The 84,025-nt window shown below is 40.8% G+C and carries 82 protein-coding genes and 5 tRNA genes; 52 read left to right on the top strand and 35 right to left on the bottom strand.

Translation table 11 applies throughout. The features are described from left to right. Both PSF27_RS17550 and PSF27_RS17555 read left to right on the top strand, forming a co-directional pair. On the top strand, positions 1–900 hold a 900-nt coding region (locus PSF27_RS17550; protein WP_272681942.1), incomplete at its 5' end, for a polymorphic toxin type 24 domain-containing protein. Next, positions 897–1,373 carry a hypothetical protein gene (locus tag PSF27_RS17555; RefSeq protein ID WP_154624158.1) on the top strand — a complete coding sequence of 159 codons (477 nt, stop codon included), beginning with the start codon at positions 897–899 and terminating at the stop codon, positions 1,371–1,373. The genes PSF27_RS17550 and PSF27_RS17555, both read left to right, overlap by 4 nt. Before the next feature lie 48 nt (positions 1,374–1,421). Here PSF27_RS17555 and PSF27_RS21110 read toward each other — a convergent pair whose 3' ends face one another. After that, positions 1,422–1,616, bottom strand: a complete 195-nt coding sequence (locus PSF27_RS21110) for a SymE family type I addiction module toxin (RefSeq protein ID WP_336431893.1) — start codon at positions 1,614–1,616, stop codon at positions 1,422–1,424. Positions 1,617–1,640: 24 nt separating this feature from the next. Between PSF27_RS21110 and PSF27_RS17565 the strand changes: the two genes are divergently transcribed. From PSF27_RS17565 to PSF27_RS17575, 3 genes are all read left to right on the top strand, one after another. After that, positions 1,641–1,949: a hypothetical protein gene (locus PSF27_RS17565; protein WP_272681944.1), complete on the top strand. Its 309-nt coding sequence runs from the start codon at positions 1,641–1,643 to the stop codon at positions 1,947–1,949. Positions 1,950–2,058: 109 nt separating this feature from the next. Beyond that, complete coding sequence (locus PSF27_RS17570) at positions 2,059–2,439, top strand: hypothetical protein (RefSeq protein ID WP_206084704.1); 381 nt, start codon at positions 2,059–2,061, stop codon at positions 2,437–2,439. A gap of 184 nt (positions 2,440–2,623) precedes the next feature. After that, positions 2,624–3,031: a DUF3597 domain-containing protein gene (locus PSF27_RS17575; RefSeq protein WP_206084705.1), complete on the top strand. Its 408-nt coding sequence runs from the start codon at positions 2,624–2,626 to the stop codon at positions 3,029–3,031. Positions 3,032–3,080: 49 nt separating this feature from the next. Here the strand turns inward: PSF27_RS17575 and PSF27_RS17580 are convergent, their stop codons facing one another. Next, on the bottom strand, positions 3,081–3,956 hold the full coding sequence (locus PSF27_RS17580; RefSeq protein WP_272574450.1) for a leucine-rich repeat domain-containing protein: 876 nt from the start codon (positions 3,954–3,956) through the stop codon (positions 3,081–3,083). 172 nt (positions 3,957–4,128) lie between these two features. Between PSF27_RS17580 and PSF27_RS17585 the strand changes: the two genes are divergently transcribed. From PSF27_RS17585 to PSF27_RS17595, 3 genes are all read left to right on the top strand, one after another. Next, positions 4,129–4,476, top strand: a complete 348-nt coding sequence (locus tag PSF27_RS17585; protein ID WP_272681945.1) for a thioredoxin family protein — start codon at positions 4,129–4,131, stop codon at positions 4,474–4,476. Between the two features lie 54 nt (positions 4,477–4,530). Beyond that, positions 4,531–5,325 carry a sulfite exporter TauE/SafE family protein gene (locus tag PSF27_RS17590; RefSeq protein ID WP_272681946.1) on the top strand — a complete coding sequence of 265 codons (795 nt, stop codon included), beginning with the start codon at positions 4,531–4,533 and terminating at the stop codon, positions 5,323–5,325. Between the two features lie 248 nt (positions 5,326–5,573). Beyond that, on the top strand, positions 5,574–6,581 hold the full coding sequence (locus tag PSF27_RS17595; RefSeq protein WP_206084709.1) for a LacI family DNA-binding transcriptional regulator: 1,008 nt from the start codon (positions 5,574–5,576) through the stop codon (positions 6,579–6,581). A 162-nt stretch (positions 6,582–6,743) separates the two neighbouring features. Here the strand turns inward: PSF27_RS17595 and PSF27_RS17600 are convergent, their stop codons facing one another. From PSF27_RS17600 to PSF27_RS17625, 6 genes are all read right to left on the bottom strand, one after another. Next, on the bottom strand, positions 6,744–7,721 hold the full coding sequence (locus PSF27_RS17600; protein ID WP_375084037.1) for an ABC transporter permease: 978 nt from the start codon (positions 7,719–7,721) through the stop codon (positions 6,744–6,746). Positions 7,722–7,725: 4 nt separating this feature from the next. Then, a complete protein-coding gene (locus PSF27_RS17605) occupies positions 7,726–9,210 on the bottom strand; it encodes a sugar ABC transporter ATP-binding protein (RefSeq protein WP_272539813.1) in 1,485 nt (494 codons plus the stop codon). A gap of 156 nt (positions 9,211–9,366) precedes the next feature. Next, positions 9,367–10,227 (bottom strand): ABC transporter substrate-binding protein, encoded by an 861-nt coding sequence (locus tag PSF27_RS17610; RefSeq protein ID WP_370661211.1) that lies wholly within the window; start codon positions 10,225–10,227, stop codon positions 9,367–9,369. A gap of 149 nt (positions 10,228–10,376) precedes the next feature. Next, positions 10,377–11,450, bottom strand: a complete 1,074-nt coding sequence (locus PSF27_RS17615; protein WP_272681948.1) for a zinc-binding dehydrogenase — start codon at positions 11,448–11,450, stop codon at positions 10,377–10,379. Positions 11,451–12,181: 731 nt separating this feature from the next. Continuing rightward, on the bottom strand, positions 12,182–13,483 hold the full coding sequence (locus PSF27_RS17620) for an anaerobic C4-dicarboxylate transporter (RefSeq protein WP_206084713.1): 1,302 nt from the start codon (positions 13,481–13,483) through the stop codon (positions 12,182–12,184). A gap of 78 nt (positions 13,484–13,561) precedes the next feature. Continuing rightward, positions 13,562–14,293 (bottom strand): aspartate/glutamate racemase family protein, encoded by a 732-nt coding sequence (locus PSF27_RS17625; protein WP_272681949.1) that lies wholly within the window; start codon positions 14,291–14,293, stop codon positions 13,562–13,564. A 578-nt stretch (positions 14,294–14,871) separates the two neighbouring features. On the opposite strand from PSF27_RS17625, the gene hypT reads away from it, so the two are divergent. Beyond that, the gene (gene hypT / locus PSF27_RS17630) at positions 14,872–15,780 is read left to right on the top strand and encodes a hypochlorite stress DNA-binding transcriptional regulator HypT (protein WP_206084715.1); all 909 of its coding nucleotides are present in this window, start codon (positions 14,872–14,874) and stop codon (positions 15,778–15,780) included. 71 nt (positions 15,781–15,851) lie between these two features. Here the strand turns inward: hypT and PSF27_RS17635 are convergent, their stop codons facing one another. From PSF27_RS17635 to PSF27_RS17645, 3 genes are read right to left on the bottom strand one after another with little or no spacing between them, the layout of a single operon-like run. Then, positions 15,852–16,565, bottom strand: coding sequence for an MgtC/SapB family protein (locus tag PSF27_RS17635; protein WP_206084716.1), 714 nt, complete (start codon positions 16,563–16,565; stop codon positions 15,852–15,854). Between the two features lie 23 nt (positions 16,566–16,588). After that, a complete protein-coding gene (locus PSF27_RS17640) occupies positions 16,589–17,836 on the bottom strand; it encodes an MFS transporter (protein WP_206084717.1) in 1,248 nt (415 codons plus the stop codon). Positions 17,837–17,848: 12 nt separating this feature from the next. Further along, a complete protein-coding gene (locus PSF27_RS17645; protein ID WP_272574354.1) occupies positions 17,849–18,670 on the bottom strand; it encodes an MBL fold metallo-hydrolase in 822 nt (273 codons plus the stop codon). Positions 18,671–19,014: 344 nt separating this feature from the next. Between PSF27_RS17645 and PSF27_RS17650 the strand changes: the two genes are divergently transcribed. After that, a complete protein-coding gene (locus tag PSF27_RS17650) occupies positions 19,015–21,225 on the top strand; it encodes an extracellular solute-binding protein (RefSeq protein ID WP_272574355.1) in 2,211 nt (736 codons plus the stop codon). Positions 21,226–21,327: 102 nt separating this feature from the next. On the opposite strand, the gene PSF27_RS17655 is transcribed toward PSF27_RS17650, so the two are convergent. The 4 genes from PSF27_RS17655 to mutY form a co-directional block, all read right to left on the bottom strand. Further along, positions 21,328–21,403 (bottom strand) — tRNA-Phe (locus tag PSF27_RS17655). A gap of 176 nt (positions 21,404–21,579) precedes the next feature. Then, entirely contained in the window at positions 21,580–22,653 is a 1,074-nt protein-coding gene (mltC, locus tag PSF27_RS17660; protein ID WP_206084720.1) for a membrane-bound lytic murein transglycosylase MltC, read from the bottom strand. 54 nt (positions 22,654–22,707) lie between these two features. Continuing rightward, on the bottom strand, positions 22,708–22,977 hold the full coding sequence (locus PSF27_RS17665) for an oxidative damage protection protein (RefSeq protein ID WP_206084721.1): 270 nt from the start codon (positions 22,975–22,977) through the stop codon (positions 22,708–22,710). 10 nt (positions 22,978–22,987) lie between these two features. After that, positions 22,988–24,040 (bottom strand): A/G-specific adenine glycosylase, encoded by a 1,053-nt coding sequence (mutY, locus tag PSF27_RS17670; protein WP_206084722.1) that lies wholly within the window; start codon positions 24,038–24,040, stop codon positions 22,988–22,990. Between the two features lie 294 nt (positions 24,041–24,334). On the opposite strand from mutY, the gene trmB reads away from it, so the two are divergent. From trmB to PSF27_RS17695, 5 genes are all read left to right on the top strand, one after another. Continuing rightward, positions 24,335–25,054, top strand: a complete 720-nt coding sequence (trmB, locus tag PSF27_RS17675; protein ID WP_206084723.1) for a tRNA (guanosine(46)-N7)-methyltransferase TrmB — start codon at positions 24,335–24,337, stop codon at positions 25,052–25,054. Further along, a complete protein-coding gene (locus PSF27_RS17680) occupies positions 25,054–25,383 on the top strand; it encodes a YggL family protein (RefSeq protein WP_206084724.1) in 330 nt (109 codons plus the stop codon). The genes trmB and PSF27_RS17680 overlap by 1 nt, the downstream gene beginning before the upstream one ends. 104 nt (positions 25,384–25,487) lie before the next feature. After that, positions 25,488–26,414, top strand: a complete 927-nt coding sequence (gene glsB, locus PSF27_RS17685; protein WP_272539818.1) for a glutaminase B — start codon at positions 25,488–25,490, stop codon at positions 26,412–26,414. Between the two features lie 27 nt (positions 26,415–26,441). Next, positions 26,442–27,173 (top strand): DUF2884 family protein, encoded by a 732-nt coding sequence (locus tag PSF27_RS17690; protein ID WP_272539819.1) that lies wholly within the window; start codon positions 26,442–26,444, stop codon positions 27,171–27,173. Between the two features lie 205 nt (positions 27,174–27,378). Next, on the top strand, positions 27,379–28,329 hold the full coding sequence (locus PSF27_RS17695) for a siderophore ABC transporter substrate-binding protein (protein WP_206084727.1): 951 nt from the start codon (positions 27,379–27,381) through the stop codon (positions 28,327–28,329). Between the two features lie 141 nt (positions 28,330–28,470). Here PSF27_RS17695 and hemW read toward each other — a convergent pair whose 3' ends face one another. The 9 genes from hemW to rsmE all read right to left on the bottom strand — a co-directional run bounded on the left by hemW (position 28,471) and on the right by rsmE (position 35,237). After that, a complete protein-coding gene (hemW, locus tag PSF27_RS17700) occupies positions 28,471–29,610 on the bottom strand; it encodes a radical SAM family heme chaperone HemW (protein WP_272681950.1) in 1,140 nt (379 codons plus the stop codon). After that, a complete protein-coding gene (gene rdgB / locus PSF27_RS17705; protein ID WP_206084729.1) occupies positions 29,603–30,196 on the bottom strand; it encodes an RdgB/HAM1 family non-canonical purine NTP pyrophosphatase in 594 nt (197 codons plus the stop codon). Before rdgB ends, hemW begins: the two co-directional genes overlap by 8 nt. 16 nt (positions 30,197–30,212) lie before the next feature. Next, positions 30,213–30,797, bottom strand: a complete 585-nt coding sequence (locus PSF27_RS17710) for a YggT family protein (RefSeq protein WP_206084730.1) — start codon at positions 30,795–30,797, stop codon at positions 30,213–30,215. Positions 30,798–30,815: 18 nt separating this feature from the next. Beyond that, entirely contained in the window at positions 30,816–31,637 is an 822-nt protein-coding gene (gene proC / locus PSF27_RS17715) for a pyrroline-5-carboxylate reductase (protein WP_272539821.1), read from the bottom strand. 13 nt (positions 31,638–31,650) lie between these two features. Further along, positions 31,651–32,343 carry a YggS family pyridoxal phosphate-dependent enzyme gene (locus PSF27_RS17720; protein WP_272539822.1) on the bottom strand — a complete coding sequence of 231 codons (693 nt, stop codon included), beginning with the start codon at positions 32,341–32,343 and terminating at the stop codon, positions 31,651–31,653. A gap of 147 nt (positions 32,344–32,490) precedes the next feature. Further along, positions 32,491–32,910, bottom strand: coding sequence for a Holliday junction resolvase RuvX (ruvX, locus tag PSF27_RS17725; protein ID WP_206084733.1), 420 nt, complete (start codon positions 32,908–32,910; stop codon positions 32,491–32,493). Beyond that, positions 32,910–33,473 (bottom strand): YqgE/AlgH family protein, encoded by a 564-nt coding sequence (locus PSF27_RS17730; RefSeq protein ID WP_272681951.1) that lies wholly within the window; start codon positions 33,471–33,473, stop codon positions 32,910–32,912. The genes ruvX and PSF27_RS17730 overlap by 1 nt, the downstream gene beginning before the upstream one ends. 75 nt (positions 33,474–33,548) lie before the next feature. Next, positions 33,549–34,496: a glutathione synthase gene (gshB, locus tag PSF27_RS17735; RefSeq protein ID WP_206084735.1), complete on the bottom strand. Its 948-nt coding sequence runs from the start codon at positions 34,494–34,496 to the stop codon at positions 33,549–33,551. A 9-nt stretch (positions 34,497–34,505) separates the two neighbouring features. Next, positions 34,506–35,237, bottom strand: coding sequence for a 16S rRNA (uracil(1498)-N(3))-methyltransferase (rsmE, locus tag PSF27_RS17740; protein WP_206084736.1), 732 nt, complete (start codon positions 35,235–35,237; stop codon positions 34,506–34,508). Positions 35,238–35,665: 428 nt separating this feature from the next. Between rsmE and PSF27_RS17745 the strand changes: the two genes are divergently transcribed. After that, on the top strand, positions 35,666–36,325 hold the full coding sequence (locus tag PSF27_RS17745; protein ID WP_241016856.1) for a prepilin peptidase: 660 nt from the start codon (positions 35,666–35,668) through the stop codon (positions 36,323–36,325). A gap of 40 nt (positions 36,326–36,365) precedes the next feature. Here the strand turns inward: PSF27_RS17745 and PSF27_RS17750 are convergent, their stop codons facing one another. Together PSF27_RS17750 and PSF27_RS17755 are read right to left on the bottom strand one after the other, a co-directional pair. Beyond that, positions 36,366–37,010 (bottom strand): DsbA family protein, encoded by a 645-nt coding sequence (locus PSF27_RS17750; protein WP_206084737.1) that lies wholly within the window; start codon positions 37,008–37,010, stop codon positions 36,366–36,368. A 138-nt stretch (positions 37,011–37,148) separates the two neighbouring features. Beyond that, positions 37,149–38,021, bottom strand: coding sequence for an MBL fold metallo-hydrolase (locus PSF27_RS17755; protein ID WP_272681952.1), 873 nt, complete (start codon positions 38,019–38,021; stop codon positions 37,149–37,151). Between the two features lie 132 nt (positions 38,022–38,153). Here PSF27_RS17755 and PSF27_RS17760 point away from each other — a divergent pair, with 132 nt between their 5' ends. Further along, a complete protein-coding gene (locus tag PSF27_RS17760) occupies positions 38,154–39,074 on the top strand; it encodes a LysR family transcriptional regulator (protein ID WP_206084739.1) in 921 nt (306 codons plus the stop codon). Here PSF27_RS17760 and PSF27_RS17765 read toward each other — a convergent pair. Then, positions 39,048–39,983 (bottom strand): LysR family transcriptional regulator, encoded by a 936-nt coding sequence (locus PSF27_RS17765; protein ID WP_272681953.1) that lies wholly within the window; start codon positions 39,981–39,983, stop codon positions 39,048–39,050. The two genes, PSF27_RS17760 and PSF27_RS17765, sit on opposite strands and share 27 nt — an antisense overlap. Positions 39,984–40,108: 125 nt before the next feature. On the opposite strand from PSF27_RS17765, the gene lysA reads away from it, so the two are divergent. Continuing rightward, positions 40,109–41,374, top strand: a complete 1,266-nt coding sequence (gene lysA / locus PSF27_RS17770) for a diaminopimelate decarboxylase (protein ID WP_272681954.1) — start codon at positions 40,109–40,111, stop codon at positions 41,372–41,374. An 814-nt stretch (positions 41,375–42,188) separates the two neighbouring features. On the opposite strand, the gene fadE is transcribed toward lysA, so the two are convergent. Then, positions 42,189–44,654 (bottom strand): acyl-CoA dehydrogenase FadE, encoded by a 2,466-nt coding sequence (gene fadE / locus PSF27_RS17775; protein WP_206084746.1) that lies wholly within the window; start codon positions 44,652–44,654, stop codon positions 42,189–42,191. Positions 44,655–45,045: 391 nt separating this feature from the next. Between fadE and lpcA the strand changes: the two genes are divergently transcribed. Beyond that, positions 45,046–45,624 carry a D-sedoheptulose 7-phosphate isomerase gene (gene lpcA, locus PSF27_RS17780; protein ID WP_272681955.1) on the top strand — a complete coding sequence of 193 codons (579 nt, stop codon included), beginning with the start codon at positions 45,046–45,048 and terminating at the stop codon, positions 45,622–45,624. A gap of 27 nt (positions 45,625–45,651) precedes the next feature. Next, positions 45,652–46,419 carry a class II glutamine amidotransferase gene (locus tag PSF27_RS17785; protein WP_206084748.1) on the top strand — a complete coding sequence of 256 codons (768 nt, stop codon included), beginning with the start codon at positions 45,652–45,654 and terminating at the stop codon, positions 46,417–46,419. Here PSF27_RS17785 and PSF27_RS17790 read toward each other — a convergent pair. After that, positions 46,390–47,127, bottom strand: a complete 738-nt coding sequence (locus tag PSF27_RS17790; protein ID WP_206084749.1) for a L,D-transpeptidase family protein — start codon at positions 47,125–47,127, stop codon at positions 46,390–46,392. The genes PSF27_RS17785 and PSF27_RS17790 overlap by 30 nt on opposite strands. Before the next feature lie 415 nt (positions 47,128–47,542). Between PSF27_RS17790 and PSF27_RS17795 the strand changes: the two genes are divergently transcribed. The 8 genes from PSF27_RS17795 to nqrM all read left to right on the top strand — a co-directional run bounded on the left by PSF27_RS17795 (position 47,543) and on the right by nqrM (position 54,901). Continuing rightward, positions 47,543–48,886: a Na(+)-translocating NADH-quinone reductase subunit A gene (locus PSF27_RS17795; RefSeq protein ID WP_206084750.1), complete on the top strand. Its 1,344-nt coding sequence runs from the start codon at positions 47,543–47,545 to the stop codon at positions 48,884–48,886. Between the two features lie 4 nt (positions 48,887–48,890). Continuing rightward, positions 48,891–50,129, top strand: coding sequence for an NADH:ubiquinone reductase (Na(+)-transporting) subunit B (locus tag PSF27_RS17800; RefSeq protein WP_206084751.1), 1,239 nt, complete (start codon positions 48,891–48,893; stop codon positions 50,127–50,129). Then, positions 50,122–50,916, top strand: coding sequence for a Na(+)-translocating NADH-quinone reductase subunit C (locus PSF27_RS17805; protein WP_272681956.1), 795 nt, complete (start codon positions 50,122–50,124; stop codon positions 50,914–50,916). The genes PSF27_RS17800 and PSF27_RS17805 overlap by 8 nt, the downstream gene beginning before the upstream one ends. After that, a complete protein-coding gene (locus PSF27_RS17810) occupies positions 50,909–51,538 on the top strand; it encodes an NADH:ubiquinone reductase (Na(+)-transporting) subunit D (protein ID WP_047756757.1) in 630 nt (209 codons plus the stop codon). Before PSF27_RS17805 ends, PSF27_RS17810 begins: the two co-directional genes overlap by 8 nt. A 4-nt stretch (positions 51,539–51,542) precedes the next feature. Next, entirely contained in the window at positions 51,543–52,139 is a 597-nt protein-coding gene (gene nqrE / locus PSF27_RS17815; protein ID WP_206084753.1) for an NADH:ubiquinone reductase (Na(+)-transporting) subunit E, read from the top strand. Positions 52,140–52,154: 15 nt separating this feature from the next. Next, complete coding sequence (nqrF, locus tag PSF27_RS17820) at positions 52,155–53,381, top strand: NADH:ubiquinone reductase (Na(+)-transporting) subunit F (RefSeq protein WP_272681957.1); 1,227 nt, start codon at positions 52,155–52,157, stop codon at positions 53,379–53,381. Between the two features lie 242 nt (positions 53,382–53,623). After that, a complete protein-coding gene (locus tag PSF27_RS17825; RefSeq protein WP_272681958.1) occupies positions 53,624–54,655 on the top strand; it encodes an FAD:protein FMN transferase in 1,032 nt (343 codons plus the stop codon). Positions 54,656–54,673: 18 nt separating this feature from the next. Next, entirely contained in the window at positions 54,674–54,901 is a 228-nt protein-coding gene (nqrM, locus tag PSF27_RS17830; RefSeq protein ID WP_206084756.1) for a (Na+)-NQR maturation NqrM, read from the top strand. 139 nt (positions 54,902–55,040) lie between these two features. Here nqrM and PSF27_RS17835 read toward each other — a convergent pair whose 3' ends face one another. The 3 genes from PSF27_RS17835 to PSF27_RS17845 all read right to left on the bottom strand — a co-directional run bounded on the left by PSF27_RS17835 (position 55,041) and on the right by PSF27_RS17845 (position 57,013). After that, a complete protein-coding gene (locus PSF27_RS17835) occupies positions 55,041–55,406 on the bottom strand; it encodes a hypothetical protein (protein WP_272539828.1) in 366 nt (121 codons plus the stop codon). Between the two features lie 170 nt (positions 55,407–55,576). Next, positions 55,577–55,933: a hypothetical protein gene (locus tag PSF27_RS17840; protein WP_272681959.1), complete on the bottom strand. Its 357-nt coding sequence runs from the start codon at positions 55,931–55,933 to the stop codon at positions 55,577–55,579. Positions 55,934–56,116: 183 nt separating this feature from the next. Next, positions 56,117–57,013, bottom strand: a complete 897-nt coding sequence (locus tag PSF27_RS17845; RefSeq protein ID WP_206084759.1) for a glycerophosphodiester phosphodiesterase family protein — start codon at positions 57,011–57,013, stop codon at positions 56,117–56,119. Between the two features lie 287 nt (positions 57,014–57,300). Here PSF27_RS17845 and dinB point away from each other — a divergent pair, with 287 nt between their 5' ends. Further along, positions 57,301–58,356 carry a DNA polymerase IV gene (dinB, locus tag PSF27_RS17850; protein ID WP_206084760.1) on the top strand — a complete coding sequence of 352 codons (1,056 nt, stop codon included), beginning with the start codon at positions 57,301–57,303 and terminating at the stop codon, positions 58,354–58,356. Positions 58,357–58,402: 46 nt separating this feature from the next. Here the strand turns inward: dinB and pepD are convergent, their stop codons facing one another. Further along, positions 58,403–59,863, bottom strand: a complete 1,461-nt coding sequence (gene pepD / locus PSF27_RS17855; protein WP_272681960.1) for a beta-Ala-His dipeptidase — start codon at positions 59,861–59,863, stop codon at positions 58,403–58,405. Positions 59,864–60,426: 563 nt separating this feature from the next. On the opposite strand from pepD, the gene gpt reads away from it, so the two are divergent. The 18 genes from gpt to luxS all read left to right on the top strand — a co-directional run bounded on the left by gpt (position 60,427) and on the right by luxS (position 77,874). Next, positions 60,427–60,891, top strand: coding sequence for a xanthine phosphoribosyltransferase (gene gpt, locus PSF27_RS17860; protein ID WP_206084762.1), 465 nt, complete (start codon positions 60,427–60,429; stop codon positions 60,889–60,891). Between the two features lie 184 nt (positions 60,892–61,075). Next, the gene (gene frsA / locus PSF27_RS17865; RefSeq protein ID WP_206084763.1) at positions 61,076–62,326 is read left to right on the top strand and encodes an esterase FrsA; all 1,251 of its coding nucleotides are present in this window, start codon (positions 61,076–61,078) and stop codon (positions 62,324–62,326) included. 71 nt (positions 62,327–62,397) lie between these two features. Beyond that, complete coding sequence (crl, locus tag PSF27_RS17870; protein ID WP_206084764.1) at positions 62,398–62,799, top strand: sigma factor-binding protein Crl; 402 nt, start codon at positions 62,398–62,400, stop codon at positions 62,797–62,799. Between the two features lie 116 nt (positions 62,800–62,915). Next, positions 62,916–64,019, top strand: a complete 1,104-nt coding sequence (gene proB / locus PSF27_RS17875; RefSeq protein WP_206084765.1) for a glutamate 5-kinase — start codon at positions 62,916–62,918, stop codon at positions 64,017–64,019. Positions 64,020–64,021: 2 nt separating this feature from the next. Continuing rightward, positions 64,022–65,275 carry a glutamate-5-semialdehyde dehydrogenase gene (gene proA / locus PSF27_RS17880; protein WP_272681961.1) on the top strand — a complete coding sequence of 418 codons (1,254 nt, stop codon included), beginning with the start codon at positions 64,022–64,024 and terminating at the stop codon, positions 65,273–65,275. 112 nt (positions 65,276–65,387) lie between these two features. After that, positions 65,388–65,885, top strand: coding sequence for a shikimate kinase AroL (gene aroL / locus PSF27_RS17885; RefSeq protein ID WP_206084795.1), 498 nt, complete (start codon positions 65,388–65,390; stop codon positions 65,883–65,885). Between the two features lie 148 nt (positions 65,886–66,033). Further along, positions 66,034–68,181: a bifunctional acyl-ACP--phospholipid O-acyltransferase/long-chain-fatty-acid--ACP ligase gene (gene aas, locus PSF27_RS17890; protein WP_206084767.1), complete on the top strand. Its 2,148-nt coding sequence runs from the start codon at positions 66,034–66,036 to the stop codon at positions 68,179–68,181. A gap of 1 nt (position 68,182) precedes the next feature. Then, positions 68,183–69,385 (top strand): lysophospholipid transporter LplT, encoded by a 1,203-nt coding sequence (gene lplT / locus PSF27_RS17895; protein WP_206084768.1) that lies wholly within the window; start codon positions 68,183–68,185, stop codon positions 69,383–69,385. 15 nt (positions 69,386–69,400) lie between these two features. Next, positions 69,401–69,904 (top strand): nicotinamide-nucleotide amidase, encoded by a 504-nt coding sequence (gene pncC, locus PSF27_RS17900; protein WP_206084769.1) that lies wholly within the window; start codon positions 69,401–69,403, stop codon positions 69,902–69,904. 104 nt (positions 69,905–70,008) lie between these two features. Continuing rightward, on the top strand, positions 70,009–71,076 hold the full coding sequence (gene recA / locus PSF27_RS17905) for a recombinase RecA (protein WP_206084770.1): 1,068 nt from the start codon (positions 70,009–70,011) through the stop codon (positions 71,074–71,076). A gap of 326 nt (positions 71,077–71,402) precedes the next feature. Then, positions 71,403–74,030 carry an alanine--tRNA ligase gene (gene alaS, locus PSF27_RS17910; RefSeq protein ID WP_272681962.1) on the top strand — a complete coding sequence of 876 codons (2,628 nt, stop codon included), beginning with the start codon at positions 71,403–71,405 and terminating at the stop codon, positions 74,028–74,030. Between the two features lie 231 nt (positions 74,031–74,261). Beyond that, positions 74,262–74,447 carry a carbon storage regulator CsrA gene (gene csrA, locus PSF27_RS17915; RefSeq protein WP_004264815.1) on the top strand — a complete coding sequence of 62 codons (186 nt, stop codon included), beginning with the start codon at positions 74,262–74,264 and terminating at the stop codon, positions 74,445–74,447. A 435-nt stretch (positions 74,448–74,882) separates the two neighbouring features. Further along, a tRNA-Ser gene (locus PSF27_RS17920) sits at positions 74,883–74,975 on the top strand. An 11-nt stretch (positions 74,976–74,986) separates the two neighbouring features. Beyond that, a tRNA-Arg gene (locus PSF27_RS17925) sits at positions 74,987–75,063 on the top strand. A gap of 145 nt (positions 75,064–75,208) precedes the next feature. Continuing rightward, positions 75,209–75,285 (top strand) — tRNA-Arg (locus tag PSF27_RS17930). 90 nt (positions 75,286–75,375) lie between these two features. Then, positions 75,376–75,452: transfer RNA gene (locus tag PSF27_RS17935), tRNA-Arg, on the top strand. A gap of 186 nt (positions 75,453–75,638) precedes the next feature. Next, entirely contained in the window at positions 75,639–77,204 is a 1,566-nt protein-coding gene (gene gshA / locus PSF27_RS17940) for a glutamate--cysteine ligase (protein WP_272681963.1), read from the top strand. Between the two features lie 154 nt (positions 77,205–77,358). Then, entirely contained in the window at positions 77,359–77,874 is a 516-nt protein-coding gene (gene luxS / locus PSF27_RS17945; protein ID WP_206084773.1) for an S-ribosylhomocysteine lyase, read from the top strand. Positions 77,875–77,940: 66 nt separating this feature from the next. Here the strand turns inward: luxS and PSF27_RS17950 are convergent, their stop codons facing one another. Together PSF27_RS17950 and PSF27_RS17955 are read right to left on the bottom strand one after the other, a co-directional pair. After that, positions 77,941–79,227, bottom strand: a complete 1,287-nt coding sequence (locus PSF27_RS17950; protein WP_272681964.1) for a CNNM domain-containing protein — start codon at positions 79,225–79,227, stop codon at positions 77,941–77,943. Between the two features lie 40 nt (positions 79,228–79,267). Continuing rightward, positions 79,268–80,059, bottom strand: a complete 792-nt coding sequence (locus tag PSF27_RS17955; protein WP_206084775.1) for a cytochrome C assembly family protein — start codon at positions 80,057–80,059, stop codon at positions 79,268–79,270. 377 nt (positions 80,060–80,436) lie between these two features. On the opposite strand from PSF27_RS17955, the gene ffh reads away from it, so the two are divergent. The 5 genes from ffh to rplS all read left to right on the top strand — a co-directional run bounded on the left by ffh (position 80,437) and on the right by rplS (position 83,945). Next, on the top strand, positions 80,437–81,798 hold the full coding sequence (ffh, locus tag PSF27_RS17960) for a signal recognition particle protein (protein ID WP_206084776.1): 1,362 nt from the start codon (positions 80,437–80,439) through the stop codon (positions 81,796–81,798). Positions 81,799–81,934: 136 nt separating this feature from the next. Continuing rightward, entirely contained in the window at positions 81,935–82,183 is a 249-nt protein-coding gene (gene rpsP / locus PSF27_RS17965; RefSeq protein WP_004924887.1) for a 30S ribosomal protein S16, read from the top strand. 18 nt (positions 82,184–82,201) lie between these two features. Next, the gene (rimM, locus tag PSF27_RS17970; RefSeq protein ID WP_047757188.1) at positions 82,202–82,747 is read left to right on the top strand and encodes a ribosome maturation factor RimM; all 546 of its coding nucleotides are present in this window, start codon (positions 82,202–82,204) and stop codon (positions 82,745–82,747) included. A 38-nt stretch (positions 82,748–82,785) separates the two neighbouring features. Beyond that, positions 82,786–83,550 carry a tRNA (guanosine(37)-N1)-methyltransferase TrmD gene (gene trmD / locus PSF27_RS17975; RefSeq protein ID WP_047757187.1) on the top strand — a complete coding sequence of 255 codons (765 nt, stop codon included), beginning with the start codon at positions 82,786–82,788 and terminating at the stop codon, positions 83,548–83,550. Between the two features lie 41 nt (positions 83,551–83,591). Beyond that, complete coding sequence (gene rplS, locus PSF27_RS17980) at positions 83,592–83,945, top strand: 50S ribosomal protein L19 (RefSeq protein ID WP_047757186.1); 354 nt, start codon at positions 83,592–83,594, stop codon at positions 83,943–83,945. Positions 83,946–84,025: the final 80 nt, after the last annotated feature.

Below are 84,025 nucleotides of genomic sequence, written 5' to 3' on the forward strand. Positions count from 1 at the left end.
TTAGTCGGCGGGGATACGTCGAGTGCGGCAAATGCCGCAGAGGCAGGGAAGACCACGGTTGAGAATAACTATCTGAGCTCTAAAAATGTCGCTGACATGAAGAAAGAGCTTGAAGAAGCGGATAGAACTGGCGCTGACAAAAAAGGGATTTATGCTAAATATGGCAAAATCAGTGAGGACAATAGAGATAAAACCGTTACTGAGGTTAAAGACGGAGATTCATTTGATGCTATTGGCGCATGGTCTGATCTAAATGGCGGTATTGATGTTGCTGATGGCCTGAAATGGGCCGCCCTTGTTGATGATTTGAGTAGTGAGGACCGTGCTCAACTTGTTAATTTTGTGAAAGCGGAAAATGCACAAAGTGCCCAAGCGATTTATGATTCATTATCTGTAACAGCTAAAGGAGCCTTGCTCGCCAAAGAAGCAGGTGAAAATATTGGAATTGGTGGCGCTGTGCCGGGGGCTGGAATATCTGTTGCTGGGATTAAGGGCGGGGGCAGTAAAGGTGGTAAACAGAAAGACTCAGAAAGTAGTTCTCAGTCTCCACAAAATACAGGTAATAATCATCAACGACCACCTCGAAATACGACTAACCTTGCGGGTGGCCCATTAGAGAATGCTCAACAAGTAAGTGGAAGGTTCCAAATTGAGAATGGACCTAAAAACGGTACTGTATATCGAGCTGATAACCAAGGAAATATTACAAGCTATGCGACTTATGATTCTAACGGTATGATTTTGAAACGGGTTGATGTCACTGGTGCTGCACACGGAGGTGTTTCGACTCCTCATGTTATAGAGTATGGGCGTAATGTATTACCTAATGGGCAAGTAAGGGTTCAGTCTCCATCAACTAAAGCGTTACCCCGACCAGTTCGTGAGGATGAAATTCCATGAAAAAAATTATATTAATTGAAGAGCCATATGATTTAACTCGTTATGAACTATGGAAAAATAACTGGGGCTCTCCAAACGATATGACGATTAATGACTATATTAGTGATTGTTGTCATCCAGAAGATGTACTTTGTAGTGTGAAATTATTGATACCTGAGTTCGTTGATATTGATGGTTGCATATTATTAAGTGATAGGTATGAAGAAAGTAACTTTAATGAGTGGAAAAAACAATTTGGAACGAATCGTTCTGCAATAGAAAAAATGTTAAATCATGTACACTTATATGACCTATTCACAGGCAATTTAGATAATACATCTGACTCAATTTTCTTGCAGTTATGCCAAGTTATGAAGTGTTCTTGGGAAATGTCCCTTAAAAAAGCATTTCCAACAAAAGAATTTTTAGTAGATTTTCATAATTTAGAATCTGATTATGGGCCATCTCTAACTTTTTATCAAAAAGATAGGTAGTGAGCTCTAATTTCTAAAACCTATTACCTTTGATGTGTATCGATAGTGTCACTCCCCCTCAGCCAGCCGGATAATCAACTGTCCGGCTTGGCGTGTGAGGGTATAGTGACTCCCAACCCCAAACCCCAACTCTTTCAGCCACTTACCACTTAAAGTGAGTTGTGGGCTGGGGTTAGGTTTACCGCGGTTAGGGGCGTAACCCACTGTATATTGCCTGGTTTTGACCCCTTCTTCTTTAATCACCCATCCAAATATTGCAAGCCTATCGTGTTATTTCCCTTTCTTTTTTTGTTCAAAAACACAGAACAAATCACCGACAAATACGACTCGAAGCAAAAAGGTGGCAGCCTGTCGGGCAGTATTGGCACAGGGTTGAATACCACGGCATCGGTGAATGTGAATAAAACCGAGATGCACAGTGATTATCAATCGGTGGATAAACAAACGGACATCAATGCAGGCAAAGGCGGTTTTGATATTACGGTGGGTATATATGAAGTCGCGCCGTTTGTAGGTAAACTCATTTTTATTTTGAATTATTGCAAGAAAAGACATTGTCTGAGATTGACGATATGATTGGCGTTACAGGTTTTTACAGCTAGTTGATATCACAGTGATACTGGCTAATTTTAAAAAGATATGTGATAAATAAACGCTGAATTAATAGTTTTTGGAGTAAAAGTTCATGGACCTTAGTTGGCTGGAAAAAACAAAAAACTATTTAATAAGTCATGAGGGTGGAGATCTCTATTATTTGGTTGAATCATTGATTAAAAGGGAAAAAATAACATATAGACAATTTCTTTATGATGCATCTCATGGCATTAGTAATGGTGAAGGTGAAGGATTCGATTTTGCATTGGATGGTGATTATGATGATCCAAATGACTTTAATTCTGTTGAGTTTTACGTTGGTGGGCTGGAAAGTACCGAAATGACAGTGTCTATTTTTATAGAGTTAATGCAATATATATCAGACAATTATGTCATTGATAATCCTACGGATAAAATATCAGTTGAGAAATCAATGCTAAGAATTAAGCAACGTTATTATAAATTTTTATAAAAAATAATTAATTTATTTTAACCTTCTAGTGAGCGATTTAGTCTGTAGCTAATACTGTCATCCAACTTTGATTACCTAAAAATATCCACATTAGCGTATAAGTAGAAAAATAGATTTATCAGCGTAGGGTGCTATAGTTTATGTGAAGAATATTATCCTTTAGCACAATATGAGAGAGGGACTTATGAGCTTTTTCCAAGAGATTTTAACTAAGGTCTTTAAACCCGCGGATGCCAAAATAGAAAATAGTGCAGACCCTGTTGCTGCAATGACGGAAGCGATTAGAGCCAATATTAATATCAGTAATGATGCTATTTCAGATAATAAAATTGATGCCATAGCTGTGTTAGAAGGCTTGGCAAAAAGTTACCCGCAAAAACTTAATTGGAAAGTGTCTATTGTTGATTTGTTAACATTATTAGGTTTGGATAATAGCTTAACGGCGCGGAAAAAGCTTGCTGCAGAGCTAGGTTATCAAGGTGATACAAGTGATACTGCAACCATGAATGTATGGTTAATTAAAGAAGTGATTAAGCAGTTAGAGCAAGCGGGTGGTAATGTGAATGAGCTCGTGAATCAACTCAAAAAATAAGTCTCAGTGGTGCCGTAGCGTTTTGACTACGGCACGCTTAAAGTCACCATTAAATAAAAATAGTACAGCCTTTATTTCTTAGCGCTTTAATCACTTTTGGTTCCTCTGTAAAGCTATTCCACCGCAAATCGAGTTTAATGAGGTCAGTTAAATTTATTAAACTGTCGGGTAATGTTTGAAGTTTATTGGCACGTAAATCCAAGTATTGGAGAGATAGCATTTCACCTATTGATTCAGGTAGTTGAGTTAACTGATTAAACCTTAAATTTAAAGTATGCAATTTCTTAAGTGCAGATATTGCAGGGGAGATAGTGTGAATTTTATTTTGATTTAGATCCAAAATACGAAGAGAAGATAGGCCCGAAATATTATCCGTAAGCTCTGAAATACAGTTATTCATCAAGTGTATTTCATGCACATTGGATAATTGAGAAAGTGAGCTGGAAAAACGCTCTATTTGGTTATTATACAGACGCAGTTCCTTAAGATTTTTTAACTGAGAAAACCAAGAGGGTATCTGCGTTAACAAGTTATCCGTTGCATTGAAATAAACCAGATTTTTTAACTGAGATAATGAATTTGGTAAAGTGTGAATGCCATTATCGCTCAAATAGAGGAATTGTAATTGATGCAGGTTACCCACTTCATCGGAAATTTCAACAATATGGTTATGCCCTAAATCTAACATTTTGAGCCGCGTTAACTTTGCTATTTCTGCGGGGATCGATTGAATTTGATTACAAGAAAGATTAAGCACTTTTAGGTTTTCACAGTGAGTTACTCGGTAGGGAAATGCACTGAGATTATTGTTATAGGCGCTTACCAAGCTGTAATCAAAAGGCGCTAAAATAAGCGTATCAATCTCTTCTCGACAGCTTGAATCCAGATTGAGTTCAAACTCAGAGTTGGAATGTTGGTGTAGCATCGCCTTCCTCACTTTAACAGAACGTATTATGTGCAGTTTATCTGTAAAAAATAGAATAATGAACAACATAATAAGATTGAATTGAATGGCCTTTTAAGTCATTAATCATGCTGCTACCTATGATACAGTTTAAGCAATTAATAGGATTCCAATACTAGCCAAGGCGGTTTAGATGCCTAATATTTTATTGTTAGATAGCGAAAGTTTCTCACGCACATTGTATAACCCGCAAGAGCAAGACTCACCCGTTGTTGTTGTCTATTTTTCAGCGTCATGGTGTATCCCTTGCAAAAAGATGAAGCCTGTTTTTGAACAATTGGCGAATCATTTTGAAAAAAGTGCGGTTAAATTCGGTATGGTTGACATCGCTCAGTCCCCCATATTAGCGCCTAAATATGGAATTAAATCTGTCCCAACAGTCGCTATTTTTAAAGAGTCTCGATTGATAAAAGTGATTGCGGGAGAGGTTTCTTTCACTCAAGCCGTAGAAACGTTAAACCAAATATTTTGTGTTAATTAGGCGTTCGGTTTAAAGTGGCTTTTTCCTCTTTATAACAATAATAAGCTCATCGTTATGCTGCTATTGATTTTTGAAGGTTTACTGATTGGATGCTTGCTTGGGTTAACAGGGGCGGGCGGTGGTATTTTAGCGGTTCCTGCGTTGATGGCAAGCCAAAATTGGACGGTGGCGCTTGCTGCACCTGTTGGACTTCTAGCAATAACATTAGCTGCTTTTATTGGTGTTATTCAAGGGCTTATTAACAAAACAATACGATATAAAGCCGCTATATGGATAGCGATAGTCAGCATTCCTTTTGCTAAATATGGTATTTTTCTTGCTCAAATAATTACGCCTGTTTGGCTGACTTTAATCTTTAGCTTAGTGATGCTTTATGTTGCATATCGTACTTTTTTTGCTCAAATGGCTGAATTAAATGATGCGCCGTGCCAAATTAGCCAAGAGACGGGGAAGTTTATTTGGAATATAAAAACAGCGTCGATATTAGGTGGTATAGGAATTATTGCAGGGCTTTTAACAGGGGTATTAGGTGTTGGTGGTGGCTTTGTGATTGTTCCTGCGTTACGAAAGGTATCCAATTTAAATATAAAAAGTATTATTGCAACATCATTGATGGTGATTTTTTGTATCGGTAGTGTGAGTATTTTAATCAATATTTTAAATGGATTTCAATACCCTAAGAAAATTAGCTTAATATTTATTACATCCTGTGTCATTGGTTTACTAATAGGGAGAGTCATCATAAATTATATTTCAATAAAATTAGTTAAAAATATATTTGCAAGCCTAATTATTATTGTTTCTTTTAGCTTAATCTATTCAGTCTTAGATGAGTTAAATGTTTTATGAAATTGTGCTTTAAAGGTAAATGTTAACAAATTAGATTATTCAACTAGCAATTTAACTGTTTTTATATTCTATAGTGTATAACATGATTTTCATATTGACGGATTATTGTATTGTTAGTGAATAAAACGATTTATCTTCACCTTCAATGCGGTATAATGAACAATCGCATTTCATCTTCTCTGATAATAGCTTAAAAGGATTTTTGATTATATCAATCAGGGGGGCACTAAAGGTTGACTAATATAATTATGACAAAACAAGATAGCTCAACAACAATAATTGATATAGCTAAACGTGCAAATGTTACTGATATTACCGTTTCACGTGCATTTAATCATCCCGAAATGGTAAAGAAAGAAACAAGGGATAAAATATTAGCGATTGCTCAAGAACTCAACTATGTTCCCAATCTTTTTGCACGAAATCTGAAAAATAAAAATAGCCGCATAATTGGTGTGGTTACTGACAGTACATTTAACCCTTTCTATGTTGTTCTCATTCAAACCGTTTCTCGTTTAGCAAAAGAGAAAGGGTATCAAGTGATGATTTTTGATTCAGATAGTGATGAAAAAGCGGAGAAAACGGCAATCGAAACACTCGTTAGCTATAAGGCGAGTGGCATTTTACTATCACCAGTGCGTGATGATAAAGACTACCAGCCTAGTTATCTTTCATTAATCGACCAACATAATGTTCCGTTAGTATTTGTCGACCGTGCGATTTATGGCTATGAGAAAAAATATTCTGGGTTATTTTTGAAGAACTTTGAAATTGGTGCATTGACAGGAAAATTCCTTAATGAACAAAATAGCGAAAATACGTTAATTATTTCTGGCCCTAAAAATTCAGAAATCAGCTTGTCTCGTTTGTCTGGAATATATGCAAGCTTTCCAAATAGAAAAAACCTTAATGTCTTATATAGTAGTTATATGTTTAATAAAAAAGATGAAGCGTATTTAAGACAAAAAGTTCAAGATCTATACACTCCAGGCATGTATATTGTTGGGCTAAATGGAATTATTACCGCGGGAATGTATAAAATCATTGCGGAATTAGGGCTATCTTGCCGTTATTTTTCAGTCGATTTACCACCTTATGCAGATACCTATCATTTATCTATTTCTGGTGTTCATCATGATTCCGTTTACCTTGGGGAATTAACCACAGAATTATTATTCTCAGAAATAGAGCGTGATACAAATAAAGGCCATGAAACGAAACAAATTTTTGTTGATGGTAAGCTTGTTATTTATTAATAATATATAATTGCCTCGTTAAGGGGCTCTTTTATCCGATTATCTTTCCTTCATAATACCTTTACTATTTTATATTTCACTTTAATTTGTGATTAAAAAAATCGGTTAATTGACAGTCATAATCTACAGGCAATTAACCGATAAGGTTGACTTATGAAAAATCTAGCGTTTCATTGAGCTAATAAATGTTGCACCCCAGATAATTAAGCCTTTCACAATGTATTGAACGTAAGGGGAAATACCTAGTAAATTCAACCCATTATTTAATACGCCGAGGATCATGGCTCCAATTAATGTACCGATGATCATGCCACGTCCACCCGCAATGGAAGCGCCACCCAAAACCACTGCGGCAATCGCATCTAGTTCAAAGCCGACTCCTGCATTAGGTTGCCCACTCATGACGCGTGATGTAAAAATTAAACCCGCAAATGCAGCAGTAAAACCACTTATTACATACACCAACATTTTGTAGCGTTCAACGCGGATACCACTTAAGCGAGCGGCTTCTTCATTACCACCAATAGCGTAAATATAACGACCAAATGAGACGTGGTTTAAGACGACGTAAAAAATAAGATAAAGGCCAAGCATTAATAAAATTGGCACTTGAATGCCCATTAACTCTTCACGGCCCCAGAAGGCAAATTCTTTGGGTAATCCTGATATTGGATAGCCACCGGTATAAATTAACGCTAAACCTTTCGCAATAATCATCGCGCCTAATGTGACGATAATGGGAGGCATTTTACCGTAAGCGGCTAAAATTCCATTAATAAAACCAAATGCAATCCCTGATAATAAACCCAGAGCAATGGCTGCATATGGATCCATACCATAATATTTCATTAGGCCAGCCATCAAGGTGCCCGATAAAGCCATAACGGCACCAACAGATAAATCAATTCCGCCAGTTAAAATGGCAAACGTCATACCAATAGCAATAATGGCATTAATTGAAACTTGTCGTGCAATGGTGGAAAGGTTATTTACCGTTAAAAAATGCTCATTAAAAATGGACATGCAGGTAAATAAAAGAATTAAACCAACAAGTGGTAAGAATGCAGGTATTTTTGTTAATTTAGAAAAACTAAATTTAGTTTTAGTTAGTGGAATTGCACTTTGATTAGACATAGTCATTATCCTATATAATATTGCCAGCTGCATGTACCATAATCTGAGTTGAGTTAATATCTTCTCCACTTAACTCAGCAGCAATTTCACCATCACGAAAGACCAAAACTCTATCACTTACACCAATAACTTCGGGTAATTCAGAGGAGATCATAATAATGGAGATCCCTTTTTCAGTGAGTGAGCGCATTAGCTGATAAATTTCTGATTTTGCCCCAACATCAATACCTCGAGTGGGTTCATCGAAAATAAGAATTTTGGCTTGTTTATTTAGCCAGCGAGCAATAACAACTTTTTGCTGATTACCACCACTTAATGTGGAAACCGCAGTGTGAGGTTCTGGTGTTTTAACTTTTACTTGAGAAATTAAATCAATAGATAAAGTGAGTTCTTTTTTATTTTGGATTAAAAACAATTTTTGCGCATGGTTATTTAACCAAATATTTTCATTGACTGAGAAAGGTAAAACTAAACCTTGGGTTTTACGGCTTTCAGGTAATAAGCCGATACCTAATTGCAGTGCCGCCGCCGCAGATTTAATTTTGACCTCTTTGCCTTCTAAAGTGACTTTTTTCTTATACGCTTTATCCGCGCCAATCATGGCGAGAATAGTTTCAGTTCTCCCTGAACCAACAAGGCCTGCTAGCCCTAAAATTTCACCTTTTTTCAATTGAAGATGGTTAACAGGGCTATTTGAGAAACGTTGAATTTCAGCGTCAAGAATAATTTCCTGTTGGGAGAATTCGCGCTTATGTGGATAAATATTTTCTACTTCTCGGCCAACCATCATTTCAATAATGACATCTAAGTCTGTTTCATCGACTTTGCGTGATCCAATATATTGCCCGTCACGTAACACGCTGATGGTATCGCATATTTCATAAATCTCTTCTAAGTGATGAGAAATAAAAAACATGCCAACACCTTTAGCTTTTAGATCGCGCATAACATCGAATAAATGATTTGCTTCATTAGGTGTTAATGTTGCAGTCGGCTCATCTAATACCAAAATTTTAGCGTCTAAAGAAAGTGCTTTGGCAATTTCAACAAATTGCTGCTCCGCAATACTTAAATGGATAATGGGTTCATCAATATCAATATTAACACCAAGCTCTGTGAGTAAAGCTTGAGATTTTTGGCGCATAAGTTTTCTATCTAATAAACCAAATTTATTTTTTAATTCACGATTTAAAAAAATATTTTCAAACGCATTTAAATAAGGAATTAGAGAGAATTCTTGGAAAATAATACCTACACCAGCTTTGATAGCATCTCTGTAGTTATGAAAAATATGTTCTTTGCCTTCTATCAGAATTTTTCCACTATCAGGTTTATGAATCCCACATAAAACTTTCATTAGCGTAGATTTACCTGCGCCATTTTCACCTAATAACGCGTGAACCTCACCCTTTTCAAGGGAGAGATTAATATTATCCAACGCCTTAACTCCAGGGAAAGTTTTGCTGACATCTTGTAATGCTAATAATTGCATCATATTGCTTCCCTATATTTCTTAACCGCTTAAAAATGGGTAACAAAGTCATCTGGAATAAAGTGATTCCAATATGCATTTAATTATTAATTGTTATGAGAAGGTATTGCACCCAATACATAGGTACAGGTGCAATACAATTAATGAGTCAATATTCGATTACCAGTGGAAATCTTTTGCATTTGTTTTGTCGATTAATTTAACATCAATCGGAACTTCTTTCGGTACGTTAGCACCCCAATATTTTGCCAAACCCATTGCTAAGCCGATACGAACTTGGTCACGTGGGAACTGTGCAGAAGTTGCGATAAACGGTGAGTTACCTTTCGCAATTTCAGCAACGGCTTCAGGCGAACCATCAACACTGACAAGTTTTACGTCACGGCCTGAAGATTCGATAGCCGCTAATGCACCAAGTGAGCCCACATCGTTAACGCTGAAAATACCATTCAAAGTTGGGTTAGCTTGCAGCATGTTTTCTGTGACATTCATCGCAGTATCACGCTCTTGCTTACCATTCAGCTTAGTAACAATTTTAATATTTGGATATTCTTTCATTGCCGCTTCAAAGCCACGAACACGTTCGAGGATTGGCACAACTGGAATACCATCTAAAATGGCGACTTCACCTTTTCCACCCAGTGCTTCACCTAAGCGTTTACCCGCCATTAAGCCAGCATCGTAGTTTTTAGAACCGACGAAGGAGTCAATTGGGCCATTCGCTTGTGCGTCGATAGCGATAACCACAACCCCCGCTTTTTTCGCTGCCAGTACTGCCGTTTCTGCACCAACACTATCCGCTGGGTTGATTAGCAGGATATCGATTTTTTTCTGTAACATATCTTCGATATCACTGGTTTGTTTCGAGACATCATGTGCCGCATCGGAAATATACAGCTGAGCACCCATATCGCCAGTTGCGCTCTCCAGAGCTTCTTTCATCGTGACGAAATATTCGTTGTTTAATTCTTGAAACGACATGCCAACTGAAACAGGTTTTGCCGTAGCGTTGAACGCCATAGCTAAAGTCAGGACACTAGCTGCTACAGCTAACTTTTTGAATTTACTCAACATAAGATGTTCTCCTAAAGAGCGTTTAATTATATGTAGGGTCTTACTCGTCTAGTATTTATTTAAATTATTAATTATTACAAACAGTTAGTGCATGTCTATGGCTTGATGACGACTTTAATTGAGTCGGCAGATTTCGCCATGACAAAGGCTTCTTCCCAATCATCGATGGAGTAGAAGTGGGTAACGATATCATCAGCATTGACTAAGCCACGGCTAAAGAGATCGATAGCAACCTCATAGCTATATGGGCCTAAGTGCGCACCGCGGATATCAAGTTCTTTACGGTCACCAATAATTGACCAGTCAACTGTGGTTTCTTTACCAAATACGCTAAATTCAACGAAACGACCAAGTTTACGGATCATTTCTAATCCTTGGGTTACGCCAATAGGGGCACCTGTCGCTTCGATATAAACGTCGCAGCCGTAACCTTCCGTCATCTCTTTGACTAACTTGATGGCATCTTCTTTCAGTGGGTTGATCACCACGTCAGCACCAAATTTTTTCGCTAATTCAAGGCGTTCGTCGATAGCATCGATCACGACTAATTTTTTTGGTGTTTTGAGTTTTGCAACTTGGATCATACACAGACCAAGCGGGCCAGCACCTGCAATGACGACAACGTCATTTAAATCAATATCACCACGGCGAACGGTGTGGATGGCACAGGCCATTGGTTCAATTAATGCGGCGTCTTTATCGGAAAGTTCATCTGGGATCTTGTGAATGATAGCGCGCTCAGAAAAACGCATATACTCAGCCATCCCACCATCGGCAACTTCTTTTTGGAAACCGTAGATATCATGGGTTTCACACATCCAGTATTTACCTGATTTACAGAAACGACATTCCCAGCAAGGGACGATTTGTTCTGCGAGGATACGGTCACCCACTTTTAATTTGTATTTTTCAGCGGACCCTTCGCCCAATTCTGCGACTCTGCCATAGAATTCGTGACCAGGTACGACAGGGGCTTTGATCCATGGGTCATCCCCCCAGAACATTTGTGCGCCATCATTGGCTTTGCAGTCACCCGCACAGATCCCACAGCCATCGACTTTAATGACAACTTCTCGAAAGCCAGCTGTAGGTCTTCTAATATTTTCAAAACGATAGTCATGGGGACCATGACAAACAACGGCTTTCATTTTTTCAGGTAGGTTACTCATGTTCTAAAACCTCTTTCTAGTTGTTAGCCCTAATGTTGACGTCAACATTAAGCGTTTTTTTATCTCTAAATGGCTTTAATTTTTACGCTTAACGATAAATTTGGATACGAATGTAAGAAAAATGGTTCTTTAATGTTATAGATAAAATAATTTATTTTTAATATGACGACGTCGTCATTTTTGAAGGTGCAGAGAAGAAAAACTAAGATTTGTGATTTAACTCTTAATTTTAATTGCTTTTAGAGCACCGTCAAAGGGGTGAAAAACGTCAATCATAGGTATCTAACACGATGAAAAATAAGTAATAAAATAAAATTCATTCCTCGTGTTAGGGTTATTAAGAAATGAATATGAAGCCGAGTATAATTATTTTAACTGTTTTCAGAAGTGGATAATTCATGCAAAAACATTTCAGCTCACATTTTTATATGAAAGTTAATTTCATTTTCATTGAATAAGGTGATTAAAAATCGAAAATCAGTATAAATTTTATTTATTAAAAATTATTTTATGGTTAGACATGAAAGTAATAAGTGCTGCAAATTAAATTTTTATCAAGATTGAGTATGAATAAATAAGATTTGAAAGAAAAAAGGCTCTATTCTGTAGAGTATTTAATAAATTCAACTAAGAATAAAGCCAAAAAAATACCAATTAATAACTTCATTTTGTAAGGAAATAGGTGTTTTTATTTATAGTAATGAGTGAGGGATTAGGCCTAACTCATCAAGTTAAACAATCATCGGTGCGATAATAAATCCAAAGGCAACCCCAGCAATAATTCCACCTAACCCTGGTAGCATGAAGGGATGGTTTAGAATATATTTTCCGACACGGGTTGAACCTGTGGAGTCAAATTCGATTGCTGCTAATGACGTTGGGTAAGTGGGTAAAACAAACACGCCAGTGACAGCAACGAACGACGCTAAAATAGCCCATGTTGGTACATCCAAAGCAATGGCCAGTGGAATGATTAGTGGTGTTGTTGCCCCTTGGGAGTAGAGCAATGCACAGGTAAAAAACAGTACGACAGCTAACAATATAGGGTAGGCAGATAATACATCCCCTGCGATAGCTTTGATTTGATCCATGTGGGCATCAACAAAAGTGGTGCCTAATGTCACAATTCCCAATATGACAGCAAGAGAGCTCATTCCTGAACGGAACGTTGGTGCTAAAACGATAGAGTTTGGTGATGTTTTACAGAAAATAACCATCAAGCAGGCTGCACTGAGCATGCAGATGATGATGATATCACGGGTACCCATCGGTTTGCCGATATCAAAACCTGGGCGTAATTGAGGGAAAGCTGCCAATATCACAATCGCAACGGTTGCAATAAGAAAAACGACAACTGAAAATTTCTCACGGGTAGTACTTTCGCCTTTTTTCTCTTCGTATTTATGGACTAACCCTTTTTGTAAGCGGTCTAAATAAACTTCATCATCTTCCAATTCACAACCTTGGCGTGACGCAATAAATGCAGCAACCATTGCAGCCACAAAGGATGCAGGTAAACACACTGACATAACAACAATAAAGGTAACGCCATTACCTTCCATAATGGTTAACATTGCCGCCATTGCGGCACTTATCGGAGAACCTGAAATGGCTATTTGTGAAGCAACAACGGAGCCTGCCAGTGTACGAGAAGGGCGGATACCCGAGTCTTTGGCTATTTCAGCAATGACGGGAAGCATTGAAAATACGATAAATCCCGTACCAGCCATAATGGTCATCACCCACGTGGTGATTGGCGCAATAATGTTTAGGTACTTCGGATTTTTACGCATAAATGTACTGGCGAGGCGCACTAAATAGTCCATTCCTCCAGCTGCTTGTAATGCTGATGCAGCGACAACAACGGTCATAATAATTAAAATAACATCAACAGGGGGAGAACCTATTGGCAAACCAAATCCAATGGTTAATACTGCCAACCCCAATCCTCCGCATAAGCCAATACCAATTCCGCCCATGCGTATACCGAAGAAAATAGCACCTAGTACAACAATGATCTCTAGCCAAACCATAATCGTCTCCAATAGACAATATATTGTCATTAGTAATAAAATTTCTAAAATTGATTGTTTTTAATAATGATTAAATATTTACTTTAAATTTTCGGTTATTATTAAATGCGATTTTCCAACTCTATTTTCATACCAATGAATACTAGCCCTAACTAAAGAACCTGTTGAATCTATATACTTATTAGGGTGTTTTTTAACTTCATTGGCTAAAATAACAGGGACTTCAGTACAACCTAAAATAATGACTTCAGCTCCACGTGAAAATAATAATTCAGCTTGCAACTTCATAATTTCTTCTGCTGCATCTTTATTTCCAGATTTTAATAAATAAATGCTTTTCATGACTAATTTCTGGCTTTCTTCATCGGGAGTGATGCAGTTTAATTTTTTTTGTTCAATACTTTTTTGATAAAGCCCCATATACATAGTTGCGTTAGTTGCTAATAAGCCAATATTTTTTTTCTTAGTTAGTAGAACCTCTTGCATGGTGGTTTCAACAATACTCAGCATATCCACATGGCAAGTATTTTTTAGTTCATCGAACCAAAAATGTGCAGTATTACAAGGGATAACAATGCATTCTGCCCCTGCATCTTCAAGTTTTTTTAAGTAATTAGTCATTAAAGGGAGTGGTGAAACTCCGTGATTTAGCAATGCTTCTGTACGATCTGGAATATCAGGAATAGATGAAATAATTAATGGGATATGTTCTTGGTCTTTATTAGCAATAGTATATGTTACAAATTTATTAAATAAATCGACGGTTGCTGCTGGACCCATTCCACCTAATACACCAATTAAACCTTTCATTATTACGCTCCTGCGATTTTTATCTTTTTTGATTTAAGATAAATTAAACGCGATATTGCTTAACTTATTTAACATGAGATACATTATTTAATTAATTATTAACGATTAGTTCTAATTAATCTGTGTCTAATTTTTAGCAATGTTTTTTAGGTAAGAGAAATGCAAGTAAGTATGGGATGATGCAAGATATGCATTAAGATTTTAATGTTAACTCGAAGGAGCTCAATGAAATGAAAGGCAAAGCCTGAATATAATTGGCTTTGACGATAATGCTCTAGTTAATAGAAAATAAATTTTGATTTTTATTAATGTTTAAAACGATAACCTTATGCATAATACAAATAATAGACATACAATCCATGAATGATAATTTAACTGACAGTTAACTAAATATACCAATAAGAATATCATTATTATTTTATACGCGTCATCCTTCAAGCTGCATGGGTGTTGACTGCATTCAGATAGCCGAATCACATACTTTTGTATGCTCATCGGTCTATCTTCACTTGTCGCCTACATGCAACAATGATTTAGCGTATATATTTTAACAGCGAGTCTGCTTAAGGCTTAATAACATGAAAAATATAGAAACAAAGTGGTTGTACGATTTTTTAACCTTGGAATCTTGTCGACATTTCTCCCATGCTGCTGAGCAGAGAAACATTTCTCAACCCGCTTTTAGTCGGCGTATTAAAGCGTTAGAGGAGGCGATCGGTGTCGAATTGTTTGATAGAACCACGTCCCCCTTGCAGTTGTCTGAAGAAGGCAAAGTTTTTCATTCTCAAGCCCGTAGCTTGTTGCAGCAATTAGAGTGTAATTTAAATGAACTCTCTGGGCATAATATTTTAAGTTTACCTAATATTAAAATTGCGGCGGCACATTCTTTATCATTAACACTGCTACCCAAACTAGTTCACGCATTGTCTGGTTTCGGGGAAGAATTTGTCTATCATGTTGAAGCCATTGACGTGGTACAGGTGGTTAATGCACTAAGAGAAGGGAAAAGTGATTTTATCATCTCATTTTATGATGAGGATTTAATGCAATCGCCATTTTCCTGCTTGAATGTTTTTGAGTCTGAGCTTTACCCTATCTGTGCCGCAGATGAATTTGGTAAACCGTTATTCGATATTTACCAACCCCAAGTTCCCTTGTTGAATTATACGAGTGCTTCTTATATGGGGCGGTTAGTTAATCGCAGGTTAAGCGAGTTCGGTGCAATTAGTTCAAAAACGTTGTTTATGTCTTCCATGAGTGAATTATTGAAAAATATGGCATTGGATGGTCATGGCATCGCATGGCTGCCGATTTACTCTGTGGTCAATGAGCTGAAAGAAAAGAAATTGGTTTGTCTTGATACCCCAGAATTGACGATTCCAATTCAAGCTTACATTTACCGTATGGACACTCGCTTAAATAAAACCGCAGAGGATTTTTGGCGTATTTTGAAGAAAAATATTCCAGAGGATTTAAAGCATTTGTAAAACTTAATAGAAATCCTATAACGAGAAAACCCGCTTTAGTCGCGGGTTTTGTACCATATAGTCATTGAATATTAGTGATCTAAAGAAACAGAATGAACATAAGATAGCTGTTTTAACGAGCAATAAAATTCAGGCAATGTGGTTTTTTGGCGAACCACCAGTTTTAAATTGACTTCTACTCGCTCTTTTTTTATGTCACGTATTGTTAGGTTTTCAATAATGTCTTTATGTTGTTTTAAATACTCAATGAGTAAGGGGACGCCATCTTCATGGGTAAACAACATTCGAACTTTAATCTTGCCTAATTTTTGATTTTTCATCTGAAACAATGCCACTTGTGGGCTCAGTTGAATTGCCAAGAAAAAAAGAATGGTGACAATTAATGCGTGCCAATAAAAGCCAGAACCACACGCAATTCCAACGCCAGCTGAAGCCCAAACAATCGCTGCGGTTGTCAGTCCTGAAATCGCATCATCACGACGATGTAAAATAACGCCCGCGCCTAAAAAGCCCACTCCGCTGATTATTTGCGCCGCTAATCTCATTGGGTCACTGCGAATATTATCTGAAATATTGGCGTAATATTCGGCAGACTGAATAGAAACGATGGTTAATAAACAGCTAGCAACAGCAATAATGACACAGGTTTTAAAGCCGACAGGTTTTCCCTTTGATTCACGTTCTAAGCCAATAAAGCCGCCTAAAATAAAGGCGGCGAGTAATTTAGCAATACTTGATAGTGACAAAGGGCCAATGGTGTCGACAAACTGCATAAGAGCATCCATGGCTTACCTCTGTATATTTCGAATTACGGTGCTACAGCGCCCTCTGGTGCTTTTTTATCGTCGTTATTTTTCTTTTTAGAAACATCATCTTTAAAGAAGAAGATAAAGAACACACTGACAACGGCAGCGACGATAGCAGGGTAATGCCAGAAGGTTTCCCATTGTGGTAAGGACTCGCTACCTTTTTCCGTGACTGTTGAGTTAAATATTTGCCCGCAAATCGTGGAGGCAAATAATAAACCGAAGCCGTTTGAAACAATAAAGCGTAATCCTTGAGCTTGTGCGCGGATTTCTGGTTTTGCTTTACGGTCGACATAAATATCGCCAGCGGTAAAGAAGAAGTCCCAACATAATCCCTGAAGCATCAACCCAAAGACAATAAAATATAAACTGGTATCGACCGCAGCATAGGCAAATAATGTTGAGCGAATAATCCAGCTAATTGCACCTAATAATAAAGTGATTTTAAAACCGAACTTCATCAAGAAGAACGATAGGAAGAACATAAACAGCACTTCACAGGCAATACCAATTTGCATAATAGAAGCGGCATTATCAAACCCAAGCGTTTTAATAAACACAGGGATATAGGCGGAATAAGCTGTTTTTGGAATCATTAATACAAAGATGCTAAACATTAAAATAGCGAAATAGCGGTCTTTAAATAATGACAATGCGTCTAAGCATAAAATATCGCGTGTGGAGAAGGGTTTGCCTTTAGCTTTTGGTGGCGTATTTGGCAGTGTAAAACAGTAAAAGCCTAATACGACTGCAACTGCAGATGCGATATACCATGTCATGGTACTGCCCGAGAAGCCCATTTCCCCTAAAATAAATCCGATAGCCATAAAACCAAACGTACCGAATACACGAATGATAGGGAAATATTTCACACCATTAATATGGGAGAAGCTGATGCTATTAGAAAGTGCGGTTGTTGGGTAAAACAGCAGGCCAATAATAAAGATCAAAAATAGGGTCATGCCACTGTTTTGTGCCTCAATAAATTGAGGAACACATAAAATGACGGCGGCATTAATTAAGTGAAGGATCCCCATCACTTTTTGTGATGCAAAGAAACGGTCAGCAACCATACCAATAAATAACGGTGAAATAATGGTCGCGACACCTAATAACGCATAAGCATTACCAATAATATGTGCCATACCATAGGTGCTTAATACCAGTCCCATCGTCATATTCCACGCACCTTGCATGAAATATTGCACAAACATCATGATCAGCAAGCGGGAAGTGATTTTCATATCCATTTTATTTCCCTCTTAATGTGTTTCTAACGTTAGTCCGTCATACGCGACACGGATATTATAAGGAGCACAAACCGCCACTAATTCTTCATGCAGTAATTTACCACTGTGTGAAATATGAGAAACGGCAATTTGAGTATTAGAATGCAAACAACCTTGTTGTTGCAGCCTTTCTTGTGCTGCAAAGACGGTTTCTAGGCTCATATGGTTATCGGTACGGTTATTGCCATTTAGTCCATAAGTGCATTCGAATACAACAATATCTAGCGGTTTGTTTTCAAGCCATTGCCAAGTCAGTTCTGGGAACCAGCCTGAGTCGTGGCCATAGAAAATCGCTTTGCCATCTTTTTCAATATGATAGACATAACAGAGCTCCCATTTCGCATGGTTTGCTAGTAATGGGGTAATTTTATATCCATTTCTTTCAACGGTGACAAAAGGGATTAAACAATGAAAAGCGAAACGCTCTTTGCTGTACCCCGGTAGCACTTCAAGGCAGCCATTGATTGCACGATCGTTGCCAAATATATGAAGTGGATGGTGAATTTCAAAGCCATAACCTTCCATTCTACTGAACAGATCGCCCACATTAAAATGGTCAGGGTGAGTGTGAGTGAATAGCAGGCTTTCAAAATGGGTTGCATCCATTCCATCACGCATGAGTTGATAACTAAATGTGGGAGACACGTCGATCAACATGAGATCATCCACAATAGCCGAGGAGTGAGTTCTGATATCTTTACCACCAAGTTGCCTTGCTTTTTGGCAGTGCTCACAACGGCAAAAAGGGTTTGGTATACCCTCTGAAGCCGCAGTGCCTAAAAAATGAATTTTCATGATAATTTCCTTTATCTTATTGTTTTATTTTGGGTTATTAAATCCCTGGTGCTGGTGTTAAATCGATAAAACTATTATTTGAACGTTCCAATGATAGTTTGGTGAGATTAGTTTGCCAATGACAGATATTCAGATCAGTGATCTCATTCAAATTAAAATAATTATCTACTTGATTAATAGTTATATTTTTTATTTTTTGCTTTGTGTGTATCGAATGTTAATACTTTCCATTATTTGATTGTTTTATCTGCATATTTATTTTGGAACGTTCAAATTAATTATCGGTGGTCGTGATAAATAATTCAGGTATGCTATTGCGAGAAGCAATTAAGGTGAAAAGACAAATGGCAACAATTAAAGACATTGCAAAATTGGCGGGTGTTTCTCATGGAACGGTTTCTAACGTTTTGAATAAACGTGGAAATGTGAGTGTAGAGAAAATTGAAGCTGTCTATAAAGCAGCAAAGCAAATGGGGTACCAGCTCAATACACAAGCGCAATTGTTGAGAACCAATAAAAGCCACAAAATCGCGATACTATTACCGCAGTTAGTGTCCGATAAATACGCAATCTTTTTTAATTCATTTAGGCAATCAATCTCTTTGTACCCCGAGATAACCTATGATCTATTTTTGACGGATGATCTTGAAACAACAGAGTTAGATGCATTACAAAAAATTGCAGCGGGTGGATATAAACAGGTGGTTGCTGTGAGTTGTTTGCAAGACGCGAACACTTATTTTGATACATTAAAATTACCTGCTTCTCAGATTGTGTTTATTTATCGCCAACCAGCCAATGCCCATCATTTTTTCACGTTAGATTTTTCTCAAGCAGCAGAGGCGATTTGCCAACAAATTGCGACCAGCCGCAGTCAACTGGTGGGGATTTTCAGCGATGAACATGGTGAGTTAGAACATTCAACGTTTGTGAGTGAGTTACAAAAAAGCCTCAAGCAGTGTGCACCAAATAAAAAATATATTGTGATCCGAGCATCGAATGATGAATCCTATAAAGCTGCATTTGATTTTTTCACCTTAGACCAAACACCAGACTTGTTTGTTGCTGAAGATATTGAAAAGGCAAGTTTTTTAACTCAAGCCAGTTTTTTTGGTAGCAACAGTGATTGCCCTGCTATTTTTGCCTTAAGTGGCAATATTCCCCCAATATTAAAAGGGCTACACTGTTTTCCGATGAATTATGCGCAGCTAGGGTTAGAGGTTGTTGATGAGCTAATGAAAGAGGATGAACTGGAAAGCGAGAATCTGGGGGCAAACACTGTTTATGTGCGTAACCAAAGTGGCAACCTTTATACTGCAACACCAGCACTTAGTACTGTTAATAAAGATGAGCCGAGTTTGAATCTCCTTATTTTGCCAAGCCCTTCGACAAATGCACTCAAAAAGCTCTTACCCCACTTTTATCGCCAAACGGGCATTAAGGTTAATTTAGCCATACATCCTTATGACGAAGTCTACCAAATATTGGGACAGCTCCATTTACATCCTTATTATGATTTATTGCGGATTGATATGGCCTGTTTTCCTTGGTTTGCAGAGCGAATATTACAGCCACTAGATAATGTCGGGAACGGCTTAACGGATTTATTAAGCAGCTTTTCCAAACCAACCCAACAAAAATTTAGTTTAGTCGGGGACACTGCTTATGCTATGCCATTTGATGCTAGTGCCCAGTTGTTGTTTTATCGAAAAGACTTGTTTGAAGACCCGATCCTAAGGCGTAGGTATTACGAGAAAACAGGCAATGAATTGGCTGTGCCGACGAGTTTTCACGAATACGACCAAGTCACACAGTTTTTTACAGAGCAGCATGAAAAAGGGCAATTTTCTCGCCCAATTGGTGCATCAACAACATTGGGAAGTGCTGGCTTAATAGCAAGTGAATATTTGCTGCGCTACTATGCAGAAGGTGGGCGGTTAATTGAGGGTGATGGTATCCCTCGATTAGAAATGCCTTTGGCGGGCAAAGTGTTAAGCGATTATCTACACCAAGTTTCTGTCACTGAAAATATCCATGAAAAGTGGTGGAGCGAATCCGTTAGGCAATTCGAGCAAGGTGAACTTGCTATGTTAATTGCTTATATGAATCTGTTTAATGATGTGGCTCATAGCGATATTTTTCCAAAAATTGGTTATGCCTCTGTGCCAGGTGGGCTTCCACAACTCGGGGGAGGCGCGCTCGGAGTATCTCGTTATAGCCAAAAATCACATTATGCAGAGCAATTTTATCGTTGGCTCTATTCACCTATCGTGATGGATCATCTTATTTTATTGGGTGGGAATAGTAACCATCAAGATTTCAGCCATAACCAAGAAATCTGCCATCGCTACCCTTGGATGCCACTGGCTTATCAAGAGATTAACCGCGGGATCCGCGAATCCTCCATTCCAAACGGTAAGTTATTTAATTTGCGCCAAGCTGAAGTGATCATTGGTCAAGGGATTACTAATGTGGTGAATAAGATCATGACAATAGAAGAAACCATTGAATATATTAATCAGCGTTTATTAGTGGATACCCAAGGGGAACGATAGAGTGGGGGATTGGTGAGCGCAATGTGGTAAAAGTTGCATTGTTAATTTTGATAAGCGTTATAAACGCAAAAAACCAGCCTTTAGGCTGGTTTCTTTAAATAGTGGTGCCCGGACTCGGAATCGAACCAAGGACACGGGGATTTTCAATCCCCTGCTCTACCGACTGAGCTATCCGGGCAACGGAACGTATTAAACCTGATTCCATCAGTTGAGTCAAGGCGCATTATAAAAACTTTCGACCGTATGCGCTTTTTTTCAACACCTTAGCTACTTTTTAAACGAAATGCCCTAAAAATATCTGGGTAATGAAGAACACCCGCTGTTTAACGGGTGATTTTCATCTGTTCGCCAATGTTAGCGCAAATATTTTTTCTGTGCCTTGTTCACTTTAATGAGGTAATTACGTGACTCAGCAGCTGGGTGCTTAGTGGACAATGTTTCATACACTTCACCTGGTTCTAAATTGTTAATACGCTGAGCTGCCTGCTTTTTATCACTATGGAACACTCGCAGGACACTGCCTGCGCCGCCATTGTATGCGGTAATAACAGCATAACGGCGAGAGGTTTGATTGCGAATATCGCCTAAATAGCTGTTTTGCAAGATAGCCAAATAGGCAGTCCCCGTATCAATGTTCTTTTCTGGGTCGAACAAATAGCTGCGACTTGGCACCCCTGATTTTCCTTGTGAGCGGAAAACGTCTTTACCTGCCGTGTTTGGCATTATCTGCATCAAACCAAGTGCATCTGAGCGGCTTACGGCATAAGGGTTAAAGCTCGATTCAATTTGCATAATTGCAAGGATTAATGACTCATCAACGCCATATTTTGCTGATGACTTTTTAATATACGGCAAATATTTGTGGGCGCGTTTGTCTAGGTGGTTAGGCACTAATTGCATCGTGACTGACCAAACGATATTCATGCCAGATTGGCGGCGCTGTATTTTGTTTTCTATCAGATAATCTGCAAATTTTGTTGCTCGCCACTCCCAACGAATCGCTTCCCCTGTGTTATCGAGTACTTGGCCAAATAAAAATGGTTCTTTACTGTAGGGGATATCGTTAATATCAGAATAGAGGTCGATGGAGTTAGGGTCATCGCCCATCAATAAGGTGGTGACAATCGCTTTTTTGAGGTGTTGCGATGGCTCTACAGCGGAAATGGTTTCAACTGTAATCGTCCCTGCATCGAAATTAATATGACTACGTGTACGGTATTCATCTGTATATTTAACGTAATCTTTTGGCCCCGCAATGAGGACTTCCTTAATTCCCCAAATATTTTCGATATTATGGGCAAATTGGCCCATTAAAATATCAAATCCATTGGTGTCTTTGACATAATCAGGGTTGAAGTCCGTTTTTTGGTTGCTGGAACACGAAACAAGTAGCGGGATCAATAAACTCAGCGCAAATAGTTTTTTCATACGATTCACAGTATTGGTGCAAAAGTCTACCTACAGAGTAGGTAGACAGACAGATTATTTTTCAGGTGTATAGCCGTCAATGTGAATATCATGGCCTTCAAATAAGAACTTGACCATTTCTTGTTCTAACATCTTACGATCGTCTGGATTCATTGTATTGAGTTTCTTTTCATTAATTAGCATAGTTTGCTTCGTCATCCACTGGCTCCATGCTTCTTTAGAAATCTCATTAAAAATACGTTTCCCTAACTCACCTGGGTAAAGTTGAAAATCTTGCCCATCTGCGTCACGTTGTAAGAATGTACAAAAAATCGTTCTACTCATTAAAATTTCCTCAAATATCAGGTAGTAAGGCGAGCTGTTTTAATAAACTTTCAACTGGGGCGGCAAGGCCGATAGTTGCGCCTAGGTGTAAGTTATACCAGAGTCCTTTGCCTTCATCCATGGCAGAATTAAATGCCTGAATCTTAACTTTTACAGGGATAATATCTAAATGGAAATGGCTAAACGTGTGGCGAAAGGCAATTAACTGCTCAGGAGCGTCATAAGAAAGGCCTGATTCCGCTAACCATGCTGTTAATTGTTCTGAAGACTCAAACTGTGGAAAGGCAAATAACCCACCCCAAATACCAGAAGGGGGACGCTGCTCTAACCAGACATTGTCTTCATGTTGCATAATTAAAAACCAGGCGGTTTTTTCAGGGATTTTTTGTTTCGGTTTTTTCCCTGGGTAGTTTTGCCATGAATGGTTGGCATAGGCAACACAGCCAAAGTTAAGTGGGCAAAGCTCGCATTTTGGTTTACTGCGGGTGCAAACCATCGCGCCTAAATCCATCATTGCTTGGTTAAAATATTCTACGCCATCATTGGGCGTGACATCGGTGCTAATTTCCCACAGGCGGTTTTCTACCTCTTTTTTCCCAGGCCAGCCATCAACGGCATAAGCACGAGCCAGCACGCGTTTTACGTTGCCATCTAAAATAGGGTAATGTTGCTGTTGGGACAGAGATAAAATTGCGCCAGCCGTAGAGCGACCAACCCCGGGCAAAGCCAACACTTCATCAAAAGTGGTTGGGAATTTCCCACCATACTGATCAGCAACGACTTTTGCTGCCTTGTGTAAATTGCGGGCACGGGCATAATAGCCAAGGCCTGTCCATAAATGTAAAACCTCATCCAATGGTGCGTTGGCAAGGGCGGTAATATCTTCAAAACGAGAAATAAATTTCTCAAAATACGGGATAACGGTACTGACTTGGGTTTGTTGCAGCATCACCTCAGACAGCCATACGTGGTAAGAGGACTTTTCCTGCTGCCACGGTAATGTTTTGCGTCCATATTTGTGATACCAGTCGAGCACTGCATGAGAAAATTGTTGAGCTTCCATTGAACACTTTATTTTTTTATCGATTTTTTAATAATGCTAAGGATTGCAACATAGACGCGGTAGGCTGTAAACCGCTTATTGTGTGGTTTAGTGTAAAGTTAGCCAATTATCAACTGCATCCTTGTTGAAGTTTTGCTAAACTCCTACTCTTACCCTGCGATTACTGTTAGGTCATTAATCTAATGGTTTGAATTAGCAAGGGTAATTTAAACATAATTGCTATTTACTAGCCTTATAGAACTTGATCGTTGGCACATTAACTTAATTGGGCAACTATTTTTTAGAACCTTTATTATGATCAATAATGTTATCTCCCCCGAATATAATGAAGAAGGGCGGGTTATGCGCCGTGTCCGTAGTTTTGTCCGCCGTCAAGGGCGTCTGACAAAACGTCAGGAAGACGCATTAGAAAAAGAATGGGCTGAAATGGGGATTGATTTTATCAATGAACCCTTTGATTTCGCCAAAGTATTTAGTAACTCAAACCCAGTGACGCTAGAAATTGGGTTTGGTATGGGCGCCTCATTGGTGACTATGGCATCGCAAAATCCACAGCAAAACTTTTTAGGCATTGAAGTTCATGCGCCAGGTGTGGGCGCATGCTTAGCATCGGCAAAAGAAGAAAATGTCAGTAATGTCCGTGTGATGTGCCATGATGCGATTGAAGTCTTGGATTGCATGGTGCCCAATGGAAGCCTTGCGATGGTTCAGTTATTTTTCCCTGACCCATGGCATAAAGCAAAACACAATAAACGCCGCATTGTTCAAGTGCCATTTGCTGAAAAAATTCGCAGTAAATTAGCGGTTGGTGGTGTTTTCCATATGGCGACCGACTGGGAGCCGTATGCAGAACATATGCTTGATGTCATGAAGAGTGTCGAAGGGTATAAAAATTTATCACCAACAGGTGATTATGTTCCTCGTCCAGAATCAAGACCAGAAACAAAATTTGAAAAGCGCGGCCAGCGGTTAGGGCACGGTGTATGGGATTTAATGTTTGAGAGGACCAAATAATGGCTAAACAACCACGTAGTCGTCGTTTACGTAAAAAAATGCGTTTGGATGAATTCCAAGAGTTAGGTTTTACGGTTAAATGGAGTTTTAAAGAAGGTACACCGATCGAAGAAGTTGACACTACCGTTGACCAACTGATTGCTGAAGCTATTGAACCAAACGGTTTAGCATTCGAAGCAAGCGGCTACTTGAGCTGGGAAGGGATTGTTTGCCTACAGCAAATTGGTAAATGTACCGAAGAACACCGTCAAATCGTTGAAAATTGGTTAAAAGCAAAAGGGATGAACGACGTTGTTGTTTCTGAACTGTTTGATGTTTGGTGGGAATAATCACTTTTTGGTTGATTAAATCACACTAAATAAATAGGCTGAGTTTCTCAGTGTTTGAAGAGGCATCCAAGTTTTGGGTGCCTTTATTTTCTGGAGTAAAAGTTTTGAGTGCTATGTTTTCTAACCAGCTACTTAACGACATTCTAGACCAAGTTCGGCCGCTAATAGGCCAAGGTTGTGTTGCCAACTATATTCCTGCGCTAGGTTGTGTGCCTTCTCATCATCTTGGTATCGCCGTTTCCACCATTGACGGTGAGGTTTTCACCGCAGGGGATGCCTATCAACGTTTTTCCATTCAGTCTATTTCAAAAGTGTTGAGCCTGACATTGGCGATGACGCGCTACGAAGAAAATGAAATTTGGAGCCGTGTTGGCAAAGAGCCATCAGGGCTACCATTTAACTCATTAATTCAAATTGAAATGGAAAAAGGTATCCCACGAAACCCGTTTATTAATGCAGGTGCGATTGTGATTGCAGATATGTTGCAGTCGCGTTTAAGTGCGCCAAAACAACGTATGCTAGAGTTTGTTCGAAAATTATCGTGTGAGCCTGATATTACCTACGATACAACCGTTGCTCGCTCTGAAATGGAACATGCAAGCCGTAATGCAGCAATCGGCTATTTAATGAAATCATTTGGTAATTTTGAAAATGATGTTTTGACGGTGCTCGAAACTTATTTTCATTATTGCTCTCTAAGTATGAACTGTGTTGAATTAGCGAGATGTTTCTCCTATTTAACATCGCAAGGAATGTCATCTTGCTCCATAGACCCCATTATTACCCCATTACAATCAAGGCAAATCAATGCATTGATGATGACATGTGGAATGTATGATGGCTCTGGTGAATTTGCATTTCGTATTGGAATGCCAGGGAAATCAGGTGTTGGCGGCGGTATTGTTTGTGTTGTCCCTAACCAATTTACTGTGGCGGTATGGTCACCTGAACTCGATGCAGCAGGGAATTCTCTGGTGGGTTGCGCTGCTTTAGAGCTATTATCGAAACGAATTGGGCGTTCTGTTTTCTAATTAATTCAACGCCTTCTAGGAGATGTTATGTTACGCCGTACATTAATTGCATTTTCACTGTTAGCGAGTGCAGCGAGCCAAGCTGCGGATTATAACTGCTCAGTGACACCGAACGATGATATTTTCATGACGCCAGAAAGCGTGCGAGTGGTTGGTCGCAGTGGCGATTTAGTGATTACACCTAATGGTGAGATCACGTTAAACGGCAAAAATATTGCGGCGACTGAGGCTCAAAAACAGCAAGCGATCCGTTATCAATCGGCAATTCGTAATGATTTACCTTGGATAAAACAAGAGTCTGAGAAAAAACTGGCAACGTCACGTGAAACGGTAGATAAAGTCGTTGTTAAGGTCATTGGCAGCGACAGTAATGTACGTAAACGTTTGACTAAGCTAGAAAAAGACCTGAATAGCCAAATCAACCAAATTATTGAAACCCGTCCGAATGGCTATGCTTTTCATCATGAAGCGATGAAAAATGCGGAAACAAAAGGCAAGCAGTTGGTGAATGAAAGCTTGGGCGGTATTTTACAAGATAGCATCAACGAAATGGGGCGCAAGCAACTGTTATCAGGTGGTGATGCTAACCAAGCGCTACAAGGCATGCTGGGCAATCTAGGTGGTTTGCAGCAAGAGCTTGAAACAGAATGGAAAAAACAAGAGAAAAGCTTCCAATTGTTTGGTGTTCAAGTGTGTTCAAAAGTCACTGGCATTGAGCAACAACGGGTTTCTTTATTGAATTCCTTAAAAGCCAAATAATCCATTTATCTATATTTCTTAAAAACAGCCCTGTATTAACTGCATGGCTGTTTTTTTATTTATGATGGTTATTATGTGGATTTATAAATGTGATTTTAGTTCCATTAATGGGAATGAAAATGAAATTGATTCTTATTTGATTGACATGTAGGCCTCTCTCTTTACAATGCGAGTTTGGCTTAATGACTTAATTGGGATCGTTTAAATGAAAAAGTTCATTCCTGCTTTACTTGTTTCTGTATTGTCACTCTCTGCTCCTTTAGCGCTTGGTGCTGAATCTGCTGCTTTCGCTCCAAATGCTGTCACTGCACAAGGCGTCGAAAAAGTGACAATTAAGCATTTATCGGGTGAAACAGAAGTTATTAAAAAACCTAAAAAAGTGGTTTTATTTGACTTCGGTGTATACGACTCAATGCAAAAACTGGGTTTAGGCGATAACGTGGTGGCTTTACCGACGGCAAATGCGCCTGCTTATGTGAAAGGCAGTATTCCAGCATCAATGGAAAATGCAGGTGGCATGAAACAACCTGATTTGGCTAAAATTGAGCAATTAAAACCTGATTTAATCGTCATCACAGGGCGTCAGGGGAAATCATACGAAGCCTTATCCAAAATTGCACCGACCATTAATTTAGGTTCTGACAGCAAACATTATATTGAATCAGTAAAAGCAAACTTAGCCGTACTTGGTGATTTATACGGTAATCAAAAAGCCGTTGATGAACAGCTTGTTCAGTTAGACAAAACCATTGCAGATGCTCAGAAAAAAGCGGCTGATTCTAAGAAAAAAGTCTTAGTACTGATGCACAATGACGGCAAATTAATCCCAAATAACCAAGCCGTGGTTTATGACGTGGTAAAAGCACAGCGTGCAGAATTGCAGATTGATGAAAATGCGGATAAATCAAAACGCCGTGTTGTCGATACCAAAACCATTGCGCAAGCAAATCCTGATGTCATCTTAATTGTTGACCGCAGTGAAGCTATCGGTGCTGGGAAATTAGAAAAAACGGTCTTTGAAGACAGCAATATCCAAGAAACCAAAGCATACAAAGACGGTAAGATCACTTACCTGCAATCTGATCTGTGGTATTTATCAGGTGGTGGCTTTGTCAGCTTAACAGAACAAGTTAATGCTGTTGTTAACGCGCTTTAATGAATATCTGCCGTTGTCCTAACGATAGCGGCAATATGAAATACCCTTATTGTTATTTTTGTCGATCTCATTTTTATCTCTAATAAAAAGCCCGCAGAATGTTATCTCTCGCGGGCTTTCATTAGTTCACTGATTTGGGTATTATTCCTCGCCTAAAAATAGCTCCAACAGCGAGTTTAAGAATAACTTTCCATGTTCTGTAATTTGCCATTCATCATCAGTTTCTGTGATGTATCCTTTGGCTAAGGCTTCATTAAGAGCAGGCCTTACAGTTGATTCGGGCAAACCTGTGTATTGGGTAAACTCTTGACGGGGCATGGCCTCAAGTAACCGAAAGCGGTTCATGAAATATTCAAATGGTTTATCTTCGGCTTCTACATCATAAGACTGCTGAAGATACCGACCTTCCATATAACCTCGAGGATGTTTGGTTTTTACCGTACGTAAAATCCGCCCATCCTCAAAGGTAATTTTGCCATGAGCACCACAGCCAATACCGAGATAATCACCAAAGCGCCAGTAATTGAGGTTGTGTTCACACTGATAACCCGATTTTGCGTAGGCAGAGGTTTCATACTGTACATAACCCGCTGCACTGAGTAGCTTGTGACCCTCGGTATAAATGTCCCACAGGGTATCGTCATCAGGCAGGGTTGGTGGCCTTGAACCAAATTGTGTATTGGGCTCGATAGTTAGCTGATACCAAGACAAATGTGGCGGCGCAAGTTCAATCGCTTGTTTTAAATCTGACAAGCCTTCATCGCGCGTTTGTGCGGGTAAGCCATGCATTAAATCGAGATTGAAGCTGCGTAAGTTGAGGTGAGTGGCCAATTTTGCTGCACGTTTCGCCTCATCAGAGCCATGAATACGGCCTAAAGTGATCAGCTTATCGTTACCAAAGCTTTGTACGCCGATTGAAATACGGTTGATCCCCGCAGCCTGGTAGCCTGCAAACCGGTCTGCTTCTACGGTTCCGGGGTTGGCTTCCATCGTGACTTCTGCGTTTGGGTCTAATTGAACTCGCGCGCGAACACCATCCATCAATGCTTGCATGGCTTCAGCCGTCAGCAAACTCGGTGTTCCCCCCCCAATAAAAATCGTTTTAACAGGGCGATCAGCAATTAATTTGGCATCAATATCTAAGTCCGCTAATAAGTGCTCAACATACTCTTTTTGTGGGATCTCTCCTTTTAGAGTATGCGAATTGAAATCACAATAAGGGCACTTTTGCACACACCAAGGAATATGGATATACAAGCTCAGTGGTGGCAACTTATGCATTCTTCAGAGCATCCAGCATCATTGCTAAGGCTTTACCACGATGGGAAACAGCTTGTTTTTCTGCTTTGCTTAACTCTGCAGAGGTACAGCCAAGCTCTGGTACGTAAAAGATAGGATCGTACCCAAAACCGCCTTGGCCTTTGCGTTCGCGGGTAATAATACCGTGCCAACGGCCATGGAATACTAATGGCGTAGGGTCTTCGGCGTGGCGCAAATACACCAGCACACAGTTAAATTGCGCCTGACGTTGGTCATCAGGCACATTTTTCATTGCATCTAATAGCTTAACGAGGTTTTGCTCGTCAGTTGCTTCCTCACCAGCGTAGCGGGCAGAGTAGATCCCTGGCGCGCCACCAAGGGCATCAACCGAAATTCCTGAGTCGTCAGCAATAGCGGGTAAACCCGTTTGTGCCGACGCGTGTCGAGCTTTCAGGATGGCATTTTCAATAAAGGTTAAACCTGTTTCTTCTGCAGATTCAACACCCAATGAAGTTTGTGCAACGATATCCATACCGAAATCGCGAAGTAAGTCGGCTAATTCATTTACTTTGCCCGGATTCCCGGTCGCTAAAACAACTTTTTGCATCGTTTAAAACTCGTTTTTACATAATACCAATGGAATACATCATTGCGGTCAATGATGGGTCAATCATCAGGGAAATATCCACACGCAAATAATTCAGGGCGATTAAGATAAACATCACAATCATTGCTGAGAAATCTAACCCACCCATTGCTGGGATAATACGGCGAATTGGCGCCATTAGCGGTTCAGTTAATTGGTATAATAAATAATCAACAGGATTACGGCCTTGGCTTACCCAGCTGAGGATGGCGCGGATCAAGATCATCCAGAAGATCAATTTACCTGCATACGTTAGTAATAAAATGATTCCCATTGGGAGAATCGTTACGCCTAAGATAGGCAGTAAGTTAGTTGCCCACATGCCAAAAATAATTGCGGCAATGGCTAAAACAAAAGCAACAACAACAGACGCCGTATCAATTGAACCAATCGCAGGGATCACACGGCGTAGCGGCGCGACAATCGGTTGTGTGGCTTTGACCACAAATTTGGAAAATGGGTTATAGAAATCCGCACGAACGCACTGCATCCAAACGCGGAGCAATAACACAAAAATATACAGCTGGATCAGAGTGGTAACGACAAATACTAAAGTCTGCATGGCAAGTTCCGCGATTAATTAAAAAAGTTTTTCCATTTCTTCTGCTCTGTTGATGGCGCTTTGCATCGCGTTAGCAACAGTTTGCGGAAGGTTTTCGTTGTAAAATTGCTCTAAAGCCATCGCGGTGGTACCGCCTTTAGAGGTGACTTGTTCACGTAAGGTTGAAAAAGCCGTGTCGTGCTGGGATTTCGCCAGTTCAACGGAGCCTTCAATGGCATTCAACACTAATTCACGTGCTTGTTCTGCATCATAACCGAGTTGCTCTGCTTTTTGTTGCATCGCTTCCATAAATAAGAAGAAATAAGCGGGGGAGCTACCTGTAATTGCAATAATATTATTGATTTCTTGCTCTTTCTGGCACCAAATCGTTGAACCGACACTTTGCATTAATTCCTGCGCAAATTGTTTGTCTTGCTCAGTCACTTTGGCTTGCGCAAATAACCCGCTTACGCCTTTACCAACCAAGGATGGGGTATTTGGCATGATGCGCACTAAATTCAGTTGATGTGCAAAGTAATCGTTATAGCGCTCTGCTGGGATGCCTGCGGCAATGGTTAACACCAGTTTGTTATCAAAATCAGTGGCATTTTGCAGGGGTTCGCAGACTTCTTTCATCATTTGTGGTTTTACTGCTAATACAATGACATCGGCCTGTTTAACGGCAGCAAGGTTATCATCACTGCTAATAATGCCATATTGTGCGGCAATTTTATCGCGGCGCACGGGGGTTGGAGAACAAACGGTGATCATTGATGCGGGGTAACCATTGCTAACAAGCCCTGCGATGATAGCGTGAGCCATATTTCCAGCGCCGATGAAAGCAATTTTACGGTGTTGCATTCTGTTCTCCTTATTATTGATGATATTGGCGCGCACCAAAAATCGCGGTTCCTATGCGAACAAGGGTTGAACCGCAGTGAATAGCGGCGCGCATATCGTCAGTCATTCCCATCGATAGGGTATCGACTGTTGGGTAAGTAGTTTGTAACTGTTTAAATGCGTTGTCCATTTGACGAAACGCTTCACATTGACGGTCATAGTCTGATTCAGGGGCGGGGATCGTCATCAAACCTCGTAATACAAGGTTTGGCATAGTTGCGACTTCAGCAGCAAGCTTAGCAACCTCACCTAATGTTATGCCCGATTTGCTGTTTTCATCGCTAATATTAATTTGGATGAGTACATTTAGTGGCGTTTTATTGCTAGGGCGCTGGTCATTCAGACGCTGAGCAATTTTAGCTCTGTCAAGCGTGTGGAACCAATCAAAGTGTTCAGCGACTAAACGGCTTTTATTGGATTGTAATGGGCCGATAAAATGCCAAATAAGGTCAGTTCTATTTGCGAAATATTGGATTTTCTCAACGCCTTCTTGGACGTAATTTTCACCAAATTGGCGCTGGCCTGCTTCGATGGCTTCTAAAATAGCCTCACAAGGCTTGGTTTTACTGACAGCCAGCAGCGTAATGTCTTGGGGTGAACGATGACATTCTTCGGCAGCAGTTTGAATACGTGCGGTAACATCAGAGATATTATTTTGAATGGTCATGTATTTATTCATTATGGTTTAATTCAAAACTATTTTATTCACAGAGTGCATGAATAGTGACTGTTGACCATAGTGTAAAGCAATTCGCGTTAGAACGGCACCTTTGCATGAGATTTCCGTGAAAAATAACCTCAAAACTGTGCAAAATTAACTATGTTGCTCAAACCAGCTTTCAAGGATCACCACGGCGGAAGCCGAATCCACTTTTCCTTTGCTTAATGCGCGGTAGCCACCTTGCTCAAATAAGCCTGCTTTTGCTTCAACCGTGGAAAGTCGTTCATCGTGCAATTCGACTTTAACACCAAAACGGCCATGAATACGATTGGCAAAATTACGCGCTTGGCTGGTGACCAGTTGCTCGGTGCCATCCATATTAAGGGGTAGGCCGACAATAACCAACTGAGGAAGCCATTCTTTAAGTAACTTTTCGATTTGTTGCCAATCAGGGCGACCATCACTGGCTTTAAGTGATGTTAATGGGCGTGCTGTACCTGTGATCTCTTGTCCAATAGCAACACCAATACTTTTTGTTCCGAAATCAAAGGCTAATAGCGTTCTTCCTGACATTATGCATGCCCCGCTTGCATGGAAATCGTATGAATATTGACACCAATTAAATTGGCAGCCGCAGCCCAACGTTCGTTAATTGGCGTATCAAAAATGAGTTTAGGGGATGCTTCAACTGTCAACCAGCTATTTTCCATGATTTCTCGCTCTAGTTGACCAGGCTCCCAACTGGAATAACCTAAGGCGACTAAAGAGTTTTTTGGCGAGTGATCGCTACCAAGAGTTTCTAAAATATCTTTCGACGTAGTGACCATCACTTCATCATTAAGATGCAAGCTAGATAAAAAGCCGCTAATTGGTGTATGTAAGATAAAACCATGTTCTTCTGCAACCGGGCCACCAGCAATCACGGGGCGTTGTAGGTTACGTTTATTGACTTTATCGGATACCGTAATTTCAAGCTTTCTTAACATGGTATCAACTGAAAAGTCATCAATGGGTTTATTAATGACTAAACCCATTGCGCCTTTTTCGTTGTGCTCACACACATACACTACAGATTGCTCAAAATAAGGATCTGTGAGGGATGGCATGGCAATAAGAAAATGGTTTTGTAGATTCAAACTTAAACTCCATTCATTTTTATTGAATTCGTTGGCTAAAAAGGCAGAAATCGCCTTTTTAGCCTGTTTTATTGCTTATTTTTTCAAGCGACGTTCAATGGCATCCATCAACATACCTGTGATAGAAATATCAAAAGCCGCTTCGATTTCACGAGCGCAGGTTGGGCTTGTGACGTTAATTTCAGTCAGGCGATCACCTATAATGTCTAACCCAACGAACACTAAGCCTTTTTCTTTCAATGTTGGCGCGACGGCACGCGCAATTGCCCAATCACTTTCTGTTAAAGGACGCGCTTCGCCACGACCACCTGCGGCCAAATTACCACGGGTTTCACCTTGCGCTGGAATACGCGCTAAACAGTACGGCACTGGCTCACCATCAACCACTAACACACGCTTATCGCCCTCTTTAATGGCAGGTAAAAAGTTTTGAGCCATACAATAGCGGGAGCTATGTTCTGTCAATGTTTCGATGATCACGCCCACGTTAGGGTCATCTTGTTTTAAACGGAAAATCGATGCACCGCCCATGCCATCAAGGGGTTTGAAGATCACATCCCCATGTTTTTGATGGAATTCTCTTAATTTTTGCGGGCTGCGAGTCACTAACGTATCTGGCGTTAATTCAGGGAACCAAGCAGTGAATAATTTTTCATTACAGTCACGCAGGCTTTGCGGTTTATTCACAATTAAGGAACCTGCTTGTTCTGCGCGTTCTAAGATATAGGTTGCGTAAATGAACTCGGTATCGAATGGCGGATCTTTGCGCATCAAAATCGCATCAAGGGAACCGAGGGCGATATCTTGTTCACCATGGAATTCGTACCATTTCGCAGGATTTTCTTCGACGGTGACAATTTTAGTCTGTGCGCGAGCCTCACCTTGGTGCAAATAAAGGTCATTCATTTCCATATAATGGATTTCGTAACCACGACGCTGAGCTTCCAACATCATTGCAAAACTGGTGTCTTTCTTGATTTTGATGGATGAAATAGGATCCATCACTATACCGAGCTTGATCATTTTTTCTCCTTAACCCAGATCACCTAAGCGCACTTGCAGTGCAGTGATAGCGGTTAGCGCAGTCGTTTCTGTTCTAAGTACTCTAGGGCCTAACAGTATATCGGTAAATTGATAATTGGCTGTCATGGCGATTTCATCCGCTGAAAGCCCGCCTTCTGGGCCAATCAACAGTCTTACTTTTTTCAATTGAGTCGGCAGGGTATTGATGCTTTCTGTCGCTCTTGGGTGAAGATTTACCTTGAATGCACCGTCATCCTCCGCACACCAAGTTTCAAGGCTTTGTACGGGGCGAATTTCAGGGATACGGTTTCGGCCACATTGTTCACATGCAGCAATCGCAATTTTTTGCCATTGCTGTAATTTTTTTTCGAGTCGCTCGGGGTCTAAACGCACACCACAACGCTCTGAAATTAAAGGGGTAATGGTATTAACACCCAATTCAACAGATTTTTGGATGGTGAATTCCATTTTTTCCCCGCGTGACATGACTTGGCCTAAATGGAGATCGAGGGGGGACTCTCTATCATCAAGATTGCCACTTTCAATGTAGACCAAAACATGCTTTTTCGAAGCTTCCGTAATTTCAGCACTAAAAGTTTGGTTGCTACCATCAAACAGCTCAAGCTTCTGACCAGGAGCCATACGGAGGACTCTGCCCACATGGTTTGCGGCATCATCACCAAGAGAAATGGTTGTATTGGTTTGTATTGGCTCAGGGTGATAAATGCGTGGAATGCGCATGGTGTTTCCTTAGTACAGACTCGATTAATAAATAGGATAGCTTTGGTGAATATGGGGATTGAATCGCAAAACTCAAGCTTTGCTATCTAGTTTATAACGAAAAAAAACGTATTTATAGTACGTCTGTGCCATCGCCGTTAAATTAGACGCAATTGATAAATAAATAGAAAAAATTTGAGCTCGAATAAACTGATTGTATTGAACGGAATTAAAGTGTTTAGGTTGGTTATTTTTCTGCGTATATTTATTTTTTCTCCATAATGGAATAAGGAGTTAATATGCTCGACTTATGGTGCGCAGTTTTAGAAAAATTCGTTTTTATCTTTAATGAAATAATGAATCTTTTATTTAAATTGAAAACAGAGTGGAGCTGTTTTTATATTAAATTCAGTAACATTATGGTCAATAAGGAAGTTTATTTGATTTTAATGCTTTTAGTGTTATCTGTAATAATGACCTTTAAGCTATTGAAATCTATTCCTGAAAAATATTTTCAATTACCTTCCATTGAGGTTAATTATTTTTCATTGTTTTTTATTTATTCAGTGTTGGGTCTTATCGTTTTTTATTCGTTGAGTTATTGGCTTGTCATCTTATTTTTATTCGTATTTTTAAACTTCACTGTGTTGTTGTTTATTATTGATTATAAAACAGGGTATTTACCGAATATATTAACTTACCCATTCTTAGGGGCTGGGTTGTTGTATCAAATAAGCTCTCCAAACGGTAATGTGATTTCGGCTATCTATGCCATTATCGTGGCTTATTTGGCCATTATGTTTATCACAACACTGGTGGAAAAAATCAAAAAACAGCCGCAAATGGGAAGGGGAGATTTTAAATTGATTGCTGCGTGTGCATCATGGCTTGGTGTACTGAATTTACCGCATTTTTTAGGTCTAGCAGCAGTGCTAGGGCTTTTGCACTACAGTGCGAGTTATTGGCTATTACCTAAGTTCCATGGCGTTGGCGGAAAATCGTATTTGAAAAGTGGAGAAGGTATGAATATGGGGGGCCCGACTATTCCTTTTGGGCCAGCGATTTTGGTTAGTGCTAGTATTTGGCTGTATTTATCACTTATTCAATGATAATAAATGAATAACACAGCCAAATGATTTGCTCGTTTGGTTATTTAGCAGCATTAACCATGGTATCTAAGAATTGTTGCCATTTATCTGGCGCGCCAAGGTAGTTTTGTAGTGGGACTCGTAGCCACTGGCCTTGTTGCTGAATCAGTAATGTAGGGAAGCCAGATGCACCTGATTGCGCTAATAGTGTTTTACTGTTTTGAATGTGGGTCTTAGTTTCACTTAGCTCACTCTGTGCGTAGTCAGTCGTATATTGAGCGACATCCAGCCCAATGCTTTGTGCTAAATCTAACAGGACAGCGCTATCATTAATGTGGCGCCCTGCAATATAGTGGGCTTTTTGAATCGCTTTTAGCATTTCTAAGCCTTTACCTTGTTTTGTTGCTGCCAGTATTGCGGTTTGCGGTATTGCTGAGTCCATTACAAAGTTAGGTTCATGTAACATTGTGAGGTAGTCATCACCAAAAACTTGCTCTGTCATTGACGCTATGCGTTTATCTGATTGGATAATGTGTTGGCGGAAATTATCATCTAAATGTAGTCGAGAGCTGCCTGCGAGCATGCCACCACCATGCATTTCGATATGAATATTTGGGTGTTTCGCAGCAACTTCAATTAACGGTGCAGCAGCATAACACCAGCCACAATAAGGGTCATAAATATAGTGTAGGGTAATATTGCTCATAATAATGTCTCGCTGAATTATTTTTAAGATACTCAAGGTGATAGCATAAACTATCCCCCTAGATCATTTTGTTTTTAATGTGTATCCACAAGTTACAAAAAGTACCAAAACAAATGAAATAGGGGGCAATTTATCGGCTTACTGAGGCCACTGCATTTCGCCTTTAATCACTTTGGCGCTGAGCTCTAAGCTCGATTTTTCATCTAAGTTAGGGTATTGCGTTTCTACTTTTTTAATCAGTTCATCCGCGTTTTTGCTTGCTTTTATCGCAGTTTCAAAGTCATTTAAATATTGCTGAGTAAATGTAACGGTTCCAATATCAAACTTAGAATTGCCGGTAAAATGTCCTGGTACAACGGTTTCGGGTTTAAGTGCTTTAATACTCTCTAAAGCTTGTTGCCAGTTTTGGCGTGAGGTTTCAGTTTGCGTATCTGCAACCCACACATGGAGATTATCGTAAACTAATACGCCACCCACGACTGCTTTTAAAGAGGGTACCCACAGATAAGTTCTGTCTGGTGAGGCACCATCTAGGCCTTTAATCTCTAATTTTTCACCATCAACGGTAAAGCTATTCCCTTTAATGACTTCAGGAACAATAACATGGCTTGGTGCTTCATTTTTTAATTCACCGCCCCAATAGGCAAGTTTGCCATCTTTAGTTGCATTAATGGCGTTGACGGTTTCGGCAGTTGCAACCACTTTGGCTTCAGGGAAAGCTTTTGTCAGCGTCTCTAAACCAAAATAAAAATCAGGGTCTGAATGGCTAATATAAATGGTGGTTAATTTCTTATTCAGCTTTTGGATTTTATCGACTAATTTTTGTGCGTCGTTGTTTTGAAATTGAGCATCAATTAAAACCACTTCAGTTGGTCCGCTAATAATTTCAGATGAAACAGGGAAAACACTGTTATGGCCTGGGTTATACACATCTAATGTTAGCTTTTTAGCCTGTGCCATGTGCATAGTTGTTGCGAATAATGTCGTTGCTGCTAATAAGGTAAGTTTCATTTTTATATCCTAAAATTAAGTGATGCAGGTAAATGTTGTTTGGCTTGGCGTGTATATTAGATTGTAATAATGATGGGAAAAACAGCATAATTAGGCTTTATTTGTTGCATAAATCGGTCGAATTGGTGGGGTATGGATAGATTAAAAGCGGTAGAAGTGTTTATCACCATTGTGGAGAGTGGCAGCCTAAGCGGTGCGGCAGATAAGCTAGATATGTCTCGTGCGATGGTAACTCGCTATTTATCTGAGATGGAACAATGGGCGGGTGTTCGGTTATTAAACCGTACAACAAGGCGGCTTAGTTTAACCTCTGCAGGGGAAGGGGTTTACCAACAATCGTTACAACTAAATGCGATTTCACAAACGGTTCCTGTGCAGCAAGAGCATGATAATCAAGCATTATCAGGGCTGGTACGTATTAGTTGCTCACAATCTATCGCCCAAAGTGCGCTTTCCATGGCAATGACCGAGTTTATGCAACAGTACCCTAATATGGCTATTGATATGCAGATCTCGAATAAATCAGTGAATCTTATTGAGGAAAGAATTGATTTAGCGATCCGTATTACTAATCAGCTAGAGCCAAGTCTGATTGCGAAGCCTCTTTCGACCTGTTATTCCGTGATCTGTGCATCTCCCCGTTTTTTGGAAGGAAAAAAGCACCCTACAAAACCCGAGGATTTAGCATTACTGGATTGTCTAACTTATAACTTTTTTGGGCGTAGTTTATGGGTGTTTGAAAAAGAAGGCGAACAGCACACAGTGTTAGTGGATGGAAGGTTGAGTGCTAATGAATCTGTTTTTATCGCCGAAGCGACCTTAAATGGCGCAGGGGTTTCTATGCAGCCTTATTATTCAGTTGCAAAGTATTTGGATTCAGGCGAATTAATCCAATTATTACCTGATTACACACCAATGCCATTAGGTATTTACGCTGTGTATGCCAGTCGACAAAAAATGCCAACCTCACTACGTGCGGTGATCGATTATCTTGCTAACTGGTTTACTACCTCACCCCATTGGTTATCACTGATGCAGCAAGGCCAGCGCTAACTGTTGTTCAATCTGGTTAAATTGTTTTTTTAAATGTTTGGTAAATATATCAGTGAGTTGTGATGATGGGCGGTGAATAGGTCTAATTAAGCTCACCGTAAAGGGTATTGAAAAGCTTAAAGGACGCAGCGCTAGTTTACCCGAAGATTGCTGGTGAAAATCCAACGCTGTTAGTGGGTTAACAATGGAAATCCCAATACCTTTTAGAGCCATCGCACAAATAGAAGAAGCCGAATGTGTTTCCATCACCATTTTTCGGTCAATTTGCTGCTCCGCAAAGGTTGAGTCAATTAATTGGCGGTAGCTGTCAGTTAAAGACAAACTAATAAAGCGTTGATGCTGAAAATCACTGGGGGTTAAGACCTTTTTTTGAGTGAGAGGATGCCCTGTAGGTAACACACACACTTCATTTAAACTTCCAAGCGTTTGTTGCTCAGTACCTGGCGGCATTTGCAAATGTTCTGTTAAACCAAAATCATAGCGCTGGGCAGAGAGCCATTCTTCGAGCACAGGAGATTCCTGAGGGATTACGGTGATACTGACATCAGGATAGCTTTCCATGAAAGAGTGGCAGACTGACGGTAAAAGGGATTGGGCAAAAGCGGGTAAGCAGGTGACAGAAATTTGGGCATGTTCAAAACGGCGTATTGTTTCTGCTGAGTTTTTGATGCGCTCTAACCCATAGTAAGAGCGTTCAACTTCTTCTAAAAATCGCAGCCCTTGCGCGGTGGGTTGCAAGCGCCCTTTGACGCGATCAAAAAGCTTAAATTGTAGTAAATGCTCAAGGCGTGCCAGTTCACGGCTGATGGTAGGCTGTGAAGTATTCAACAATGCAGCGGCTTCCGTCAAATTCGGTGCGGTCATCACTGCACGAAATATCTCAATATGTCGCCACGAAATGGCCTGCATTTTTCACCTCAAAACCAAAGCTATATCAAATATGAATAGATTTTAGCAAAATGGATATTTTTTTTCCCATCTTTTCTCTGAATAATAGACTTTAATATAATAAAAACTTGCAAACGAGAAACATAATGACTTCATTCGCAACCACTTCAAGCCAGTATTTAACCCCTGAACATTTACGTGCGCTACTTGCACAATACGGTACCCCTGTTTGGGTATATGACAGTGCAGTCATCATTGAGCGTATTAAGCAATTACAAATCTTTGATACGGTGCGCTTTGCTCAAAAAGCTAGTTCAAATATTCATATTTTGCGCCTTATGAGAGAGCAGGGCGTTAAAGTCGATTCAGTTTCTTTAGGGGAAATCGAACGTGCGCTGGTGGCCGGCTTCAAGCCTGGGCGTGAGAACTCAGAAATCGTATTTACAGCAGATGTGCTCGATAGAGCCACATTGGTAAAAGTCACCGAGCTAGATATCCCTGTGAATGCAGGGTCAATTGATATGCTTGAACAAATTGGCGAACAAAAACAAGGCCACCCTGTGTGGTTGCGTATTAACCCGGGTTTTGGTCATGGTCATAGCCAAAAAACCAATACGGGCGGTGAAAACAGTAAACACGGTATTTGGCATGAAGATTTACCTTTAGCCTTAGAAAAAATTCGTCATTATAATTTGTCGTTAATCGGTATTCATATGCACATTGGCTCAGGCGTTGATTATCAACATCTTGCAGATGTATGTGATTCGATGGTGGCGCTGGTGACAACTGCTGGCGTGGATCTTCATGCTATTTCAGCGGGTGGTGGGTTATCGACACCTTACCGTGAAGGCGATGAATTAATCGATGTGCAGCATTATTATAGTTTATGGGATAACGCGCGCCAGCGCATAGCGCAGCATCTAGGACACGCGATTGAACTTGAAATCGAACCAGGTCGCTATTTAGTGGCTGAATCGGGCGTTTTGCTGGCGGAAGTGCGTGCTGTTAAAGATATGGGAAGCCGTCATTATGTCTTAGTCGACAGTGGTTTTAATGATTTAATGCGCCCAGCGATGTATGGCAGTTATCATCATATTTCTGTTTTACCTGCAGACGGAAGTGCTGCGGATGAGTCACAACTAAAAGACACCATTATTGCCGGCCCTTTATGTGAATCTGGGGATGTGTTTACTCAGCTTGAAGGTGGGCTTGTGGTGACTCGCGCATTACCTGAGGTCAACGTGGGGGATTATTTGGTTTTCCACGACACAGGAGCCTACGGCGCATCTATGTCTTCAAACTATAATAGCCGACCATTATTACCAGAGGTGATGTTTGTTGAGGGGAAACCGCAATTAATTCGCCGTCGTCAGACAATAGAAGAATTATTAGCGTTAGAGCTATCACTTTAAAAATTGCCAATGTGATGAAAAAGCCAGCGATTAAGTCGCTGGCTTTTTTTCTTTTAAAGAAAGTAAAAACTACTCTTTTGGGTGATTTACAATATTTTTTTGCATGTAAAGATAAGGGTTGCCACCACTGATTAATTGATATTTTTGGAAAAATTTAAATATGAGGCTAATACTCTTTTTTCTTTTTTTATATTATTTGGTTGCCATTTAAAATCGCCTAAAGTCGATGTTTTAAAACCTTCGTATAGGATGTTGAACTTTGGCTACGATAGTAAATATTTGTCATATGATTCAGATTATAATGTTCTAATTCCTTCTCCTAAAAATGAAAAAATTTTTATTTATTAAAAGGTAAGGCAAAGTCCAGTGACTCAGATAGTAATTTATTAATGTTTAAATTGTTCTATAAAGATTCAAATTGTAATTACTTTTTTTTGAAACTATAAATCCTAATTTTATTTGTGCAAAGGCTGTTGATTATTTGATTGATTCAGTCAATAGCATATTGGGAAAGGTTGAAGGAAACACAGGGTTATTATCGAGAATTAGCATTAGCGTCAGCAGCTGAAATATATTTTTATGAGTTTAATGAGCTTAATAAAGCAAAAGAGTATCTAACAATTTGTGCAAATGAAGGTGGGGAAATCTGTCAATTTAAACTGAGTGATTGGGATAATAAAATTAAATTACGACCTTATATATTAGAGGCTAAACAACGAGAACCCCCGAGTACGTAGAAAATTGATGTATAATTTGCACTAACAAAAAACTCAAGGAGTAGGATGCTCCTTGAGTTTTATTACTTATCTATAAACTAAGCGGCTTTCTTTTTCTTGCTAGCGTCTTCGTTTGACGGTTCATCAGGAGACTTTTTTGACGGAAGCACTCCTAAGTCATCAAATTCAAACTCATCGACATTAATTGTGCGTAATCGGCTCGCTTCTGCTTTACGTAGGATATCGGCTTCTTCCTGCGTGATGACATTTTCAGGCAGCATTTGATCAGCCAGTTTGTCTAAACGGGTAAAGCTGAGTTTACGCTCTTTCAGGCGGCAGATGCGTTCAAAAATGGGTTCTGCAGCAATAATATCCAGTAATGCTTGGTTAACTAAGCCATGCGGGTTGTTTTCCGTAGGCGTTAAATACTGCCCGCGGCCTAATCTGTCACGAGTTTCTGATGGCTCCATCAACAGCTGTGCCAATTTATGATCAAGTCTGTCTGATGGCATGGACATCGCACGTCCTGTAGGGAACAAAGTTATTCGCATAATCGCTGCCACCATTTTGTTCGGGAAGTTTTTCAGTAGATCATCAATTGCCTTTTCAGACTGATATAAACAATCTTCAACAGCCCATTTTACCAGTGGTAAATCCGCTTTTTGGCGACCTTCATCTTCATAGCGTTTCAAAGTTGCAGATGCAAGATACAGGTTGCTGAGGATATCCCCTAAGCGAGCTGAAATACGTTCGCGACGTTTTAAGCTGCCACCTAACACGCCCATTGCGACATCGGATAATAACGCTAAGTTAGCACTATGACGATTTAACATCTGATAATAGCGGCGTGTTTCATCTTTGGTTGGTGCGTGACTACCTCGACCGTTAGTTAAACCTAACCAGAAGCTGCGGAATTGGTTACTAATGACATGACCAATGTGACCAAATACGGCTTTATCAAATTTGTGCAGATTGTTATCTTGCGCAGCCGCCATTTCGTCTAAGACGAAAGGATGGCAACGAATTGCACCTTGACCGAAGATAATCATACTGCGAGTCAGAATATTAGCACCTTCAACCGTAATTGCGATAGGCGCACCTTGGTAAGCCCGTGCAACAAAGTTGGAGTCCCCTAAGCAGATACCTTTACCGCCTGTGATATCCATCGCATCAATAATGGCGCGCTGACCGCGGTGGGTACAGTGGTACTTAACGATAGCCGAAAGTACTGCGGGTTTTTCGCCTAACATAATACCTGAGGTGATTAATGTGGCTGCTGCATCCATCAAGTAAGTATTACCTGCGATGCGTGCTAAGGGTTCTTCGATACCTTCCATTTTACCAATCGGTAATTTGAATTGGCGGCGAATATAAGAATAGGCACCTGTTGCAATAGCGATACTTTTCAAGCTACCTGTTGAGTTTGATGGTAGTGTAATACCACGCCCTACAGACAGGCATTCCACTAACATTCTCCAGCCTTGACCAGCCATTTTTGGCCCACCGATGATGTAATCGATAGGGACAAAAATATCTTTTCCGCGAGTCGGGCCATTCATAAATGGAATATTGAGTGGGAAGTGACGGTGACCAATTTCAACGCCTGGCGTGTTGGTTGGAATTAACGCACAGGTGATCCCGAGGTTTTTCTCACCGCCCAATAGTTTGTCTGGATCTGACAATTTAAACGCAAGGCCAAGTACAGTAGCGATAGGTGCTAAGGTAATATAGCGTTTATTCCATGATAAACGCATACCTAACACTTGTTCACCCTGCCATTCTCCCATACAGACAACACCAGAATCGGGAATCGCACCTGCATCGGAGCCTGCTTCAGGGCTGGTTAAGGCAAAACACGGAATTTCTTCGCCTGTTGCTAAGCCTGGTAGGTAGCGTTGTTTTTGCTCATCAGTGCCATAATGTTGTAATAATTCACCTGGGCCTAATGAGTTTGGTACACCCACCGTGATGGCTAAAATACCTGATACACCTGCGAGTTTTTGTAATACTTGTGATTGCGCGTAAGCTGAAAACTCAAGACCACCATATTCTTTTTTGATGATCATGGCGAAAAAGCGGTGATCGCGAAGGTATTGCCAAACTTCAGGCGTTAAGTCAGCAAGCTCATGGCTAACTTCAAAATCATTTACCATGCCACACACAGTTTCTACTGGGCCATCAATAAACGCTTGTTCTTCCGCTGTTAACTGTGGTTTTGGATAATTATGCAGTTTGTTCCAATCTGGTGCACCACGGAAAAGGTCGCCTTCCCACCATGTTGTTCCTGCGTCAATAGCCTCTTTTTCAGTTCTCGACATTGGCGGCATGACTTTTTGAAACATTTTCATGGCTCGTGATGAGAAAAGAGACTGGCGTACAGGAGAAAAAACAAATGGGAATAAGACCAGAGCTACTGGCAGCAACATCCAGTAACTCCAAATATTTAACATGCCCATGACGACAGTATAGGCTAATAGCAGTACTGTACTGAGTACAAGGGAGGTTCTGTGATAACTAAGTACGCCAATTAAGGCGAGAAATAACACAATGCTAAGAAGGATCATAGTGGATCTCCTGTCGACTTGTAAGAGGTCTGACCTGTTTGATAACTAAATCTATACCTAGCAATAAAGAATTAGCAATATATTTACATCTTAATTACAACTTAGTTCACAAAAAAATCAAATAATGGAGGGGATAGTTGAAATTAAAATTATTACCATTAAATAAAATAAGGTTATTAAGCATAACAAAACGTTATTTTTGTCGACGAGCTCAAGACAGCACAATCAAAAGTAGAAACAAAAAGCCCCCTGTGCAACAATCTGAGTATTAAAGCTTAATGACTGATATCCATCTGAATTTGTGTCCTAGTGAGATCGATTTACTGTAAATCATTTTGGATGTAAGTTGGCTATATTCTCAATAACGTATTCTTAATTAAGGGGAAACCTCATGTACCAAGATTTGATCCGCAGTGAATTAACTGAAGCGGCCGAGACGTTATCAAATTTCCTAAGTGACGAAGCGAATATCGAAGCCATTCAACAAGCGGCGGTGTTATTAGCGGATTCTTTTAAAGCCGGCGGCAAAGTCTTATCTTGTGGCAATGGTGGATCTCACTGCGATGCGATGCATTTTGCTGAAGAATTGACAGGCCGTTATCGTGAAAACCGTCCAGGTTACCCTGCTATTGCGATCTCAGATGTGAGCCATTTATCCTGTGTGAGTAATGACTTCGGTTATGATTTTGTTTTCTCTCGTTTTATTGAAGCAGTTGGCATGAAAGGTGATGTGTTACTGGGAATTTCAACATCAGGTAACTCAGGAAATATTATCAAAGCGATTGCCGCTGCACGTGAAAAAGGTATGAAAGTCATCACATTAACAGGAAAAGATGGTGGCAAAATGGCAGGCACGGCAGATATTGAAATTCGTGTACCTCATTTTGGTTATGCGGATCGTATTCAAGAAATTCATATCAAAGTTATCCATATCCTTATTCAATTAATTGAAAAAGAGATGGTGAAGTAACGATTTAGCCGTTGTAGGAGCTTTTAAATGTGCGAGTTACTTGGCATGAGTGCCAATGTTCCAACCGATATTACCTTTAGTTTGAGTGGGTTAATTTCTCGTGGTGGTCAAACTGGGCCACACAAAGATGGCTGGGGAATCACGTTTTACGAAGGTCTCGGGTGTCGCACATTTAAAGATCCACAACCGAGTTTTACATCCCCCGTTGCGCGTTTTGTGCAGGAATACCCCATCAAGTCTGAAAGTATTGTGGCGCATATTCGCCAAGCAAACCGAGGTGACGTGTCGTTAGTAAACACTCACCCCTTTACTCGTGAGCTATGGGGACGTAATTGGACTTATGCTCATAATGGACAACTTAAGGGATACCGTTCCCTTAACACAGGGCGTTATTGGCCTATTGGGGAAACAGACAGTGAATGGGCATTTTGTTGGATTTTGCAACAGCTGAGTGAAAAATATCCACGAAAACCGTCAAACTGGAAAAGTGTCTTTCGTTTTATTGCAACTTTAGCTGATCAATTGCGGAGTAAAGGTGTCTTCAATATGTTGTTGTCTGATGGGCAATATTTGATGGCGTTTAGCTCAACGAAATTACATTGGATCACGCGTAAAGCGCCGTTTGGCATGGCTAAGTTGCTCGATCAAGATATTGAAATTGATTTTGCACAGTGCACAACACCAACAGATATCGTCTCTGTGATTGCAACTCAACCTTTGACAGGCAATGAAGACTGGCAAAAGATTGAGCCAGGTAATTTTGTGTTATTCCACCTTGGTCAGCGCATACTGTGATTTCATCCCTAACAATTTTGTTGGGGTATCAGGTAGGCCCATGACTGCATATTTTCCTGAATTTACAGAGACCTGTGCGAGTCTTCCTGTTTGGTTGAAATACTCATAGGCAGGCTGTAGTTGCTGCCAAAACGTGTAATGGCTTGAATTTCGGTAGCGCAGCATATTTTCTTTCGTCATTTTAAACGGATAGATATTTACGCTAATCGTCGATTGGCCATTTAGCAAGGCAGTTTCTACCGTTTGGTAGATTTCGCCCATGTACTTATCGGTCATCGCATAACAACCCACCGACACGCAGCTGCCGTGGATCATCAGGTAACTTCCGCTATACCCTTGGGCTTTATCGAACTCATTAGGGAAACCTATATTGATAGATCGGTAATACCGACTATTAGGGTTGAGTTGCTCTGCTGTAATTTGATAGAAACCTTCGGGGCTTTTAAGATCACCCTCTATTTTCTTTGGCCCTAACCCACCAGAAAACTTACAAATGGGATAGGTTTTCGACAAGGTATATTTGCCTGATGGTGTTTTTTGGTAGAGTTCAAGTACACCTTCTTGCTTAAATATTTGTATAAATATCGATGAATCTGGATTTGCTCGTGATTCATTCTTTAGCAAAAATGAAGCGTTATTTGCCTGAGCAACCAATGTATACATGAGTACAAATGGAGATATGGCACAAAGTAGTTTACTTTTTTTCATGCTTAAGCCAAATATTGAAGGTGGGGTTGATTAAAAATAACACATATTTTACACATTTTAGACGAGCTGTTTAAAAATTAATATAGGTTGTTAATAGTTTTTAAATGAATCTTTATTGGCTAAATAATAAACAGTCATCGATAAACATGAGTTTATTGCTCGGCAATATCGAATTGTTAATGGAAAAAATTAAATAATAATGCAATTTGCTTGAACTATATCACTTCTCTAGACGGACAGCGTGAGCTGAAACTGATAAAATTACGACTGGCAGAAGACAGGAATTTAGTAACAATTTTGTGAGAATACTCGCTCAAGTCACGAAGGTGACTTGAGTAGTTTTTATGACTGAGTCGCTATCATTCATTGCTGAATCGTTAGCTTAGGGTTTAACTGATAAACTTGTGCAGATCTTATGATTAAAATTAAAAAAGGCCTCAACCTTCCCATCGCAGGTGAGCCAGCCCAAGTGATAGAAGACGGCCCGAAAATTCAACACGTAGCATTGCTAGGTGAGGAATATGTCGGAATGCGTCCTTCGATGCTGGTTAAAGAAGGTGAGCGTGTAATAAAAGGGCAGGTTCTCTTTGAAGACAAAAAGAACCCAGGGGTCGTATTTACGAGTCCTGCCTGCGGAAAAATTGTTGCTATTCATCGTGGTGAGCGTCGTGTACTTCAATCTGTAGTCATCGAAATTGAGGGGGATGAGCAAGTCACTTTTGCTGCATATACCCGTGATGAACTACCTGCATTAACTCGTGAGCAAGTCGAAGATAACCTAATTAAATCAGGTATGTGGACCTCTTTAAGAACGCGTCCATTTAGCCGTTCTCCGCAACCAGGCTCTTCACCGATTGCTATTTTTGTGACTGCAATGGATACCAGCCCATTAGCTGCTGACCCTGTTGGTATTATTCGCGAAAATGAGCAAGCATTTAATGATGGCTTATTGGTTCTTAGCCGCTTAACGGAAGGTAAAATCCATGTATGTCATGGAGAGGGAGATTTGCCAAAGGTTAACAGCCAATCACAAATTACTTATACCCAGTTTGGCGGGCCACACCCTGCGGGGTTAGCTGGTACTCACATTCACTTCTTGGAGCCCGTTAGCATCAAGAAAAAAGTGTGGAGCTTGAATTATCAAGATGTTATCGCTATTGGGAAGCTATTTGTTACGGGTCACTTATACACTGACCGTGTGGTTTCCCTTGCAGGGCCTCAAGTTGAAAAACCGCGCTTACTCCGCACCCGCCTTGGGGCTGATTTATATGAATTGACTCAAGGACAACTCAAAGCAGGTGAAAACCGTATTATTTCGGGTTCTGTACTTTGGGGGGTTACCTGTGATGAAGCTCATCACTATCTTGGTCGTTTTCATAACCAAGTTTCTGTTCTCGCAGAAGGTCGTGAAAAAGAATTATTTGGATGGATTATGCCAGGGGTAAATAAATTCACTATTACCCGCACAACGATTGGGCATTTTTTGAAAAATAAACGCTTTAACTTCACGACGACGATGAATGGTGGTGAGCGTTCAATGGTACCAATTGGTAACTACGAACGTGTGATGCCACTGGACATTATGATTACGCACTTGTTGCGCGATCTCCTTGCGGGGGATACCGATACATCACAAGAACTAGGCTGTTTAGAGCTGGATGAAGAAGATTTGGGGTTGTGTACCTACGTCTGCCCAGCGAAGTATGAATACGGTCCGGTGCTACGTGATGTGTTGTCCAAGATAGAGCTAGAAGGGTAATTCCATGGGTCTGAAACATTTATTTGAAAAATATGAGCACCATTTTGAGCCCGGTGGAAAGTTAGCGAAATACTATGCACTGTATGAAGCAGTTTCGACTGTTTTCTACACGCCAGGTACAGTCACTAAAGGTCGTTCTCATGTCCGAGATACAATCGATCTTAAACGTATGATGATCTTGGTGTGGCTCGCCGTTTTTCCAGCGATGTTCTGGGGGATGTATAATGTGGGAAATCAAGCGATCCCTGCATTACATCAACTATATAGTGGTGTTGAATTACAGCAAATTATTGCGAGTGATTGGCATTACAGCTTAGCGCAGTTCTTAGGCGCATCATTGTCGATGGACGCGGGATGGGGAAGTAAAATGCTGCTAGGTGCAGTGTATTTTCTTCCTATTTATGCAGTTGTTTTCTTGGTTGGCGGGTTCTGGGAAGTTTTATTTGCCATGATCCGCGGCCATGAAATCAACGAAGGTTTTTTCATCACATCCATCTTATTTGCATTGATTGTTCCACCTACAATTCCACTATGGCAGGCTGCACTAGGGATTACCTTTGGTGTGGTTGTTGCGAAGGAAATCTTTGGGGGAACAGGGCGTAACTTCTTAAACCCTGCATTAGCGGGTCGTGCATTCTTATTCTTTGCTTACCCTGCACAAATTTCGGGCGATTTAGTTTGGACTGCGGCGGATGGTTTTTCAGGTGCAACGCCATTGTCCCAATGGGCAACGGGCGGTGAGCACGCACTGATGAATACCGTGAGTGGCGAACCTATTACATGGATGCAAGCGTTTTTAGGTAACATGCCTGGGTCTATCGGTGAAGTATCGACACTGATGCTGTTTATCGGTGGCGCGCTGATTATGTTCTTTCGCATCGCATCATGGCGTATTGTGGCTGGCGTGATGCTAGGCATGATCGCGATGTCTTATGTGTTTAATCTTATCGGTTCAGACACCAACCCATTATTTGCGATGCCATGGTGGTGGCATATGGTGTTAGGTGGTTTTGCATTCGGTATGATTTTTATGGCGACAGACCCTGTATCCGCGTCATTTACAGATAAAGGTAAATGGGCTTACGGTATTCTGATCGGCGTAATGTGTGTTCTTATCAGGGTGGTTAACCCAGCTTACCCAGAAGGGATGATGCTGGCTATCCTGTTCGCCAATCTGTTTGCTCCTCTGTTTGACTATCTGGTCGTTCAGGCAAATATTAAGCGGAGAAAAGCTCGTGGCTAATGAAAAAACAATCAATAACGATGGCGTCGGCAGAACATTTCTTGTTGTGTTTATTCTATGCCTCGTGTGTTCAATTATTGTTGCTGGGGCCGCGGTTGGGTTAAAACCACAGCAACAGGAACAAATCCAATTAGATACTCAACGTAATATTTTGAGTGTTGCGGGGCTTTTAACGCCGAAAATGAGCGCAGAAGAAGTACAGAAAGTGTATGGTGAGCGTATCGAACCTAAGCTTTTAAACCTCAAAACAAATGAGTTATCTGATAGCACTGGGCGTTTTGTGTTAAATGATGAACTGCGTAGTGATGAAACGAGTATTGCACTTTCACCGCAGGAAGATATTGCGAAAATTCGTCGTCGTGCGAATAGTGCTGAAATCTACTTGGTAAAAGATGATTCTGGCAAAGTCTCGCAAATCATTTTACCTGTTTACGGTTCAGGCTTATGGTCAGTTATGTACGCTTTTATTGCGGTTGATGTTGATGGTGTGACATCTCGAGGTATCACTTACTACGCACATGGTGAAACACCAGGGTTGGGTGGGGAAGTGGATAACCCGCAGTGGAAAGCGCAATGGCCAGGTAAAAAACTGTTTAATGAACAAGGTATCCCAGCAATTAAAATTGTGCGTAGTGGTGCAACCGATAGCCCTTATGGTATCGATGGACTTTCGGGGGCGACGCTGACATCAAACGGTATTCAGCACATGTTTGATTTCTGGTTAGGTGACAACGGCTTTGGTCCGTTCCTGAAAAAAGTACGTGAAGGAGCGCTGAATAATGGCTGATTCAAAAGAAGTAAAACGCGTCCTACTTGGGCCGCTATTCGATAATAACCCAATCGCCTTACAGGTGTTGGGTGTGTGTTCTGCATTAGCCGTCACGACAAAACTAGAAACAGCGTTGGTGATGACCATTGCGGTGACACTGGTTACTGCATTTTCCAACTTTTTTATCTCATTGATTCGAAACTACATCCCAAGCAGTGTGCGTATTATCGTGCAAATGGCCATCATTGCTTCACTGGTTATTGTGGTGGACCAAATATTGCGTGCTTATGCCTATGAGATATCAAAACAGCTTTCAGTATTTGTTGGCTTAATCATTACTAACTGTATTGTCATGGGGCGTGCAGAGGCTTATGCCATGAAATCACCTCCGATTGAAAGCTTTATGGATGGTATTGGTAATGGCCTTGGCTACGGTGTCATCCTTGTTTTAGTTGGTTTCCTGCGTGAGCTTTTTGGTTCGGGTAAACTGTTTGGTATCACCGTATTTGAATCACTGCAAAACGGTGGTTGGTACATGCCAAATGGCCTGTTCTTACTGGCTCCAAGCGCATTCTTTATTATCGGCATGCTGATTTGGGGGTTACGTACCCTGAAACCCGCTCAAGTAGAGAAGGATTAATCAAATGGAACATTATATAAGCCTATTTGTTAAATCCATTTTTATTGAGAATATGGCGTTAGCCTTCTTCTTGGGGATGTGTACATTCCTTGCGGTATCGAAGAATGTGAAAACCGCGTTTGGTTTAGGGATTGCCGTTACGGTCGTTCTTGGAATTTCTGTTCCTGCCAATAACTTGGTGTACAACCTTGTGCTGCGTGATGGTGCGATAGCCGAAGGAGTGGATTTATCCTTCCTAAATTTTATTACCTTTATTGGGGTGATAGCGGCGCTGGTTCAGATCCTCGAGATGATTTTGGACCGTTATTTTCCATCGCTGTATAACGCATTAGGTATCTTCTTGCCATTGATTACCGTTAACTGTGCAATTTTTGGTGGCGTTTCTTTCATGGCTCAGCGTGATTATAACTTTAGTGAATCCATTGTTTATGGGTTTGGTTCAGGAATCGGCTGGATGCTTGCTATCGTATTGATGGCTGCTATCCGTGAGAAGATGAAATACTCTGATATCCCAGCAGGTCTAAAAGGGTTAGGTATCACCTTTGTGACGACCGGTTTGATGGCATTGGGCTTTATGTCCTTCTCCGGTGTGCAGCTATAAAGGCGAGAAGAATTCATGGAAATTATTATTCTAGGTGTAGTGATGTTTACCCTGATTGTCTTGGTGCTGACAGGTTTAATCTTGTTTGCAAAATCCAAGTTGGTCAATACAGGGAACATCAAAGTTGAAGTTAATGGCGATCCTGATAAAAGCTTTGAAGCCCCTGCGGGTGACAAATTGCTTGGCATGTTATCGAGCCAAGGTATTTTTGTTTCTTCTGCATGTGGTGGTGGTGGTTCATGTGGTCAGTGCCGTGTGAAAATCAAAGAGGGCGGTGGTGATATTTTACCCACTGAACTTTCGCACATAAACAAACGTGAAGCCAAAGATGGCTGTCGTTTAGCCTGCCAAGTTAACGTGAAGCAAGACCTTAAAATTGAGCTTCCAGAAGAAATTTTTGGTGTGAAAAAATGGGAGTGCGAAGTTATCTCTAATGATAATAAAGCGACTTTCATTAAAGAATTAAAACTGAAAATTCCAGAAGGCGAAGTTGTTCCTTTCCGTGCTGGTGGTTATATTCAGATTGAATGCCCAGAACATATTGTAAAATATGAAGATTTTGATGTTCCTGAGGAGTATCGAGAAGATTGGGATAAATTTAATTTGTTCCGTTATGTCTCTGAGGTTAAAGAGCCAACGGTGCGTGCATATTCAATGGCTAACTACCCTGAAGAGCACGGTATTATTATGCTGAACGTACGTATTGCAACACCTCCACCACGTAACCCTGACGTTCCACCTGGGATCATGTCATCTTATATTTGGTCATTAAAAGCCGGTGATAAAGTGACAATTTCAGGTCCATTTGGTGAGTTTTTTGCGAAAGAAACGGACGCTGAAATGGTCTTTATTGGTGGTGGTGCAGGTATGGCACCAATGCGTTCCCATATTTTCGACCAATTACGCCGTTTGGATTCAAAACGTAAAATCAGTTTCTGGTATGGGGCTCGTTCCGTGCGTGAAATGTTCTATACAGAAGACTTCGATCAGCTTGCTGCTGAGCACGAAAATTTCACATGGAATGTTGCACTTTCAGATCCATTACCAGAAGATAACTGGAATGGCTATACAGGCTTTATTCATAATGTTCTGTATGAGAATTATTTGAAAGACCATCCTGCACCTGAAGATTGTGAGTTCTATATGTGTGGACCGCCAATGATGAATGCTGCAGTGATCAAAATGCTGAAAGATTTGGGCGTTGAAGATGAAAATATCTTACTGGATGATTTCGGTGGTTAACTAATTTTATTGGCTTTATTGTACTTACCAAGTAAAGTACGGACAGTAATCAAATAAAGAGGGAAAAATTTTCCCTCTTTATTATTTATATTAATACCGTTAGTTGCTAATTATTTTATTGGTTATTAATAGGTTGAGAGTTATTTTGACTTGAACATTCTCTGCATGGGTGACGATGTAAAGTGTGTTAATAGTCTGAGCGAATCTAACAATACGCGCTCATGATTGACGCGGAGAAAATTATGCTGAACAAAAAAATTTATACCTCAGTCTTGTTGTTTGTTGCTGCGCTGTTCTTGACCGCTTGTGGGGGCCCAGAGCAACAAAATTTGCAGGGGCAAACAATGGGGACTTATTATACTGTAAAATATGTCACTGATTCTTCAGAACAAAAATCTGAAGCGATTCAAGCTGAAGTTGATAAGCGTTTGGAGGAAGTTAACGACCAGATGTCAACCTATCGTCCAGATTCTGAATTAAGTCGCTTTAACCAATTCAAGGAAGTGAATACCCCTTTTCCTGTATCAGCGGCGACAGCAAAAGTGGTAAATAAGGCCATTGAAATTAATAAACTGACGGATGGTTCTTTGGATGTGACTGTTGGGCCATTAGTGAATTTATGGGGCTTTGGGCCAGAAGGTCGTGTGACGAAAACACCTTCAGATGAAGAACTCGCCAAACGCCGTGCATGGGTCGGGATTGAAAAACTTTCAGTACAAGATAACAACTTGATTAAAACCATTCCAGAGCTATATGTTGACTTGTCTTCTATTGCTAAGGGGTATGGTGTTGATGTTGTTGCTGAATATTTAGAGTCACAGGGTATCAATAACTATATGGTCGATATCGGTGGCGAAGTGCGCACGAAAGGTAAAAATGGCAAAGACGCGCCATGGCGTATTGCTATTGAAAAACCATCAACGGATGGTTTGAGCCAAACAGCACAAGAAATTATTGAACCAGGTGACCGTTCTATTGCTACATCAGGTGATTATCGTAATTATTTTGAACAAGATGGCATTCGTTTCTCTCATACCATTGATCCCAAAACAGGGAAGCCAATTACGCATAACCTAGTGTCTATCACTGTGATCGCAGACAATTGTATGAGTGCAGATGGCTTATCAACTGGGCTAAATGTTTTAGGTCCAGAAGCGGGCTTTGCTTTAGCTGAGAAAATGAATATGCCTGTTTTTATGATTGTTAAGACAGATAAAGGTTTCGAAGAGCGTTATACTAAGGCATTCGAACCGTTTTTAACCAAAAAACAGTAGTTGTAGGAGGATAAAGGAATGCTGAATGTTTTTATTGCTGCCTTTGTACTGTTTTTACTGGCCTTTTTAGGCATGTCGCTTGGGTACATTATTAAACGTAAGAGTATTCAAGGTAGCTGTGGCGGGTTAAGCAGTATTGGTGTTGAAAAGGTGTGTGATTGCCCTGAGCCTTGCGATGCACGTAAAAAACGTATGGCTCGTGAAGAAGCCCGCCAAAAAATACTGGATAAAAACCGTATTATTTGAATAGTAATATTTAGTGGTTGTATAACTAGTAATCAGTTGGAGGTGTCTAAACATAATTATTAGACATCTCCACATATTATTTTATCTTGTATGAGTAAGAATATAATCAATATTTACTAAGAATAAGTCATAAACAACTTCATGACATCCGTGTTAAAGCCATTGAGCAAGAACTAGATGAAGGAAAGGCAACATACAAGCGTTTGGAATCACCATTAACACCTATGATTGCTTTCCCATTATCTGAGGTAGCGAAGTTACAAGGAAGAAATGAACCATTACCCCAAGTTTCACCGCTTTCTGTTATAAAAGTGACTCGCCAAGATATTTGTTTTCCATAGGAAAAAACAAAACTATAGGCATCCTTTAAAACTTGTTTATCTTTTATATCATTAAAAACTTTATAGGTTTTCATAAAATCAGATGTATTAATGACTAATTCAAGTTCTTTGATGTTTTCATTCCAATAATTTTCAACAGTGACTAAACCTAATGGAGCTACCATATTAACCTCTTAATATAAATTTACTCTATTTTTAATATAGAGTTTTGAATGTAATTAAATTGACGTATTCTTAGCTAAGAATAAATAATAATAGAAATAAGATGATTTTTATTTTTAAATTAAGATAATTTAAAATGCGCTATTGTTATCTTATTTTTCTATTATATGGTCTAAATTAGCTGCATTTTTTTAGCACATGAAGCAGAGACAGGGTAATTAACATGCATGCTTTTTGTATTACCATCAAATCTAATCGTAACCTTCCCATTATCACTGCTGTTAATTTGGCAAGGTAAAAAGTCACCACTACTCCACAGTTCATTATTTTTCGTTGTAATTTTAGCTTTCCAAGCAATTTTACCTGTTGTTGAGTAAGAGAATGAATTAGAGCTAGATGTGGTGTCTCCTAGATTATAAAATATAAAGACACTATCATAGGGGTTATCACTATTATGATAGTGTATTTCAATTTTTCTTAATGTTTCATTCCAATAATTTTCGACAGTCATTGTTCCAAATTTTGACATATAAAACCTTTTTTTAATTTATTTTAAATGGAATTTTTGGGTGGATTAAATATATCAAGTTTTATATGGAGGTAAATTAAGAACAATTATTATTAATTGATGAAAAGAGATAAATACTTTTAGGATATAATTTAATACCTAAGCTATTAATAAAGTAACAATAGCTTAGGTGATGTTAGTGGATTATTTTTTAAATGCTTTAGGTGAATCAACCATTACAGCATCCACACCAATTTCTTTTGCGAGTTGGTAGTCATTGTCAGTATTAACGCCAAAGACAATGATATAGGCATTGCCATTTTTTCTAAAACAGTTGATGGCTTCTTTATCCCATGAAAGGGTAGCTGGTGAACGTGCTTCACCTAAAGTGTATTTCTCGACGACTTCGACTTTACGATGTAGCTCAAAACCATACCAACGCGTTTTCGTGGTGTCATTTTCCACGGAACATTGATGGTTCATCACAATATTTGCCAACATAGTACGGGTCTCATCGCGGCTTTCAAATAGCGGTATCTTTGCTGAAAGAGATTTAAGTGCTGTTAAAAACTCATCATTGGTGGAATAAAAGCGTACCTGATTGAATGTGTTGGTTTTATTTAAAAGCGCCAGAATTGCTTTTGCTTGAACGTCAGGGTTGGCATCAGGCGATTTTAAATCAATATAAAAAGTGGTATCAGGGTATTTTTGTAGAATAGTTTCTAAGGTATTGATGGTGGTCTTTTGTAATGGAAGCTGTTGATTATGTTTTTTACTGAACTGGTAGCCTGCATTAATTTTACTCAGTTGCTCAGCAGTATAAGCGGACACATTTCCCTTTTTATCTGTTAACGAATCAAGGTCGCTTGGGCGGTATAGAACCAATTGATTATCTTGGCTCAACTGTACGGTAAGCCAAATCGCATCAGCTTTATTTTCTTTTGCTAAATCGATGGCATAAATTGTGTTTTCTGGGGCGTCAGCTGTTCCTGCTCGGTGAGCAACAATTTTAGGTGATAAAGCGAAAGCGGTCTGACTTGCAAGCAAGAGTACGAGTGTTGCCATAAATTGAATATATTTTGATGTTGATATAATTGCCATAGGTGTGATCCATAAATAATTTGTCAAAGTATTGTTGTTGGGGAAATAACCCTTTTTATTACGTTTTTATATAAAAGTAAGTATTTCTACTTGTTTTTAAGACAAACTTTAAATTGAGTCGTCAGTTAATGAGCTTGGCAGATGATTGTTGCAGTAAGATGAATGAGTTAATTATCATTAAGTTAACCCTTTTTTTATTAAACAGCTTTTAGGAAAAGGGACATTAATTGCATGGCTAATAAAAACACTGTATATTTAATCAGGCGTTTGATTTTCAGGGCTAGCTCGTGCGTAAAATTATTCATATTGATATGGACTGCTTTTATGCGGCAATAGAAATGCGTGACGACCCAAGCCTACGCAATGTACCTATTGCGGTGGGAGGAAGTGCTGATCGCCGAGGGGTCATTAGTACCGCAAATTATGAAGCTCGCCGCTACGGTGTTCACAGTGCCATGTCTACAGCCGTCGCACTTAGGTTATGCCCGCACCTTAAAGTCGTCCCAGGGCATATGGCGTTATATAAAGAAACTTCCCTTCATATTCGCCAAATATTTGCACGTTATACCGACCTTATCGAGCCACTTTCTCTTGATGAAGCTTATTTGGATGTGACTGATTGTACGCAGTTACATGGTTCTGCAACGCTTATTGCAGAGGCTATTCGCCAACAAATTTTTGATGAGCTCCAACTGACAGCTTCTGCGGGGATCGCACCCGTTAAATTCTTGGCCAAAATTGCTTCAGATATGAACAAACCAAATGGGCAATTCGTGATCACACCACAAAATATGGATCAATTCATTCTTAATTTGCCCCTTAGAAAGATCCCCGGGGTGGGTAAGGTAACGTCACAAAAATTGGCTGATATGGGGCTGATAACTTGTGGTGATGTGCAAAAATATGATGTGGTCACCCTGATCAAAAGTATGGGTAAATTTGGGCAGGTACTTTGGGAACGTTGCCATGGTATTGATGAACGTTCCATCAACCCAGATAGACTTAGAAAATCGGTGGGAGTTGAACGTACGCTCGCTAAAGATATCCATGAATGGCATGATTGTCTGCTACTGTTAGATAAACTGTATGATGAGCTACAGCTCCGTTTAGCCAAGGTAAAACCCGATCTGCGTATTGCACGCCAAGGTGTTAAATTTAAGTTTGCGGATTTCCAACAAACAACACAAGAACATGTGTATCCCATTCTAAATAAGCAAGACTTAGTGCAACTCGCACAGCAAGTTTGGGATAATCGTCGGTTAAAGCGAGGCGTTAGGTTAGTGGGACTACATGTGATGCTACAAAGCCCACAATTAGAGCGGCAGTTATTACTTGAACTTTAAAAAAATGCTCACCACAAAGATGAGCATTTTATTCAGTATTAGTAGATTAACCTTTCACTGGAATCGCTTTTAACACCGCAGTTAACAGTTTCCAATACTCGCCAACACTGGCGATATGAACGCGTTCGTCTGGCGAGTGAGCACCACGAATGGTAGGCCCAATGGATACCATGTCCATGTCTGGGTAAGGTTTTTTGAATAAACCGCACTCAAGGCCAGCATGGATCACCATCACATTCGGGATCTTACCAAATAGCTTATTATATGTATCACTGACTAAATGCATCACTGCAGAGTCAGCATCTGGCTGCCAACCTGGGTAACTACCTTCTGCGCGGTATTGTGCTTTCGCTAATTTACTGATAGAAGTTAGCATGTTAACGACGTAGTTTTTGCCGCTATCAATCAGTGAACGGACGAGGAAGATAATCTCTGCTTTGTCTTCCGTCATGCGTACCACGCCTTCATTCAGTGAGGTTTCAACAACACCTTTTGCGACATCACTCATACGGATAACGCCATTTGGCGCAGCGTTTAAGAAGAAAACAAAGCGTTGTTGGCAGTCATCAGACAGTGCTTTTAAGTCGCTTTGTGTTTCATCTAACAACAGCACTAAGTTAGGTTCAACAACCGCTAACTCATTTTTCAGGATGCTTTCGTAACGAGCTCTTAATGCAGTCAGTTCAGTAACTTTATCTGCTGGAACAGAAATAATGGCGTGTGCTTCACGTGGGATGGCATTACGTACTGTACCACCTTTAAACTCTAATAGTTTTAGGCTGAGATCTTCTGCGTGGCCAGCAAGGAAACGTGCTAATAGTTTGTTTGCATTGCCTAAACCTAAATGAACGTCACCACCCGAGTGACCACCTTTTAATCCTTTTAAGGTCAAGGTAAAGGTTTGGTAACCCTGTGGTAATGCTTCACGAGTTAGGTCAAAAGTGGTTGTGAAGTCAACACCACCAGCGCACCCCATGTAGATTTCGCCTTCTTCTTCGGAATCTGTATTGATTAAGATATCTGCTTGTAACCAGCCTGCTTTCAGACCAAATGCGCCTTCCATCCCAGCTTCTTCGGTCATGGTCAGCAACACTTCCATTGGGCCGTGTTCAACGCTATCATCAGCTAAAACAGCCAGTGCAGAAGCCAAACCAATGCCGTTATCGGCACCTAATGTCGTCCCTTCAGCAGTTACCCATTCACCGTTCACATACGGGCGGATTGGGTCAACTTTAAAGTCATGCACAGTATCGTTATTTTTTTGTGGCACCATGTCTAAGTGGGCTTGCAGCACAACAGCTTTGCGGTTTTCGTAGCCAGCAGTCGCTGGTTTACGGATCAAAATATTGCCGACTTCATCACGTTCAACGTGGAAGCCTTTTTGTTTTGACCAATCAACGATATGTGCTGCTAAGGCTTCTTCGTGGTACGAAGGATGTGGAATAGAGCAGATGGTAGCGAAGATGTCCCACAGTGGTTGGGGGGATAGTTTGGATAATTCAGACACGTTTATCTCCTATGATTTTCCCGTTATATTTCAAGCTATAGCGTTGTTGGCTACACTCACAAACCTGCGTCACATACTAATGTATGCTCCTCGGATTTGTTCATTTGCCGCCTAGCTATAACTTGAACTATTTAGGGAAAATATCCGTTATATTTCAAGCTATAGCGTTGTTGGCTACACTCGCAAACCTGCGTCACATACTAATGTATGCTCCTCGGATTTGTTCATTTGCCGCCTAGCTATAACTTGAACTATTTAGGGAAAATTCCCTGAATCATCTAGACAGCAGCCGATTGACAGTCAACGCGAGTTTCAGCTTCAATTTTTAAAAGGGACATTGCTGTAATTATGACCTAACAGCCTGAAGTTTCGAATTAAAGGCCGCCTCTTTTATAAAATCAGGATAACACTTTCTTTTGAATAATGGACAGTGTAAATGATAATAATTAATGGCGAATGATGCTTTTTACTGGTTTTTAGCGCGCCGAATCACTATAATCTCGCGCAACCTTTTTTCCGCAAGACACATTTCAGATTTACTCAGCAGTCGGGACCCGAATTTTATGAGCGAAAAATATGTCGTAACGTGGGATATGTTGCAAATACATGCCCGTAAACTCGCACAACGTTTATTACCAGTAGAACAATGGACCGGTATTATCGCGGTTAGCCGTGGTGGACTTGTTCCAGGTGCACTTCTTGCACGTGAACTGGGTATTCGTCACGTTGATACCGTTTGTATCTCTAGCTATGATCATGATAACCAACGTGAATTAACGGTTATCAAGCGCGCAGAAGGCGATGGTGAAGGCTTTATCGTTATTGATGATTTAGTCGATACAGGCGGCACTGCCCAAGCGATCCGTGATATGTATCCAAAAGCTCACTTCGTGACCATTTTTGCAAAACCTGCAGGGCGTCCATTAGTTGATGACTATGTGGTTGATATTCCACAAGATACATGGATTGAACAGCCTTGGGATATGGGCGTTGTCTTTGTTAAACCTTTGTGTGAACAAGATAAATAAATCTGTTTGTCACTTAGCGTTAGGTAAAAATATTGTAATAATAAAGTCTTATGGATTTTATTGATGACGAGAACACATTAATACCTAAAGTTTTTGAGATAAACACGATATAATTTGGGGAGTGCATTATGTGCATTCCCCTTATTTTTGGGTTCCATTCAGCGACGGTATACAGGTAATTGGGATGACTCAACAAAATTTATCCGAAAAACTCTTTAAGCCTAAAGTCAGACAGATTGAAACATCGACACTGGTTTCTTATTCCGCCCAAACGCTGCCTCAAATCAAAGAGCACAGTGTGCTGAGTGGTTCACATCATACGGGATGGTATCGCATGATTAACCGCTTGATGTGGATTTGGCGCGGAATAGATGCATTAGAAATTGAAGACGTGCTTAGTCGTATTGCGATTTCTAATGCGCAACGTAGTAATGAGCGTCAACTAGATACCGTCATCGGTAATCGTTCAGGTAATTGGTGTTTTGAATGGTCTCAACAAGCGATGCATTGGCAACAAAAAGCCTTAGAGTTCGAACAAGGTATTGATGCAGGTAATGCATGGCTGCGTTCAGCAAATTTATACAGTATTGCAGCCTATCCGTTTATCAAAGGTGATGAGCTGGCGGATCAAGCGATTCTACTGGCTAACAAAGCCTATGATAGCGCCGCAAAGTTCTCCGAATATCGTTTAAAGAAAATTCCTTTTAAAGTGGATGGCGGTAAAGAAGTTTACGGTTTTTTGCATATCCCATCTCATGGGCAAGGCCCTTATCCAACGGTGATGATTTGCGGTATGCTAGATAGCTTACAGATTGATTTCTGTCGCTATTTTCGTGATTATCTTGAACCATTAGGGATAGCGATGTTAACACTGGATATGCCATCCATTGGTTATTCGGTCAAATACAAGTTAACCCAAGAAACCAGCACATTACATGAGCAAATTGTTCGCCAAATCGATGATATAGCATGGATTGACCATACGCGCTTTGGCATCGTAGGAATGCGCTTTGGTGCAAACATAGCATTAAGGTTAGCTTATATGTGTCCCGAGAAAATTAAAGCGGTCGCTGTGATAGGTCCAATTGTGCACAGTTTATTGCACGAAGAGAAATATCAACGAGATATTCCTCGGATGGTTTTGGATGTGTTCGCCAGTCGTCTGGGAATTTACCAAGTTGATGGCTCCGCGTTGCGTCATGAACTTAGTTGTTATTCTCTTAAAAATCAGGGGCTTTTGGGTAGGAGAAGCAAAGTTCCTATGTTGGCGGTCAGTTTAAAAGATGATATTTATAGCCCGAAGGCGGAAGCGGAGCTAATTAAACGCTCTTCTATCGATGCGGACGCTATTATGTTACCAAGTCATCCCGTATTCGCCAACTTTGAGAAAGCACTAAGTGAAACAACGTCTTGGTTGAAAACAAAAATACTTTAAAATAATTTAATAACTTGCTTATTTTTTCCCATTTGTTAAAAAGGGATCTTCCCAAGAAGGAGATCCTTAACATGGCTTTACCGACTGATTACACAAATGGAAAATATTTAAAGAAATTTGCAGCGATAGGTCCGTATTTAAGAGAAAAACAATGCTTAAATGGTTGTTACATATTTGATAGCTTGGTTGTGTGTGTGAATGCCAACATAGCACCTGAAAAACGTGAATTTTGGGGATGGTGGTTAAAGTTAATTGCAACTGATGCAGGTTTTGAATTTACTTACCATTTAGGGCTGTACAATGGGCATGGCAGTTGGCAGGTTAAAGCATTAAAAGACAATGCAACCACGGAAGCTGTCGAAAAGAATTTGGTCTCTTTTCACCAAAACCTCACTAAGCAATTATCTGACCTTGAATTAAGCCTCTTTCCTTCACCGCTAATGTTAGAATTAAAATTGGAATTAAGCGCATAAATTTGTTTTAAACCAACTTTTGTTGAATTTTGCGTTATGCCTGTTGGCATAACGCGCTTCTCCTGATAAAAATGATACCTACTTTTTGTTTTATTAATCCTAATGGCAGAAAAATGATGAAAAATAGCCAGACGCTGGTCGTTAAGTTAGGTACCAGTGTACTTACAGGGGGCTCGCGTCGTTTAAATCAAGCTCATATTGTTGAGTTGGTCAGACAATGCGCGCAGCAATATGAAAAAGGGCACCGTATTATTATCGTGACATCTGGGGCAATTGCCGCAGGTCGCGAGCACTTAAATTACCCCGAACTGCCAGCGACCATTGCATCTAAGCAGTTGCTCGCGGCGGTTGGTCAAAGTCGCCTTATTCAATTATGGGAAAGGTTATTCTCTATTTATGGTATCCATATCGGACAAATGTTGCTAACTCGTGCGGATTTAGAAGACAGAGAACGTTTTTTAAATGCGAGGGACACCTTACAAGCGTTGCTTGATAATGGAATCATTCCTGTTATCAATGAAAATGATGCAGTTGCAACTGCGGAAATAAAAGTGGGCGATAATGATAACTTATCGGCCCTCGCTGCAATTCTCGGTGATGCAGATAAATTGTTATTACTGACAGATATTGAGGGGCTGTATGACGCGGATCCTCGTAGTAACCCAGATGCAAAATTGATCCCTGAAGTGTATGGTATTAATGATGAACTCAGGGAAATGGCGGGTGGTAGCGTAAGTGGCTTAGGAACGGGTGGAATGGCCACTAAGTTGCAAGCTGCGGATGTTGCAGGCCGTGCGGGTATTGATGTGGTGATTGCGGCGGGCAATAAGCCTGATGTCATTAATGCAGTCATTGAAAATATTCCAGTGGGAACCCGTTTTTACGGGCAGAAAAACCCCATGGAAAACCGTAAACGCTGGATTTTTGGTGCACCAGCGGCGGGTGATGTGTACATTGATGACGGTGCTCAACTGGCGATTATGGAAAAAGGTAGCTCATTATTGCCAAAAGGTATTAAGAAAATCGAGGGGGATTTCTCTCGTGGCGCAGTGATCCGCATCCGCAATATGGCGGGGAAAGACCTTGCTCATGGCGTCACCCATTATAACAGTGACGCACTCAGAATGATTGCAGGTCAACATTCTCAAGATATAAACAAGATACTTGGCTATGAGCACGGCTCTGTGGCTGTTCATCGCGATGATATGATAGTGAGTTAATTATGTTAGAAACAATGGGCAAAGCAGCAAGGGCTGCATCATGGCAATTAGCTCAGCTAAGCACCAAACAAAAAAATGCAGCATTACTGCAAATTGCGGATTTATTAGAGCAAGAAAGAGCAATAATTTTGGCCGCAAACAAAAAAGACATGGAACAAGCAAGAGCGAGTGGCATGACCGAAGCGCTGCAAGACCGCTTGTTATTAACACCAGAGCGCTTAAAAAATATCGCTGATGATGTCCGAAAAGTATGCCAACTTGCAGACCCAGTAGGCCAAGTGATTGATGGCAGCAAGCTAGATAGTGGTTTAAATTTGCAGCGTCGTCGTGTTCCATTGGGTGTGGTTGGCGTTATCTACGAAGCGCGTCCTAATGTCACTGTCGATGTGGCTTCTTTGTGCCTAAAAACAGGCAATGCGGCGATTATGCGTGGTGGGAAAGAAACCCATAATACAAATCTGGCAGTTGTCAGTGTGATCCAAAAAGCCTTAAAAAATAGTGGGTTGCCAGCAGAGGCGGTGCAAGCGATTAATAACCCTGATCGAGAACTCGTGGCGCAATTACTGAAATTGGATCGTTACGTCGACATGCTAATCCCTCGCGGTGGTGCAGGGTTACATAAGTTATGCCGCGAACAATCAACTATTCCTGTGATCACAGGCGGAATTGGTGTGTGCCATACTTTTGTTGATGAGTCTGTCAATTTTGATAAAGCCATCAATGTCATTATTAATGCAAAAGTACAGCGCCCAAGTGCCTGTAACTCACTTGAAACATTGCTCGTTCACAAAAATATTGCCGCTGAATTCTTGCCATTACTCAGTGAGAAAATGGCAGAGCAGCAAGTCACTTTACATGCTAGCGTACAAGCGATGCCATTCTTACAACAAGGCCCAGCAAAAGTGGTTGATGTTAAACCTGAAAACTTAGTTGATGAGTGGTTGTCGCTGGACTTAAATGTGGAAATTGTTACCGATGTGGATGCGGCTATCGACCACATTCGCCATTATGGTACCGCACACTCAGACGCTATTTTGACAGAATCGATCAGCCAAGCGGATTATTTTGTACAGTGTGTTGATTCAGCAGCAGTTTACGTGAATGCGAGCACACGCTTTACGGACGGTGGGCAGTTTGGTTTAGGCGCTGAAGTTGCGGTGAGTACGCAAAAATTACATTCACGGGGCCCTATGGGGCTGGATGCATTAACAACCTATAAGTGGATTGGTTATGGCGATTTTTTAAATCGCCCATAGAAGTTGATATACAAAATGAGAAAGCCACACAAGTGAAGTGTGGCTTTCTTTTTTATGGTTTGCCATGTTTGGCAACATTTTATTAGTATTCATGATGATGGGATGGAAATTAATGTTTTACATTATCGGTCCAAGAGGTTCAGGTAAAACAACAATTGGGAAATTATTTGCCGAATCTAAAGGCTACCAATTTGTTGATACAGACAAGTTAATACTTGAAAAAGCAGGTAAAAGTATTGCAGAAATTGTTGAACAGCATGGTTGGGATTATTTTCGACAGCTAGAAAGTGAAATTTTAAAATCAATTGCACAAGATGATGTGATTATTTCTACAGGGGGAGGGATAATCCTTGCTGACGAAAACCAAAAAGTGATGCGAGACAATGGGACGGTGATCTATTTAAATGCCAAGCCTGAAATTTTGGCTAAACGCCTTGCCGCAGAGCCCCAAGCAGATCAACGGCCAAGCCTAACGGGTAAATCTTTAGTAGAAGAAATTGCAGAGGTTATGCAGCAACGGGAGCCTATTTACCGCGCGACTGCTCATTATATTATTGATGCGACCCAACCTATTGACGAAATTATCGCGCAACTTAATGATTTATCTTAAACTCATTATAGAAAGCGGCTTTTCCATATCGGGTGTTTTCGGATTATACCCCTAGTGGAGAGCATATTGGTCAGTAAGATAAGTGTTATTACGGCATAACAATATTTTGGTAGCATACAAAAATATAATCATAATATAGGGATTCATTATGTTGGTGAAAATAATCAAAGCCATCCTTACATTTTTATTTCGTGTTGAAGTTATTGGTGATGCGAAAGAGTTTGATCAAGATAAATGCTTGATTACACCCAACCACGTCTCTTTTTTAGATGGTGTTTTGATCGCGCTTTTTCTCCCTGTAAAACCTGTATTTGCCGTTTACTCAACCTTTGCAACACCTAAAATGGTGAAGCGCCTTAAGCCTTATGTTGATATTGTCCCTCTTGACCCTGCCAATCCATTGGGTATTCGCCACCTCGTTAAAGAGGTAGAAAAAGGGCGCCCGATCGTTATCTTCCCTGAAGGGCGAATTTCGGTGCATGGTTCTTTAATGAAAATCTATGAGGGCGCGGCGTTTGTTGCCGCTAAATCTGCAGCAAAAATTGTTCCTATTCGTATTGAAGGAGCAGAACGCAGTCACTTTGGGCGCTTAAAAGGAATTATTCCGTTAAAATGGTTCCCAAAAATTACCTTGCACATTTTACCTGCGCAAACTATTCCGATGCCAGAAGCGCCAAAATCGGTTGAGCGCCGTGCACTCGCGGGCGAACATCTGTATCAAATCATGAAGTCTGCACGTATGGCTTGTTTGCCACAAGTGACGCTGGTTGAAGAGTTTATCGGCAGTGTTCAACGTTTTGGTCGCCGCACACCTTGTATTGAAGACATTGCATTTAAAGAAGACTCGTACCAAACATTGCTGAAGAAAACGCTAGGGGTAGGGCGTATTATTGAGCGTTATACCCATGAAAATGAGCGTGTTGGTCTTTTGCTACCGAATGCAACAGTGACGGCAGCCGCAATTTTTGGGGCATTGATGAGAGGTCGTGTCCCTGCGATGTTAAATTACACTGCGGGTAGTCATGGGATTAGTAATGCACTTAAAGCTTCAGCAGCTAAAGTGGTGTTCACTTCGCGACAATTTCTTGAAAAAGGGAATCTCACCCATATTCCAGAGCAAGTTCCTGAAGCTAATTGGATTTACCTTGAAGATTTAAAAGATACAGTGACTTGGCAGGATAAGCTATGGATTGTTAAGCACTTATTCAATCCACATAAAGCCATTATTCCGCGAAAAGCATCGGATGAAGCCATTGTCTTATTTACCTCTGGTTCTGAGGGGACACCAAAAGGTGTGGTGCATAGCCATGCCAGTTTGATGGCAAACGTTGAGCAAATTAAAACCATCGCTGACTTTACGCCGCGGGATCGTTTTATGTCATCCTTGCCATTGTTCCACGCATTTGGTTTAACCGTTGGTTTATTTATTCCTCTATTTTCGGGCAGTCGCGTTTTCCTGTACCCAAGCCCATTACATTACCGCATTATTCCTGAACTAGTGTATGACAAAAACTGTACAGTCTTGTTCGGTACATCAACATTCTTAGGGAATTATGCCCGTTTTGCTCACCAATATGATTTTGCTCGTTTACGTTATGTCGTTGCAGGCGCTGAAAAGCTTTCAGATAAAACGAAGAAAATTTGGTTTGAAAAATTCGGTATTCGTATCCTCGAAGGTTATGGCGTGACCGAATGTGCACCAATTGTCTCTATCAATGTTCCAATGGCGGCAAAAGAAGGCACGGTAGGGCAAATTTTACCTGAAATGGAAGCGCGTATTATCCCCATCTCTGGTATCGAAAATGGCGGTAAACTGCAACTTAAAGGCCCTAATATCATGAAAGGGTACTTACGTGTTGAAGCGCCAGGCGTGCTTGAAACGCCAAGGGCTGAAAACGCACAGGGCGAGGTAGAAGAAGGCTGGTACGATACAGGGGATATTGTTGAGTTGGATAATAAAAACTTCTGCACTATCAAAGGCCGTGTGAAACGTTTTGCGAAACTGGCAGGGGAAATGGTTTCCCTTGAAAGCATTGAACAGATGGTTGCCGCTTTGTCGCCAAATGCAAATCATGGCGTAGTGACAAAACCAGATAGTAGCAAAGGTGAGGCGCTAGTGTTGTTTACTACCGATAAAGAGTTAGATAGAAGTGCGTTATCGGCGGCGGCGAAAAGCAGAGGATTAACTGAGCTTGCGGTTCCCCGTGATATTCGTTTTGTGAAAGAGTTACCTGTGCTAGGTAGCGGAAAAACGGATTTTGTCACACTGAAACAAATGGCCTTAAAGGATGCCTAATATGCAAGAAAGTACCTCGAATTTACCGTTGATGAGCCGAGGAATGAAGGCCGTTTTAGCGTCTCAGTTTCTCTCTGCATTTGCGGATAACGCACTGTTATTTGCTATATTAGCGCAACTCAAAGCTGAATTTTATCCAGAATGGAGTCACCCTATTTTACAAATGGTGTTTGTGTTTACTTACATCGTTTTAGCCCCATTTGTTGGGCAAATTGCCGATAGATTCTCCAAAGGGCGCGTGATGTTGTTCTCCAATATTTTTAAATTTATTGGAGCGCTAGGGATTTGCTTTGGGTTAAATCCGTTCCTTTGTTATGGATTAGTGGGGATTGGTGCAGCATCTTATTCACCTGCTAAATACGGTATCTTAGGCGAATTAACAGGGGGAGATAACCTTGTTAAAGCCAATGGTGTGATGGAAGCCTCGACTATTGCGGCAATCTTAGTGGGTTCTGTTGTTGGGGGAATGCTTTCCGATATCAATCTCTTATTAGCGTTAGGGACATGTGCGATTTTATATGCACTGGCGGTTATTGCTAACGTCTTTATTCCACATCTTGTGGCGGCAAGGCCAGGAAAAGGCTGGGATCTCAAATTACTGGTCACAGATTTTTTTCAAGCATGCCGTATTTTATGGGCAAATCAGGAAAGCCGTTTTTCTCTAGTTGGAACCAGCCTGTTCTGGGGCGCTGGGGTCACATTACGTTTTTTATTAGTTGCTTGGGTTCCTGTAGCTTTAGGTTTACAAGATAACACAACACCAACTATCTTAAATGCGATGGTTGCTGTGGGGATTGTTGCAGGGGCAGGGCTTGCGGCTAAATTTATTACCTTGAAAACAGTTTACCGCTGTATTCCAGCAGGGGTTATTATTGGTGTGATGGTGGTGTTACTTTCCTTGCAAACTAATATTATTCCATCCTACTTTATCTTGATTACTTTAGGGGTATTTGGTGGGTTATTTGTTGTGCCCCTAAATGCTTTACTACAAGATAAAGGAAAGGAAACCGTTGGTGCAGGAAATGCCATTGCAGTACAGAACTTAGGCGAAAACAGCGCGATGCTGATTATGCTAGGCTTATATTCATTGGCAATTAAGGGCGGCTTATCTGTGGTGAATGCAGGTATTGGTTTTGGTGCCGTATTTACGATTGCGATTGCAGGCTTATGGATCTGGGATCGCGCTCGTAAAAAAAAGATGTAAAAGGCGGATTACATAATGGTAGATGAGACGCGACTCGAAACATTAAGTATTCAGATTGGGCAAAAACTGAAAGCGCAAGGTAAAACAGTCACTACTGCAGAGTCTTGCACGGGGGGTTGGATTGCAAAGGTGCTGACCGATATTGCTGGAAGTTCGGATTACTTCCAGCGTGGCTTTGTCACTTATAGTAACGAAGCTAAACATCAAATGATTGGTGTGACTGACGCATCTTTGCAACAATTTGGCGCTGTTAGCCAGCAAGTGGTAGAAGAAATGGCATCAGGGGCACTGAAAGAAGCAACAGCCGATTTTGCGATTTCAGTCAGTGGTATTGCAGGCCCTGGTGGCGGTAGTATAGACAAACCCGTTGGAACTGTATGGTTTGGTTTTGCCCAAAAACAGGTAGATGGTGCGGTGTTGGTTATCGCTAGGCATCGTGTATTTCAAGGTGATAGAAATCAAATTCGTTTTCAATCAACAGGTTATGCTCTAGAAACGCTTTTGAGTCTGTTAAATTAAAAATTTCCTTGATACTGTATGATTATACAGTATAATTAGTTCCAACAAATCAAATTCAATCGTTTTATTCGCAGTGGCAAGGCCATTGCACTTAGGGAGTAAACATGGCTATTGATGAAAACAAACAAAAAGCACTGGCTGCGGCACTGGGTCAAATTGAAAAGCAATTTGGTAAAGGTTCCATTATGCGTCTTGGTGAAGACCGTTCAATGGATGTTGAAACCATTTCAACGGGTTCTTTATCTCTTGACGTTGCATTAGGTGCTGGTGGCCTGCCATTAGGTCGTATTGTTGAAATCTACGGTCCAGAATCTTCAGGTAAAACCACTCTAACCTTACAAGTCATCGCTGCTGCACAACGCAGTGGTAAAACCTGTGCATTTATCGATGCCGAGCACGCACTTGACCCTATCTACGCGAAGAAACTCGGCGTTGATATCGATAACTTACTGTGTTCTCAGCCAGACACTGGTGAACAAGCGCTCGAAATCTGTGATGCTCTGACTCGGTCAGGTGCTGTTGACGTTATTATCGTTGACTCCGTTGCTGCATTAACCCCTAAAGCGGAAATAGAAGGTGAGATTGGTGATTCTCACATGGGGCTTGCTGCACGTATGATGAGCCAAGCAATGCGTAAATTAGCAGGTAACTTAAAAACCTCAAATACGCTTCTGATCTTCATCAACCAAATTCGTATGAAAATTGGTGTAATGTTCGGCAACCCAGAAACAACAACGGGTGGTAATGCACTGAAATTCTACGCATCTGTTCGTTTAGATATCCGTCGTATTGGCGCGGTGAAAAATGGTGAGGAAATTGTCGGTAGTGAAACTCGCGTTAAAGTGGTGAAAAATAAAGTTGCGGCGCCATTTAAACAAGCGGAATTTCAAATTCTTTACGGTGAAGGGATTAATACCTTTGGTGAACTAATTGACCTGGGTGTTAAACATAAGCTAATTGAAAAAGCGGGTGCTTGGTATAGCTATAACGGCGATAAAATTGGTCAAGGTAAAGCTAACTCAACGACTTATTTAAAAGAACATCCTGAAGTTGCGCAAGAAATTGACACAAAACTGCGAGAAATGTTACTCAATCATACTGGTGAGTTTAGCAGTGCTGCAACAGACTTTATCAGTGATTCTGATGAAGAAGAAACACCAGAAGAATTTTAATTATTAGCTAGTGACTTGATTAATCATTAGATTATAGGCGCCGCTCTTATTGAGTAGCGCCTTTTTTATTTTTTCCAATCGTAATAATAGTTTATTCAACAGTTTTTCTGTGGAAAAATACGCTGACCAGAGGTATAAACATACTTTCAGAAAATATCTAGACGCTTTACAATGAAAGCCACGAATGGATGTAGCTATAATTTTACTTCTATGCAAAGAGACTTTATCTTATCAGTCACTTTTTAATCGGAGAGTTGATTAGAGGTGATGTTACACTCCATCTCAACAATTCATAATTCTGTTTCCAGCTTGATATCGGGATAAATATGAGTAAAAGCACCGCTGAGATCCGCCAAGCGTTTCTCGACTTTTTTCATACAAAAGGTCATCAGGTGGTCACCAGCAGTTCGCTAGTGCCTAACAATGACCCGACACTATTGTTCACAAACGCAGGGATGAACCAGTTCAAAGATGTATTTCTTGGCCTGGATAAAAGAGCATATTCCCGAGCGACAACTGCACAACGCTGTGTGCGTGCAGGTGGTAAACATAACGACTTAGAAAATGTAGGTTATACAGCTCGTCACCACACATTCTTTGAAATGTTAGGTAACTTCAGCTTTGGTGACTACTTTAAGCACGATGCAATTCGCTTTGCTTGGGAATTACTGACAAGTGAAGCATGGTTTAACCTGCCAAAAGAAAGATTGTGGGTCACTGTTTATGCAACAGATGATGAAGCCTATGATATTTGGAATAAAGAAATTGGTGTTCCAGTAGAGCGCATTATCCGTATCGGTGATAACAAAGGCGCACCTTATGCTTCAGATAACTTCTGGCAGATGGGTGATACAGGTCCTTGCGGCCCTTGTACTGAAATTTTCTATGATCATGGCGATCATATCTGGGGTGGCCCTCCAGGAAGCCCAGAAGAAGACGGTGACCGATATATTGAAATCTGGAACCTTGTCTTCATGCAGTTTAACCGTCAATCAGACGGTACCATGGAACCATTGCCGAAACCTTCTGTCGATACAGGAATGGGCTTAGAGCGTATCTCTGCGGTACTGCAACACGTCAATTCAAACTATGACATTGATATTTTCCGTGAATTAATTGCAGCGGCAGCGAAAGCGACAGGTGCTACCGATCTGGAAAATAAATCACTGCGTGTTATTGCTGACCATATTCGTTCTTGTGCTTTCCTTGTTAGTGATGGTGTTATTCCATCAAACGAAGGTCGTGGCTATGTTCTGCGTCGTATTATTCGTCGTGCCGTTCGTCATGGTTACATGCTCGGTGCTAAAGAAACGTTTTTCTACAAATTAGTTGCTCCATTGATCAAAGTGATGGGCTCGGCTGCTGAAGAACTTCAACGTCAACAAGCCATGGTTGAAAAAGTTCTGAAGACAGAAGAAGAGCAATTTGCACGTACTTTAGAGCGTGGCTTGCAATTATTAGATGAAGAACTGGCATCTTTAAAAGGGGATACCCTTGATGGTGAGGCTGCATTCCGCCTCTATGATACTTACGGTTTCCCAATCGACTTAACCGCTGATGTGTGCCGTGAGCGCAATATCAAAGTGGATGAAGACGGTTTTGAGCGTGCGATGGAAGACCAGCGTCGTCGTGCAAGAGAATCGAGTGGTTTTGGCGCTGACTATAACTCATTAATCAAAGTTGATAAGCACAGCGAATTCTCAGGTTACCAATATGATGAGCAACAAGCGACCATCACCGCATTATATAAAGATGGTCAGCCTGTTGATAGCTTAAATGTAGGTGAAGAAGGCTTAGTTATTCTTGATAAAACCGCATTTTATGCCGAATCAGGTGGTCAGGTTGGGGACATTGGTTTCTTAAATAATGACAATGCTCGCTTCAATGTGACAGACACACAAAAATATGGTCAAGCAATTGGGCATATCGGTAAAGTCGAATCAGGCTCATTAGTTGTTAACCATCGTATTACCGCTGTGGTTGATAGCGCAAGGCGTAATGCTATTCGTTTGAATCACTCTGCAACGCACTTATTACATGCTGCGTTACGTCAAGTACTTGGCGAACATGTATCTCAAAAAGGTTCACTTGTTAATGACAAGTACCTGCGTTTTGACTTCTCACATTTTGAAGCTATGACCCAAGCGCAACTCCGCCAAGTTGAAGACATTGTAAATGCTCAAATTCGCCAAAATTCAGAAATTGAAACTGAGTTGATGGATTTAGAGGGGGCGAAAGCGAAAGGGGCTATGGCATTATTCGGTGAAAAATACGAAGAACGTGTTCGCGTATTGAGTATGGGCGATTTTTCTATTGAATTGTGCGGTGGTACACACGCAAAACGTACTGGTGATATTGGCCTGTTCCGTATTCTGAGTGAATCAGGAACAGCTGCGGGTGTTCGCCGTATTGAAGCAACAACAGGTGTAATGGCGATTGAAAGTGTTCACCATCAATCAGAACAGCTTTCGGCAATCGCTCACCTATTAAAAGGTGATATTAATAGTCTCGTTGAGAAAGTGAAATCTGCGTTAGACAAATCTCGTCAGCTAGAAAAAGAGATTTTGCAACTAAAAGATCAACAAGCTTCTCAAGAAAGTGCTTCACTAAGTAGCAAAGCAAAAGATGTGAAAGGCGTCAAATTGTTAGTGAACCAATTAAGCGATACTGATCCTAAGCTATTGAGAACCATGGTTGATGATCTGAAAAATCAGTTGAAATCAGCGATTATCGTGCTTTCAACAACAAGTGGTGATAAAGTCAGTATGATCGTTGGTGTGACTAATGATTTGACTGCTAAAATTAAAGCAGGTGACTTGATCTCTTATGTTGCACAACAAGTAGGTGGTAAAGGTGGTGGGCGGCCTGACATGGCACAGGCAGGCGGCACTGATGTAAGTGCATTACCTGCTGCAATGGCTAGTGTTGAAGAGTGGGTTGAATCACGACTGTAAGTACTTACCAAAAGTTGCCTTGTAGGAATATAAGGCAACTTTAAATCTGTTGCGGCATTGTTAATGTATTACTTGTAGTGCTATATTTTGCTTGTAAATAATTAGAATGATTGCCTTGATGGCATCAATGCTTTAGGTGCATGTCATTACTTTACGTTTTCACGGTGTGTGATGGACAATAGCGGGGGATACCTAGAGACCCGACTCTTTTAATATTTCAAGGAGCAAAGAATGCTTATTCTGACTCGTCGAGTTGGTGAAACACTCATGATAGGCGATGAGGTAACAGTTACTGTATTGGGTGTTAAAGGCAACCAAGTTCGTATTGGTGTTAATGCCCCAAAAGAAGTTTCTGTTCACCGTGAAGAAATTTATCAACGGATCCAGGCCGAAAAGACTCAACCAGATAATCAATAATAATGAATAAGCGTCCAATGATTGATCACACAGCAAGAATGGGCGCTTGTCTTACTGCGTTTTAAAAAATTTCACGTTCTCAAACTTCGTTTTATTTGCTTCACTCACTTATTTTGTTGAGCGTGATGAGGCATTGTAAACAAACACCTTTTCATCTTTGTTTATAATTGCGCCGTATCATGGTAGCGAGCAAATAATTTTTTGGTTCAAAAGCAATTTTATCTCTCTCATTTTTATTCATAAAGTAAGTTATTTAAGGGCTGAAAAAGTTCTTTTTCGGTGTTAAACTAAGCATCTTGCTTGTGAAATGTGCAAACAGACTGCGGAATGCAAAAAGTTTGGAAAAATTGTTTGACTTCTAAGTCTAGGAAAGTAATATGTGCGCCACACAGAGACGAGATGTTTGAAAAAACAAATCGTGTGTAACTAAAATATGGTGAGGTGGCCGAGAGGCTGAAGGCGCTCCCCTGCTAAGGGAGTATGCGGTCAAAAGCTGCATCGAGGGTTCGAATCCCTCCCTCACCGCCATTTTAGATTATGCATCCGTAGCTCAGCTGGATAGAGTACTCGGCTACGAACCGAGCGGTCGGAGGTTCGAATCCTCCCGGATGCACCATATTAACCCTACAGGGAAACCTAGTTGGGTTTTATTTTGGTTCTACTTAGTAAGCAATCAAAATAGTGTGGTAACGAAGAAACTGATTTACAGAAGTAGATGTTGATAAGAAGTTTGAGAGAGAAGCACGTCTTGCAGTAACTATGCATCCGTAGCTCAGCTGGATAGAGTACTCGGCTACGAACCGAGCGGTCGGAGGTTCGAATCCTCCCGGATGCACCATCTCTTAGCTAATTAGTTAGCGTATCAATAATCCATTTAGTGTAGACATTCTCAGTTATTGAATTAATCGATATTTGTCGACAGAATTTTGCATCCGTAGCTCAGCTGGATAGAGTACTCGGCTACGAACCGAGCGGTCGGAGGTTCGAATCCTCCCGGATGCACCATCATAAGAAAGACTCCTCAATTTGAGGAGTTTTTTTTTGCCTGAAAAGTCAATTAAATAACATTTCCGATGCATCTTTTGTTTTAATCCCTCCTAAACCACACATCTAGACAGCGACAATTTATGTGATTTAAGCTAAAGTAATTGCCTTAATAAAATAAATTAACATCACAGGCGGGAGGTCGATTTGATCCCGGACGTATCGAAAGCGCTCTCATGGTTAGAGGCGCACCCAGAAACACTAAATGGTATTCAACGTGGTATTGAGCGCGAAACATTGCGTGTGACGCCTACAGGCTCAATTGCAGAAACGTTGCACCCTGAAGGGCTGGGACAAGCTTTAACACATAAATGGATCACGACAGATTTTGCGGAGTCCTTACTCGAATTTATTACTCCTGTAGATAAAAGCATTAGCCATAACTTGGCTTTCCTCAGGGATTTACATCGCTATACTGCACGTCACCTTCAAGATGAAAGAATGTGGCCACTCAGTATGCCGTGCTTTATCGAAAGTGAAGATAAAATCACTCTTGCTCAATATGGTACTTCTAACGTCGGGCGCTTTAAAACCCTGTACCGTGAAGGCCTTAAAAATCGTTATGGCGCATTGATGCAGACGATAGCAGGGGTGCATTATAACTTTTCTTTGCCAACTGAGTTTTGGCAGGCATGGGCTGGTGTTGACGATCCTGAAAGTGAAAGCGGTAAAGAAAAAATTTCTGATGGCTATTTACGCTTGATCAGAAACTACTATCGCTTTGGCTGGGTGATCCCATATTTATTCGGTGCATCTCCTGCCATTTGTGGCTCTTTCTTAAAAGACAGAGATACGACGTTAACATTCGATAAAACAGAATGTGGAACTTACTATTTACCTTATGCGACATCTTTACGCATGAGCGACCTTGGTTATACCAATAAATCACAAAGCGATTTGAATATTACATTTAATAAGCTGGGTGAATACGTTGAAAATTTGAAAAAAGCCATTCATAAGCCTTCCGCTGAGTTTGAAAAGCTAGGTGTGAAAAAAGATGGTAAATACGTTCAGCTTAACTCTAACGTGTTGCAAATTGAAAATGAACTCTATGCCCCAATAAGACCTAAACGCGTCCCTAAAGGCACTGAGTCGCCTTCTGATGCGTTATTGCGTGGGGGCATCGAATACATTGAAGTGCGCTCTTTAGACATCAACCCATTCAGTGCGATTGGTGTAAATGAAACCCAAGCGCGTTTTGTTGATCTATTCTTAATATGGTGCGTGCTTGCCGATGCGCCAGAAATGAATGCTCAGGAACTTGATTGTTGTCGCAAAAACTGGAACCGAGTGATCCTCGAAGGGCGCAAACCTGGCCAAGTGATTGGTTTTGGTTGTGGTAGCGAAGTGAAACCTTTAGTGGAAGTTGGCCAGCAGTTATTTAATGATTTGATTCGTGTCGCTGAAGTGCTCGACACTTGTTGTGACGCGAAATATCAAGATGTTTGCCATCAGTTTGTTGCGATGTTTGAAGACCCAACCCTAACATACTCTGCGTTAGTTATGGATGAGATGTTAGAAAAAGGCATCGGGGGTTACGGGTTAGAATTAGCTGAAAAATATTTTGAACAGTTAATCAATGAGCCGTATGAAGTGATCACGGAAGAACAGTTTGAACAAGCAAGGTTAGCTTCTATTGAGAAACAAGCGGCGATGGAACAGAGCGAAACTGAATCCTTTGAAGACTATCTACGCATTCACGCAGGACGCTAAAAGAAAGTGGCCACTCAAGGTGGCCAAATAAAAATCTCTTAGAGAATTAGGGATGATAACAAATTGCGCGTCTTTCATTAATTAAGACTCCGCATTTTCAAAATAGTTTCATTTATTTTAAAAATATATTTTTAATTTTTGAGGAGGTCACGAAATGCCATTATTAGATAGCTTTACTGTCGATCATACTCGCATGGCAGCGCCCGCTGTTCGTGTGGCAAAAACGATGAAAACGCCAAGTGGTGATACCATCACTGTTTTTGATTTGCGTTTTACCGTGCCAAATGAAGAGGCTATGACGGAAAAAGGGACTCACACATTAGAACACTTGTTTGCAGGTTTTATGCGTGACCACCTTAACGGTAACGGTGTCGAAATTATCGATATCTCCCCGATGGGCTGTCGTACAGGGTTTTATATGAGCTTGATTGGTCAGCCTGCTGAGCAGCGTGTTGCTGATGCATGGAAAGCCGCAATGGAAGATGTTTTAAACGTCAAAGACCAAAATAAAATCCCTGAGTTGAACGTATATCAGTGTGGTACTTATAAAATGCATTCACTGGAAGAAGCTCAGCAAATCGCACGTAATGTGTTGTCCTCAAATATTGGTATCAATAAAAATGACGATTTAGCATTACCTGCAGATAAGCTGGAACAGCTTCACGTTTAATCTCTTGGTGTGCTCTTATGAACAAAGCGCCTTAAACATGTTGGCGCTTTATTTTTGGTGAAAAGTTTATAAGTCGGGGACTTGCGAGCTAAAAGTGAGCGGTGTGATCCTCACTTGCTTGATGGTATTTTCATTCATCGCTAACACTTCAATCATGTAATGACCCACCACGATTTGCTCTTCAAGCTGCGGAATATCGCCAATGACCTCTAACACCATGCCGTTAACCGTCCTAGGGCCGTCTACAGGCAAATTCCAATCAAAAGCCTTATTTAGGTCACGGATATTAGCAGTGCCGTCCACCAGGACGCTACCATCACTTTGAGGTAGAACCTCTTCTGCTAAAGACGGTGACATCGATGTGGTAAAATCACCAACAATTTCTTCTAATATATCCTCTACTGTGATAAGTCCTTGAATTTCGCCATACTCATCCACAATAATCCCTAACTTTTCTTTTTTGTGTTGGAAATTAATGAGCTGAACATTTAGTGGTGTACTATTTGGGATGAAATAAATGTTATCTGAGGCTTTTATCAGGTTCTGTTTATTGAATTCTCGTTTTTCCATCATCAATCGATAAGCTTCTCGGACACGCAAAATCCCTATCGAATCATCGAGAGAATCGCGATAAAGCACAATTCGACCGTGGGGGGAATGTGTAAGTTGTCTTATAATTGACTTCCAATCATCATTAATATCAATGCCTACAATTTCATTTCTTGGCAGCATGATGTCACCCACCGTCACTTTGTCTAAATCCAGTATTGAAATCAGCATGTCTTGATTGCGGCGGCTAATTTTATGCTTTGATTCATTGACAATAGTACGCAGCTCTTCTTTGTTTACCGCATCTGTGCGAGCCGTTAAGGAGCGAATGCCTAAACAACGCAAAAGTAGTGAGGAAATAGTATTAAAGGTCCATACCACAGGCATCATAATGATTTGCAATGGCTTGAGAAAGTAGCTACTGGGGAAGGCGATTCTTTCTGGATAGAGCGCAGCTAATGTTTTTGGCATCACTTCCGCAAAAATAAGGATCACAAACGTTAAGATCCCAGTGGCCATCGCGACACCCGCGTTACCATATAAGCGAATACCAATGATGGTGGCTAAGGCTGAGGCGACGATATTAATTAAGTTATTGCCAATCAGGACAAGACTGAGCAGTTTGTCAGGGTGTTTTAGCAGTTTTTCGACCCGAATTGCCGAACGATTACCTTGTTTTGCCAAGTGTTTTAAACGATAGCGATTCAATGTCATCATCCCCGTCTCTGAGGCAGAGAAGTAGGCTGACATAAAAATTAAAACAATCAGTATGATGATTAGCGTACTGGTAGACACATCATCCAAAACAAGGTTCCTTATTACAATATGGAAAGGTTAGAAAAACTCAAGGTACCATAAACTGTTGGAGTAGACGGTTACCAAAAAAAGCCATCGTTAAAATGATTGAGCCAGCAACATGGAAGAATAAAACGCGTTTTCCGCGCCAGCCGCCGTGGAAATGGCCCCAAAGTAAAGTAATGTAGACAAACCAAGCAATCACTGATAGCACAGATTTATGGATATTTTCTTTATCAAAGATATTATCCATATAAATAAACCCTGTACATAAAGTCAGAGTCAGTAAAATGACACCCACTTGGGTGATGTGAAACATTTTACGCTCTACCACCATCATTGGCGGCATATCAGGGCTAAATTTTAAGGTTTTATTTTTGAGTTGGTGATCAATTAACGCAACTTGAAATGCATACAAGGCAGCAATGAGTAGCGTGGCATAGCTCAATAAGGCCAAGCCAATATGTACAAATAGAGGCACGCTGGCTTCTAGGTGAGTAATAAACTCACCAGGCATAATGGTAGAAAGCATTAAATTAATGATAGCGAAACTGTACACTATCGGGGTTAAATACCACGCTTTTCCCCAATAGGCGACAACCGTCATAATTAAGCACATCAGTAAACTCACCGCTGAACCAAGGTTTAATAGGGTGAGATTCTGCCCTTCGGCCTCACTAAAAATGAGTAATTTTAGTGTGATGGCGTGCGTCACTAATGCAACAATCGCAAGTAGTATCGCCAAACGGCGATAAAGGGGTTGTTTACGCACTTGGCCTGGGACGATCAGCAGTAGGCTAATCATGTATGTACAAACTGCTATGACTGCAAATACTGGCATAGTATAGTGTCGATATTCATTTTTAGTGGAAAGTTATTTTATAGTATAACGTGTACGGGAGCAGGCTCCAACTATTGGCCGAGCCAATAGCGGTATATTCACGATAGATAGCATTTCATGTACCTATAGGGTTGTACAGATAACAATGAAACTAACGCTATCATAGCTTGTATAATCTGTTTCAAACAGAGGGCAGCGAAAAAATAGCGGATGTGGTACAATCGGGAAAATATTTTTTATCGTGCTTTTTCCTTCATTTTGATTGAAGGTTTGCTACTTATAATTCAACTTGTTGACACTAAAACACTTGAAATTAGGTGTATTAGCAACCAGATTAGGCTAAACATCGGCCCATCAACAGAATTGAGCTAAGACATATGTTTGATAATTTAAGCGACAGACTCTCGCGCACGTTGCGCAATATCAGCGGACGTGGACGTCTCACTGATGACAATATTAAAGATACATTACGTGAAGTTCGCATGGCATTGCTGGAAGCCGACGTAGCGTTGCCAGTTGTCCGTGAATTTATCCAGAAAGTCAAAGAAAGTGCCGTTGGTCAAGATGTAAATAAAAGCTTAACACCAGGCCAAGAGTTCATCAAAATTGTTCAAAATGAACTGACTCGAGCGATGGGGGAAGAAAACCATCAACTCAACTTGTCGGCTCAGCCGCCTGCAGTTGTCTTAATGGCGGGTTTACAAGGTGCGGGTAAAACAACCAGCGTTGCGAAACTAGGTAAACACTTAAAAGAAAAGCAAAAGAAAAAAGTTTTAGTGGTCTCTGCTGACGTCTATCGCCCAGCGGCGATCAAACAGCTTGAAACCTTAGCTGAATCTGTTGGTATTGATTTTTTTCCATCAGATGTGCAAGAAAAACCCGCGGCTATCGTGCAAAAAGCGTTAAAGCACGCTCAACTTCAATTCTACGATGTATTATTGGTGGATACCGCAGGTCGCTTACACGTTGATGAAGCGATGATGGAAGAAATCCAAGAAGTCCATCGTATTATTAAGCCTGTGGAAACCTTGTTCGTCGTCGATGCGATGACGGGGCAGGATGCAGCGAACACCGCAAAAGCGTTTAATGAAGCCTTACCACTGACTGGGGTTGTATTAACCAAAGTTGATGGTGATGCGCGTGGTGGTGCTGCGCTGTCGATTCGTGCAATTACAGGTAAGCCAATTAAATTCTTAGGGGTCGGTGAAAAAACGGATGCCTTAGAACCGTTCCACCCAGAACGTGTTGCATCCCGTATCCTTGGAATGGGTGATGTGATTTCTCTGATTGAAGAGATTGAGCACAAAGTTGACCGTGATGAAGCAGAAAAATTAGCGAAAAAACTAAAAACGGGTGATGGTTTTGATTTAAATGACTTTTTAAGTCAATTAAAACAAATGCGTAACATGGGGGGCATGGCGAGCATGATGAGCAAAATGCCTGGAATGTCCCAGTTACCAGATGCTGTTAAATCCCAAATGGATGATAAAATCACGGTTCGTATGGAAGCGATGATTAATTCCATGACGCGCAAAGAGCGCGAAAAACCAGAGATTATTAAAGGTTCTCGTAAACGCCGTATTGCGGCAGGTTCGGGAACGACCGTGCAAGAAGTTAACCGTCTTTTAAAACAATTTGATGATATGCAACGCATGATGAAGAAAATGAAAAAAGGTGGCTTAGCCAAGATGATGCGCGGCATGAAGGGTATGATGCCTCCGGGTTTTCCGGGGCGTTAAGCAATAAAGCCTCAAACAAAACGCACTTTTGATTGATTTTTGCGTCAAAGTGAGTAAACTTTTCGGGCTTTTTATATGACAGCCGGACTCTATCCCTCGATGGAGTCTGGTTGTTTTGTTAACTAATGAGGATGTTATGGTAACAATTCGTTTATCTCGTGGCGGCGCTAAAAAACGTCCGTTCTACCAAATCGTTGTAACCGATAGCCGCAATGCGCGTGACGGTCGTTTCATTGAGCGTATCGGTTTCTTCAACCCGATCGCTTCAGGTCAAGCAGAAGAACTGCGTTTAGACTTGGACCGTGTTGAGCATTGGGTTGGCTTAGGCGCAACTATTTCTGACCGTGTTGCACAACTGGTCAAACAAGCTAAGAAAGCAGCTTAATCTGTCGCGGTGGTAACAATGAGCAAGCAAACTAAACTACAGCCACCTGAAAACCCAATAGTATTGGGGAAATTAGGTGCGGCATACGGTATTCGTGGTTGGCTCAAAGTTTTTTCGTCCACCGAACATGCTGAAAGTATTTTTGAGTATCAGCCTTGGTTTATCCAACGTTCAGGCCAATGGCAACACATTGAAATTGAAGATTGGAAACATCATAACAAGGATATCATCGTCAAGCTGAATGGGGTCGATGACCGCGATGCAGCTGCGCTTTTGACTAACTTTGAAATTGCGGTTGATTCAACCCAACTTCCTGAGTTAGAAAACGAATACTACTGGAAAGACCTGATGGGCTGCCACGTAGTGACGTTACAAGGCTATGACCTTGGTACCATCACTGACATGATGGAGACTGGTTCGAATGATGTACTGGTCATTAAGGCGAATTTAAAAGATGCATTTGGCATCAAGGAGCGGTTAGTTCCGTTTCTTGATGGGCAGGTTATCAAGAAAGTCGATCTCGATGCTAAACTCATTGAAGTGGATTGGGATCCTGGTTTTTAAATCTCCGGTTGAACGGTTTTGATAAGTGGGACGATATCATGTGGATTGGTGTAATTAGCCTGTTTCCCGAAATGTTCCGCGCAATAACCGAGTACGGGGTAACTGGTCGGGCAGTGAAAAATGGCCTACTCACATTTGAGTGCTGGAATCCGCGGGATTTTACTCACGATCGGCACAAAACTGTTGATGACCGCCCCTACGGAGGTGGTCCAGGCATGCTGATGATGGTGCAACCGCTTAAGGATGCAATCAACGCAGCAAGAACTGAGGCTGGTGAGGGTGCAAAGGTTATTTATCTTTCACCGCAAGGGCGCAAGCTAAGTCAAGACGGTGTTTGCGAGCTGGCAACCAATGAGAAATTAATACTTGTTTGTGGCCGCTATGAAGGCATTGATGAGCGTATCATTCAAACCGAAGTTGACGAAGAATGGTCAATCGGCGATTACGTTCTCAGTGGTGGGGAACTCCCTGCAATGGTGTTGATAGACTCAGTATCTCGGTTTATACCAGGGGTGCTTGGTCATCAAGCTTCAGCTCAAGAAGATTCTTTTGCTGATGGCTTGTTAGATTGTCCTCACTATACCCGCCCTGAAGTGTTAGATGGCATGCAAGTCCCGGATGTATTACTTTCGGGGAATCACGCTAAAATAGATAGCTGGCGCATGAAACAATCACTTGGCCGTACCTGGCTTAGAAGACCTGAGCTTCTGGAAAGCCTAGCTCTGACTGACGAGCAGAGGATGTTGCTGACTGAGTTCCAACGTGAATATCAGTCTGAGCAACAAATGAATCCAGACAATTAATTGTCTAAACATATCAGTTTACCTAGGGTAAGAGAGTTATTATGAGCAACATTATTAAACAAATTGAACAAGAGCAAATGAAGCAGGACGTACCTTCATTCCGTCAGGGTGATACTGTGGAAGTTAAGGTATGGGTCGTAGAAGGCTCTAAAAAACGTCTGCAGGCATTCGAGGGCGTGGTTATCGCTATTCGTAACCGCGGTCTGCACTCTGCATTCACTGTTCGTAAAATTTCTAACGGCGAAGGTGTTGAGCGTGTCTTCCAAACTCACTCACCAGTCGTAGATAGCATTGCTGTTAAACGCCGTGGTGCTGTTCGCAGAGCTAAACTGTACTACCTGCGTGAGCGTTCTGGTAAGGCAGCTCGTATCAAAGAGCGTCTGAACGCCAAGTAATACGCTTTCGCTACATCCGAAAGTTGAAGAGGCCCGCCTTAGTGCGGGCCTTTTTATTCTTCATATTTCGTGCTGTGACG

This window comes from Providencia sp. PROV129 (genome assembly GCF_028482245.1).
In the GTDB taxonomy this organism is placed as follows: Bacteria; Pseudomonadota; Gammaproteobacteria; order Enterobacterales; family Enterobacteriaceae; genus Providencia; species Providencia vermicola.

Coding starts and splice junctions, on each gene's coding strand:
- trmB (WP_206084723.1), top strand. CDS start 24,335: ATGATCAATAATGTTATCTCCCCCGAATATAATGAAGAAGGGCGGGTT.
- PSF27_RS17680 (WP_206084724.1), top strand. CDS start 25,054: ATGGCTAAACAACCACGTAGTCGTCGTTTACGTAAAAAAATGCGTTTG.
- PSF27_RS17580 (WP_272574450.1), bottom strand. CDS start 3,956: ATGCTACACCAACATTCCAACTCTGAGTTTGAACTCAATCTGGATTCA.
- frsA (WP_206084763.1), top strand. CDS start 61,076: ATGACTCAACAAAATTTATCCGAAAAACTCTTTAAGCCTAAAGTCAGA.
- PSF27_RS17710 (WP_206084730.1), bottom strand. CDS start 30,797: ATGCAGACTTTAGTATTTGTCGTTACCACTCTGATCCAGCTGTATATT.
- lpcA (WP_272681955.1), top strand. CDS start 45,046: ATGTACCAAGATTTGATCCGCAGTGAATTAACTGAAGCGGCCGAGACG.
- PSF27_RS17785 (WP_206084748.1), top strand. CDS start 45,652: ATGTGCGAGTTACTTGGCATGAGTGCCAATGTTCCAACCGATATTACC.
- rsmE (WP_206084736.1), bottom strand. CDS start 35,237: ATGCGCATTCCACGCATTTATCACCCTGAGCCAATACAAACCAATACA.
- PSF27_RS17665 (WP_206084721.1), bottom strand. CDS start 22,977: ATGAGTAGAACGATTTTTTGTACATTCTTACAACGTGACGCAGATGGG.
- PSF27_RS17750 (WP_206084737.1), bottom strand. CDS start 37,010: ATGAGCAATATTACCCTACACTATATTTATGACCCTTATTGTGGCTGG.
- rimM (WP_047757188.1), top strand. CDS start 82,202: ATGAGCAAGCAAACTAAACTACAGCCACCTGAAAACCCAATAGTATTG.
- ruvX (WP_206084733.1), bottom strand. CDS start 32,910: ATGTCAGGAAGAACGCTATTAGCCTTTGATTTCGGAACAAAAAGTATT.
- PSF27_RS17835 (WP_272539828.1), bottom strand. CDS start 55,406: ATGGTAGCTCCATTAGGTTTAGTCACTGTTGAAAATTATTGGAATGAA.
- nqrF (WP_272681957.1), top strand. CDS start 52,155: ATGGAAATTATTATTCTAGGTGTAGTGATGTTTACCCTGATTGTCTTG.
- PSF27_RS17650 (WP_272574355.1), top strand. CDS start 19,015: ATGGCAACAATTAAAGACATTGCAAAATTGGCGGGTGTTTCTCATGGA.
- PSF27_RS17625 (WP_272681949.1), bottom strand. CDS start 14,293: ATGAAAGGTTTAATTGGTGTATTAGGTGGAATGGGTCCAGCAGCAACC.
- PSF27_RS17720 (WP_272539822.1), bottom strand. CDS start 32,343: ATGACCATTCAAAATAATATCTCTGATGTTACCGCACGTATTCAAACT.
- PSF27_RS17695 (WP_206084727.1), top strand. CDS start 27,379: ATGAAAAAGTTCATTCCTGCTTTACTTGTTTCTGTATTGTCACTCTCT.
- mltC (WP_206084720.1), bottom strand. CDS start 22,653: ATGAAAAAACTATTTGCGCTGAGTTTATTGATCCCGCTACTTGTTTCG.
- nqrE (WP_206084753.1), top strand. CDS start 51,543: ATGGAACATTATATAAGCCTATTTGTTAAATCCATTTTTATTGAGAAT.
- PSF27_RS17590 (WP_272681946.1), top strand. CDS start 4,531: ATGCTGCTATTGATTTTTGAAGGTTTACTGATTGGATGCTTGCTTGGG.
- PSF27_RS17570 (WP_206084704.1), top strand. CDS start 2,059: ATGGACCTTAGTTGGCTGGAAAAAACAAAAAACTATTTAATAAGTCAT.
- alaS (WP_272681962.1), top strand. CDS start 71,403: ATGAGTAAAAGCACCGCTGAGATCCGCCAAGCGTTTCTCGACTTTTTT.
- PSF27_RS17555 (WP_154624158.1), top strand. CDS start 897: ATGAAAAAAATTATATTAATTGAAGAGCCATATGATTTAACTCGTTAT.
- PSF27_RS17765 (WP_272681953.1), bottom strand. CDS start 39,983: ATGCAGGCCATTTCGTGGCGACATATTGAGATATTTCGTGCAGTGATG.
- gpt (WP_206084762.1), top strand. CDS start 60,427: ATGAGCGAAAAATATGTCGTAACGTGGGATATGTTGCAAATACATGCC.
- rplS (WP_047757186.1), top strand. CDS start 83,592: ATGAGCAACATTATTAAACAAATTGAACAAGAGCAAATGAAGCAGGAC.
- lplT (WP_206084768.1), top strand. CDS start 68,183: ATGCAAGAAAGTACCTCGAATTTACCGTTGATGAGCCGAGGAATGAAG.
- PSF27_RS17955 (WP_206084775.1), bottom strand. CDS start 80,059: ATGCCAGTATTTGCAGTCATAGCAGTTTGTACATACATGATTAGCCTA.
- fadE (WP_206084746.1), bottom strand. CDS start 44,654: ATGATCCTTCTTAGCATTGTGTTATTTCTCGCCTTAATTGGCGTACTT.
- aroL (WP_206084795.1), top strand. CDS start 65,388: ATGTTTTACATTATCGGTCCAAGAGGTTCAGGTAAAACAACAATTGGG.
- PSF27_RS17610 (WP_370661211.1), bottom strand. CDS start 10,227: ATGGCGTTCAACGCTACGGCAAAACCTGTTTCAGTTGGCATGTCGTTT.
- PSF27_RS17600 (WP_375084037.1), bottom strand. CDS start 7,721: ATGACTATGTCTAATCAAAGTGCAATTCCACTAACTAAAACTAAATTT.
- gshB (WP_206084735.1), bottom strand. CDS start 34,496: ATGATCAAGCTCGGTATAGTGATGGATCCTATTTCATCCATCAAAATC.
- PSF27_RS17575 (WP_206084705.1), top strand. CDS start 2,624: ATGAGCTTTTTCCAAGAGATTTTAACTAAGGTCTTTAAACCCGCGGAT.
- PSF27_RS17585 (WP_272681945.1), top strand. CDS start 4,129: ATGCCTAATATTTTATTGTTAGATAGCGAAAGTTTCTCACGCACATTG.
- PSF27_RS17620 (WP_206084713.1), bottom strand. CDS start 13,483: ATGGTTTGGCTAGAGATCATTGTTGTACTAGGTGCTATTTTCTTCGGT.
- PSF27_RS17635 (WP_206084716.1), bottom strand. CDS start 16,565: ATGGATGCTCTTATGCAGTTTGTCGACACCATTGGCCCTTTGTCACTA.
- hypT (WP_206084715.1), top strand. CDS start 14,872: ATGAAAAATATAGAAACAAAGTGGTTGTACGATTTTTTAACCTTGGAA.
- proC (WP_272539821.1), bottom strand. CDS start 31,637: ATGCAACACCGTAAAATTGCTTTCATCGGCGCTGGAAATATGGCTCAC.
- PSF27_RS17615 (WP_272681948.1), bottom strand. CDS start 11,450: ATGAGTAACCTACCTGAAAAAATGAAAGCCGTTGTTTGTCATGGTCCC.
- luxS (WP_206084773.1), top strand. CDS start 77,359: ATGCCATTATTAGATAGCTTTACTGTCGATCATACTCGCATGGCAGCG.
- PSF27_RS17760 (WP_206084739.1), top strand. CDS start 38,154: ATGGATAGATTAAAAGCGGTAGAAGTGTTTATCACCATTGTGGAGAGT.
- PSF27_RS17745 (WP_241016856.1), top strand. CDS start 35,666: ATGCTTTTAGTGTTATCTGTAATAATGACCTTTAAGCTATTGAAATCT.
- PSF27_RS17790 (WP_206084749.1), bottom strand. CDS start 47,127: ATGAAAAAAAGTAAACTACTTTGTGCCATATCTCCATTTGTACTCATG.
- PSF27_RS17845 (WP_206084759.1), bottom strand. CDS start 57,013: ATGGCAATTATATCAACATCAAAATATATTCAATTTATGGCAACACTC.
- PSF27_RS17800 (WP_206084751.1), top strand. CDS start 48,891: ATGGGTCTGAAACATTTATTTGAAAAATATGAGCACCATTTTGAGCCC.
- rdgB (WP_206084729.1), bottom strand. CDS start 30,196: ATGCAAAAAGTTGTTTTAGCGACCGGGAATCCGGGCAAAGTAAATGAA.
- PSF27_RS17795 (WP_206084750.1), top strand. CDS start 47,543: ATGATTAAAATTAAAAAAGGCCTCAACCTTCCCATCGCAGGTGAGCCA.
- hemW (WP_272681950.1), bottom strand. CDS start 29,610: ATGCATAAGTTGCCACCACTGAGCTTGTATATCCATATTCCTTGGTGT.
- proA (WP_272681961.1), top strand. CDS start 64,022: ATGTTAGAAACAATGGGCAAAGCAGCAAGGGCTGCATCATGGCAATTA.
- PSF27_RS17755 (WP_272681952.1), bottom strand. CDS start 38,021: ATGAAACTTACCTTATTAGCAGCAACGACATTATTCGCAACAACTATG.
- PSF27_RS17840 (WP_272681959.1), bottom strand. CDS start 55,933: ATGTCAAAATTTGGAACAATGACTGTCGAAAATTATTGGAATGAAACA.
- PSF27_RS17690 (WP_272539819.1), top strand. CDS start 26,442: ATGTTACGCCGTACATTAATTGCATTTTCACTGTTAGCGAGTGCAGCG.
- nqrM (WP_206084756.1), top strand. CDS start 54,674: ATGCTGAATGTTTTTATTGCTGCCTTTGTACTGTTTTTACTGGCCTTT.
- aas (WP_206084767.1), top strand. CDS start 66,034: ATGTTGGTGAAAATAATCAAAGCCATCCTTACATTTTTATTTCGTGTT.
- crl (WP_206084764.1), top strand. CDS start 62,398: ATGGCTTTACCGACTGATTACACAAATGGAAAATATTTAAAGAAATTT.
- PSF27_RS17825 (WP_272681958.1), top strand. CDS start 53,624: ATGCTGAACAAAAAAATTTATACCTCAGTCTTGTTGTTTGTTGCTGCG.
- proB (WP_206084765.1), top strand. CDS start 62,916: ATGAAAAATAGCCAGACGCTGGTCGTTAAGTTAGGTACCAGTGTACTT.
- rpsP (WP_004924887.1), top strand. CDS start 81,935: ATGGTAACAATTCGTTTATCTCGTGGCGGCGCTAAAAAACGTCCGTTC.
- csrA (WP_004264815.1), top strand. CDS start 74,262: ATGCTTATTCTGACTCGTCGAGTTGGTGAAACACTCATGATAGGCGAT.
- PSF27_RS17595 (WP_206084709.1), top strand. CDS start 5,574: ATGACAAAACAAGATAGCTCAACAACAATAATTGATATAGCTAAACGT.
- PSF27_RS17640 (WP_206084717.1), bottom strand. CDS start 17,836: ATGGATATGAAAATCACTTCCCGCTTGCTGATCATGATGTTTGTGCAA.
- PSF27_RS17645 (WP_272574354.1), bottom strand. CDS start 18,670: ATGAAAATTCATTTTTTAGGCACTGCGGCTTCAGAGGGTATACCAAAC.
- recA (WP_206084770.1), top strand. CDS start 70,009: ATGGCTATTGATGAAAACAAACAAAAAGCACTGGCTGCGGCACTGGGT.
- lysA (WP_272681954.1), top strand. CDS start 40,109: ATGACTTCATTCGCAACCACTTCAAGCCAGTATTTAACCCCTGAACAT.
- ffh (WP_206084776.1), top strand. CDS start 80,437: ATGTTTGATAATTTAAGCGACAGACTCTCGCGCACGTTGCGCAATATC.
- trmD (WP_047757187.1), top strand. CDS start 82,786: ATGTGGATTGGTGTAATTAGCCTGTTTCCCGAAATGTTCCGCGCAATA.
- PSF27_RS17605 (WP_272539813.1), bottom strand. CDS start 9,210: ATGATGCAATTATTAGCATTACAAGATGTCAGCAAAACTTTCCCTGGA.
- mutY (WP_206084722.1), bottom strand. CDS start 24,040: ATGGAAGCTCAACAATTTTCTCATGCAGTGCTCGACTGGTATCACAAA.
- PSF27_RS17810 (WP_047756757.1), top strand. CDS start 50,909: ATGGCTGATTCAAAAGAAGTAAAACGCGTCCTACTTGGGCCGCTATTC.
- pncC (WP_206084769.1), top strand. CDS start 69,401: ATGGTAGATGAGACGCGACTCGAAACATTAAGTATTCAGATTGGGCAA.